Here is a 111,035-nt window from a genome sequence, read left to right on the forward strand (position 1 = left end):
GACCTGCAACGGGCCGGAAAGATCCGCTACTTCGGCTCCTCGACCTTCCCCGCGTACCGGCTGGTGCAGGCAGAGTGGGCCGCGCGGGAACACCACCTGGGGCGTTACGTCACCGAGCAGCCCAGCTACTCGATCCTGCAACGAGGAATCGAGGCCCACGTCCTGCCCGTGACCGAGCAGTACGGGCTCGGCGTACTCGCGTGGAGCCCGCTCGCCTCCGGCTGGTTGTCCGGCGCGGTCCGGGCCGGCCGGGAGATCACCACCAGTCGCTCGGCGCTGCTACCGGCCCGCTTCGACCTCAGCGTTCCGGCCAACCAGGCCCGGCTCGACGCCGTCGAACAACTGGCCACCGTCGCCGACCAGGCGGGGCTCACCCTGATCCAGCTCGCGCTCGGGTTCGTCACCGCCCACCCGGCGGTGACCAGCGCGATCATCGGCCCCCGCACCATGGACCACCTGCACGCTCAGCTCGCCGCCGCGGACACCGTGCTCCCCGCCGAGGTCCTCGACGCGATCGACGCGATCGTCGCACCCGGGGTCGACCTCGCCGCCCACGAGAAGTTCGACACCCCGCCCGCGCTCCTCGACCCGGCGCGGCGTCGACGCTGACGGTGGTCGACGCCCGGCCTGTCGTATCGTGCCGGAATGGCACAGCCGGTGTGGGCGAACGGTGACGCGTACGAGGCGTACGTGGGTCGGTGGAGCCGCCTGGTCGCGGCGGACTTCCTGCGCGGGTTGGCAGTGCCGCCGGGGCGGAACTGGCTCGATGTGGGCAGCGGCACCGGCGCGCTGACCTCGGCGATCCTCACCCAGACGAATGCCGCCCGGGTGACCGGCGTCGACCCGTCGGAGGGGTTCGTCGCGGTCGCGCGGACCCGGGTCACCGACCCCCGGGCGGCCTTCCAGGTCGGTGACGCCCGGGCGCTACCGCTGCCCGATCGGGTCGCGGACGTGGTGGTCAGCGGACTGACGCTCAACTTCGTGCCGGAGCCCGCTCGGGCGGTGGCGGAGTTCGCCCGGGTGGTCCGGCCGGCCGGGGTGGTGGCCGCCTACGTCTGGGACTACGCCGAGGGGATGGCGATGATGCGGCACTTCTGGGCCGCCGCCGCACAGCTCGACCCGGCGTCGATCGAGCGGGACGAGGGCAGACGCACCACGGTGGGCCAGCCCGACACGCTGCACGCGCTCTGGGAGCAGGCGGGGTTGCGGGACGTGTCGGTCCGGCCGGTCGACGTGCCGACGACCTTCGTCGACTTCGCCGACTACTGGACACCGTTCCTCGGCGGTCAGGGGTCCGCGCCGGGGTACGTCGCGACGCTTGCCGAATCCGACCGGGCCGCGTTGCGGGAGTTGCTTGCCACCCGGCTACCGGTCGAGCCGGACGGGTCGATCCGGCTCACCGCGCGGGCCTGGGCGGTACGGGGCAGCGCGCCCGAGTAGCCGTCGCACCGGGCCCCGCCCAGCCCCGCCGCCGCACCTTGTCGCAAACCGGACAAGACGGTAAAGCCCCTGGTAGAGCACCCTTGGGGCAGGTGGAGGTAGACGGGTGGCGGGCCACATCCCGATCCTCCGGCCCGGCGGGGACAACATCGTCCGCACCGGTGCCGCCCTCACCCAGCCCGACCTCGAAACCGCGACGGTCACGGCACAGCTGCCGCTCCGATCGCGCGTACGACAGGCCGAGGCTGCCACCGACACCCCTGCGGGCGCCCGCAGCGGTGCCTTCGCCCACCGGGACAAGGACGTCAGCACCGTCGGCTGTCCGGCAACGCCGTCCGCCGGCCGTGTCCGCCGTCCCCGTGCCCCGCCGGCCTTTCGCACTGTGGACCCCGCCGGGGTCCGGCGTCGCTCGACCGCGCGCCGAGCCCTGGCGACCGAGCCAGAAAGGGCCCGACATGGCCGCTCCCACCGTGACCGCAGCCTTGAACGCATCCGTCTTCACGCCGGGTGAACAGATGCTGCTGACCGTGACCTACTCGGACGCCGACACCAAACCGCTGACCGTCACCATCGTGGTCACCGACGCGCAGGGCAACAGCAGCGCGCCGGTCAAGGTCACCGCGGTCATCGACCCGCTCGTCGTGACCGTCACCGACAACTCCGGACGTACCTGGACCCGGGTTTCCGACAACGGCTCCGTGGCCGTGTATCGGTCGGTGGCGTGATGCCCCGGGTCACCGTCCAGGTCCGCGACACCGCCGGCAACACCGCGACGGCCGCCGCCGACTACAGCCTGGGCCAACCCGTGCTCGGCGGCTACTACCTCTCCGGCGGCGCCGATCCGACAGCCGACATGGCCGGCGGCAACTTCCGGTCACTCACCCAGTACCGCAGCCTCGCCGACGGCTACATCTTCCCCGGCTACAACCGGCCCTGGCTTGTCAACCTGGGCAAGGCCGGGGTGCAGATGAACATGGTGCTGGAGTTGAAGCACTACGGCGCTTCGAGCCAGGGCGCGCAGAGCTTCGCCGTGGACGGCACCAACTACACAGTGCCGGAACCGACGATGACCATCCAGCAGCGACCCGGCACGACCTGGCCGAAGGCGTACGGGTACGGCCAGGTGATCAAGGGGCACTGCGACGGGTTGCTGGCCCGCGCGCTGTCGCAGTACCGCGCGCTCGGCTTCGGGGTGAACATCCAACTCGCTTCGGAACTGGACACCGATCACGAGTTCGGCACCACCGAGGACGGCAAGGCGTACAGCTGGGCCGAGTCGGACGCGCGGGCGGTGCAGGCGATGAACTACATCCTGACGTGGTTCAAGGCGCGGACGCTGCCGGCCGGCACGACCTTCTCGGTGGGGCTGGGCGGCTTCGACAGGGCCTGCTTCCAGCGCACCCACCCGGAGTCGCTGATGTCCCGCCTCGACTATCTCCAGTGGAACGCGTACGCCACAAACGCCAGCCACACCGCGCTGGCCCGGTTTCGTCGCACCAAGGACTGGGCGGTGGCGGATCTTGGCCCGGTGGCGCTGTCCCGGCCGGTGATCATCGCTGAGTGGGGGGTGCGGGTGGCCGAAATCCCGAACCAGGCCGCCTGGATCGCCACAGTGCCGGCGGCGATCGCCCAGCTCAACGCCGAGCGTGGGCCACGGATCGTGCGCACCAACTACTTCAACTCCGGCTGGGGCACCCTCACGCCGAAGGCGACCGGGTTGACAGCGCTCCGCGAGGCGTACGCCAAACGGCCGTACGTCTGACGCTGGCGGCCCGGTCGGCATACCGCCGACCGGGCCGACCGGGGAACCCTATGCTCGGATCATGGAACTGCGGATCTTCACCGAACCCCAGCAGGGCGCCAGCTACGACCAGTTGCTCGCCGTCGCCCGCTGTGCCGAGGACGCCGGCTACGGCGCGTTCTTCCGGTCCGACCACTACCTGATGATGGGTGACGTGAGCGGCGAGCCCGGCCCCACCGACGCGTGGACCACGCTCGCCGGCCTGGCCCGGGACACCAGCCGCATCCGGCTCGGCACGTTGATGACCGCTGCCACCTTCCGGCTGCCCGGCCCGCTGGCGATCACCGTGGCGCAGGTCGACCAGATGAGCGGGGGCCGGGTGGAGTTGGGCATCGGCACCGGCTGGTACGCCGAGGAGCACTCCGCGTACGGCATTCCGTTCCCGTCACTCGCCGAGCGGTTCGACCGGCTTGAGGAGCAGCTCGCGGTGATCACCGGGCTCTGGTCCACACCGCTGGGGGAGCGGTACGACCACGCCGGCCGGTACTACCCGGTACGCGACTCACCCGCTCTGCCGAAGCCCGTGCAGCAGCCGCGCCCACCGATCCTGCTCGGCGGCATGGGCCCGAAGCGCACCCCCGCGCTGGCCGCCCGCTACGCCGACGAGTTCAACCTGCCGTTCGCCTCGGTGCCGGACACGGCGGCGCAGTTCGACCGGGTCCGGGCGGCGTGCGCGCAGATCGGTAGGGATCCGGCGGAGCTGGTCTGGTCCAACGCCCTGGTGCTCTGCTGTGGGCGCGACGACGCCGAGGTGGCGCGTCGGGCCGCCGCGATCGGCCGCGACCCGGACGAGCTGCGGGCCAACGGCCTGGCCGGGACGCCCGCCGAGGTCCTGGACACCATCGGCCGGTACGCGGAGATCGGCAGCGAGCGGCTCTACCTTCAGGTGCTGGACCTCGGCGACCTGGCGCACCTCGAACTGGTCGCCGACGAGGTGATGGCGAAGCTCTGAGGCGACGCCCGTCGCCCGGTGCGGCCAGCGGTCAGCCGCGGCGATGGGCGCCCACGCCCGGCCCGGACGCGCGCGGGTCCCTGAGCACGGTGTCCAGCCGTCCGTCGCGGTCACTGTCCACGTAGGTGATGTCGGGAATCCCGTCGCCGTCGACGTCGATCTGGACGACGTCGGCGACCCCGTCGCCGTCCAGGTCGGTGACCACCTGCACCGAACCGTCCAGGTGCCGCGTCACTATCGACTGTGGCCCGGCGGCGGGCGCGCGTGGCGCCGGGCCGGGCGTCGGCACCGGCGTCGGGGCCGGCGCGGGCGCCGGGGTGGGCCGGGGACCGGGCGTGGGCGCCGGATGGCTGGTCAACCCGTCGAACGATGCGCCCGCCTGCTCGACGCCGCTGCCGGTCGGGTCCAGTTCCTCCTCGGAGGGGTACACGTCGCCCCGAGGGGCTGGATCACGGTAGCTGCTCATGGGCGTAGGGTTCCCCGGCGATGACGAGAACAACCGTGCCCGATCGACCGGTGTCCCCGGTGGGCGGTTTGGCGGAAAATGCTGGGGCCGACGCCACGGTCATGAACGGGGGTCCGCGCGTGGAACTGCGCCGGAATCGGGGGGCCCGTGCGCTCGCTCTGGTGTGCGTACTCGGCGGGGTGCTGCTGCTCGTCTATCCCAGCGACGGCGCCCTGCTCCGGACGATCATCGCGGGGGGCGCTGTGGCGCTCGGCGTCGCGGCACTGGTCAGTGCGCTGCGACCGTTCCGGTTCGGGATCGGCGCCGAGGGGCTCACCATCCGACGGCCCGGCCTGCGTCGGGACATCCGGTGGGCCGAGGTCGACGCGTTGGTCCTCGACGAGCCGCCCCGCCGCGACGGCTACCGGAGACCGCCGCGACTGCTGCTGGTGCCCGGGCCGGGGGTGCCGCTGGAGCCGGTGACCGCCCGCCACCCACTCGACGGCCGCCCCGCCATCGAGTTGCTCGTCCTCGACCAGGTCCGTGAGCAGCCCGATCAGGTGTCCGCCGCGCTCACCCGGTACGCCGGTGACCGTTTCGTCGACCTGCTGGCGTTGCGCCGCGCCGCCTTCGCCGACCCGGACCTGCCGGTGGGCCTGCGGGGCTACCAGATGGACCGGGTCGACAGGTTGATCCGACGCGGCCAGGACGCCCTGCTGTCCGGGGACGCGCCGACCCGGCAGTCGGCCCGGGGTGAGATCGAACGCACGCACGCGGCAGGTCTGCCGATCGCCCAGCGTGGTTACCACACGGTTCAGACGGATACGGTTCTGGACGCCCTCGTCGCCGCGTTGGCCGACCACGAGACCACCGATCGGGAGACCGCCACATGACCGCGCAGGGACCGCAGGCCGGGTCGACCACCGACGTTCCGCGCCGCAACTGGGCTGGCAACGTGCGGTACGCCGCGAAGGCGTTCCACCGGCCCACGTCGGTCGACGAACTGCGCCGGCTGGTCGCCGACAGCACCCGGATCCGGGCGGTGGGCAGCGGGCACTCCTTCAACCGCCTCGGCGACACCGACGGTGACCTGGTCACCCTCGCCGGGCTGCCCCCGGTGGTCGAGGTGGACCACGAGCGCAGGCAGGTCACAGTGAGCGGGGCGATGCGCTACGGCGACCTCGCCCGACATCTGCACACCCAGGGGTACGCGCTCGCCAACCTCGCCTCGCTGCCACACATCTCGGTGGCCGGCGCGGTGGCCACCGCCACCCACGGCTCCGGCCAGACCCACGGCAACCTGGCCAGCGCTGTCGCCGGCCTGGAGTTGGTCACCGCCACCGGTGACCTGCTGCGGGTCGACCGCGACACCGACAGGTTCGCCGGCATGGTGGTCGGTCTCGGCGCGCTCGGCCTGGTCACCCGGGTCACCCTCGACGTGGTGCCGGCCTTCGAGCTGCGCCAGTACGTGCACCTCGACCTCGACCGGGAGGCGTTGGACGAGGCGCTCGGCTCGGCGTACAGCGTGAGTGTCTTCACCGACTGGCGTGAGCCCCGGCTGCGTGAGGTCTGGCGCAAGCAGTTGGCCGACCAGTCGCCGCCGCCTGCCGACTGGCTCGGCACCACCGCCGCCGACAGCCCCCGGCACCCGGTGCTCGGCATGCCACCGGAGAACTGCACCCCGCAGCTCGGCGAGCCGGGTCCGTGGCACGAGCGGCTGCCGCACTTCAAGCTCGGCTTCACCCCGAGTAGCGGCGACGAGTTGCAGTCCGAGTACCACATCGCGCGGACGTCGGCGGCCGACGCGCTCGCCGCGCTGGACGACGTGGCGCACCTGATCGCACCGGTGCTGCTGGTGTGCGAGTTGCGGACCGTGGCGGCCGACGAACTGTGGCTCAGCCCGAACCACCAGCGGGACAGCTTCGTCGTGCACTTCACCTGGATCGACGACACCGCGGCCGTGCTGCCCGTGGTGGAGGCCGTGGAGGAGTGCCTGGCACCCTTCGCGCCCCGCCCGCACTGGGGCAAGGTCTTCGTCACCGACCCGGCAACGCTCGCCGCCCGCTACCCCCGCCACGCCGACTTCGCCGCCCTCCTGACCGACCTGGACCCCCCCGGCAAGTTCCGCACCAACCTCCTCAACCGCTACTTCCCCCGCTAACCCCCACCCCACCCCCACCCCACCCCCACCCCCCGGCTCCCTTCTGCGTTGATCATGAAGTTATTGCCACGACACGCCGCACCGGGTGGCAATAACTTCATGATCAACGGGGCGGGGTGGGCTCAACGGGGCGGGGTGGGGGTTTGGGTTTGGGTTTGGGTTTGGGTTTGGGTTTGGAGGGTGGCGCTCTGGACCGCTCGGCTGATGTCGGTGGGGGAGATGATGCCGGTCAGGTGGCCGGTTTCGCTGACCACCAGGGCTCGGCCGTCGGCGCACTCCGTGAGTCGGGGGAGCAGGTCGTTGAGCTGTTCGCCGGGCTGGGCCAGGACCAGTTCGTCGGCTCGGCAGGCCACCTCGGCCAGCGTGGTCGAGGCCCGCCGCTCGGGCGGTACGCCCCGCACCCGGTCGACGGTGACCAGGCCGATCGGCCGGCCGTCCTCGGTCAGCGGGAGCGCCGAATGCCGGTACGCGAACAGGTAGTTGTCGACGAAGTCCGCGACGGTCATCTCCGCCGAGGCGGTCTGCGGCTGCGGCGTCATGACGTCACCCACCCGGATCCCGCGCAGGGCGCTGCCGGTGCGGGCCTGCCGCTCCTCCATCCCGGCCGCACCGATCAGGAACCAGCCGATCAGGGCCAGCCAGAGCCCACCGAACCCGACCCCGGACAGGAACTGCCACAGCCCCAGGCCGATCAGCAGGACGCCGAGCACCCAGCCGGCCCGCGCGGCGACCACCGACGCCCGGGTCCGGTCACCGGTGGCCTTCCAGACCGCGGCGCGCAGCAACCGACCACCGTCCAGGGGTGCGGCCGGCAACACGTTGAAGATGGCAAGCAGCACGTTGATGCCGGCCAGCCAGGCCACCGCCCCGAACAGCAACCCGCCCTGCCCGGCAAGCGCCAGCAGCGCCGCGATGGCCCCGAAGAACGCCCCGAGCAGCAGGCTGACCAGCGGGCCGACGCCGGCGATCCGCAGCTCCGCGCCGGGGTCGCGCGGCTCGCCCCGCAGCTCGGCCACGCCACCGAACAGCCACAGCGTGATGCCGTCGACCGTCAGCCCGTTGCGCTTGGCCACCACCGCGTGCGACACCTCGTGGGCGAGCAGGCCCACGAAGAAGACCACCGCCGCGGCCAGCCCGGCGAGGGTGTACGCCACGGACGAGCGGTCGGGGTACGAGCGGGGGAACTGGTTGGCGGCCAACCCCCACGCGATCAACGCGAAGATGACCAGAACGCTCCAGTTGACACCGACCGGCACTCCCGCGATCCGACCAAGTCGGAAACTGGCCCTCATCCCGCCGGGATACCCCGCCAGGCCGGCGGCATGCCGAAGAATCAGGCGCACCGCGTGATCGCCCGGCGCGCTGCCCCTCGCCGGTCAGCGGCGGGGGGCCTCGCTGGCGATCGTCGCCTCCCGGGGCAGGGCGGCGGCGCGCAGTGCCCAGTCCAGCGCGTAGTCGGCGATCTGCTCCCAGCCGTCCTGCCCGACGGTGAAGTGTGATCGGCCGGGGAACTCCTCGTACGCGGTGAGCGCCCGGGACTTCTGGTAGAGCCCCGCGTTGGTCCGGACGACCGACGCCGGCACCACGTGGTCCGCACCGCCGGCCATCAGCAGTAGTGGCGCCCGGTCGATGCGTCCGGTGTCGACCCGGGCCGGAGAGCGCGGGTCCACGTTGGCGAAGGCACCCTCGAAGAACACCCGGCCGGCCCCGGGGACGGCATAGCGCTGCCAGGCCCGGTCGGAGTCCGCGCGGCTCATCGTGTTGCCGAAGGTGTAGGCGAAGTCGTCAGGGGTGAACGGGACGGCCTTGCCGCGGTTGGCGGGGCTGCGCAGGATCGGGAAGCCGGAGCGCAGCTGACTCAGCGGCACCTTGAGCACCCCCTTGATCGCCGCGGGGTGCACCCCCACCACCGCCGCACCGAGACCCCGATCGGCGAGGACCTGGGCGAACAGGCCGCCGAACGAGTGCCCCATGATGATCGGGGGTCGGGGCAACGCCCGGATGATCTTGTCGTAGTGCGCGACGATCGTGGCGATGCTCTGCTCGGCGATCGGGCCGGGGTCGTCGCGCAACTGCTCCACGGACCGGTCCATCCCGGGCCAGGCGGGGGCGATGACGTGCATGCCGCGCGCGGTGTACCGCTGCGCCCACCCCTCCCAGCTGCGCGGGGTCATCCAGAGTCCGTGGATCAGCACGACCGTGTCGACCCGACCCTGCGGCGTGGCACCCATCGCGTCCTCCCAGTGTCGCGGCGTCCGGCCCGGCGGTTACCCGCTGCCGCGCCTGGAATGCCTGCACCGCCGGGTTCCCTCAGGCTGCGTGGCGCCGCGCCCAGGACCGCCCCGGAACGGCCCCTGACAAATGTCACGGTCCGAACGTGACGACCGCTCCGGGCATCGAGGTCCGCGCCGCCGGAGCATGATTGACATGACCAGTACGCATCCGGCCGTCGAGTTGAACGGCCTCACCAAGACCTTCGGCGCGGTCACCGCTGTCGACGGGCTGAGCCTGCGGGTGCAGCCCGGCGAGGTGGTGGCGTTCCTCGGCCCCAACGGGGCGGGTAAGACCACCACCATCGACATGCTGCTCGGTCTGGCCCGCCCGGATGCGGGCACCGTCCGCATCCTCGGCGGCACCCCGGACGACGCGGTGGCCCGGGGCCGGGTCGCCGCCGTGTTGCAGACCGGCGGGCTGCTCAAGGACCTCACCGTCGGTGAGACGGTCGAGCTGAGCGCGCACTTCTACCGGCACACCCGCCCGACGGGCGAGGTGCTCGAGCGGGCCGGCATCGCCGACATCGCCGGTCGGGTCGTCGGGCGCTGCTCCGGCGGCCAGCAGCAACGGCTGCGCTTCGCGCTGGCGCTGCTGCCCGACCCGGATCTGATGGTGCTCGACGAGCCGACCACCGGCATGGACGTCGAGGGTCGGCGGGACTTCTGGCAGGCCCTCCGCCGCGACGCGCGGGCCGGCCGGACCGTCATCTTCGCCACCCACTACCTGGACGAGGCCGACGCGTACGCCGACCGGATCGTGCTGGTCCGACAGGGGCGCATCGTGGCCGACGGCACCACCGCGGAGATCAAGAACCTGGCCGCCGGCCGTACGGTCCGGGCCACCCTGCCCGGCGCCGACCAGGCCGCGCTGGCCGCGCTGCCCGGCGTTGACGCCGTCGAGGTACGCGGCGACAGCGTGCTGGTGCGCACCAGCGACTCGGACGCGATCGCCCGGCACCTGCTCACCCGGACCGACGCCCGGGACGTGGAGATCACCTCCCGCAACCTCGAGGACGCCTTCCTCGCCCTGACCACCGCGCACCCCGGAGCCTGAGATGACCGCACCCACCCCCACCCCCACCCGTGCCGTCGAGCCGGACCGCCGGCTGCCCGCCCTCGGCGGTTTCGCCCCGGGCGTCCTGCGCATCGAGCTGCGTCGGGTGCTGCGCAACCGCCGTACCCTCGCCTTCACGCTGATCATGCCCGGCGTCTTCTTCCTCATCTTCGGTCTGCCGCAGGGCGGGCAGTCGCTCGACAACGGCCGCCCGGTCACGGCGTACGTCATGATCAGCCTGGCGGTGTACGCGGCCATGGTGGCGACCACGAGCGCGGGCGGCGCGGTCGCCACCGAGCGGGCCCTGGGCTGGAGCCGTCAGCTGCGGCTCACCCCGTTGCGCCCGACCGCGTACGTGGCGATGAAGCTGGTCACCGCGATGACCCTCGGCCTGCTCGCCGTCGTCGTCGAGTTCCTGGTGGGCGCCGCGGCCGGTGTGCGCATCCCGGTGTACGTGTGGCTGCTCTCCGGGCTCGCGGCCTGGGTCGGCTCGCTCGTCTTCGCCGCGTTCGGCCTGTTCATCGGCTACCTGGTGCCGGCCGAGAACGTCATGCAGTTCATCGGTCCGATCCTGGCCGTGCTTGCCATGTTCGGTGGCCTGTTCGTTCCGGTCGAGGTGCTGCCGGAGGTGCTCCAGCAGGTCGCGAAGTTCACCCCGGTGTACGGCATGGGGGTGCTGGCCCGGGCCCCACTGACCGGCGACGGGGTGAGCGTGGTGGCGGTGGTCAACCTCGTCGGCTGGGCGCTGGTCTTCGGTGTCGGTGCGGCCCGGCTGTTCCGCCGGGACACCGCGCGGGTCTGACCACCACGACGGTTAGCGTGGACCCGATGGACCTTCCGACCGGGCAGCCCCGACCGGTGAGCCGCCACTGGCGGTTCACCGGCTGGCTGCTGGCCGCCGTGTGGCTGTTCTTCCTCAACGTGCCGCTCGCCACCGCGTTGCGCCAGCCCGAGCCGTGGCGGCGGCTGCTCGGCGTGGCCGCCCTTGTCGTCTTCGGCCTCGGTTACGTGCTGCTGTTCGAGTGGGCCCGCAAGCGGCGCCAGGCACTGTTGCCGATCCCGGTGGGTCGGGCGCGGGTCGGGCTGGTGCTGCTGCTCGCGGTGGGCCTGGTCAGCATCCCCGGCACCGGTGGGGACTGGCTGGTCACCCTGGTCTACGTGGCGGCCGCCGGGGTGTTCCTGCTGCCGGCGGCGGAGGCGTTGGCCGCGGTGCTGCTCTGCGCGCTGACCCCGGTGCTGGCGTCCTGGCTGGTGCCGGGTTGGCAGGCGGAGAACGGCGTCGTCTTCGCGGTGCTGCTCGCCTCGTTCGCGATGTTCGGGGTGTCCCGGCTGGCCCAGCGCAACGGGGAGTTGCAGGCCGCCCAGCGGGAGATCGGTCGGCTCGCGGTCGCCGAGGAGCGGGCCCGCGCCGCCCGCGACCTGCACGACATCCTCGGGCACTCGTTGACGGTGGTGGCGATCAAGGCCGAGTTGGCCGGCCGGCTCATCCAGGTGGACCGCGACCGCGCCGCCGCCGAGATCGCCGAGGTGGAGGCGCTGGCCCGCGCCGCACTGGCCGACGTGCGGCAGACGGTCGGGGCGTACCGCGAGGTCACCCTCGCCGGGGAGCTGGCCGGCGCCCGCTCCGCGCTGGCCGCGGCGGGCATCGCGGCGGACCTGCCGGGCGAGGTGCCGGCGTTGCCGGACGAGTGGGACCGACTGTTCGGGTGGGCGGTACGGGAAGGGGTGACCAACGTGGTTCGGCACAGCGGGGCGCGGTCCTGCACGGTCCGGGTGCACCCGGACCGGGTCGAGGTCAGCGACGACGGTCGGGGCCTGTCCACTCCCGACGCCAGCGGGCACGGGCTGGTCGGCCTGCGTGAGCGGGCGCGGGAGTTGGACGCCGTGCTGAGCGTCGGTCGCCGACCCGACGGGAGTGGTTTCCTGCTCCGGGTGCACGCCCCGGCGGAGACCCGGTGAGTGCCTCCGGCGCGGGACCGTCCAACCCGATCCGGCTGCTGCTCGCCGACGACCAGGCACTGGTCCGCGGCGCGCTGGCCGCGCTGCTGTCGCTCGAGGACGACCTGAGCGTGGTGGCGGAGGTCGGCCGGGGCGACGAGGTGGTGCCGGCGGCCCGCGACAGCGACCCCGACGTCGCGCTGCTGGACGTGGAGATGCCCGGCCTGGACGGGATCGCCGCCACCGCCGCGTTACGGGCCGCCCTGCCGAGCTGCCGCGTGCTTGTGGTGACCACCTTCGGTCGGCCCGGCTACCTGCGTCGGGCGATGGAGGCCGGCGCGAGCGGCTTCGTCGTCAAGGACACCCCGGCCCGGCAACTCGCCGACGCGGTCCGTCGGGTGCACGCCGGCCTGCGGGTGGTCGACCCCACGCTTGCCGCCGAGACCCTGGCCGCCGGGGTGAGCCCGCTCACCGACCGGGAGACCGAGGTGCTGCGGACCGCCCGTGGCGGTGGCACTGTCGCCGATCTGGCCGGGGCGCTGCACCTGTCCGAGGGGACGGTGCGCAACCACCTCTCGGCGGCGATCGGCAAGACCGGCGCCCGCAACCGGGCCGAGGCGATCCGGGTCGCCGAGCAGAACGGCTGGCTGCTCGGCGAGTGACCCCCGCCGGTCAGGCGGTCGGGGGCGGGGTGGGCAGCTTGTCGACAACCACCACGCTGCTGCCCGGGCGGACCTCGGCGAGCAACTCCCGTTGACCGCTGCGGGTCAGCCGGATACAGCCGTTTGTGGTGTTCTCGCCCAACTCGTCGTCGTTGTGCCAGGTGTGCACCCCGATGTGCGCGCCGCGCAGCCCGGCGGGCACCGACTCGGGGTCGTCGGGCACCGACCCGAGCGCGTAGATGTCCACCCCGCCGTAGACCTCCTCGGGCGGTGGGGTGCGGCCCAGGATGAAGGTCCGCCCGAGCGGGGTGTCCTGCCCCGACTGGCCGAGGCTGACCTCCCAGGAACGCACCGCCTTGCCGGCCCGGTACCAGGTGAGCCGGTGGACCTTGCGTTCCACCACGATCTGGTCGCGCAGCGCCACGGTGTCGAACCCACCGGGAGGCAGCCAGGCGAGCCGCCGATTGGCCGACGGCAGCAGGACCGCCGTCCAGCCGGCCCGCCGGTCGGCGATCGGCATGGTCAGCTCGACGCCGTTGATCGTTGGTTCGAGGAAGGCGCGCGGACGGCCGCCGGGTGCGTCGTACGCGGTGACCCGCCTGGTCGGGTGCGCACCCTCGGTCAACGCCGTGGTGTCCATGGTGGCCGGGTCCGTGGGGAAGCCGCCGGGAGCCGGGTCGTAGTCGACCACCGGCAGCCCCGCCGGGGCGGGCGCGGCCGGCGGGATCGACTCCTCGGGGCTCTGGTCGACGCTGCTCGGCGTGGGGTCGGCCGCCGCGATCTGTTGGTCGGGGGCCGCCGTGCCAGGCGTCAGGGCCTGCCCCACCAGCAGTGCGGCCACCAGTAGGGCCGGTACGGCGACGGCGGCGACCAACCAGGGGCCACGGCGGCGGTACGGAGACTTTCGGTCAAACGGCACCAAACCACTCTAAGGTGGCGGACGCGTCGAAGCTCCCGGTTCGGTGAGACCCGCCGACCGAACGTCGCGGGCGCGGGCGACCAGGGCGCCCGATGTGGACGCAAACGCACGTCGGCGCCGTTCGGTTCGATCGCGGCCGAGAAATTTTCCGGACTGGTGATCCGCGCGCCCCGTCGGTCCGTACTGGATGGGGGAGCAGGGGTCGGCCGGTGGTACGCCGCCGCGAGACGATCGAGGAGCAGATGGCCCGGGCACAGCAGAACGAGAAGGCGGCCACCGTCCGGACCAGCGCCAGCAGTCGGGGGGTGCGCACACGGTCACGGTCGGCGGCGACCCTGCTGATCGCGTCGGTGCTCGCCGCACTGTGGGCGGCGATCATGTTGACGGGCGCCGGGCAGACGGCGTACGCGTACGGTTTCTTCTTCACCGAGTTCTTCGCCGGGGTGGTCTCGCTTGTCGCGTTGAGCCTGACCGTGATGCTCGGCCTGCTCGCCACCGACCGGCTGGTGCTGGGCATCGCGCACCGGGTGCTGGTGCAGTCGGCCCACCGGGCCACCGGTGTGCTGGGCGTGGCCGGGCTCGGTTTCCACGTCCTAACCAAGATCGCCACCGGGCGGGCCGGCGCGACAGACGCCCTGGTGCCGTTCGTCGGCGGCCGAGGGCTCTACGTCGGGCTCGGGACCGTGGCCGCCCTGCTGATGGTCAGCGTGATCTGGACCGGCATCATCCGGGCCCGCTTCGCCGGCGTCGGTCCGAAGTGGCTGTGGCGCACGCTGCACTCCACCGCGTACCTGGCCTGGCCGTTCGCCGTGTTCCACGGCCTCAACGCCGGTCGGGTCGCGGCGCCCTGGGTGATTTTCAGCTACCTCGGCTGCATCCTGCTGGTGGTGCTGGCCCTGCTGGTGCGGCTGTCGGTAAGCATCGGTCGTCGCAGCCGCGAACAGCACCAGGCGGCGGTGCGCAACGCGGTGATGGTCGGTCGGGCCGACGACGCGAAGACCGTTCGGGTGCTGTTGGGCGGGTTGGGTCGTCGCGGCAAGTCCGCCGCGGAGAAGCGTCCCGCCTGGGCGGAGACCACCACCGCCACCTGGGCCGCGCCGGCCGCGCGGCGGGACTCCGAGCGCTTCACCGTCCCGGTGGTGCCCGAGCCGGGCTCCCTCGTCGAGTCGGCCCGGCCCAGCCGCCGCCGACGTGTCGAGGAGCCCGCCGCCCGCGACACCGACCGGCCGTCGCGGAGCCGGCGGGACGAGGTGGAGCCCGCGACCCGCAGGTCCCGGCGCAGCGTCGAGGAGACCGTCACCCGCGCGCGCGACGAGGAGGAGTCGGCGCCGGTGACCCGGCGGCGCGGCTCGCGTACCCGGGACGAGGCGGTGCCGGCCGGGCGGCGACGCGTCGAGGAACCCGCCGCCGAGCGGTCCAGCCGCCGGAGCCGGGACGAGGGCAGCCGGTACTCGGCGCCGCCACTGCCGGCGGCCGAACCGGAGGAGCCGTGGGACAGTCCGCGCCGCTGGCAGGCCGGCGAGCCGGTCTCCGCCGAGCCGATCTCCGCCGGTCCGATCTCGGCGAGCCCCATCTCGGCGACGCCGCGCAGCGGCAGCGGCCGGCACAGCGCCGACGACGACGTGCCGGAGGAGCCGGACTACTGGCGCCCGCCGGCCCGGTACGTGCCGGACGAGGTGCCGCCCGTCGACGACACCCCGACCCTTGTCGACCTGGCCTCGCGCCGCGCCAAGCGGGCCGCCGGCGAGGGCCGCTCCGCCAAACGCCGCAAGGCCAGCGCCGACGCGGTGGACGGGGCGTACTGGGCTGGGCTGCGGGGTGAGGCGAAGTGATGCGGACGGCAGTGCCACCGGTCGCCTGCGTGGGCGAGCCCCGGCTCACTGCCGGCTTCGCCGAGTACGGTCGGCTCGACCTGGCCGCGCACGAGGAGGTGCACGGCCCGATCGGCCCGATGGAACCGGCGCAACTGCTCCGGCTCGCCGAGGGCATGCAGCTCAAGGGCAAGGGCGGGGCGGGTTTCCCGTTCGCCCGCAAACTTCGCGCGGTGCTGGAGTCCTGCGAACGGCAGGACCTCGCCGCCGTCGTGGTGGTCAACGCCACCGAGGGGGAGCCGGCCAGCTGGAAGGACAAGGTGCTGCTCACCCGGGCCCCGCACCTGATCCTGGACGGCGCGGCGCTTGCCGCGTACGCGTTGGACGCCGACGAGATCGTCATCGGGGTGGCCGACGACGGGGTCGGCCGGGACTCGCTGATGGAGGCCCTCGAAGAGCGCCGGATGCCGGTGCTGACCACCATCGTCACAGTGCCGCACCGGTTCATCTCCGGCGAGGGCGGCGCACTCGTCAACGGGATCAACGGGCTGCCGCACATCCCGCCCGGCACCAAGAAGCGGTCAAGCGACTCCGGGGTCAGCGGCCTGCCCACCCTGCTGTCGAACGCCGAGACGTACGCGCAGCTCGCCATCGGCGCGCGCCTCGGCCCGTACGAGTACGCGGCCCTCGGCACCGACGACGAGCCGGGCACCGTGCTGCTCACCGTGACCGGCGCGGCGGGCCGCCCGGCAGTTGTGGAGTGCACCGCCGGCATGCCGCTGCGCGACGTCCTCGACCTGTGCGAGGTCCCGGACGTGCAGGGCATCCTGATGGGCGGCTACCACGGCAAGTGGATCACCCCGGAGGCGGCGGAGACGGCCGAGGTGTCCCGCAAGGGCCTGGCCGCCGTCGGTGGCACCCTCGGCGCGGGCATCATCATCCCGCTCGGCGTCGACACCTGCCCACTCGGTGAGGCCGCCCAGGTGGTGCGCTATCTCGCCGGGGAGTCCGCCGGCCAGTGCGGACCGTGCAAGATGGGCCTGCCGGACCTGGCCCGAGCGGTGGACCTGGCCGTGGCCGGCAGCCAACCGGCCGACGTGGTGCGGGCCGCCGCCGGTGAGGTGAAGGGTCGGGGCGCGTGCAGCCACCCGGACGGCACCGCCCGGTTCGCGCTCTCCGCGATCGAGGTCTTCGCCGACGACCTGCGGCTGCACAGCACCGGCGACGGCTGTGGGCGGCGGGTCAAGGGCACGATGGGGCTGCCGGGCGCACCCGACGCGAACCCGCAGAAGCTCACCCTGGACTGGTCGCGCTGTGACGGGCACGGCCTGTGCGCGCACGTCGTACCGGACTTCATCCGGCTGGACGCGAACGGATATCCCGCCTTCCCCGCCACCCCCGTGCCGACGTGGCTGCGGGAGGGCGCGCTGAAGGCGGTCAAGGTGTGCCCGGAGTTGGCTCTGCGCCTCGCCAAGGCCGAGTAGGGAAAGCCCCGACGCCGCAGGCACAGGAAGGTGTCCCTTCCTGACGAGAACGGAGAAGCGGATGCCCAGTGGCATGGCATGGACGGCAGCCGGGCATCTGCGCCGCGCCGCCACCGCCGGAGCGCTCGCCGTGGCGCTGCTCGGGGCTGCGGCCTGCACCGGCACCGCGCCGGGTGGGCCGGCCGTCGCCGGAGCGGCCCCGACCCCGACCGGTGGACCGACGGGCGCGGCGACGAGCGTGCCGCCCGGCACGGTGCCGGCGCAGGTCCCGGACGTCCTGCGCTTCAGCGGGACCACCCTCACCGGTACGGCGTTCGACGCGGCGCAGCTCGCCGGCAAGCCTGTGGTGCTGTGGTTCTGGGCGCCGTGGTGCGCCACCTGCGCCAGTCAGGCCTGGACGGTGGCGGAGATCGCACCCCGCTACCGGGACACCGTGCCGATCATCGGCGTCGCCGGTCTCGGTGAGCAGCGGGCCATGAAGGAGTTCGTCACCGAGTTCGACCTCGCCGGGACGCCGCAGATCGAGGACCGCAAGGGCGCGCTCTGGAAGCGGTTCAAGGTGACCGAGCAGAGCATCTTCGTGATCATCGACCGGAGCGGCGCGATAGTGCACCAGGGCTTCCTGGACGGTGAGGCGCTCACCGCCAAGGTCGCCGCACTGGCCGGGGCGTGACCGCGGCACTGCTGCTCGCGCTGACCGCCGGCATGCTCGGCGCGGTCAACCCGTGCGGCTTCGCGTTGCTGCCCGCGTACCTCTCGCTGTTGGTCGCCGGGACGTCGGACACCCGCGGCGCGGTCGGCCGTGCGCTCACCGCGGCGGCCGGGCTGACAGTGGGGTACGTGCTGGTGTTCGGCGCGTTCGGTCTGGCGCTCGCGCCGCTGGCCGGCTGGCTGCGGCCCCGGCTGCCGTGGCTGACAGTGGTGCTCGGCGTGCTGCTGGTCCTGGCCGGTTGTTGGCTGCTCGCCGGGCGGCGGCTGCCCGCCCCCGGCTGGTCGGCCCGGGCGCCCCGGCTGACCCGGTCCTGGCCGTCGATGGCGCTGTTCGGCGCGGCGTACGCGTTGGCGTCGCTCGGCTGCGCCATCGCGCCGTTCCTGGCCATCGTGGTGACCAGCCTCCAGGCCGGCTCGACCGGGCGCGGGTTGGCGCTGTTCGGCGCGTACGCGATCGGGATGGGTCTGGTGGTCGCGGTCGCCGCGCTCGGGGTGGCGCTGCTGCGCGACGGCCTGGTGGCCCGGCTGCGCGTCGCCGGCGCGCTGGTGCCCCGCCTCAGCGGCCTGGTGCTGCTGGTGACCGGTGGTTACGTCGCCTGGTACGGCCGGTACGAGCTAAGGCTGGCCGCCGGCCACCGAGACGCGTTGCGCGACCCGGTCATCCAGGCGGCGTCCCGACTACAACACACAGTGGCCAACGCGCTGGACACCGTCGGCCCAACCCTGCTCCTGGCCGCCCTAACCGCCCTCCTCCTAACCGCCCTCCTCCGCAAACGCCCCCCACCCCGCCCCGTTGATCATGAAGTTGTTGCCACGACACGCCGAGGCGACGGGCAATAACTTCATGATCAACCGGGCGGGGGTCGGGCCGGGGGCCGGGGGGCCGGGGGCGGGGGCGGGGCGGGGGGTTAGCGGGGGGTTAGGCGGTTGGTGCCTAGGCGGTCTTGGAGGACCTCGGGGATCAGGACGCTGCCGTCGGGCTGCTGGTACTGCTCAAGGATCGCCGGGAAGAGCCGGCTGGTGGCCAGCGCCGAGCCGTTGAGGGTGTGCACGAAGCGCGTCTGCTTGGCACCGGGCTCGCGGTAGCGGATGGCCGCCCGACGCGCCTGGTAGTCGCCGGCCCAGGAGACCGACGACACCTCCTTGTACTTGCCGGTGCTCGGCATCCACACCTCGATGTCGAGGGTCTTCTTCATCGACGCGCTGGCGTCACCGGCCGAGAGCAGGCTGCGCTGGTAGTGCAGGCCCAGCCCCTCGACCAGGCTCTCCGCGTGGGCGAGCATCTCGGCCAGCGCCGCGTCGGCCTGCTCCGGCAGGGTGAACTGGAAGATCTCCACCTTGTTGAACTGGTGGCCCCGCACGGTGCCGCGCTCGTCCGAATGTGAGCCGGCCGCCTCCCGGCGGTAGCACGGCGTGTACGCGAAGGCCTTCAGCGGCAGCTTCGGGGTCTCCAGGATCTCGTCCTGGTACGCGCCGAGGATCGCCGTCTCGGACGTGGGCAGCAGGAACTGCCCACGTGGGGCGGACGCCGAATCCAGGTGGTAGACGTCGTCGTAGAACTTGGGGAACTGCCCGGCGGCGAAGCCGGCCGAGTCCAGCAGCAGGTGCGGCGGGAGCAGGAACTCGTAGCCGGCCTTGATGTGCTGGTCGACGAAGTAGTTCAGCAGCGCCCACTCCAGGCGCGCACCGATGCCCGTGTAGATCCAGAAACCGGACCCGCCGAGCTTGACGCCGCGCTCGTAGTCGACAAGGCCCAGCGCGCGGCTCAACTCCACGTGGTCGCGGACCTTCTCGATCACCGGCGGCTCACCGAAGGTCTTGACCACCCGGTTGGCTTCCTTGCCGCCGGCGACGACATCGTCGGCGGGCAGGTTGGGCAGCTCGCTCATCGCGGTGCGCAACCGCCCCTGCACCTCGTCCAGCTCGGACTCCAGCTCGGCGAGCTGCTTGCGACCGGCCTCCGGCGTGACGACCTCCGGCTCGCGGCCGGCGCGCTTCGCCTCCGCGTACGCCCGCGCCTCCGCCTTGCGGCGCTGGCGATCGGCGTCGATCTCCGTGATCAGGGCGCGGCGTTCCTGGTCGAGCCGCTGGATCTCGTCCAGTGCCCGGGTGACCTCGGCGGGATCCAGACGCTTCGCCAACGCGGTCGCCACCGCCTCGCGATCCTTCCGGATCAACTCCATGTCGAGCATGCTGCTCCGTACGCCTCCGTCCGGGGTCACTGGTGAACCACCAGATGCTACCGTCGCGGGCTTTTCCTCCCGGAACGGGGAGTGCGGACGGTCAGCTCAGAGTCGGATCGGCATCAACACCGAATAGGTGTCCACGTCGTCCGTCCGGCGTACGGCCAGCGGGGCGATCGGTCCGTCCAGCTCCAACACGAGCTGCGCCGCGCCGGCCGCGGTCAACGCGTCGAGCAGGTAGCCGCCGTCCACCCCGACCCGCAACGCGTCGGTGCTCAGGTCGGCGGCGGGGAGCAGCCGCAGCCCGCCCTGGTCGTCGACGCCGAGCACGGTGACCTCCCGGGTCGTGCCGTCGTGTTCCCGGGCGACAGTGGGTGCCGCCGGATCGGCAAGCGCCGCGCGCAACGTCGCCACGTCCACCGGGATCCGGCGCGCGGTGGGCCGCTCCCCGACGGCCTTGCGCAGCAGCCGGCGGTAGTCCGGGAAGTCGTACGGCAGCGCGCTGCCGGTCACCGTGCGACCGGCCACCAACACCCGCAGTCGCGCGCCGGTCACGCTCAACCACACCGGCCGGGCGTCGGAGGCGTCGAGTAGCGGCCGGAGCTTGTCGATGAGGGCCACCGGGACGAACACCCGGGCCGGCGGACCGTCGACGTCCGCCGTGGCGCGGGCGAGCGCGAGCCGGTACCGGTCGGTGGCGACGAGCCGCACGCCGTCCGGCTCCACGTCGAGCAGTACGCCGGAGAGCATCGGCAGCTCGGGGTCGACGCCGACGGCGAAGCGCACCGCGTCGAGCGCGGCGGCCAGGTCACCGGGGGAGAGCAGCAGCGTGGTGGTGGCCGGCTGGGCCGGGTCGACCAGGGCCCGGAGTCGGGCGGCCTCCCGGCGGGCGTCGGTGAGCCCGTCGGCCAACCGGCGCAGGTGCGCGTCGAGCAACTGGTGCACCGCCGCCGGCTCGGCGCGGACCGCGGCGGCGATCTCCGGCACCGGCATCCCGATCCGGCGCAGCCCGGCCACCAACCGGGCCGGCGTGACCTGTTCGTCGGTGTACCAGCGGTAGCCGGTCACCGGGTCGACAAGGGCCGGCTCCAGCACCCCCGCCGAGTCGTAGAAGCGCAGCGCGCTGACGGTCAGGCCGCTGGCCCGGGCCAGCTCGCCGATGCTGTGCAGGTCACTCACGCCAGGCATCCTGCCCCCTCGACCGGGTCGAGGGTCAAGCCGAGGGCTCCCGCGTCTCCTGGCTGAGCACCCGGAAGGTGAGCCCGGCCCGGATGAGCCGGTCGAGCAGCGCGTCGCCCATCGCGGCGACCGGGGTGAGCTGGCCGGCGGTCGGTGGCAGCTCGTCGAGCGCCAGGCAGAGCGCCGACTCGGCGAGCATCTTGGCCGTCTCGTCGTAACCCGGGTCGCCGCCGGCCACCTCGGTGACCACCCGCTGCCCGCCGCCGGTGCCCACGAAGCGGATCCGGAACCAGGACGCCGCCCGTTGCTCGGGGGTGGGCCCCTGCCCGGAGGCGAGCCGGCCGAGCAGCCAGCGTCGGGTGGGCGGCAGCCGCACCAGCCCGACGAGCGCACCGAGCCCGACCGCGGCGGCCAGCACGGTGGGCAGCCGCTTCACTGCGGCGAAGTGCCGGTACCGGAAGTCCGGGCCGTACTCCGGGCGGGCCGCCGCCGACCGGCGGACCACCTGCGGGTCGATGGTCGGCAGCGGGACGGTCCAGATGCCCAGCTCGGACGAGCGGGCCAGCCGGCCGGGGACCGCCCGGACCCGGCGGTCGGTGGGGCGCGGCTCGACCGCCCGGCGGTCCCGGGCGGCCCGGCTGGCCTGCCCGGTACGGGAGAACGCGGTGAGCGCCGAATGGTAGGTGCCGGCGGAGAACCGGCCACCGGCGCGGACGTAACCGTCCACTGTGATCGGCGCGTCGGCGGGCAACTGCTTGACGGTGAACCAGACGCCCAGGTCGTGCGGGACGGAGTCGAACCCGCAGGAGTGCACAAGCCGCGCGCCGGTGCGGGTCGCCTCGGCGTGGTGACGCACGTACGTCAGGTCGACGAACTCCGGCTCGCCGGTGATGTCCAGATAGTCGGTGCCGGCCGCCGCGCAGGCAGCGACGAGCGGCTCGCCGTGGTGGACGTACGGGCCGACGGTGCTCGCCACCACCCCGGCGCTGCCCGCCACCGCCCGCAGGGAGTCGGCGTCGGTGACGTCGGCGGTGAGCAGCGGCAGGTCGGCAAGTTTCGGGTCGACCCCGGCGAGCCGGTCCCGGACGGCGGCGAGGCGGTCCGGGTTGCGCCCGGCCAGCGCCCAGCGCAGCCCGACCGGCGCGTGCCGGGCCAGGTAGTCGGCGGTCAGGCCACCGGTGAACCCGGTCGCCCCGAACAACACCACGTCGTACGTTCGCTCCCCAGCCATGCCCAGAGTGTGTCATTCGGGGTCCCCGATGGCAGGTCGCCAGGAGGGCGTCAGGGCGTGAACACGGCTCGCACGCACCCGTCGGCCCGGTCCCGGAACAGCGCGTACCCCTGCGGGGCGTGCGTCAACTGCAGCCGGTGGGTGGCCAGGTGTTCGGTGCGCAGCTCACCGCGGGCCATCCGGTCCAGCAGCATCGGTACGTCCCGCAGGTCCGCCCGACCGGCCCCGCGCAGCGTCAGCCGTCGGTCGGTCACCGCGCCCAACGGGAACGCGTCGACGAATCCGTCCGACCCGCCGAGCAGCACCACCACACCGCCCTTGCGGCACGCGTGCACGGCCTCACGGCTGGCGTCCGGACGGTCGGCCGGGCCACCGAACCGCTCGGACGGCGGCGCGCCGACCGCCACCACGCAGACGTCCGGGCCCCGCCCACCGCTGCGGTCGCGCAACTCGGCCGCGACGTCGGTGCGGCGGTAGTCGAGCGGCTCCGCGCCGGCGTGCCGCTCGGCCATCCGCAACCGCTCCTCGTACCCGTCGACGACAAGCACCCGGGCGGCCCCGCGCAGCACCGCAGCCCGAGCGGTCAACTGGCCCACCGCCCCCGCACCCCAGATCGCCACCACGTCGCCGGGACCCACCGCACCCAACTCGGCGGCCAGCCACCCGGTCGGCGCCGCGTCGGCGGCGAACAACGCCCGGTCGTCGTCGACCGCGTCCGGCACCCGAAACGCGCCCACGTCGGCGTACGGCACCCGCACGTACTCGGCGTGACCGCCGGCGAACCCGCCCGCCGCCCGGGGACGGCCGAAGCAGCCGGCGTCCGAGTGTTCCCATCCGGGGTCGACGCTCGCCGGGTCGGCGCTGCCGTTGTCGCAGCAGGAGTGCAGGCCCTGGCGGCAGTACCAGCAGCCGCCGCAGGCGATGCTCGCGCCGACGACCACCCGATCGCCGTCACGGTGCCGGCGGACAGCGGGACCGACCTCGACCACCTCGCCCAGGAACTCGGCCCCGAGCACGTCGCCGGCCCGCAGCAGCGGGTTACGGCCGGCCAGCAGCGGCAGGTCCGCGCCGGAGGTGGCGCTGCGGCGGACCCGGACGATGACGTCCCGCTCGTTGCGCAGCTCCGGGTCGGGCACCTCGCGTACCGCCAGCTCGCCGGCGGCCACCCAGCACAGCGCCCTCACCTGCGGACCTCGGGGCGGTCCAGCGCGGACCGGTCGGCGCGCAGCACCTCGCCGGCCTCGGCCCATTGCTTGATCTGGCGCAGCGCCCGGCGGACCAGCAGGCCCGGGTCGTCGCCGACCAGGTGCGCGGCCAACCCGACCGGCGGGGTGGCGCCGGCAAGCGGTCGGGCGGCCAGCTCGGTGCCCCGGTCGCCGGGCGCGGGCCGCACCCGCACCTCGACCGCCCCGTCCAGGCGGCGCAACGGCTCCGGCCACCGGCCACCGGGAAGCACCTGCTCGGGCGGTCGGTCGACGGTCACCACCTCCCACCCGGGCGGGGCGACCGGGTGGCGGTCCGCGCCACCGCGCCCGCGCCACCGGGGTACGCGCCACCGGCGCACCCCGGCCAGCGCCGCGCCGCCGAGGGCGGGTCCCGCCCGCACCAGCCGTCCCATCGCTGCCACCGGTCCCACGTCCTCCCCGTCCACGTCCCCCGATCATCGGTCGCGGACGGGTGAAGCGTGCTCGCCCGGAAGGGGTGAACCGGCCCGCGCCGGGTAACCGCTCGCCGACCGGGGGCGGAGCGCGTGGTGGGGGTGGGGCCGGGTGCCGGAACAGCAGAGTCGCGTACGCGTCGACACGATGGTGGAGCAGCCACCGCTGCTCGCGTCCCGGCTGACCCCGGCCGTGCCACCGCAGCCGGTGCTGGCCCGGCCCCGGCTGCTGCGCCGGCTCGACGAGGGCACCGCCGGACCGGTCACCCTGGTCGCCGCCCCCGCCGGTTGGGGCAAGACCACGCTGCTCGCCACCTGGGCGCGGCTCGACAGCGCGACGCCCGACGTCGAGCCGGGCGCGGTCGTGCCCGACTCCGGCGAACTGTCCGTGTCGCAGGCGGCCATCCCGGTCCCGGCCTGGGTGTCGGTGGAGGTCGGCGACGACGCCGACCGGCTCTGGGCGTACCTCGCGGCGGCGTTGCGCACGGCGACCGGGTCGGCGGAGGCGGGCCCGGTGCCCGACCGGCCGCCCCGCCCCGACCAGTTGGAGCTGTTGGCCGCCACCCTCGCCGACGCGGACCGGCCGGTGCTGCTGATCCTGGACGACCTGCACCGGGTCACCGACCCGGCGGCGCTCAGCGGCGTGGAGTTCCTGCTGCGGCATTCCGGTCCGGGACTGCGCCTGGTGATCGGGGCGCGGGCCGGGCTGCACCTGCCCCTGCACCGGCTCCGCCTCGCCGGCGAGCTTACCGAGATCGGCCCGGACGAGCTGGCGTTCACCGACGACGAGGTGGCCGACCTGCTCACCGCGCACGGCGCGGCCCTGCCGGCGGCCGACGTGCACCTGCTGCGCGAACGCACCGGGGGCTGGCCGGCCGCGCTGCGCATCGCCGCTTTGGCGGTACGCGGGCAGCCCGACCCGGGGCGCTGGGTGGGGCAGTTCGGGGGTGACCTGCCGGAGATCGCCGGGTACCTACGCGAGGAGGTGCTGGCGTCGCTCGACGCGGCTGAGGAGGAACTGCTGCGCCGGACCGCCGTCGTCGAGAGCGTCTGCGCCGACCTGGCCGGGGCGCTCACCGGCCGGGCCGACGCCGGGCAGGCCCTTGCCGACCTGGCCCGCACGGGTGGTCTGCTGCACCGGGAGGACACCCGACCGCCGTGGTACCGCTGCGACCCGCTGCTGGCTGACCTGCTCCGCGCCGACCTGGCCCGCCTGCCCGGCCCCGAGCTGCGCGACCTGCACGTGCGGGCGGCCGACTGGTACGCGGGCGACGGTCGGCCGGCCGACGCGCTGCGGCACGCGCTCACCGCCGGGCGGTGGGACCTGGCCGGCGACCTGTTCGTCGCGCACTGGCCGGAGCTGACCCGCTACGACAGTGACCCGGTGCACGCCCCGGCACCGCTCGCCCCGCCGGTGGAGGTGATCCGGGCCGACCCGGAGGTGGCCCTGGCCTACGCCGCCGAGCGCGCGTACGCCGGAGACCTTCCGGCCGCCACCGGTCAGCTGCGCGCCGCCGCCGGGCACGCCGCGGCCCTGCCGGTGCCTCGCCGGCAACGGTTCCTGCGGTTGGTCACCGCGCTGGAGTTGACTGTGGCCCGGCTCGCCGACGACCCGGTGGAGGTGCGGGCCGCCGCCGCCCGGATGCTGCGGACCCGCTCGCCGGGCGCCACACCGACCCGACCGCCGGACCCGGGGTCGACTGGCGGTTCCGCGCCGACGTCCGGTGCGGGTGCCGCCGACGACGCCGACCTGCGGGCGTTCACCGGCACCGCCCTGGGGCTTGTCGAGTTGGCCGCTGGCGCGTTGCCGACCGCCCGGTTCGTGCGGGCCCGGGCGGCCGCGCGGGAGGCGGGCCGGCCGCGTACCGAGCTGGTCGACGCCAGCCGCGCCGCGCTGCTGCTCGCGGTACGCGGTGAGCTGCGGGCAGCCGAGCAGGCGGCCCGGGAGGCGTTGGGCCTGCCGCCCTGTCGGGGCTGGTCCTGCCGGCTCGACTGCGCCTACGCGTACCTGGCGTTGGCGCAGGTGGCGCTGCTGCGTGACCAGCCCGACGAGGCCACCGCGAACCTCAACCTCGCCGCACCGGCACTCGGCGTCGACGGCGGCCGGGGCGACGACGACCCAGCGGGACCTGCGGGCGACGGCTGGCTTGCCGGCGCGCGCGGCGAACCGGTGGCCGCGGCGGTGGGCGCGCTGTGCCGGGCGCAGCTGCACCGCGACCGCGGCGACCCGGCGGCCGGCCAACGACTTCTCGTCCGGGCCCGGGAAGCGCTCGTCGACAAGCCGTCCGCCGCCGAGCTGACAGGTCTGCTGCGCGCCGCCGAGGCCGAACTGCGCGCCGAGCGCGGCGACCTGGACGCCGCCCGCGAGCTGCTTGCCGATCCGGCCGACGCGGACACCGACCCGGTGCTGGCGGTGGCGGCGGCGAAGGTGGCGCTGCTGGCCGGCGACGCCGCTGCCGCCGGTCGCGGGCTGCCCGGCTGGCAGGCGCCGTCTGCCACCGCCTGGCCCCTGCCGGTACGCCTGGACGCGGGCCTGCTCGACGCGGTGCTGGCCCAGCGGGCCGGGGACGGGAGGCGGGCCGGCCGGCTCCTGGAGCAGGTGCTGGATCTGGCCGGGCCGCAGGGTTGTCGGCGGGTCTTCACCCACGCCGGACCGCCGGTGCGGGACCTACTGGCCGCGCACCTGGACGCGGGCACCGCCCACTTCGCCCTGGTCAGTGACCTGGTACGCGGGGCCGGACCGAGCACCACCCGGCCGGACGTCGAGCCGAGGGGACCGCTCGACGAGCCGCTCACCGAGCGGGAGTTGACCATCCTGCGCTATCTGCAGAGCATCCTGTCCAACGTGGAGATCGCCAGCGAGCTGTCCCTGTCGGTGAACACGGTGAAGACCCACGTCCGCAACATCTACCGCAAACTCGACGCGACCCGCCGGCGCGAGGCGGTCCGGCGGGCGCGCGAGTTGCGGCTGATCTGAGCGGGTCGACGGTCAGGCGTTGCTCGCGGCGTCCACGGCGGCCAGCAGCTCGGGCAGGTCGTACCCGCCCTCGTGGCGGACGCCGTTGATGAACAGGGTGGGGGTGCCGTTCACCCCGCTGCGGATGCCGCCGACGAAGTCCCGGCGCACCCGGTCCGCGTGCGCCCGGTTCTCCACCTCGGCGTTCAACTCGTCCGGCGGCAGCCCGACCTGCTCGACGCCGAGCGAGAGGTGCACCGGGTCGAGTTGGTCCTGGTGCTCGTAGAGCCAGTCGTGCATCTCCCAGAACCGGCCGCGGACCGCGGCGGCCTCGGCCGTCTCGGCGGCGCGTTCGGCGTACGGGTGCACGTTGGCGATGGGGAAGTAGCGGTAGACCAGCCGGACGGTGTCGGCGCGCTGCCGCAGCATCTCGTGCAGGTTCGGATAGGCCGCACCGCAGAACTGGCACTGGAAGTCGCCGTACTCGACGACTGTCACCGCCGCGTCGGCCGGCCCCCGGACATGGTCCTCGGTGGTGACCGGGTCCCGGAGCCGGGCGGTCACCTGCAGTGGCGTGGTCATCCGGTCGTCACCTTCCGATCGGCGGCGAGTTGGTCGAGGGCGTCGAAGATGCCGTCGGCACCCGGGTTGACGTCGGGCGGCGAGACGTAGCTCCAGGTCACCTGCCCGGCTGGGTCGAGCACCACGAGGGCCCGGTCCGCCTCACCCTGCGAGTTGTACACGCCGTAGCGGCGGGCCACCTCGCCCTTCGGCTCGAAGTCGGCGAGCAGTGGGAACTCGATACCCCGGCTCTCCGCGAACGCCCGGTGGGACCAGATGCTGTCCACCGAGATGCCGAGCACCACCGCCCGGTACTGATCGAACACGGGTGCCGCCGACTGGTAGAGCGACATCTGGTCGCCGCACACCGGACTCCAGTCGGCCGGATAGAACGCGAGCACCACCGGTCGTCCCCGGAACTGCCCGGGCCCGGTCAGGGCCCCGTCCGGGGTGGCCGGAAGGGTGAAATCGGGCGCGGGGCGTCCCGGTTGAATCAGCCCGTTCGGATCACTCATGCCCCCAGCCTGCTCCAGGGGTGGGTGAGGTCGGCTCACCCACCCCGGGTGGTTTCGCGCTCGCTCAGCGCAGCACCGGCGCGACAGCGATGTGGTTCTGCACCTCCCGGATACCGGGGGCGGACCAGGCCACCTGCTCGACCTCGGCCCGTTCGGGCATCGAGTGGACAAGTCCGGCGAGCACCGCTGTGTCGCCGTGCACCCGGACGCTGATCCGTTCGGCCTCGGTCGCTCCGGCGCGGGCCAGGGCGTCGACGATCCGATCGGCCAGGTTCCGGCCGTCCGGTGGGGCGGCCGGCCGCACAGTGATGCCGTTACTCATCCCGCGTACGCCGGTGAGCCTTCCCACCGCCCGCTCCGCCGCCCGGCGCTGGTATTCCCACTCGACCTCGCCGTGCAGCGTCACCCAGCCGGCCGAGACGGTGACCTGGAGCTTCTCGATGGGCACGAACGCGTCCCATTCCAGCGCGTGGCTGGCCGCGGCGGCCAGGTCGGGATCGGCGCGCTCGGTGCCGGCGGCCAGTCGGACGGCCAGGTCGTTGGCGACCGCCCGGACCCGGGCGACCCGGTGGGCGGCCCGTTCGGCTGCCCACTTCTTGGCGTAGCTGTCCACCCGGCCGGTGAGCGTGACGACGGCCTCGGCGACTGTCACGCCGATCTCGTGCGGCTGCACCCGCGGTTCCCAGGTCAGCTCGTCGAGTACGGCGGACTGGATGTCCTGGTCGGTGCGGTCGATCTCGGCGATCGCCATCTGGGCCTCCTCCCTGCGTGGGTGGCGGACCGGTGGCGGCTGCGGCCGGAGGTCCGCCGGGATCCGAGCCTGCCGCCGGCCCGGGTGAATCGTCCTCACCCGCGTCGGGTGAGGAGCCGCAGCTCCGGGTGCGGCGGGGCGGTCCCGAAGGAGACAATGGGAGCGCTTCCAAAGCGAGCGCGTTTCGGTTACCGTAATCGCAGTCCTCGATCGCAGGAGCCGTTGCGTCGGGTGGTGGAAGCCAGGGCAAGCTCCACCTCGTCCCCGTCGTCGTGCTCGTCCCCCGGGCCACGACGTCACCACCGGATCAGCCCCGTCCCCCGTGGCTGCATCCCGCGAGGAAACCGCAGATGCCCGACCACCTCCCGGGCATGGTCCGGTCCGTGCTGGTCACCGCCGCCGCCTCGGGGCGGGACGCGCTTTGCCCCGGCTTCCGCCCCGGCCACGGCGGATGGCCACCCTCGCCTGCGCCGGTCGCGAGCGGGCGGCGCGGGCGACCATCACCCGAACACCGGTCCGCCGGGCTGCCTGAGGGGTCCGGCACCCGGCGGGCCGGCCCACCGCCCGGCGCCGATCAGCAGCGCCACCGGACCTCGACGCAACTCCATAATGTGATGCGGCGCAGGTCTGCGGCCCCGACCCCCGCTACGGCGCGGGTCTGCGGCACGGCGACGGACCCCGCTCGACTGCTTGTGAGCGGGGCCCGCTGTGGTGGTTGTGGACGGGTCGGTCACACCGCCGGAGAGTTGGGCCGGTCCACGTCGACGAACTCCACGTCGTCGACGGCGCGGTCGTCCCGGCTGCCGGCGGCCCGCGCGGCGGAGCCGACGGCCCAGCCAACGGCGACGCCCACCAGCGCGGCGCCGATCAGCAGGGTCCAGGGCAGTGCCGGCTGCCGACCGGCGAGCGCGTCGAAGGCCAACGAGGCGCGACGTCGCGCCTCCTCGGCGGCGGAGCCCACCAGGTCACCCGCACCGTCGGCGAGGTCGCCGCTGTTGCGACGGGCCGAGCGGGCGGTGTCGCGCACGCTGTCTCCGGCCGAGTTCACGGCGGAGAGCAGCTGCTCCCAGGCATGGTCCGCAATCCGTTCCGGCCTGCTCCGGCGGTCCAGCACGTTGGTTCCGAACATCGTGGTTACCTCCTCGGGTGCCGAAGCCGCCGGCCACTTCGGACTTCGGCGTCTGTTCAGCGCGTCACGGTTCGCCTACCCCGCCAGTGCCCCGGGCCGCCCGGGCGCAAACCCGGTCGGCTGCGGGCCGCCGCCGCAACTCAGCGCAGCACCACCACGGCGACGCCGCGGGCGAAGTCGTCGTCATCGTCGTCATCGTCGTCTCCACCGCCGAAACCGCAGGCCAGTACGAGAGCGAGCAGAACGCCGACGCCGGCCAGGCCGGCAAGTCGTTTGAGCATCGAAGATCCTCTCCGTAGCTGGGGGTGTCCCAGCCCGATGCTAGGTTGCGTCGGCAACAGGGGCGCCGGGGTCGGACGGGTGTCCGTGGCCGACACGCCGGTGGCACGGGGTGAGCCGTCGGTCGGGGGCCGGTTGTCGGGCGCGTCGGGCCCGGGCCGCTACCCTGGTCCGCGGCGTGCCGGTCGCGACCGGTTCGTCGGAGGTCGAATAACAAAAAGTCTTGAGCAATCAGTTACTCAAAAGTACGGATATGGGTGCCTTTGTGGGTGCGGATCCGTGAATTGCTCATCCGAGGGGTGGCGACCGAGGCCGTCAGAGGAATACTCTCGGTCGCGGCCCGCGTACTGATGAGGCGCCCGGGGGACGGGCGGGTGGAGGTGCTCGCGTGAGCCTGTCGATCGTGAAGTCGGTTTTGTCCGGTGGAGTCGTGGAGATCGCCCCCCGGGGCGAGATCGACGTCGACACAGCGTACGAGGTGCGCGAGGCGATCGCGGAGGTGCTGGCCAAGAGCCGGCCGCTGCGCATCGAGCTGAACATGAGGCTGGTCACCTTCATCGACTCCGTCGGCATCAGCGCCATGGTTGCCGGCTTCCAGACGGCCGAGGTCAGCAACGTCAAGCTGGTGGTCACCGAGCCGAGCCGGTTCGTGCACCGGCAGCTCTGGGTGACCGGCCTGCTCGGCCTGTTCGGTGCCCCCGAGCCCTACTTCGCCGGCGCGGTCACCCCCGAGGTGCTGCCCGGCGCCTGAGCGCCAGCGGGCCGCCGGTCACTGCTGCTCGTCCAGCCCGGTCAGGTCGATGTCCGTCGCCTCGGTGACTGCTCGGATGGCCGTCACCGAGGCGTACCCGGCGGCCAGCAACGCCACGTCCGTGCCGGGCTGCGCCGCCTGCCCCGGCTCCTCGAGTGAGGTACGGACGAACCCGTGGCCGGATTCGGCCACCGTCATCTGCACCTGACCGAAGCTCGCCAGCGTGCCGCGTCGCACCCCGCGCAGCCGCCCGTGCGGCAGGTCCGGGGCGTTTACGTTGAGCACGCTCTCCAGCGGACCGGAGGTCAGGCGGGGGAGCAGGTCCAGGGCGACGCGCGCCGCGGTGCTCCAGTGCCGCTCGGCGTCGCGTACCCGGGCGGCGGCGTCCACCGCGGCACCGCCGCTGGCTGCCGTCGCCTCGCCCGCGGAGAGTACGTCGAGGGACACCGCCATCGCCCGGCACCCGTTCGTGGCGGCGGTGAAGGCGGCACCCACCGTTCCGGAGTGCAACACGGCCCGCCCCGCGTTGGCACCCCGGTTGATGCCGGAGAGCACCACCGAGGGCGGTGGACCGAACGCGCCGTGCAGCGCGATCAGGGTGATGAAGCCGGGGGAGCCACCCACCCCGTACGCCGGCACGCCCGTCAGGTCCGGCAGCGGGTGGTCGTTCACGACGACCCGCCCGTCGCGCTCCACAGCGCTCATCGCGGCGCTCGTGCCGCTCGCCTCCTCCAGCGGCGCGGCGACCACCACGTCCAGGCCCCGCTGCACCGCCGCCCAGGCCAGGGCCTGAATGCCGGGCGCGGCGATCCCGTCGTCGTTGGTGATCAGCACCCGCAGCATCATCACTCCACCACCCGGTCGGCCAACTCGTCAGGGGTGGTCCGCTCCTGGGGTCGGCTGTCCGCTGGCACCAGCCGGACCCGGTCGACCAGGCCGGTGATCGAGTCCAGTCGTCCGGTGCCGAGACCGTGCCGGGTCACGTTCAGCGCCCCGGCGGCGGCGCCGGTGCGGATGGCGGTCCGGATGTCCCCGCCGCGGGCCACGACGGCGGCCACCCCGGCGGTCATCGAGTCGCCCGCGCCGCGGGGGTCGGCGGCCTCCAGGCGGGGCATCTCGACCTCGAACAGTTCCCCGTCGATGAGCGCCAGCGCTGGCTGCTCGGCCCGGCTCACCACCACCGTCTCGGCGCCGGCGGCGTGGAGTTCGTACATGGTCCGGGTCAGCTCCAGGCTGTCGTCGCTGCGGGCGCGGCCGTCGCGGATCAGCTCCTCGTGACTCACCTTGAGGAAGAACACGCCGCTCTCCAGCACCGCGCCGAGGTGATCACCGGAGAGGTCGACGACCACCCGGCCGCCGTTGGCGGCGAGGTCGGCGGCGAAGCGCCGGTACAGGTCGGCCGGGACCAGCCACGGCTCGTTCGGCCCACTGAGGACGCTCACCGCGGCCTGTAGGCCCTCGCCGAGGGCCAGGTTGTACAGCTCGTCCAACTCGTGCCGGCTCAGCGGCTGCCCGGGTACGTCGGCGATCTCCTGGCGCGAGCCGCCCCGGCGGTCGTGCACGTACCCGCCGCTGCCGGAGTCACGGACCACCACCTTGAGGTCCACTCCCTCGCTCACCAGGAGCGGCTCCAGCACCTGCCCGATCTCGCCGCCGAGGGCGGCGCAGAGCACCACGTCGACACCGAGTGACATGACCATCCGGGCCTGCCAGACGCCCTGCCCGCCGGGGTGCAGGTGCAGCTCGGGGTGGTCGTTCGGCTGGTCCACGGTGACCGTGAGCTGCGGGGTGGGCGCGAAGACCATCACGTGCCCGCTCATCCGTCGTCGCCACTCATGCTGTCGCCCTTCAGTCGGTCGGGTGAATCCTCACTAACCGACCCTAATGGGACAACTGGGGACGCGGCCTCCCATCGACAGGTGTTGGCCCGACATCGGCGGCCGTCGGGCGTTGCCAGCCAGACATCGGTACGGGACGATCGTGCGACAACGACGGTGGGAGACGTGTGCTCAGCAGCGATACCTTCGGCTACACCGTCCAGGCCCGGTGCTCGCCGGACGAGGCGGCGGCGTTGCTCAGCGACCTGACCCGACAGGGCGAGCTGCATCCGCTGATCGTGCGGGTCCGGGAACTGCCGCCCCGACCCGGTGCCCGGGCCAGCTACACGATCAACGACAGGCTGGTGGCCGGCCCGCTCCGCTTCCGGACCACGTACCACGCGGACGTGCTGATCAGCGAGGCCGACGAGATCGTCACGGTGGCCCGCCAGTGGCCCGCCACCACGGTGCGCAACCACACCCGACTGCGCGCCGAGTCGGAAGGCCTGGTCCGGATCGATGTCGAGATCACCCTGACCGCGCCGACGCCACTGTTCCGGTACGCGTTCCGCCAGGCGCGCTCCGCGCACCTCGCCCTCGCCGCCCGGCTCGGCCCGGCCCTCGACCGCGCCGGCGACCCCCCACCCTCGTCCTGACCCCACCCCGCCTCGACCAGCCCACCCCCGCCCTCGCGGCCCAGCTCATGATCGTGCTCGATCGTGGATGTAGTGGCCTGTGGGCGGGAGGATGCCACCGGATCCAGGTTCTAGCGCGGTCGTGGCAGCGCGGTCGTGGCAGCGCGGTCGTCGCAGCATGGACATCGCGGCGCGGCCGGGGCAGCGCGATCGTCGCGCCATCGGCATCGCGGCGCGGGTCAGTGCGGCGTGGTCACCGGGGTGCTCTCACGGGCGGGGCGGGCGACGGGACGTCGGCCCCAGGGCTTGTAGGTGGACAGCACCGTCGCAATGATCATCAGGCTGGTCGAGACGGCGGGGGCGATCACCAGGTCGGCGCGGTCCCGGGTGGGAAGGGCGGCGCCCACCGCACCGGCGTGCCGCAGGTTCGGCGTGAGCAGGAACAGCACCAGTCCGACCATCACGGTGGTGAGCACGAGCTTGGCCAGCACCCAGCGATAGCGCCACAGGCCCCACGGGGTGAGGAGCGCGCTGGCGACCCCGACCAGCCAGACCAGGACGCTCAGCGGCGCGAACAGCACAGTGCCGACCAGCGCCATGGCCGGGTAGACCACCGCCGGGTCGGCGCCACGCTGCACGGCGATGCCGAGGGTGAGGAGCACGAGGTCGGCACCGAGCCAGCCGAGCGAGGTGACCAGATGCAGTGCGAGCAGGCCCTTGCGGGTGGTGGGTGGGATCCGAGGCATACCGCGATGCTGCCCGCCGACCCGGGCCGGGTCGTCCGACCGCCGACGTCATCCAGGGTACGCCCGGCGACGTAGCCGGCCCCGGCGACGGCATCGCCCGCCCGCATGGTCAACACGACATCACCGACTCCGGGGTATCCCGTTGACCGGACACCCCGGAGTCGGCGAACACGAGTGGATCACCCGCCGGACACCGGGGGTCAGTAGACCGACAGGTGTACGTGGTTGGTGTGGTCGGTGGACGGGGTGCCGCCCGCGCCGCTGTACGACTTCCACCCACTGCTGGGCAGCCAGATCTGCCGGTACCAGATCACGTACAGCACGGCGAGCTGGTCGGCGTTGCGGATGAAGTACGCGGCCAGGTTGTTGCCGTACGTCTTGTCGCCGCCGGTGGCGTTGCCGCCGAAGCCATCCTTCTGGGCCGCGAAGTCGCAGGCCCGGCCCTTGGGGTGTTCGCCGGAGCCGCTGGGGCGGTGGCAGGAGACGTACCTGGTGAAGCCGGCGGCCTTGGCCTGGTTGAGCGCGTGCAGGGTGCGCGGGGTGATGCAGCCGCTGGCGGGGGTGGGGTCGTTGACGCTGCACGATTCGGATGGCCAGGAGCCGTCGGAGTTGCGGGGTGCGGCCTTCGCGTTCGCCGTGGAGGTGCCCCGGTTGGAACCGCTGTCGGCGGTGGTCTGCGGCTTGGGGGCGTTGGCCACGGCCAGCGCCCGTTCGGCCTGGTCCTTGCGCTTGGCCATCACCGCTACCTGCTTGCGCTCTTCGACGATCTCGCCGTTCAGGGCGGCCCGGGTGCGATTGGCCTGGTCCTTGGTGGCGAGTAGATCGCGCAGCACCCGGTCCTCGTTGGCGGCCACCGCCTCCAGCGCGGCGGCCCGGTCCATGAAGCCCTCCGGGCTGTTGCTGTTGAGCAGCGCCGACACCGTGCCGAGCCGGCCGGTGCGGTACGCCACGTCGGCGATCTGGCCGACCTTGCCGTCGCGCTGGGCGAGCTCGACCTCGATGGTCTTCAGCTGGGTGGCGAGCTGCTGTTGCCGCTGCACGGAGGTGTCCAGCGCGCGTTTCGCGTCCAGGTAGCCCTTGCTGGCGGCCTCAAGTTGGGCGCGTAGCGAGGGGGTGCCGCCCTCCTCGTCGGAGTCGGGGGCGGCGGCGGCCCGCAGGCCGGTCGGGGGAGCGGCCGAGGCGGTGCCGGCCGGGAGCGCGACGCCGAGGGCGAACATCGCGACGATCAGGGCCGCCAGTCGGGCGGCGGGTGGTCGTGCTGGTGCCACTGCGCATGTCCTTCCGTCAGCCGCCGACCGGGTTAGCTGTCGGGTTCGGGACGGAAGATCCCTACCGCTGACGCGGATGCACCCCAGGAACGTGGTTCCCCGGTTCGCCCGGCTGGGCGATTAGGCGGCGACCGCCACCGGCGCCTGGAGGGCGCCGCCTGGTGGAGGCCGGGACCGAGCCTACCGGTGCCGGTGGGGCGGCTGCAGCCGTTGTGACGGACGGTGCGTGCGTCGTCACGAACGAATTGTCACCACTCGATCGAGCCGCACGCTCCGGTGGCGGCGCCGGGCTCGATCTGCAACGTCGCGTGTTCGATCCGGAAGTCGTCGTGCAGGGCGGTACGCGCCGCGGTGAGCACCGCGCCGACCTCCGCGTCGGGTGCCATGGTCAGGTGCGCGGACGCCACGTCCATGCCCGAGGTGAGCGTCCAGACGTGCAGGTCGTGCACCTCGACCACGCCGGGGACCGCGGCCAGTCGGTCATGCACGGCGGTCACCTGGAGGTGCTTCGGGGCGGCCTGGACCAGAATCCGGACGGCGGCGCGGGCCAGCCGCCAGGTGCGCGGCAGGATGAACGCGCCGATGGCGACCGCGACGAGTGGATCGGCCCACCACCAGTCGGTGCCGGCGATGAGCAGCGCCGCGCCGATCACGCCCAACGAGCCGAGCAGGTCGCCGAGCACCTCCAGGTAGGCGCCCTGGAGGTTGATGCTCTCCCGGGCGCCGGCGCGAAGCAGGGCGAAGGCGACGATGTTCGCGAGCAGGCCGAGGACGGCCACCGCGAGCATTGGTCCGGTGACGACCTCGTGCGGGTCCCCGAATCGGCGGATCGCCTCGATCAGCACGTAGACGGCGACGCCGGAGAGCAGGACGGCGTTGGCGAGCGCGGCGAGCACCTCGAGTCGGTAGAGCCCGAAGGTGCGCTGCGGGTCGCCGGTGGCCCGCCGGGTCGCGGTGATCGCGGCGAGTGCCATGCCGATGCCGAGCACGTCGGTGAACATGTGCCCGGCGTCGGAGAGCAGGGCGAGCGAGCCGGTGTGCAGGGCGGCCACCGCCTCGACCACCATCAGGGTGGCGAGCAGCCCGAACGCCGCCCAGAGTCGGCCCCTGTGCTGGTGTGCGGCATTGGCGACCGACCCATGGTGGTGGTCATGACCTGCGCCCACGAGATCCACCTTCCGCCGCCGGTCGGGGCCCGGTCAAATGTATGTTCACATCGCTATGTATGCAACTATGAGGTAGACCACCGGCCCAGCAGGCAGGTTTGCCCCGGATCAGTCGGTCGGATCGATTGTGGTGAGCCGCTGCGTGGCCCGGGAAAGCGCCACGTACAGGGTGCGTACCCCCGCGCCCGGATCGGCCCGGATCTCGCTCGGGGCGACGAGCACGACCCCGTCGTACTCCATGCCCTTGGCCTCCAGGCTGGTCACCACCTGCAGGCGCGGCGCGTCGAGCGCGTCGAGCCAACCGGCGACCTCGTCGCGGCGGGGGACCGGAGTGATCACCCCGACCGTGCCCTCCACCTCGGCCAGCAGCCCGGCGGCCGCCTTCACGACGGCGGTCTCCAACCCGGTCGCGGGCACCACCAGCTCGACCGGATCGACCCCGGTGGAGCGCACGGCGGTCGGTAGCGGCAGGTCAGGGTAGAGCCGGCGGATCTCCGCCGCCGCCACCGCGAAGATCTCCGCCGAGTTGCGGTAGTTGGTGGTGAGCGTGAAGTCGTGTCGCTTACGCCGGCCCAGGGCCTGGTCCCGAGCCCGGGTCAGCTCCTCCGGATCACCGGTCCACGCGGTCTGCGCGGGGTCACCCACCACCGTCCAGGAGGCCAGCCGGCCACGCCGCCCGACCATCCGCCACTGCATCGGTGAGACGTCCTGCGCCTCGTCCACCACCACGTGCGCGTACTCCCGGTAGTCCTCCGGGCGCTCCCGGGCCGCCGCTCGGGCCGCGCGCTGCCTGTCGCTCGCGGTGCTCAGCTCGCGTACGCCGCCAGCGAGTTGGAACGGGTCGCGGCGGGCCTTGGCCGGCTGCGCCGGCTTGCCGAGCAACGCGTCCAACTCGTCGAGCAGCGCGATGTCGGCGATGGTCAACCCGGCGGAGTCCAGACTCCGGTACGCCGCGCCGAGCAGCCGGATCTCGTCGGTGGAGAGAATCCCGGCAGCGTACCGGCGCAGCCGCTCCGGCCGGGCCAGCCAACCCAGCACGTGCCGCGGGTGCAGCCGGGGCCACCACGCCTTGAGAAACTCCCGGAACTCGGCCCGCTCGGCGATCTCCGCCTCGAAGGTCCGCTGCTCCGGCAGGCGAACGCCCACCTCGCGGGCCTGCGCCCAGAGCGCGCCGAACACGCCGTCGAAGCCGGCCCGGCGCACCTCGTTGCGGCGGGCGCCGCGGTGCAGCGCGCGGTCCCGGATCCGGTCCAGCTCGTCCCGGTTCAACCGCAGCAGCGTGCCCCGGTAGAGCAGTCGCAGCTCACCCGGGCCGCCCGGCACCGCGTCCCGGACCGCGCGTTCCAGCACCCGGCGCATCCGCAGCGAGCCCTTCACCGCTGCCACCTCGGGCGGGTCGGTACGGGTGGCGGTCATCCCCGGAAAGAGAGTGCCGAGCGAGTGCAGGGTGGCGGTGTCCTCGCCGAGCGACGGCAACACCGAGGCGATGTACTCGACGAACACCCCCGACGGGCCGACCACCAGGATCCCGCCACCGGCGTAGCGGCTGCGGTCGGAGTAGAGCAGGAACGCCGCCCGGTGCAGGGCGACGGCGGTCTTACCGGTGCCCGGACCGCCCGCGACGATCGTCACCCCGGAGCCGGGCGAACGGATCGCCTCGTCCTGCTCCCGTTGGATGGTCGCCACGATGTCCCGCATGCCCCGGCCGGTCGCCTTGGACAGGGTGGCCAGCAGCGCGCCGTCGCCGACGACTGTCATCCCCTCCGGGGCCGCGCTCGGGTCCAGCAGGTCATCCTCGATCCGGGTGACCCGCTCGGCCCGGGACTGGATCGTGCGGCGACGCACCACGTCCAGCGGCTGCGCCGGGGTGGCCTGGTAGAAGGCGGCGGCGGCGGGCGCCCGCCAGTCGACGACGAGCGTGCTGGCGTCCTCGTCGCGGATCCCGAGCCGCCCCACGTGCAGCACCTGCCGGTCGCGCAGGTCCAGCCGGCCGAAGACCAACCCCTCGTACTCGGCGTCCAGGACGTGCCGCCGTTGCGCCGCGTGGAAGACCATCGCGTCGCGCTCGACCAACGCGCCGAACGTGCCCACCCGGGCCATCCGGTAGCCGTCACGCTCGGCCCGGACCGCCGAGCGCCGCAGTTCGGCCAATCGGGCGTACACCCGGTCAAGGTGTCGTTGCTCGACGGCAATCTCCTGCTCAAGGCCGGTCTGGTCGGTCAACGCACGCTCCTTCGAAGGTCGCCGGCAGGGGGCGGGAACCGCGCAAGCCAACCGCAGAAGGGTACGGCCCCAGGCCGGGCCCGCGACGCGCGAGGTGCGCGAACGCGCTCAGACACCCGTTCCGGCGGCGGTCGTGCCGTGCCGGCGGGGCGTCGGTTCGGCGAGCACCCGGCGCAGGACGCCGGTCAGTGCCGCGGTCACCTCGTCCGGCCGCTCCATCATCAACATGTGCCCGGCGCCCGGGCAGACGGTCAGTTCGGTGGCCGGCAGGGCCGCCGCGATCGACTCGGCACACGGCGGCGGGGTCAGCCGGTCCCGGTCGCCGACCAGGGCGGCGGCCGGCAGGTGCGCCAACGCGGCGAGGGTGTCCAGTCGGTGCTGGGTGCCGATGGAGGCCCGGAACCCGCCGATCGACCGCAGCGAGGCCCGAGCCACCGCGGACGTCACCAGCCGGATGTCCGCCGGCTCGCAGCGGTCGCCGAAGAGCATCCACCGGATGCTCGGTTGCAGGGCGTTGAGCAGCGCCCGGGGCGCTCGCCACGAGCCGCAGCGGGCCAGCACTCCGGCACCTGTCGTCTCGGCCAGCCGGATCAGTCGGGCAATCCGGGGCGAGAGCCCGTAGACGGTGTGGGTGTGCCCCTCGGCGGTGGTCGACACGAAGACCAGACCGGCCGCCCGGGCGGCGAAGTGGGCGGGGTGGCGGTGGGCGTACTCCATGATCGTCATGCCGCCCATCGAGTGCCCGACCAGGACCACCGGCCCGACCGGCGCCACCGTGTCGAGCACCGCGGCCAGGTCGTCGCCGAGTTGGGCCAGGGTGGCCGTGGGCAACGCCATGCAACTGGACCGGCCGTGCCCCCGGGCGTCGTAGGTGACCACCCGCACCGACCCGCCGACCGATGCCCCGGTGAGCGCGTCGACCTGCCGGTGCCAGGCCCGCCCGTCCAACGTCCAGCCATGCAGCAGGACGGCGGTGACCTGGGCATCTGGTGGCCCGCTCGCCTCGACGTTCAGCCGTACGCCGTCGGCCAGGGCGACCTCGAACCGATCCGGCATCGCCACCTCCCCAGGGCCGCCCGGCACCACCAGCACCTCCGATACCCGGTGGTAACACCGGCTACCCACCAGGACAGCCCGCCAATCGCGCCGCGGTCAACATTCCCGACCCGACCCGTGGTGGCCGGTGGCGGGCCAAGCTGGACGGCATGGGGTCGTCGGGAGCGCCGATGGGCGACACGTCGGGGCAGCGGCGGCAGGCCGGGGGCACTCCTCGCGCCGCCCTGGCCGACCTGCTCGCCGGCAACCGGCGGTTCGTGAGCGGGCAGCCGATCCACGGGCACGACGTCACGGCCGCCGCGGCCGCCTCGGGCGACCAGCAGCCGTACGCCGTGGTGCTCGGCTGCATCGACTCGCGGGTGCCGCTGGAGGCGATCTTCGACCAGACCTTCGGCGCGATCTGCGTGATCCGTACCGGTGGGCACGTCCTCGACCGGGCGGTGCGCGGGTCGATCGAGTACGTGGTCGGCCAGCTGGGCGTACCGCTGGTGATGGTCCTCGGGCACGAGCGGTGCGGGGCCGTCGGCGCCACAGTGGACGCGGTGCGTGCCGGGGAACGGCCCGGTGGCTCACTGTCGTACCTGGTGGACGAGATCGCTCCGGCGGTGACCGGGGTGGGGATCGACGACCCGGCGGTGCTGCCGCTCGCGATCCGCCGGCACGTAAGGCGGACGGTGGGCACGCTGCGCGCGGACGACCTGCTGGCCGGGCCGGTCGCCGCCGGTCGGGTGGCAGTGGTCGGTGGGCTCTACGACCTGGCCACCGGCGAGGTCGCCCTACTCGACCCGGCCTGAGCCCGGCTCGGCCCGGCGTCCGAGGGCGTGGATCACGCGAACCACCGAGGGCGTGGACCGGCGAAACCGCCGAGGGCGGGCACAACGCGAAACCGCCCGCCGGGAACTGCCGGCGGGCGGTTGGCGATGATGCGGTGAAGCGGGGCTCAGCCCTCGAAGACGCCGGCCGCGACCAGGCGCTTCTCGGTGGCCTCCCAGCCGTCACCCGGGTGGGCGGCAGCCAGGTTGTTGATCTCGGCCCGGATCTTGGCGGCGTGGCCGGCCGCGGCCAGCACGCGGATCTCCTCGACGAAGGCGTCGGAGTCCGTGCGCAGGTGCGCGGTCTTGCCGTTGGTCAGGTTCCGCACGTAGGCGTGCTTGCCGCCGTTGAGCGGGATCAGGTACTTGAACTCGCCCAGCACGCTGAGGGCGCCACCCTGGCCAGCCTGGCCGGCCCGGACGGACGCGCGCGCGGTCTTAGAGGTGTTGCTCGCCACGGAGGTACTCCTTGCAAGACGTACGGGAGGACTGGACGTCCGGGGGCTGTGTGCGGGCCACACTGCGCTCGGCCCGCGAAGATGTAACGCGGCATAAGCCGCCGGTGGAACTGTACAGGACCACGACATCATGCTGGTCGTCGCGGTGTCCTGAGGGGTAACCGCAGCCACCCGTCCGGCTATTCCACCCGGCGTTTTTTCCGATTCCCTGGCGCACCACTGGCCACACAAGTCATCATGTGTTGCAGCAACCACCCGGGTGGACGAGGTCGTAGGGGAAGACGCACCTCGCTCTCCGGGAGGTCACCGTGCCAACGCGTGGCGTCGTATACGTCCACTCGACCCCGCTCGCCGTGTGCTCGCACGTCGAGTGGGCGATCGCGCGCGTCCTAGCCGCGCCGGTCAACCTGCAGTGGACGGCTCAGCCCGTCGACCCCGGCGCACGCCGGGCCGAGTGCGGGTGGACCGGTCGTCCGGGGACGGGCGCCGAGCTGGCTGCTGCCCTACGGCAGTGGCCCATGATCCGTTTCGAGGTCACCGAGGAGCCGAGTCCCGGTGTCGACGGCGAGCGGTTCATGTACGTGCCGGCCCGGGGGCTGTTCCGGGCCACCGTCGGCGTGGCGGGTGACATCCAGCTCGGCGAGGATCGGCTGCGCGCCCTGATGGTCGCCTCCCGGGCGCCCGAGGCGTTGGCGCACGCCCTGGACAAGGCGCTCGGCACCGCGTGGGACACCGACCTGGAGCCCTACCGGTATGCCGGCGACGGGGCCCCGGTGACCTTGCTCACCCGCGTCGGCTGACCTGGTCGCCGGTCCGCTGGCCGTACGCCGTCGGGCCGACCACGACCGGTAAGGTCAAGTTGCCCCGATAAGGGGGAAGCTGGTGGGATGGACGGCGTGTCGAATCGCCCCTGGCGCGCCACCGTCGCAGTCGCCGCCCTGACCGCCCTGCTCCTTTCCGGCTGCTCAGGTGGCCCCGAGCGCCCCGCGCCGACGACCAGTCCGGTCGGCGCGTCCGCCGCCCCGAGCGGCCCCGCCCCGACACCGGCCACCGACCCGGCTGCCCGTGCCGCGACGTTGGTCGCCACGCTGGCCGACGAAGATCTCGTTGGCCAGGTCCTGATGCCGTACGCCTACGGCGACTCGGCGACGAAGGTCTCCGCCGGCTCGGCAGCCGGTAACCAGGCCCTGGCCGGGGTCGACACCCCCGCCGACATGATCAAGAAGTACCGGCTCGGCGGTCTGATCCTGGTCGGCTTCAGCGCCGACGACCCGACCAAGGGCAACCAGGAGACCACGAACGTCGACAACCCGAAGCAGGTGCACGAGCTCACCACCGGGCTGCGTGCCGCCGCCGGTCAGCTCGCCGCCGGCCCCGCGCCACTGCTGATCGGCACCGACCAGGAGTACGGCGTCGTCACCCGGGTGACAGACGGGGTCACCGTGCTGCCCAGCGCCCTCGCGGCGGGCGCGGCCGGCGACCCGAAGCTGACCGAGGCCGCCTGGCGGGCCGCCGGCGCCGAACTGGCGGCGATGGGCATCAACGTCGACTTCGCCCCGGTGGCCGACGTGCTGGCCACCCACAGCACCGTGATCGGCTCCCGTTCCTACGGCGCCGACCCGAAGCAGGCCGCGGCGCAGGTGGGGGGCGCCGTCCGTGGCCTCCAGGCGGAGGGTGTCGCGGCCACCCTGAAGCACTTCCCCGGGCACGGCCACAGCGCCGACGACTCGCACCAGGACCTGCCGGTGCTCACCCAGTCTGCCGCGGCGTTGCAGAGCGGCGCCTGGCCGCCGTTCACCGCCGGCATCGACGCCGGGGCGATGGCGGTGATGTCCGGGCACCTGGACGCCCACGCGATCGACCCGGGGACCCCGGCGACCTTCTCCCACAAGCTGCTCACCGACGTGCTGCGCGGTCAGCTCGGTTTCCAGGGCGTGGTGATCACCGACGGGATGAACATGCCGCCAGCGAAGCGCTGGGCTCCCGGCGAGGCGGCGGTCCGGGCGCTCAACGCCGGCAACGACCTCATCCTGATGACCCCGAACGTCGGTCAGGCGTACGACGGGCTGCTCGCCGCGCTGCGCGACGGGTCGCTGCCCCGCACCCGGCTGGTCGAGGCGGTCACCCGGGTGTTGACCATGAAGTTCCGGCTCGCCCAGACCCCGGCCGCGCAGATGGCCACGCTCAACGCCCCGGCTCACCGCGCCGCGGCCGACGCGCTTGCCGCCGCCGCCGTCACAGTGCTGCGCGGCACCTGCGGTGGCCCGGTACGCGGGCCGGTCACCGTCACCGCCTCCGGCGGCCGGGACGGCACCCGGGCCGCGCTCACCGCCGCGTTGACCGCCGCCGGGGTGAAGGTAAAGGCCAGCGGGGGCACGATCGTGCACCTGGTGGGCTACGGCGACGGCGCCAAGGACCTGCGCGCCGACGCGGCGGTGACGGTCGCCATGGACACCCCGTACGTGCTGAGCGGGGCGAAGTCACCGACGCTGCTCGCCACGTACTCCTCCAGCCGGGCGTCGATGACCGCGCTGGCCGCCGTGCTGGCCGGCAAGGCCCGGCCGGGCGGCCGATCCCCGGTGGCCGTGCCCGGCCTGCCGGCCACCACCTGCGGCAGTTGACCGCTCGCTCCCGACAGGTCAGCGCTCGCCGCCTCTAAGCCCTCAGGTACGTGAGGACCGCTAGCACACGCCGGTGGCTGTCCTCGGTCTGTGGCAGCTGGAGCTTGTAGAGGATGCTGCGGATGTGCTTGGCCACGGACGCCTCGGCCAGACTCAGACCGGTCGCGATGGCAAGGTTCGACCTGCCCTCCGCGACCAGCGCGAGCACTTCGCGCTCGCGGACGGTCAACGCCTCGAGAGGGTCCCGGTGTCGGCGCAGCATCTGACGGACGACCTCGGGGTCGACGACGGTGCCGCCCTCCACCACCCGACCCAGCGCCTCGACAAAATCACCGACGTGACCGATCCGGTCCTTGAGCAGATAACCGACGTGGGTGCCCTCGCCGACGTTCAGCAGCTCCGTCGCGTACCGCGTCTCGACGTACTGGCTCAGCACCAGAATCGGCAGCCGCGGACGGGTCTGTCGCAGCTCCACCGCCGCACGCAGGCCCTCGTCGGTGAAGCCCGGGGGCATCCGGACGTCGGTGACCACCACGTCCGGATCGTGCTCGGCGACCGCCTCCCGCAGGCTGTCGCTGTCGGAGACCCCGGCGACCACCTCGTGGCCGAATCTGCCCAACAGGCCCACCAGCCCATCGCGCAGCAGGACGCTGTCCTCGGCCAGGACTACGCGGAATCGGGAAGGGTCTGACAAGGGATCTCCACAACTACTCGTGTCGGCCCGCCGGGCGGGCTGGACAGGGAAAGTCTGCCGTCCACGACGGACACCCGATCGGCCAGCCTGATCAGCCCGGTGCCGGTTCCGATGTCGGCGCCGCCGCGCCCGTCGTCGTGCACCTGGACCGTCAGGATCCCCTTCGCGTAGGCGCCGAAGATCCGTCCGCGGTCGGCGCCGGAGTGCTTGGCCATGTTGGCGAGGGCCTCGGAGACGACGAAGTAGGCGGCCGACTCGACAGGCCGGGGGAAGCGTTGCGTGACGCCGAAGTCGACGTCGACGCGAATCGCGGACCGGGTCGCCAGGTCGGTGACTGCCGCCTCCAGCCCGAAGTCGGTGAGCAGCGGCGGATAGACGCCACGAATCAGCTCACGCAGCTCGATCAGCGCCCGGCCCGCCTCGTCCTGCGCGCGGGAGAGCTGGTCGGCCAGCGGGCCGGGCGGGACGTCCAGGCGCGCGACGCCCAGCATCATGGTGAGGGCCACCAGCCGTTGCTGCGCGCCGTCGTGCAGGTCGCGCTCGATGCGGCTGCGCTCGGCCTCGAAGGCGTCGGTGAGGCGGACCCGCGAGCGGGTCAGCTCGACGACCTGCCGGTCGAGCCAGCCGGCGGCCGGAGCGAGGATGGCCCGGGCCAGCTCGGCGCGGAGCCCGGCGAGCATGCCCAGCCCGTAGGCACACACGGCCAGCGCCGCGACGCCCGCCAGACAACTGGCCCAGGCGCCCGGCCAGGAGGTCACCGCGTACGCCTTGAGGACGTTGACCTGATCCTCGTCGCCGATCGTGGCGAACAGCACCGGGGTGGCGAGCAGCGCCAGTGGCACGGTGACCCCGAGGACGAACGCGAGCAGATCGAGCGGCCAGAGCACCAGGGCGCACAGAGACACGTAGCCGAACTCCCGCCAGGTGCCCGGCTCGGTGTAGCGGGTCCGCAGCCAGGATCTGAGGCCGGGACGTGGCGGAACCCGATGACCGTGCGGCACCGGCTGCCCGTCGACCAGCCTCAGGAGACGGCGTTCGAGCCCGGCGGCCGGCAGGCCGATCAGCGGCAGGGCGGCCAGCAGCGGAATCCCTATCACCACTACGGTAAGCAGCCCGCCGACCGCGATCACGAGCAGCGCGGCCACCAGTACCAGCAGGCCCAGCACCCCGGTGCCGAGCAGGTAGGCGGCCGACCGCACGGGCCACCAGGACCATACGAAGCCGAGCCGGGCAAGGGCTTGCCAGACATTGCGGGGTCGCACCGGACCACCGTAGAGGACAACCGGTGCGGGAAGCCCGGGGCCCGTGGCAGCCGGTCAGCGGTGACCCGCCCGGTTGAAGGCCGCGAAGGTATCCCTAGCACTACCGGAAAGACACCATCTCGCGGGGATGTGGCCGGCCCTGCCCTCCGACAGGCTGCACATATGACCCGGGACGCCATTCGCCTGCGCCGTGTCGTCCGGACCTTCGGTTCCGGCGACCCGGCGATCACCGCGCTGCACGACCTCTCGTTGTCCTTCGCGGAAGGCACCTTCACCGCCGTCATGGGACCATCCGGATCCGGCAAGTCGACGCTGCTGCAGTGCGCCGCTGGCCTCGACCGGCCCACGTCCGGCTCGGTGCTGCTCGGCGACACCGACCTGACCACGCTCAACGAGCACAAGCTGACGCTGCTGCGGCGCGAGCGGATCGGCTTCGTCTTCCAGTCCTTCAATCTGCTGCCCACCCTGACCGCCGAGCAGAACGTGGCGTTGCCGCTGCGGCTAGCTGGGCGCCGGCAGTCCCGCGGCGAGGTCCGCGACGTGCTGGCGCGGGTCGGGCTGAGCGGCCGGGCCGGGCACCGCCCGAGCGAGCTGTCCGGCGGCCAGCAGCAGCGGGTCGCTATCGCCCGCGCCCTGATCACCCGCCCCGACGTGTTGTTCGGCGACGAGCCGACCGGCGCGCTCGACTCGTCGACCAGCCGGGAGGTGCTGCGGATGCTGCGCGGAATGGTCGACGACGAGCGGCAGACCATCGTGATGGTCACCCACGACCCAGTCGCCGCCGCCTACGCGGACCGGGTCGTGTTCCTGGCCGACGGCCGGCTCAACGGCGCCCTGGACGCGCCGTCGGCCGAGGCGGTCGCGAACCGGATGACCCAGATGGAGCAGACCGCATGCTGATCGTGACGCTCAGCAGCCTGCGGGCCCGCTGGGTGAGCCTGGTCGGCACGTTCGTCGCGCTGGGCCTTGGTGTCGCGCTTATCGCCACGATGGGGCTCGGGCTGGCGTCTACCCTGGCGGCTCCACAGCAGCACCCCGAGCGGCTCGCCGGCGCGGTGGTCGTGGTCCGCGGTGCCGACGAGCTGCGGGTGCCGTCCCGGATCGGTGTCCGGGTCCAGCCGCTCACGCAGCCGCAGGCGGTTCCGGAGGCCCTCGCCAAGAACCTGGCGAACCTCGGGACGGTTGTCGCGGACCGGTCGTTCCCGGTCCGGGTCGACGGCAAGGACGCCGAGCTGGTCGGGCATCCGTGGCCCGTCGCCGGTTTCGGCGGCAACCGGATCGTCGCCGGCCACGAGCCGCGCACGGCCACGGAGATCGCGATGGTGGCGGATCCGGCCCTGGTCGGCCGTCAGATCGAGGTCCGTACACCGACTGGGCGGGCGGTCTTCACCCTGGCCGCGGCGCTGGCACCGGTCTCGTACGAGAAAGCGGTCTTCTTCAGTGAAAATGCCGCGGCGGAGATATCACCGCGGATCGACAACCTCGTCGTGCATGCTCCGGCGGAGGCCGTTCAGGCCGCGGTCGCCGGCACACCCGGAATCCAGGTGCTCACCGGCGACGACCGGCGACGCGCGGACCCCGACCCGGATCGCGACCGGGAGGCGCTGATCGCGATGAACGCCCTGCTCGGCACGGCCGGCGGGGTGACCACCTTCGTGTCAGTGTTCGTGGTCGCCTCCACGTTCGCGTACGCGGTCGCCCAGCGTCGCCGCGAGATCGGCCTGATGCGCACCGCCGGCGCCACCCCACGCCAGGTCCGGCGGACGATGCTCGCCGAGGCGGGGGCGGTCGGCGTGGTGGCGTCGGCAGCCGGCTGCGCGCTGGGCTCCCACGGGGCGCCGTGGCTCGGAGAGATCCTGGTCGACGAACGGCTGGCGCCGAGCTGGTTCACCATCGGCGACTACCAGTGGCCCTACCACGTGGCGTTCTGGACCGGTCTGATCGTGGCGCTGGCCGGGGTCGCCGTCTCGACGGTCCGGGCCGGCCGGATCCGCCCGACCGAGGCACTGCGGGAGGCGTCGGTCGACACCCGGGCGATGACCCTGGGTCGCTGGATCTTCGGTGCCGGGCTGCTCGCCACCGGGCTGGGCATGCTCTGCTGGCGGCTGCTCAGCGACCCCGGCGACGCGTTGCACCGCAAGACGTACACCACCCAGCCGATGCTGCTGATCACCGCGATCGCGCTGCTGGCGCCGATCCTGGTGGGGCCGCTGACCCGGCTGATCGCCTGGCTACCGGCTCAGCTGTCGGGCGCGACCGGCATGCTGATGCGTGAGAACGCAAGCGCCGGGGTGCGGCGCACGGCCGCTGTCGCCGCGCCGGTGCTGGTCACCGTCGCGCTGGCCGGCTCCCTGCTGGGCGCTACCGCGACGATCAACGCGGCGAAGGCGGCCGAGATCCGTACACAGATCGCCGCCGACCTGATCGTCGACGGCACCAGTTTGGACGAGTCTGCCGTGGCCGCCGTCCGGAGGGTTCCCGGCGCGAAGGTGATGACCAGCGCCTCCAGCGCGTTATACACGCTGGAGGAGGGCGTCGCGCTGATCCGCTCGGATGCCCAGGCGGTCGACCCGGAGACGCTGGCCGCGGTGCGCCACCTGCCGGTCCGGGCCGGCCGGATCAGTGACCTCGACGACCAGAGCATTGTCGTCAACGAGGAGTGGGCCGTGCACACCGTTGGCCGGCAGGTCACGGTCTGGCTCGGCGACGGGACCGAGCGCTCGCTGCGCGTCGTGGCGGTCCTGGCTACCGGCACCGGGAGCAACGGCGTCTACGTGACCGGGCACAACGCGGGCGGCGCGGTGGTGGACCACATCGAGTTGTCGTGGCGGCCGGGCACGGACGTCTCCGCCGGCGAGGCCGCCGTCCGCTCCGCGCTGCGCTCCTCCGGCGCCCAGGTGCAGACCCGCGCCGAGTGGCTCACCGAGCAGCTGCCTGCCAGCGGCCGACAGACCACTGTGGGCTATCTGGTCGTGCTCGGCATCGCGTTGACCTACACCGGAATCGCGGTGGCCAATACGATGGTGATGGCCACCTCGGACCGGGTGCGGGACCTGGCCGTGCTCCGGCTCGCCGGGGCCACGAAGCGGCAGGTGCTGCTGTTGGTGATGGCCGAGTCCCTGACCATGGTGGCGGTCGGCGCGGTCTTGGGCGTGCTGGCGACGCTGGTGAACCTGCTCGGGATCTGGGGTGCGCTGGGGGCACTCTCGGTCTGGACGGCGATCGTCGTCCCCTGGCAGATCCTCGGCCTGACCCTGGTGGCCTGCGCGGTCGTCGCGCTCCTGGCCACGCTGGCGCCGACGATCGGCGCGATGCGCACTCGACCCGTGGAGCTGGCCGGCACCAAGGAATGACGGGCCCGCGAACGCTCCGGACGAGCCGTTCACGAGCTCGTTCGTGCGGGCTCGTAGTTCCCACCAAGCGGCGGTGCCTAATCCAGGACCTCGGCGGTCAGCCGACGGGCCAGCACCCCCAGCGGATGGCCCGCGCGAAGCAGTACTGCCGAGCCGGTGCCGGGCGGGAAACCCGTCGCGTCGTCGGCCGTGGCACTGGCAGCATGTCGGTCATGGGTCAGGCACAGGGCTTCAGGTACGACCACCGTGCGGACGGCTTGGTGGTGATCACGCACCACGGGCGGGTGGCGGGCACCCTGCGCGGCGCCCGCGCGGCGCAGTTCCTCGCCGAGGTCGACGACGACCCGCAGTTGGTGATGGCCCGCTGGACGGGCAACTACCGCCACGGCAACGAACGCACAGCGAAGCGGCATCCCCGCAACCGGACGTGAACGACGCGAAGGCCCCTGCTCGTCGCCGCGCGACGAGCAGGGGCCTTGCCTGCTGCGGGGTCCTGCGGGTTTCTCAGGGCCGGGCGAAGACCAGCGCCACGTTGTGACCGCCGAAGCCGAACGCGTTGTTCAACGCGGCGGGGATCTCCATGTGGCGTGCCTTGTGCGCCGCGACATCGAGCGTGAGACCGGGCTCCGGGTCGTCGAGGTTGATCGTCGGAGGCACCACACTGTCGCGGATGGCCAGGATGGTGGCGATCGACTCCAGCGCGCCGGCCGCACCGAGCAGGTGACCGGTCATCGACTTCGTAGCGGTCAACACCGGGTGGTCGCCGAGCGCCTTGTGCAGCCCGCCGATCTCCAGCATGTCACCGATCGGCGTCGAGGTGGCGTGCGCGTTGACGTGCACGATGTCCCGCTTGGCCACGTCCGCGTCCGCTATCGCCTTGGCGATGGCCCGGATGGCACCCTCGCCCTCGGCGTGCGGCTGCACGATGTCGTACGCGTCGGACGTGATGCCGGCCCCGGCGAGGCGCGCGTAGACCCGGGCGCCCCGGGCCGCGGCGTGTTCGGCCCGCTCCAGCACCACGATGCCGGCACCCTCACCGAGGACGAAGCCGTCGCGGCCGGTGTCCCACGGGCGGGAGGCGTGCTCCGGGTCGTCGTTGCGGGTGGACATCGCCCGCATCGAGCTGAAGCCGGCGATCGGCAGCGGGTGGATGACCGCCTCGGTGCCACCGGCCACCACCACGTCGGCCCGGCCGGAGCGGATGATGTCCAGACCGAGAGCGATCGCCTCGGCACCGGTGGCGCAGGCGCTGGCCATCGAGTGCACCCCGGCCTTGGCCCCCAACTCCAACCCGACCCAGGCGGCCGGACCGTTGGGCATCAGCATCGGGATGGTGTGCGGGGACACCCGCCGCGGCCCGGACGCTTCGAGGATGTCGTCCTGCGCGAGCAGGGTGGTGGCACCGCCGATGCCGGAGCCGACGCTGACGGCCAGCCGCTCCCCGTCGAGGTCGGACCCGGCCAGGCCGGCGTCCGCCCAGGCCTGCTGGGCCGCGATGATCGCGATCGCCTCGGAGCGGTCCAGTCGGCGCAGGCGGACCCGGTCCAGCACCTCGGACGGTTCCACGGCCAACTGGGCGGCGATCCGGACCGGCAGTTGCGCGGCCCACTCCTGGGTGAGGGCACTCACCCCGGAGCGGCCGGCGAGCATGGCGTCCCAGGTCGACGCGACGTCCCCGCCGAGCGGGGTCGTCGCGCCGAGCCCGGTGACGACGACGTCAGGACGACTCATGATCAGGACTGCGCCGCGATGTAGCTGACGGCGTCACCGACGGTCTTGAGGTTCTGCACCTCGTTGTCCGGGATCTTGACGCCGAACTTCTCCTCGGCGGCCACCACGACCTCCACCATGGAGAGCGAGTCGACGTCGAGGTCGTCGGTGAAGGACTTCCCCTCGGCCACGTCGTCCGGGTTCACTCCGGCAACCTCTTCGAGGATCTCGGCGAGGCCGGTGGTGATCTCGTCACGGGTCATTGCGGTTGGTTCCTTTCATCGGGGTTGTCCGACGGACGGCGTCGCCGACCGCCACTCCTCGACGCGTACGCGCCGAAGGGGGTCTTCAGGGGCAGCGGACGACCTGACCGGCGTAGGTCAGGCCACCGCCGAAGCCGAACAGCAGCACCGGTGCGCCCGAGGGCACCTCCCGACGCTCGACAAGCTTGGACAGGGCCAGCGGCACGCTCGCGGCGGAGGTGTTGCCGGACTCGACGATGTCCTTCGCGATGATCGCATTGGGGATGTTGAGCCGCTTGGCGATGCCGTCGATGATCCGGGCGTTCGCCTGGTGCGGCACGAACGCGGCCAGCTCCGACGGGTCGACCCCGGCCCGCTCGCAGGCCTGTAGGGCCAGCGGGGCCAGCTCGGTGGTGGCCCAGCGGAACACCGCCTGCCCCTCCTGCTGGACGTACGGGCGCCAACCCTCGATGCGCACCGCGTCGCTCTTCTCCGGCACCGAACCCCAGACCACCGGGCCGATCCCGGCCGGCTCGTCGTCGGCGGTGGCGGTGACCACCGCCGCACCGGCGCCGTCGGCGAAGATGATGCAGGTGGACCGGTCGGTCCAGTCGGTGAAGTCGGACAGCTTCTCCGCGCCGATGACTATCGCGTTGCGCGACGCGCCGGCCCGGATGGCGTGGTCGACGGTGCCCAGCGCGTACGCGAAGCCCGAGCAGGCGGTGTTCACGTCGTACGCGCCCGGGGCGGTGATGCCCAGCTTGGCGGCGACCCGGCAGGCCACGTTGGGGCTGCGGTCGATCGACGTGCAGGTGGCGACAACGACCAGGTCGATGTCGGCGGCGGTCAGACCCGAGTTGGCAAGCGCCTTGCCGGCGGCGGCAGCGGCCATGTCGGCCACCGTCTCGGTGTCGGCGATCCGCCGGCTGACGATGCCGACGCGGTCGCGGATCCACTCGTCGTTGGTGTCGACGAGCTGGGCGATGTCGTCGTTTGTCACCACCCGCGAGGGCTGGTAGTGCCCCATCGAGACGATGCGACTGCCAGTCATGAGCGACCTCCGATGCGGGCGATCAGGTCCCGTGCGGCCGGCAGGTCGTCCGGGGTGTTCAGGGTGACGATCTCCGGGGCGCCATCGCCCTTGAGCTCCCGCTTGACCAGCCCGGCGAGAGTGCCGGCGGGCGGCAACTCGATCACACCGGTGACCCCGAGGTCGGCCATCGTACGCATGCACAGATCCCAGCGCACCGGCGCGGTCACCTGGCGGACCAGGCGTTGCACCAGCTCCTGGCCGTTGTCGACAGCGGTGCCGTCGAGGTTCGAGAGCAGGATCCGGGCCGGGTCGGCGGGGGTGATCCCGGCGGCGACCTCGGCGAGCGCGGTCGCCGCCGGGGCCATGTACGGGGTGTGGAACGCGCCGGCCACCTTGAGCCGGATGATCCGGGTCCGGGCGGGCGGCTCGGCGACGAGCTTGTCGAGCCCGGCCAGCGCGCCGGCGGCGACTGTCTGCCCGGCGCCGTTGCGGTTGGCCGGATACAGCCCGTGCGCCTCGATGGCGCTGAGCACCTCGTCCGGGTCGCCACCAAGCGTCGCGGCCATCCCGGTCGGCTCCAGGGCGCACGCGGCGGCCATCTCCCGCCCGCGTACGCCGGCGAGGGTGATCGCTGCTTCGGGGGTCAGCACACCGGCGACGACCGCGGCACCCAACTCGCCGACGCTGTGCCCGGCGGTGAGCCCGACGCCGTCAAGTGGCAGGTGCTCGGCCGCGAGCATCGCCGCGGCGACGAGCAGCGGCTGGGTGCGGGCGGTGTCCACGATCTCGTCCGCGTCGGCGGTGGTGCCCAGGTGCACCAGGTCGACCCCGGCCAACGCCGACCACTCGCGCAGCCGCGCCTCGGTGCCGGTCAGGTCGAGCCAGGGGGTCAGGAAGCCGGGTTTCTGAGAACCCTGGCCGGGACTAAGTACGGCGAGCACGCCTATGACTCTCCCGGATTCGCCTCGGTAACGCTGTGCCGCCTCCGACCAAACCGCACTAGAACCTTTGGAGGTTTCTTACAAAAATCGGCGAGGATCATCCTCGTTATGCGCGATTTTCCGGCTGCCTGGGGTGATTGTCTGGGTCGGCACGGCCGAGGCGAGCGGGACGACCGGATCCAACCGACCCACTGTCAGCGCCACCTGGAGCGCGAACGCGTCCCGGGGAGACAGCGGCGAGAAGCCGGTCACCTCGGCGATCCGGCGCAACCGGTAACGCACCGTGTTCGGGTGCACGAACAGCGCCCGCGCGGCGCTCTCCAGCGTGCCGCCGGCGGCGAGGAACGCGTCAAGGGTCGCCAGCAGTTCGCCACCGGCGCGCACAAGCGTCGCGTACACGTCGTGCCGCAACCGCCGGCGGGCCTCCGCGTCGCCCGCCAGGGCCCGCTCGGGCAACAGGTCGGCGGCCGGCACCGGGCGGGGGGCACCGGGCCAGGCCGGCGCCGCCCGGAAACCGGACAGCGCGGCCCGCGCCGACTCGGTCGCCTCGTCCAGGCTCGGTACGGCCGGACCCACCACCACCGGTCCGTCGCCGAACGCGCTGAGCAGCTTGGCGGTGGCGGTGAGCGGGTCCGCCGCACCGCCCAACACGATCACCAGGCGGTCGCCGTGCACCCCGCCGATCACCTCCACACCGATCCGGCGGGCCTGCCGGTAGACCACGTGCAGCACCGCGGAGACCTCACCGCCCGGCGATCGACCCACCGCCACCGCCACCGGCGGCGCGTCCGCCCAGCCGAGCGCGGCGGCCCGGCTGGCCAGCACATCGGGTGAGTCCCCGCGCAGCAGCGCGTCGACAAGCAGGGCCTGCAACCGGGCGTCCCACGCGCCGCGTGACTCGGCTGCCCGCGCGTACACCCGGGCGGCGGCGAACGCGATCTCCCGGGAGAAGCGCAGCACCGCTTCGCGCAGTTGCTGCTCCTCACCCTCGGCGGCCAGGTGCGACACCTGCTCCTCGACCACGTCGATGGTCACCTTGATCAACGCCACGGTCTGCTGGAGGGTGATCGACCGGGCCAGCGCCTGCGGGGCGGCGGCGAAGACCTCGTCCGAGACCTCCTGGGTGCTGTCCGCAGTGCCGCCGCCGTCCTGCAACCACTGCACCAGCGACCGGGCGCCCGCCTGGGCCACCAGCATCACCCAGGAGCGCTGGTCGGCCGGCAGCGCCCGGAACCACGGCAGCGTCTCGTCCATCCGGGCCACGCTGGAGGTGGCCAACGCCCCCGCCGAACGCTCGATCCGGCGCAGCGTGGCCGCCAGCTCTCCACCCCCCGGCGTACTCACCGCCCTAGCCTGACACGTCGTGAGCAGGCCAACCACGCCGGCACCGGTCGGCGGGCCGTCGGCAGCACCGTTGCCGGGCATCAGCTGGTCGGTGAGTCCCTCGACCTCCGGCCCGCCCGCCAGCTGCTGGCGAACCCGGTGGCCTGCGGCCCGTGCGGCACCGACACGCGCCGAAGGGGATTACGCGGCACCCGGTCCGCCAGCGCCATAATGATGATCATGATTGATCGGGAGAACCTGGCCGAGCTGGCTCGCGAGATCGACAACACCTGCCGCCTGACCGGCACGTTCGTGCTCCGGTCCGGGCGGACCGCCGACGAGTACTTCGACAAGTACCGCTTCGAGGCCGACCCACGTCTCCTTGACCGGGTGGCCGCCCACCTCGTGCCCCTGGTCCCCACCGGCACCGAGGTGCTGGCCGGGTTGGAGTTGGGCGGCATCCCGGTGGTGACCGCGCTCGGCCGGCACACCGGGTTGCCCTGCGCCTTCGTCCGCAAGAGCGCGAAGGCGTACGGGACGGCCCGGCTGGCCGAGGGGGCGGACCTGGCCGGGCGGCAGGTGCTGGTGGTCGAGGACATCGTCACCTCCGGCGGGCAGGTGGTCATCTCAACCGGCAACCTCCGCGAACTGGGTGCCCGGGTGGAGCACGCCCTCTGCGTCATCGACCGCGCCGAGGGTGGAGCCGAGGCGCTGGCCGGTCACGGCGTGGCGCTGCGGGCGCTGCTGCGCCGAGCGGATCTGGAGGCGCACCGCGCGTGCTGAGCGCCGCCCCGATCGGGCTGCGGCCCGCGCGTGCTGAGCGCCGCCGGCCGGGCTGCGGCCCGCGCGTGAACGGCACGGGAAGAGGCGGTGAACTGCGCGACCTGGTTCCGCGCCCACCGTCGTCTTCGTGAGCTGGCCGGTGTCGACCCCAGGTACGCGGCGCGCGGCCCGTCGGGCCCGGCCAGTACGGTGACAGGGGCACGTCGGGGGAGCACCCGGGTGAGGCGAGCGTGAGGAGACCGGGAATGGCGCACGGGGAGGCCGAGCACGGCTGCGCCCAGGGCGAGCCCTGCCGGCCGGGGCACCACGACCCGCAGGTGGCTGGCAAGCACCGTCGGCCGACCGCCGGCGCGCCGTCGCACCCGGTGGAGCCGCGGCCCGACGACGAGATCACGCTCCCGCGCCAACGCGGCGCGGAGGGCTCCGCCCGGACCGAGCCCGACGCAGACGTTCCCGCTGGTTGCCTGAGCGAACTTGACGGCTGGGCCGGGGCCCATCGGCACGGCCCGGTCCGGCCGCGCCCACGGGCCGCCCGCCGGGAGCGCCCACCACGCCGCTGGTGCTGAGCCGGCGACCTCGGCGCCAGCGGCCGGGAGTTAACGGGTACGACGCGCCAGCGGCCGGGAGTCAGCGGGTACGACGCGCCAGCGGCCGGGAGTCAGCGGGTACGACGGCGGATCAGCAGGGCGATCCCGGCGAGGCCGATCGTGATCGTCAGCATCACTCCGACGTTGAGCAGCAGCAGGCGCTGCAGGTCGCCGAGCGCGTCGTCGAGGTCCTTCGCCGGGTCGAGCGTGTCCTCCGGGAGCACCCGTTCGCCGCCGCCCGCGCCGCCACTGACCGTGTCGAACTGCCGCTCCAGCGGCACACCGGCGGTGCGCAGGGTCTCGGACATGCTGAGCCGGCCCAGGAACCAGCCAGCACTGATCTTGCGGGCGTCCGGCTGCTTCGCCGGCCGGTAGACCCGCGGGCCGCCGACCGCCTTGGGATAGAGGTCGTACGTCTGCTGCGGCGTCTCACCGGCGAACACCACGACCGTGTACTTCGGACCGAGGTCGGCCGGCTTCGGCCCGGTCGGCATGCCGGTGCGCCCGAGGAAGTTGACCTGGTCGATGACCGCGCCCACATGGGCTGGTTGCGTGTCCACCCGCAGTCGCAACGGCGCGTCGAGCCCTTCGCCGGTGATGTCCACCCCGGCTGGTGCCGGCTTCGGCGCCGCCAGGGCCGGGCCGGCGGTGCCGAGCGACAGCAGCGCTGCCGCCAGCGAGCCCGCCACCACGGTGGCCAACCACCTCATGTGTCGGACCATCCCGCCTCCTCGCCCCGTTCGATGGATGGCTTCGGTGTGACGCCTGGAGCGGTCTGCCGATGCGACGCCGACCGGAGGGTCGGTCCTACACCTACAGACTCCGCAAAACGTCGATGAGTTGCAGCCTTTGGAACAGTAATTGGAACTATCTGCGATCTCTGCTCGACTAATGAGGAGCTGTTTGATCAGCGGGCGGATCGTACCCTTACGGAGGGGTTCATGGGGGGCAGGGTTACACGTACGGTGCGGGTTGTGCCAGGGGTGCTCGGCGTGGCGTTCGGTGTGTCGTTTCTGCTACCTGCCGCTCCGGCTGCCGCGCACAACTCGCTGACCGGCAGCGATCCGCGCGACGGCGCCCGGGTGGCGACGGCCCCTGCCCGCATCGAGCTGCGGTTCCTCGCCAAGCCCGCACCGACTACGACGAAGATCACAATAACCGGACCGGACAATGTGGTCGCCGGCGGCCCGCCCGTCTTCGCCGGCAGCCGCGTCCGGGTGCCGTTCACACCGGCCGCCGCGGGGCTCTACATCGTCGGGTATCAACTCGCGTCAGGCGACGGTCACCCGGTGAAGGGCGAGGTGCGGTTCACCCTCACGTCAGGGACCACCGCCAGCCCGTCGGTGCTGCCGTCGACCGGCAGTGCCGCCGTGACGCCGGAAGCCGCGGCCGCCTCGCCGTCGGCCGGGCCGGCCTCGACCACACCGAGCGTCACCCCGACGGCGGTCGTACCGCTGGCACAGGAGCGGCGCTGGTGGCCCTGGGCGCTCGGCGCGCTGTTGCTGCCAGCCGCCCTCGCCGCCGCCCTACTGCTCCGCCACCGCCGCAAAACCCCCTAACCCCGCCACGTACCGCAGTCGATCATGGAGTTGTGGTGCTGGACAAAGCCCCCCGAAAGGGGTCTATCCAGGCACCACAACTCCATGATCGACAGGGCTGGGGCGTCAGACCAGGCGGAGTCGGGCTGCGCGGATTCGGGTCAGGGTGCGCTCGCGGCCGAGCACCTCAAGGGACTCGAACAGCGGCAGGCCCACGGTGCGGCCGGTGACCGCGACCCGGACCGGTGCCTGCGTCTTGCCGAGCTTCAGGCCACGCTCGGCACCGACGGCCTCCAGCGTCGACTTCAGCGACTCGGCGTCCCAGGACTCCAGCGCCTCGAACGCCGCGACGGCGGCGTCCAGCAGGTCCGCCGAGCCGTCCTTCATCGTCTTGGCCCAGGCCGCCTCGTCGATAAGCGGCGAGGCGAGGAACAGGAAGTCGACGTTCGGCACGATCTCGCTGAGCAGCGCGAGCCGGGTCTGGGCCAGCGGAGCCACCGCGGCGAACGCGTCGGCGTCGAACTCCGCCGGCTGCCAGGGCGGCGGCGCGATGGTCCCGGTGCCGGTCAGCCACGGCTGGCAGGCGTCGATGAAGTCGGGCACGGACAGCGCGCGAATGTACTCGCCGTTGAACGCGCGCAGCTTCTTCTCGTCGAAGAACGCGGGGGAGGGGTTGACCTCCTCCAGCCGGAACTCGTCCTCGATGACCGACCAGGGCACGATCTCCCGGTCGCCGGAGGGCGCCCACCCGAGCAGCATCAGATAGTTGCGCATCGCACCGGCGAGGTAGCCCTCCTCGCGGTACGCCTCCAGGGCGACCTTGTCCCGGCGCTTGGAGAGCTTCTGCCGCTTCTCGTTGACCACCACCGGCACGTGCGCCCAGATCGGCGGCTTGACCCCGAGGGCGTCCCAGAGCAACTGCTGCTTGGGGGTGTTGGGCAGGTGCTCCTCGGCCCGGATCACGTGGGTGATCCCCATGGTCATGTCGTCGACGACGTTGGCCAGCAGGAAGACCGGCGAGCCGTCGCCCCGGGCGATGACGAAGTCCTCGATGAGCTTGTTGTCGAAGGTGGGCTCACCACGGATCAGGTCGACCACCACCGTCGCGCCCTCGTCGGGCGTCCGGAAGCGCAGTGCGTGCCCCGGACCCGGGCCGAGGCCACGGTCGCGGTGGTAGCCGTCGTAGCCCTGGTACTGCGAGCCGGTGCGGGCCTGCACGTCCTCGCGGGTGCAGTCGCAGTAGTAGGCGCGCCCCGACTCGTAGAGCCGGGTGGCGGCGGCCCGGTGCTCGCCGGCGTTCTCGGACTGGAAGTACGGGCCCTCGTAGCTGCCCCGGGAGATGCCGATCCAGTCGAGTGCGGAGAGGATGCCCTCGGTCCACTCGGGCTTGTTGCGCGCCGCGTCGGTGTCCTCGACCCGCAGCACGAACACCCCGCCCTGCTGCTTGGCGAAGATCCAGTTCTGCAGTGCCGAGCGGGCACCACCGACATGGAACATACCGGTCGGGGAGGGGGCGAAGCGCACACGTACCGTCACGTCCCCCAGCCTACGGCGACCCTCCACCGCTTTTCGCCACGCCCCCTCACTCACGGCACCGAGCGGATCTTGACGACCAGTGCGCTGCCGAGCAGGGTCACAGCGGCGGTGACGGCGTAGAGCGTGGGATAGCCGCCCAGGTACACCACCAGCGGGGCGGACAGCGCCGGGCCGAGGACCTGCGGCGCCGAGTTGGCGATGTTGATGACGCCGAGGTCCTTGGCCCGGTCGGTGGCCCGGGGCAGCACCTGGGTGATCAACGCGGCGTCCACCGAGAGGTACACGCCGTAGCCGGCGCCGAGCAGCAGCGCGGCGACGATCGCCATCGGCCAGACCGGCGCGACGGCGAGCAGCAGCGCCGCCACCGCCATGATCAGCCCGGACACGATGACGTAGATCTTGCGCCGGCCGGAGCGGTCGGACAGCCGACCGGCGACCACAGCGGTCAGCATCATGCCGAGCGTGTAGAGCAGGATCAGCACCAGCAACGAGCCCTCGGGGTCGGGGTGGCGCACCCCGTCGGTGAGGAAGTACAGCAGGTAGAGGGTGCCCAGGGCGTTGCCGAGCTGGACCAGGAACCGGGTGATCCAGGCCCAGGCGAAATCCGGGTGCCGACGCGGGCTGACCCACATCGAGGCCAACAGCGCCCGCGTAGGCAGCGCGGGTCGATGCGTACGCGGCAGCGGCTCGTCGGGAGTGAACAGCGCGAACGGCAGCGACAGCAGCAGGATGGCGACCGCGATGGCCAGATAGCCGGCGGCGTTGCCGGTGACCACTGCGGTGACCAGCACCGCGCCGAGCACCAGCCCGAGCGCCTGCGGGATGCCCACCCAACCCGAGACGCCGCCTCGCTGCGTCACCGGCACCCGGTCCGGGACGGCCGCGCTGAGGCTGGCCAGCATCGCGTTGAAGCAGACCTGCGCGGCCACCCAGCCGAGCGCGACCCCGAGGATGGTCCGCTGCTGGGCCAGCAGCACCAGGGCCGCCGCGCCGAGCAGCGCCCCGCCCACTGTCCAGACGTGCCGACGGCCGAACTCGCGCCCGGCGATCCGCAGGCAGGTGCGGTCGGAGAGCGCGCCGGCCAGGGGGTTGGCGAGCACCGCGGCCAGCGCTCCGAGGCCGGTGACCACGGCCAGCATGTTCTCCTTGTCGCCGGGTGCGATCTGCTCGATCTGCTGCGGCAGCAGCACCTGGATGGGCGTGAAGAACGCCATCCAGACGCCGAGGTTCGCCGCGAAGATCAACCCGATCCAGCCGCGCCGCACCGGCACTGTCGGCTCGGCGAGCGCCGCCGGCAGCGCAGCCGGCGGCGGGTCGAGGGTGGTCACCGCGCCGACCCGGCCCGGGAGGCCGCGATCACGTCCCGCAACCAGGTGTACGACGACTTCGGCGTACGCGTCTGGGTGGCGTAGTCGACGTGCACCAGCCCGAAGCGCTTGGTGAAACCCTCGGCCCACTCCCAGTTGTCGAGCAACGACCAGATGAAGTACCCGCGTACGTCCACCCCGTCGTCGATGGCCGCCCGGACTGCCCGCAGGTGCCCGTCGAGGTACGCGATCCGCTCCGGATCCGCCACCTGCCCGCCGGCGTCCGGCGCGTCGTCGTACGCGCAGCCGCTCTCGGTGATCTCGATGGGCGGCAGGGCGTCGCCGTAGGTGTCCCGTAGCCAGCTGAGCAGCTCGTGCAGCCCGTCGGGGGCCACCGGCCAGTCGAAGGCGGTCCGCGCATAGCCGTCGAGCGGCACCAGGTCGAACGGCAGGGGCGAGCCCTCCTCGGCGGCCCGTACCCCTGTGGGGTTGTAGTAGTTGATCCCGAGCACGTCGATCGGCGCGGCGATGGTGTCGAGGTCGCCGGGGCGGACCACGCCCGGGTCGAGACCGGGCAGCTCCGGGTAGCCGCGGCCGAGCAGCGGGTCGGTGAAGAGCCGGTTGTGCAGGGCCTCGTACGCCGCCCCGGCGGCCCGGTCGGCATCGCGGTCACCGAGCACCCGCACCGGGGAGTAGTTGTTGGCGATCGCCACCGGGCTGCTGGTGCGGGCGCGCAGCGCGGCGACCGCGAGCCCGTGCCCGAGCAGTTGGTGGTGGGCGGCCGGAAAGGCGTCGAAGAGCAGCGTCCGGCCGGGGGCGTGCTCGCCCGTGCCGTACCCCATGCTCATGTGGACGAACGGCTCGTTCAGGGTGATCCAGAGCCGGACCCGGTCGCCGAGCCGGGCGGCGGTCAGGTCGGCGTACTCGGCGAACCGGGCGGCGGTGTCGCGGTGCAGCCAGCCGCCGGCGTCTTCGAGGGGTTGCGGCAGGTCCCAGTGGTAGAGGGTGGCCACCGGGTCGACACCGGCGGCCAGCAACTCGTCCACCAGCCGGTCGTAGAAGTCCAGGCCGGCCGGGTTGGCCGGGCCGGTGCCGGTGGGGCGCACCCGGGGCCAGGCGATGGAGAACCGGTACGCGTCGACGCCGAGGCCGGCCAGCAGCGCCACGTCCTCGCCGTGCCGGTGGTAGTGGTCGCAGGCCAGCGCACCGGTGCTGCCGTCGCTGATCCGTCCCGGCGAGTGCGCGAACGTGTCCCAGATGGACGGCCCACGCCCGTCGGCGTCGGTGCCGCCCTCGATCTGGTGGGCCGATGTGGAGACGCCCCAGCGGAAGCCGGTGGGGAACTGGGGCACCGGTGCGGTCGACATGCGCCCTCCCGATCAACGTGAAACGTGTTCGGGACTTTAGAACGCTCTCGATGAATGCGCCATAGGCCAGCCCGGCGCAATCCGCAATGGTTGATCGGCGTGTCTTTTTCCGAACCCGTCCCGGTACGTCCGATTTAACGCATAGAGTGCCGATATCGTGGGATGTCCTCACCGGAGGAAAGACGGAAATGATCCTCGTGGAACGCAGTGCGCACGTGGCGGCGCCAATTGAAGTGGTCTGGGATGTCGTACAGCGGGCCGAGCAGTTGCCGGCCTGGCTGGCCGGGGTCCGCGCGGCCGAAGTGCTCTCGGGAGAGGGCTTCGGGCGGCGACAACTGGTCCAGGCTGGGCGCGGCTCGGCGCATGAGGCCGAGGTGATCGCCTACCAGGAGCCGACGCTTATCGGCTGGCGGGAACGGGCCAAGGGTGCCGGTGCTCGTGCGGAGGCGCGCACCGAGATCTACGTCCAGCTCACCACCGACGAGGAGGAGGGCGGGACGATAGTTCGCCTCATCGTGGTCCGTTGGCCGGCCGGCCCGGTCAAGGCGGCCCTGCTGCGCCTCGGACTGCGGCGGGTCGGCGCCGACCTGGAGGACTCGCTGGCCCGGCTCACCGACCTGGCCGCCGTCGGCTGACGAGCGCCCATCCTCCCGGCGTCACCCGCGACGGCGGTGGCCCGGCGTCCCCACCAGGAACGTCGGCCCACCGCCGCCCCGTGCCCGCCCCTGGACCGCGTCGATCATGGAGTTGTGGTGCCCGGAACGGGGTGACTTAACCGCTACGTCCCCCACCACAACTCCATGATCGACGCGGTGGGGGTGGGGTGGGGACGGGGACGGGATGGGGGACGGGAAGGGCCCGGCGCCAACGCGCCGGGCCCTTCCTCAGGTTGTGCGGGTTTAGCTGTCGCCGCCGGTCTCGCCGACCGGGGCGGCGTTGACGTCGTCGATCGCGTACTTCTTGGCGGCCTCCGCCGGCACGCTGGCTGGTACCGCACCGCTGCGGGCGAGCTGCCGCAGCGTGGCCACCACGATCGACTCCGCGTCGACGTGGAAGTGCCGGCGCAGCGCGTGGCGGGTGTCCGACATGCCGAACCCGTCGGTGCCGAGCGACGTGTAGTCACCGGGCACCCAGCGGGCGATCAGGTCCGGTACCGCACGCATGAAGTCGCTGACCGCGACCTTCGGGCCGTCCGCGTCGGCCAGCTTCTGCGCGATGTACGGAACCTTCGCCTCGGCGCCCGGGTTGAGGAGGTTGTACTCCTCGGTCTCCACCGCGTCGCGGCGCAGCTCGGTCCAGGAGGTCACCGACCAGACGTTGGCGCCGACCCCCCAGTCCTGGGCGAGCAGCTGCTGCGCCTTGAGGGCCCACTGCATGCCGGTGCCCGAGGCCAGCAGGTTGGCCTTCGGGCCGTCGACCTGCGGGGCCGGCGAGTAGCGGTAGATGCCCTTGAGCAGGCCTTCCACGTCCACGTCGGCCGGCTCGGCCGGCTGCAGCGTCGGCTCGTTGTAGACCGTCAGGTAGTAGAAGACGTTCTCCTGCGCGTCCCCGTACATCCGGTGCAGGCCGCTTTCCAGGATGTGCGCGATCTCGTACGCGAACGCCGGGTCGTACGCCACCACTGCCGGGTTGGTGGCCGCGATCAGCAGCGAGTGCCCGTCCTCGTGCTGGAGGCCCTCACCGTTGAGCGTGGTCCGACCGGCGGTGGCGCCGAGCAGGAAGCCCCGGGCCATCTGGTCGGCCGCGGCCCAGAGCCCGTCGGCGGTCCGCTGGAACCCGAACATCGAGTAGAAGATGTACATCGGGATCATCGGCTCGTCGTGCGTGGCGTACGCCGAACCCGCGGCGGTGAACGAGGCGACCGAGCCGGCCTCGTTGATCCCCTCGTGCAGGATCTGCCCGGTGGTCGACTCCTTGTACGACAGGAACAGCTCGCGGTCGACCGAGGTGTAGCGCTGGCCGTGCGGCGAGTAGATCTTCGCGGTCGGGAAGATCGAGTCGAGGCCGAAGGTGCGGGCCTCGTCCGGGATGATCGGCACCCACCGCTTGCCGAACTCCTTGTCCTTCATCACGTCCTTGAGCAGGCGGACGAAGGCCTGTGTGGTGGCCACCTTCTGCTTGCCCGAGCCGCGCTTGATGTCGGCGAACCGCTCCGGGCCCGGGATGGCCAGCCGCTTGGTGCTGGTCCGCCGGGACGGCAGGTAGCCGCCGAGCTGCTCGCGCCGCTCCTTCAGGTACTGAATCTCGTCGGACTTCTCACCCGGGTTGTAGTACGGCGGCAGGTAGGGGTTGTCCTCCAGCGCCTTGTCCGGGATGTCCAGGTAGAGGCGGTCGCGGAAGGTCTTCAGATCCTCAAGCGTCAGCTTCTTCATCTGGTGGGTCGCGTTGCGGCCCTCGAAGTGCGAGCCGAGCGTCCAACCCTTGATCGTCTTCGCCAGGATGACGGTGGGCTGACCGGTGTGCTCGGTGGCCGCCTTGTAGGCCGCGTAGAGCTTGCGGTAGTCGTGCCCACCCCGCTTGAGGTTCCAGATCTCGTCGTCGCTCAGCGGGTCGACCATCTTGCGGGTCCGCGCGTCGCGGCCGAAGAAGTGCTCCCGCACGTACGCGCCGGACTCGGCCTTGTAGGTCTGGTAGTCACCGTCGGTGGTGGTGTTCATGAGGTTGACCAGCGCGCCGTCGGTGTCCGCGGCGAGCAGCGGGTCCCACTCGCGGCCCCAGACCACCTTGATGACGTTCCAGCCGGCACCCCGGAAGAACGCCTCCAACTCCTGCATGACCTTGCCGTTGCCCCGGACCGGGCCGTCCAGCCGCTGGAGGTTGCAGTTGATCACGAAGGTGAGGTTGTCCAACTCCTCGCGAGCGGCCACGCCGATCGCACCAAGCGTCTCCGGCTCGTCCATCTCGCCGTCGCCGAGGAACGCCCACACGTGCTGCTGCGAGGTGTCCTTGATGCCGCGGTGCTGCAGGTACCTGTTGAACCGGGCCTGGTAGATCGCGTTCAGACCGCCGAGACCCATCGAGACGGTGGGGAACTCCCAGAAGTCCGGCATCAGCCGCGGGTGCGGATACGACGGCAGCCCGCCGCCCGGGTGCGACAACTCCTGGCGGAACCCGTCGAGCTGGTGCTCGCTGAGCCGCCCCTCCAGGAACGCCCGCGCGTACATGCCGGGGGAGGCGTGGCCCTGGTAGAAGATCTGGTCGCCGCCGCCGGGGTGGTTCTTGCCCCGGAAGAAGTGGTTGAAGCCCACCTCGTAGAGCGACGCCGAACTGGCGAAGGTCGAGATGTGTCCGCCGACGCCGATCTCCGGGCGCTGGGCCCGGTGCACCAGCATGGCGGCGTTCCACCGGACGTACGCCCGGATCCGCCGCTCGACGTGCTCGTCACCCGGGAACCACGGTTCGCGTTCCGACGGGATGGTGTTGATGTAGTCGGTGGTGGTCAGGGGCGGTACCCCGACCTGGCGCTCACGGGCCCGCTCCAGCAGGCGCAGCATGACGTAGCGGGCGCGTTTGGCGCCGCGTTCGTCGATGACACCGTCAAGCGACTCGACCCATTCGCTTGTTTCTTCGGGGTCGATGTCCGGAAGCTGGCTCGGTAGGCCGTCGCTGATCACCGGGCGCTTGCGTTCCGTAGCCACAGGCGTTCCCTCGGTTGTGTGTGGGATAGGTCTCTAGCGCCATCCTGCCCCCTGGTGGCACCCCTCGTCACGTCTAGGTGCCCCGGACGCGATGCTGAACACAGGTACTCGCCGGTAACTTAGCGCTACCGACCGCTTCGGGCCTTGTTCGAGCCTCCTACCGTGACGGCATGAACGGGCGACGAGTGGTTGTCGGCGGTGCGCTCCTGGCGGTCGGGATGCTCGCGGCGATCCCCGGAACCTGGGTACTGCTGTCGGGTGATCCCGCCGTACTCCCGGTGGTGATCTTCGGCTTGGCCGCCGTGGCGTTCGGCGCGGTCCAGGCACGCGGCGGCCTGCGGGCTCCGGCCGCCGGGCGGGCCGGGCCGCTACCCGGTCAACGCCGCAGGCACGCCGGCACCTACAGTCCGCCGACCTACTACGGCACGGACACGGGCGGGTACTTGTCGGACGGTGGCTCGTCCGACGGCGGCGGTTGGTCCGGCGGTGGCGGCGACTCCGGTGGCGGTGGCGGCGGCTCCTGACCCGCAGCTGCGGCAGAATGCGACGTATGCGCAGCGACGTGATCACTGTCCAGACCGGGTCCCGCCCGACCGTGCGGGACATCACCGCAGAGGCCCAGCAGTTCGTCTCCAGCGAGGGCGACGGCCTGCTGCACGTCTTCGTGCCGCACGCCACCGCCGGACTGGCGATCATCGAAACCGGGTCAGGCTCCGACGACGATCTGATCGGCGCGCTTAACGACCTGCTGCCCACTACTGATCGCTGGCGACACCGGCACGGCTCGCCCGGCCACGGCCGCGACCACGTGCTGCCGGCGTTCGTCCCCCCATACGCCACACTGCCGGTGCTCGGCGGACGGCTGGCGCTCGGCACCTGGCAGTCCATCTGCCTTGTCGACACCAATGGCGACAACCCCACCCGCCAGGTCCGCTTCTCGTTCCTCCCCGGCTGAGCGCGCCTCGCGCCACGATCGTGCTCGATCCTGGTTGTGGTGGTATCGGGCGTACCGGAGGCCACAACAACCAGGATGTTGCGGCGCGCGAGTCTCGCCCGCCCTTGATTCCTGCCTCGGCCCTGGATTCAGCCTTCGCCGAGCATCCGGCGCAGCTCGCCGGGCGGGTGGTCCAGGTGGGCGCGCAGCGTCCGGGTCAGGTGCGCCTGGTCGGCGAAGCCCAACTCGGTGGCCAACGCGGCCAGACTCGGTGCCCCCTCGGCCAGTCGGTCCAGTGCCCGGCCCACCCGCAGTCGGTTGCGGTAGCGGGTCAGCGGAACCCCGACCAACGCCTGGAACGACCGGCTCAGCCGGTACGGGGACACGCCGATCGAGCGCGCCAGAGGCACCAGTCCGTCGGTGTGCGGCCCACCGTCGTGCAGCGCCGAGCGGGCTGCCTCCACCACCGGCCGGTCCCGCTGGGGTGCGTCCGCGGCCGGGCCGGTCGCCGCGCCCACCAGGCGGACCAGCCGCTCGGCAGCGGCGAACCCCGCGTCACCGCGCCGCGCTGCCTTCACCAACAGCCGATGGGCCAGGTCGATCCGGGCGTCCAGGTGCACCACCGCCGGTGCCGACCGGCCGGTGAGCAACTCCCGCCACAGCCGGCTTGAGACGTGCACCGAGGTGCATTCGTCGCCGCCGGACGGGTGGGCGAACTGCTCCTCCTCGCCCGGCGCCGTCACATAGCCCATCGTCGGGTCGACGTACTCCTCGCCGCCGCGACCGCGTCGGCGGAAGCCGCCGCGTCGGGCCAGCACGATGCCGTACGCGGTGGCCGGCTCGGGACGCGACCAGCCGGTGTGGTCGTCGCGGCAGCGCACCGCGTGAACCGCGAAGTCCGGTTCGCGCACGAGGGTGCGGCTGGCGAGCATGCCAGCCAGGGTAGGCGCGCACCCCGACCGGCCGCCGCCCTCCAACCGCCGCGTGTCGTCGCGCCGCACGGGTCGCGCCGCACGGGGCGCGCGCTCCAAGATCGCGCGCTGCGCGGGCGTGCGCCGCAAGGATCGTCAAGACGGGTGGCCCCGGCGGCGGCAGGGTGGCCGGCATGACGACCACTACCGGGCCGAGTCGCCGCGCGCCGCTCCTCGTGCTGCTCACCGGGCAGGCGATGGCCTCCATGGACACCTCGATCGCGGCGGTCGCCGCTCCTACGATCAGGGCCGACCTGTCCGGCCCGCCCGCGCTTACCCAACTGGTGCTGGCCGGCTACACGTTGGCCTTCGCCGTGCTGGTGGTCACGGGTGCGCGGCTCGGTGCCCGGCACGGGCCGGCACGGGTCTTCCTGCTCGGCCTGACCGGGTTCACAGTCGCCTCGCTGGCCTGCGGTCTGGCTTTCGGTCCGGTGACGCTGATCGTCGCCCGGGTCGTGCAGGGCGCCACCGCCGCGCTGATGGTGCCGCAGGTCCTCGCACTGATCCAGGCCACGTACACGGGCGCGGCCCGGGGGAGGGCGCTCGGGGCGTACTCGATGATTCTGGCGCTCGGAGTCGCGGCCGGGCAGGTTGCCGGCGGGCTCCTGGTCACGCTGGACGCCGGTGGCCTCGCCTGGCGGACCGCCTTCCTGGTCAACGTGCCGGTCGGCGCGGTGCTGCTGGTGGTCGGCCGGCGGGTGCTGGCCGCCGTGGCGACGCCGCCGGTCCGGCCCGCCGCGCTCGACCTGCCGGGGGTGCTGCTGTTGGCCGCCGCCATGCTCACCCTTGTCGCGCCCGCGGTGCTCGCTCGGGATCTCGGCTGGCCCGGTTGGACGGTGCCGGCCGGAGTGGGTGTGGGCGCGGTCGGGTTCGGTCTCTTCCTGCGCCACGAGACCCGGCTGACCCGGCGTGGCGGCGCGTCACTCCTGGACGTCGCGGTGCTGGCGCGGGCCGGCGTCCCGGCCGGTCTGCTCGCCGGATGTCTGGTGATGGGCTGCTACGCCGGCTTCCTGTTCACCCTCACCCTGCGGTTGCAGGACGGGCTCGGCTTCTCCGCGCTCGCGGCCGGCCTGGCCTTCCTCCCGTACGCCGGAGGGTTCGCGCTCTGCGGGCTGGCGGTGCCCCTGCTGCCTGGGTGGCTGCGCGGCGCGCTTCCGCTGCTCGGCCCGCCGGTGCTGGCCGCCGTGGTGGTGGCGGTCGCCGTGCTCACCCGCCAGGGCTGGCCGTGGCTGCCGGGCAGCCTGCTGCTGGTGGTGGGTGGCGCCGCGCACGCCAGCGGGTTCAGCCCGCTGATCGACAGGCTCGCGGCGGCGTTGCCTGCCAGCGCCGCCACGGCGTTCTCCGCGATCATCTCCACTGGCACCCTGCTCGCCGCGGTGCTCGGGGTGGCCGCGATCGGCGGCGTCGAACTGGCCCTGCCGGGCACCCCGGCCGCTGCTTTGTTGACAAGCGGCCTGCTGGTGGCCGCCCTCGTCGCGGCCGGCCGGTGCGCCCACGTGCTACGCCCCGCTGGCGTGCCGCCTGCCGGCGCGCCGACCGCCGATTCGCCGTCCCCTGGGCCTGCCCCGGTCGGTCGCGGCGCGCAGTGCGTCGCCCCTGGGGTGGCGTGCGGGAGGCTGATCGCTGACCGGCGCCGTGCGTACGATGTGGCGGTGACGCAGGAGGTGCGTTCGGCAGCAGGTGCAGCTGTGGACCGGGCTTGCCTCGCCGACGATGTGGTGCGCCGGATGGCGCAGGTCACCACCGCGCTGCGACACCGGCAGGGTGCCGCGTTCGCCGAGTTGGGGCTCACCCCCGCCGCGGCTCGGGCGTTGCACGAGCTGGACCCGGACCGCCCGCTGCCGGCCCGCGATCTCGCCGAGCGGTTGGGCTGCGACCGGTCGAACGTGACGATGCTCGTGGACAAGCTGGAGCAGGCCGGGCTGGTCCAGCGGCACACTGGCCCGACGGACCGTCGGCAGAAGACGTTGGTGGTGACCCGGGAAGGTCGCGGCGTACGGGACCGGGTGACCGAGGTGATGTCCGACTCCAGACTGCTGTCCGGGCTGACCGACGGGGAGCTGAGCACCCTTCGTGACCTGGTGCGGAAGCTGCCCGGCGGGGACTGTCCGGAGCCCTTCGGGCCGGACTGAGGCGATCCGCGCCGACCGTGTCCCACTGGGCGACCAGGGCTCTCGTCGGTAATGCTGTCCCTCGTGACAACCCCGCAAGATCTCGACGACCGGTTCCGGGAGACGCTGGCGGCGCTGCCCGCCGTGGCGCGGAGGCGTGACCCCGCCGACCCGGTCAGCGACGATGCCCCGCTGACCGGCGCGCAGGTGCTCGACCTGTTCGACGCGCAGGTGACCAGTCGGCAGCTCGACCTGGCCGGCCGTTGGCTGCGCAGCTTCGGGGAGGGCTTCTACACGATCGGTTCGGCCGGTCACGAGGGCAACGCCGCGGTCGCCGCCGCGCTGCGCCCCACCGATCCGGCGCTGCTGCACTACCGATCCGGGGCCTTCTACTGCGTCCGCGCCGCACAGGCCGTCGTCGGCCCGGCATCGACCGCCGACCCGGAGTCGCCCAAGTCCGTGCCGCAGGGGTCCGTGCCGCCCGGTTCCGTGTCGCCCGACCCCGCCCAGCCGACCGAGCGGTCGACCGACCCTGAGCGGCTGGATGACCCTGAGCGATCGACCGACCCGGAGCCGACCGACCTTCAGCCCACCGGGGCCGAGCCGCCCATCGGCGGGTTTGCGCCGTACGCGGACGCGGCCCGGGACGTGCTGCGCGGAATGGTCGCCTCCAGCCAGGAACCGATCGCCGGCGGCCGGCACAAGGTGTTCGGCCGGGCCGATCTGGCCATCGTGCCGACCACCTCCACCATCGCCTCGCATCTGCCCCGCGCCGTCGGGATGGGACTGGCCGTGGAGCGGCTACGCCGGCTGGACAGCGCCGGGCGGCGTACCGGGGCCGGGGCGCGGGTCGGCAGTGGGTCGGCGGCCCCGTGGCCACCGGACGCGATAGTGGTGTGTTCGTTCGGCGACGCCTCGGTCAACCATGCCAGCGCCACCGCCGCGTTCAACACCGCCGGCTGGTACGACCACGCCGGGCTGCGCATCCCGGTGCTCTTCGTCTGCGAGGACAACGGGCTGGGCATCAGTGTCCGCTCACCCGAGGGCTGGGTCGAGGCGACCCTGCGGGCCAGGCCGGGCATCCGCTACTTCAGCGCGGACGGGGCCGACCCGGTGCGGACGTACGAGGTGGCGGCGGAGGCTGCCGCCTGGGTGCGCCGCAACCGGCGGCCGGCAGTGCTGCACCTGCGCACGGTACGGCTGATGGGACACGCCGGGGCGGACGCGGAGTCGGCGTACCGTGCCCCGGCCGAGCTGACCGAGGACCTGGAGCGGGACCCGGTGGTCGCCACCGCGCGGCTGCTCGTCGACGCCGGGGTGGCCACCGGCGAGGAGCTGCTGGCCCGCTACGACGAGACCGGTTGGCAGGTACGCCGGTTGGCCGAGGAGGTGCTGGGCGAGCCGAAACTGGCCTCCGCGGCCGACGTGGTGTCGGCGCTGGCACCCCGCCGTCCGGTGCGCGTGGCGCGGGCGGTGGCCGACGCCGCGGCGCAGGCCAGCGGGCCGGGTGCCGGTGCGCGGGCGGAGGCGTTCGGGGGCAAGCCGCCGGAGCTGGCCGGACCGATGACCCTGGCGCAGAGCATCAACGCGGCGCTCGCCGACGGGATGCTCGACCACCCGCAGATGGCGGTCTTCGGCGAGGACGTGGCCGCCAAGGGCGGTGTGTACGGGGTGACGAAGGGCCTTCGTGACCGGTTCGGGGCGGCCCGGGTGTTCGACACGTTGCTCGACGAGACGTCGGTTCTGGGGTTGGGGCTGGGCGCGGGCCTGGCCGGGATGCTGCCGGTGCCGGAGATCCAGTATCTGGCGTACCTGCACAACGCGGAGGACCAGCTGCGCGGCGAGGCGGCCACCATGCAGTTCTTCTCGCGGGGGGCGTTCCGAAACCCGATGGTGGTCCGGGTGGCCGGGCTGGCGTACCAGGAGGGGTTCGGCGGCCACTTCCACAACGACAACTCGGTGGCCGTACTCCGGGATGTGCCCGGTCTGGTTGTCGCGGTGCCGGCGCGGCCGGACGACGCGGCGCCCATGCTGCGGACCTGCCTGGCCAGCGCGGCAGTGGACGGCAGCGTCTGCGTGTTCGTGGAGCCGATCGCGCTCTACCATACCCGCGATCTGTACGCCGACGGTGACGGAGAGTGGATGGCCGGCTACCCCGAGCCGGGGGCGTGGGTCGCCGGGCACGTGCCGATCGGCCGGGCCCGGGTCTACCGGGTCGGCTCGGCCGACGACCTGACCATCATCACCTTCGGTAACGGGGTGCGGATGTCGCTGCGGGCCGCGGCGGCCCTCGCCGAGGAGGGGGTGGGCACCCGGGTGGTGGACCTACGCTGGCTGGCGCCGCTGCCGGTGGCCGACATCATCCGGGAGTCCTCGGCGACCGGCCGGGTGCTGGTGGTGGACGAGACGCGCCGCTCCGGCGGGGTGGGGGAGGGAGTCATCGCCGCCCTGGTCGACGCCGGATATGTCGGTGCCGCGCGGCGCGTGGCGGCAGTTGACTCGTTTGTACCATTAGGTCCGGCAGCACGTCAGGTTCTGGTCTCCGCGGAAGCCATTACCGACGGTGCCCGTACGCTGCTGGCACGGTAAATTCCGTTCCACCCGGTGCGCCACTTGCGCGCGGACGCACAACTGTGTGGACTTTGCCTGACGGCGTCGCACCGACGCCGCGAGCAGGGACGAGATGAGGAGGCACGCGACAGTGAGCGCGACCGCTGGTCAGGCCGCCGACGGGGTACGCAGCCTGGCGGACCGGTTCGGGATCGAACCGGGGATGGTCGTCATGGAGATGGGGTACGACGACGACGTCGACCAGGATCTCCGGGACGCCCTGACCGACCGCTGTGGAGATCTGGTCGACGAGGACACCGACGAGGTGGTCGACGCGGTGCTGGTCTGGTACCGCGACGGCGACGGTGACCTCTTCGAACTTCTCGTCGACGCCCTCGGCCCGCTGGCCGACAACGGGGTCGTGTGGCTACTCACCCCCAAGGCGGGGCGGGACGGGCACGTTGAGCCGAGCGAGGTCGCGGAGTCAGCGCCCACCGCCGGTCTTCAGCAGACCTCGACAGTCAACGCCGGCCGGGACTGGAGCGGGGCACGGCTGGTGCTGCGCCGAGGGGCCAAGGCCAAGAAGTAGCCCGCGCCGCTTCGCCGGCCCGGCGGCCCGCACCGTCGGGTGGCAGGCTGGTGCCGTTTCCCGACTCGACCCCCAGGAGAGTACGCATGCCCATCGAGGTTGGTGCCGAGGCGCCGGACTTTGTGCTGAAGGACCAGAACAACCAGGAGGTCCGACTCTCAGACTTTCGGGGCAGGCGCACGGTCCTGCTGGTCTTCTACCCGCTCGCCTTCACCGGCACCTGCCAGGGTGAGCTGTGTGAGGTACGGGACAACCTCGACGCGTACGTGAACGACGACGTGCAGGTGTTGACGGTGAGCGTCGACTCGGTCTACAGCCACAAGATCTGGGCCGACCGGGAGGGTTACCAGTTCCCGATGCTTGCCGACTTCTGGCCGCACGGCGGCGTCGCGCAGGCGTACGGGGTCTTCAACGACACTTCCGGCGTCGCCAACCGGGGCACCTTCGTCATCGACAAGGCCGGCATCATCCGCTTCGCCGAGATGAACGGCCCGGGCGAGGCCCGCGACCAGCAGGCCTGGCGCAAGGCCATCGCCGAAGCGGCCGGCTGACCGGAGTACGCCGTGCGCCGGGGCCGGCGGCGAACAAGGTAAGCTTGCCAGCCACCGGCCCGCCGCAGGGCGATCCGGGCGCGTAGCTCAGTGGGAGAGCACTCGCCTTACAAGCGAGGGGTCGCAGGTTCGAAACCTGCCGCGCCCACCTTCAACTGTGATGCCCTCCTGGGGCACACCTCATGGTCGGGTGCTCGGCACCCGTACCGGCGGGTTCAGGACTGGGTGCGGGTCCACTGCTGGTTGGTGCCGCTTCCGCAGGTGTACTGGGTGATGTCGGTGCCGTCCGCGGTGCCGCCGCTCACCACGTCCAGGCACTTGCCGCTGTGCCGGGCGCGCAGCTGGTAGTAGTTGCCGGTGGCGACCCACTGCCACTGCTGGTTGGTGCCCCCGCCGCAGCTGTACTGGATGACGTTGGCGTTGTTGGCGGTCGAGGCGTCGGCGACGTCGAGGCATTTGCCGCTGTTCTGGTTGACGATCCGGAAGTAGCCGCTGCCGGCGTCGCGGAACTCCCACTTCTGGTTCGCGCCGCCGTTCCAGGACCATTGCTTGACTTCGGCGTTGTCGGTGACGGCCCTGTCCAGCACGTCCACCACCTTGCCGCTGTTGCGGTTGGTGATGCGGTAGTAGGCCGGCGCCTGCCCGGTGACGGTGCCTGCGGCGGCGTCGATGGTGATGGTGGGATACCAGGTCAGGCTCATGGTCGTGGCGGAGGGGAAGTCGATGGGCAACCACACGTACTGGGAGTCGTTTACCGGCCCGCCCCAGGCGCCGGCCCAGCGGTCGCCGAGGTAGAGGTAGCTCGTCGTCGACGTGCCCTGGATGGGGAGCACGAAGGCCGATTGGGAGCGGAAGGTGGTCGAGTCGCCGACGTTTGTCATGCCGGTCCACGGACCGGAGATGCTGGACGCCGTGGCGTACCTGGCCTGGTTCGGGCTCCAACCGGTAAGGCCCGAGGTGAGCAGGAAGTAGGTGCTACCGCGCTTGAACAGGGCCGGTGCCTCACGGTTGCCGTCGTTCCAGAAGTTGCCGACAAGCGTGGCCACGGTGAGGTAGTCGGCGGTGAGGCGGTAGATGAGCAGGTCGCGGTTCTCGTCGCCGGCGGAGATCATGTAGGCGGTACCGCCGTCGTTGTAGAGCGTGATGTCCCGCGACATGTTTCCCAGCGGCCGGAAGCTGCCGTGGTAGGTGTAGCTGCCGTCCACGGTGGCCGAGGAGGCGACGGCGGCCCTGGCCTCGCCGTAGTCGCTGCCGTTCTCCTTGTGCATCCACATCACGTACCGGTTGGTGCTGGCGTTGTAGACGACCTTCGGCCGCTCGATGTTTGCCGACTGCAGTTCCGCCGCCGACGACTGGGTCAGCACGTTGTTGCGGAACTCCCAGTCGCGCAGGTTGGTGGAGCGGTAGACGGAGACGGCCCGGAAGGTGTTGTTGGCGTTCCGGTTCTCACCGAACCAGTAGTAGTAGTCGCCGACCTTGAGCACCCCACCGCCGTGCGCGTGCAGCAGGTTGCCGGTGGTGTCGGTGAACTGCGTGCCGTTGGGGATCGTGACCGGTGCGGCCTGGGCCGGGGCGGCGGCCATGGTGGTGACCGCCACGATCGCCGTTCCGACCAGGGTGAGCGCTGCCACCAGGGATGGAAGCCATCTGTTGCGTCTCACTACGTTCGTCCTTCCGTGGGCGGGCGGCGACGGCCGCCGGCATCGGAGCGACACCCTCGGACTCCGGTGCGATCCTCCGAATCAATTCGTTCATCAATGTACATCTATCGTTATCGTCAACGACCTGGTCCGCCGGGCTGGTGCCGTTGAGGGTTCGCGGACGAGGTCCTGTGCGGCAGTGGTGCAGGATGCAGCGGTGACGTCGATCTACCGGACTCCCGAGGGCAGAGACACCATCGGCCGGTGGTGTGCGCAGCAGTTCGACGCGTGGGCGATCCCGCACGAGCGACGCGTCATCCGGGCCCACGGCCACGACACGCACCTCCTCACCGCCGGCGCGGGCCCGGTGACGGTCGTCCTTGTCGCCGGTGACCGCTTCAGCCCGGCGGCCTACCTGCCGCTGCTCACCGCCCTGGCGCGGCAGTACCGGGTGGCCGCCGCCGACATCCCGGGCCAGCCGGGGCTGAGTTCCGACGCGGCGGACGTCGCCGGTGGCGGGCTCACCTGCTACGGCGCATGGCTGAACGCCGTCGTCGAGGAAGCCACCACCGGTCCGGTCGTGTTGTTCGGGCACTCGTTCGGTGGCGCGGTGACGCTCGCCGCCGAGCACCCCCGGGTCAGCGGGACTGTCGCGGTGGCACCCGGAGGACTGTGCCGGCTCACTGTCACCCCTCGTGTCCTGCTGGCGTTCCTGGGTTGGCTGGTACGGCCACGGGCCGCGTCGAGCCTCCGGTTGCTGCGGCTCCTGTCCGCACCCGGCCGCACGCCCCGCGCCGAGTTGGTGGAGTGGATGACGCTCGTCGCCCGACACACCCGCCCGGTGAGTGCCGACGATCTCGTGCCGGCGGCGACTCGCACGGTGCCGGTCGTGATCGCGAGCGGAGAGCACGACGTGTTCCTACCCCCGGACCGATTGCGGTCGGCGGCCGAGCAGCGGCTTCAGCTCGACGTCGACATCATCCCCGCCGCCGGTCACCTGGTCACCGACGAGCACCCCGACACGCTCGCCGCCCTGGTGGGCCGGTTTGTCGACTGATCTGGCACCCTCTCGTAGTCGACCCGGTGCCGCCATGGCTGGGGAACAGCGGCATCGCGTACCCAATCGACGGGCTCCCGTTCGTCGGCGCGGAGCAGGCGCATGGCCGTCGGGTCCGCGAAGCGACCGGGAGCGATCAGGCCGTCCGCCGCCGCGCGGCCCTGGCAGACGAGCACCGCCGTACGGCTCGCGGCTCGCGTCTTCGGCATCGCTCGCGCTCCTGTCCGTGTCCCGGCATCGGCTCTGCGTGCCGACCGTACCGCCGCGCGGAGCCGGTGGGCCGCGATCATCACTTGACCGCGCCGGATAGCCTTCGCGGCTATGGGCGCGATCAAGCCGTGGCATCTCGCGATTCTCAGTCTCTGTTGTCTGCTTCCCTTCGCGGCGGCCGTCGCCGGTGGAGTCTGGGCCGTACGCCGAAGTCGCAGTCGACGCTGAGTCGCGGCGGCGGTGGATCCCGGCCGCGGCACCGCCCCGGGTGGCGACTTCTCCCGCCTCAGCGACTGCCCGGGCGACACGTCGAGGGTGTCCCGAGCACCCACCTGGCCGCGCTACTCAGGTCCCGGGGCGACGAGCGCGAAGTGTCGCGAGAACTCGACAGCTTCGTCCAGGTGGAGGGTGGCAACCGGCGACTCGGCAAGCGGTGGGGTGTCCGGGCGGACTGCGAAACGGGTCCGTACCAGCGTGTCATCCGGACCCTCCTCGTCGATGGCCACCAGCTCGGGAGGCGTGCCCGGACGACCGGTGCCCGACGCGGTCCAGCGGTATCGCAACTCCACCTCGCCAGCCTCGACGCACGTCCAGGTCAGTTGACTTACCGATGTGCCACCGGCGGCATTGGCCCACGCGCTCCAGCCGGTGCCGTCAGTCCGGAGACACACCCAGCTGGACTCCATCGCTCCGTAGTCGTAGGGGCCGCTGTCCCACAGCCCGACGAGGTTCTCGTCCCGCATCAGAGGCTGCCCAGGTTGAGCCGTAGGGCGTGCATGGCCACCTCCTCGAACGGCTTGTCGAACAGCTCGACGCTCACGTCGTCGGCGAGGACCTCGACGAGGTCTTCGTGGCAGACCACGAGGAAGTGGCGTAGCTGCCCCCAGCGCGAGGAGGTCTGGTCCGGGAACTGCACCCGGTTCTGTGCCGCCAACCGGCCGGGCCACGGCGACCCCCGCACCTCGTAGCACCCGTACTCCCAGTCGGGGTGGTAGAGCGGGTGACCGGGCAGCGCCTCGTCATTCGGATAGCCGAAGAGCGCCTGCGCGTAACCGGCGAAGGTTGCCATCGCCACGCGGTGCGGTTGCTCGGTGGCGAAGACGAGCCGGCAGCTCCGCTCGTCCGTCAGCAGCAGCTCGGCCGACCCGGAGGGCGACGGCACCACGCCCAGATCCAGCCGGACCACGTGTGGCGTCACCTGCCGATGGTAGCCCTCGTCATCGTCGTCGGTCACTGTGGAACCTGCGGCTCAGCTTTCCGGGCGCAGCGCCCGGAGCAGGACGGTGCGTAGCGCGTCGGCGGCTTCGCCCGGCGGCATCCGGCCGGCGTCCACCTCCTCGCCGGCGGCGTGCCCAATCTTGATGGTGACCGCGGCGAGCCACTCGGCCGGCAGTTCGTTGTCGAACTCGCCGCTGGCCTGACCACGCCGGATCACCCGGCTGATCCGGTTGGCGATCGGCGCGTGGCGACCCTGGTCGGCCTGCGGGCTCACCGGGACCGACGCGATCTGCTGGACGAGGGCCGGGTGGCGTCCCGCGATCCCGCTGCCGGCCCGCAGGACGCGGATCAGCGCCTCCGCTGCCGGTCCGCTGTCCGGCTCGGCGGCGTCCATGGCGGCGACGGCCTCGTCGGTGATCCGGTCGACGACTGCCGCCAGCAGGTGTTCGCGCGACGGGAAGTGGGCGTAGACGGTCTGCCGGGTCACCCCGGCGGCGCTGGCGATGGCGTCGAGGCTGGCGTCCGGGTGCACGTCGAGCAGACGCAGTGCCGCGTCGACGATCGCGCTGTTGTTGCGGCGGGCGTCGGCGCGGCGGTGGTGGCGCTCAGCGGAACCACTCATCTTTTACACCTTGCCAAGGTTTCTCGGGTGTCGATACATTACAGCCCGTAAAGTTTCGTTCGGAGATCACGGGCTGGCGGTGGGTAGTATGCGCGCTCTCGATGGCACCGATCCCAGGCAGTTCATCGCCGACTTCTTCACCTCCTTCATGGCCGACCTGGTCCGCGGCGACGAAGACACGGCGCTTGTCGTCGACAGGTACCACACGCCGGACATCGTGCAGATCGCCGATGGCAGCCGGATGGATCGCGCCAAGCTCATCGCGCACGCCCGGCCGGCGCAGAAACACCAACCCGACGCCAGGTGGGAGGTGCACGAGGCGCTTGCCGACGGCGACCGGATCGCCGCCCGCTACACCCTGCACTTCCAGAACCGGAAGCGGGAGGGCAGCGTGGAGGTGCACTTCTTCGGGGAGTTCGCCGACGACGGGCGGATGCGGCGGGCGCACCTGCTCACCCGGACCCTTCCCGTCCGGCCCACCTCGGCACCACCACCGCCGGAAGCGCCCGCCGACGGCCAGGTCCCGGCATGACCGTCGGCGTCTACCGCGTGGCGGGCATGGCGTGCGGCCACTGTGAACGCTTCGTCACCGAGCAGATCGAACGAATCCCCGGCGTCACAGGCGTAGCCGTCGATGTCGAACTCGACACCGTCACGGTGACGAGCGACCGACCTCTCGACGTCGGCGAGGTGCGCGCCGCCGTCGAGGAAGCCGGCTACGAACTTCCCTGACGCGGCCCGAAAACGGCCACCTGGTCCGGCTCCGGTCGGCCCACTAACCTCGACCACCATGACCAACTCCGACGAGCACGGTCACCCCGAACCGCCGATCGCGGGCGACGAGACCGCCACCCTGTTGGGCTCCCTGGACCGCCAGCGCGCCACCCTGGCCTGGAAGACCGGCGGGCTCGACGCCGCCGGTCTGCGGGCCACGCTCGGCCCGTCGTCGATCACCCTGGGCGGGCTGCTCAAGCACCTGGCCCTCGTCGAGGACCTCTACTTCTCGCTCAAGCTTGCCGGGCGCTCACCCGGACCACCGTGGGAGACGGTCGACTGGGACGCCAACCCGGGCTGGGAGTGGCGCACGGCCGCCGAGGACACCCCCGAGCAGCTCTACACGCTGTGGCGGGAGGCTGTGGCCCGCTCCCGGGCCACCGTCACCGAACTGCTCGCCGACGGCGGCCCGGAGCAGTTGGCCCGGGGCGGGTGGCCCGACGGTCGGGTGCCCAGCCTGCGCCGGGTCCTTGTCGACCTCATCGAGGAGTACGCGCGACACGTCGGGCACGCCGACCTGATCCGGGAGTCGGTGGACGGGCTCACCGGCGAGGACCCGCCCCGCTGACGGTTCACGCCCGCTCGGCGGGGCATGATTCAGGGGCGGCACCGCCGACGGCTGCGGCGGCGCCGCCCGGGTTCGTCAGGTGGTGAAGCCACCGTCCACATTGATGAGCGCGCCGGTCACGTAGCCGGCCTCGGGGCTGGCCAGGTGCGCGACGGTGGCGGCGATGTCGGCGGGACGCGCGTAGCGGCCGACGGCGGTGAATCCGCTGATGGCTGCCGCGTCCGGTCCGTCCGCCGGGTTGGCGTCGGTGTCCGTCGGCCCGGGGTTGACCAGGTTCACGGTGATGTCCCGTGGACCCAGCTCGCGGGCCAGGCCCCGGGTCAGCCCGACCAGAGCGGTCTTGCTCATCGAGTAGAGCGTCAGCCCGGGAAAGACGGTCCGTTCACTGACGATGCTGCCGATGCTGATGATCCGTCCACCTTCGCTCAGGTGCCGCAGCGCCGCCTGCACGGCGACGTACGGTGCCCGGATGTTCACCGCGATCGTCTGCTCCACCTCTGCCGTGCCGAGTTCGCCCACGGCACCGACCAGGAAGACCGCCGCGTTGTTCACCAGGATGTCCAGCCCACCCAGTTCGGCGGCCACCCGGTCCACCGCCCCCCGTACGGCACTCGGGTCGGCGCCGTCGGCCCGGAGAGCCAGCGCCCGCCGGCCCAGCGCCTCGATCTGCCGCACCACTGTCGCGGCGCGCTCCGCGTCCTGCCGGTAGGTAAGCGCCACGTCGGCCCCGTCCTGGGCCAGGCGGAGGGCGATGCCGGCCCCGATGCCGCGGGAGCCACCGGTCACCAGGGCGACCTTGTCCTTCAGTGTTCTCATGTAAACGATCATGTAGCCGCGCCGACCTCGCCGTCTGGCGGCGATCGGACCCCTCGTTCCCACTCCCAGGTCCGATACCCGCGCGCGCCCGCCGACCCGCGCTGACTGGCGAACCGGATGGCGTACCCGGGTGGGATCTGCTGAACTCGGCGACGACGAAGGGAGGCTCGGTGGCTGAGCTGACGCTGACGCCGACGACGGAGCAGGAGCTGACCCGCCTGCTGGGGCCGCTGCAGCAGGGGTACGCCGAGGACCTGGCGGCCCACCGGGGGATGACCCCGGACGCGGCCCTCGAACGGGCGGTCACCCAGATCCGGGAGTTGCTGCCGGCCGGCGCGGCCACCGACGGGGTCCTGCTGCGGGCGGCCCGGGTCGGCGAGACCGAGGTCGGCTGGATCTGGGTGACACTGCCGACGCCGGCCGCGCCGAACCAGGCGTGGATCCACAACATCGAGGTGCACGAGGAGCATCGGGGACGCGGGTACGCACGGCGGATGATTCAGCTCATCGAGGTCGAACTCGCCCACCTCGGCGTGCCCGAGCTGGGTCTGAACGTCTTCGGTACGAACACCGTGGCGATCGGCCTCTACCGCAGTCTGGGCTTCGAGGTCACCGCGCAGCAGATGGCGAAGCGCATCGACCCGACGGGCTGAGCCGGGACGGTCCCCCCGGCAGGACTGTTCACCTCCCCAGCGGGAAACCGGCGCGGACCGCACCTGGGGAGGAGCGACGGATGACGCACGGTGCCGGACTGACCATCGGTGTGCTCGGCTCGTACGGTGGGCGAAACCTCGGCGACGAGGCCATCCTCACCGGCCTGCTCACCGATCTGCGGACGCAGGAGCCGAACGCCCGGATCATCGTCTTCTCCCGTAACCCGGAGCACACCCGGGCCGCGCACCCGGACGTCGAGGCGGTGCCCTGGGAGGGCGTCAGCCGTACCGACTCGGCCCTGGTCCTGGCCCAGCTCGACCTGCTCATCCTCGGCGGCGGCGGGATCCTCTACGACCGGGAGGCCCGCCGTTACCTGCGGGTGGTCCGGGTCGCCCAGGAGCGCGGCCTGCCCCTGATCACGTACGCGGTGGGGGTCGGGCCGCTCAGCGACGCGGTGGACACCGGCATGGTCCGGGAGACGCTGGCCAGCGCCACCCAGGTGACGGTCCGGGACCAGGAGTCCCGGATGGTGCTCGAGGAGGCCGGCCTGCTCAACCCGATCACGGTCACCGCCGACCCGGCGTTCCTGTTGCAGCCGGAGGACTTCCCGGCCCACCTGCTGGCCGAGGAGGGTGTGCCGGTCGGTAAGCGGTTGGTCGGGATCAGTGTGCGGGAGCCGGGGCGGGCCGCCGAACGGCTCGACGTGGACGGCTACCACCGGCTGCTGGCCCAGATCGGCGACTTCCTTGTCCACCGGATCGACGCGTACGTGCTGTTCGTGCCGATGGAACGCGACGACATCCGGCACGCCCACGGGGTGCTCTCGCACATGGTGGCCGCCGATCACGGCCGGATCCTGCACGGCACGTACTCGCCGCAGCAGGTGCTCGGGCTGATGCGCCACTTCGACCTGGCCGTCGGCATGCGCCTGCACTTCCTGATCTTCGCGGCGATGGTCGGCACACCGTTCCTGCCCCTGCCGTACGCCGGCAAGGTCTTCGACCTGGCCCAGCGACTCGGCGTGCCGGCACTACGCGGCGTGGAGCGGGAGGTCGAGGGGCCGCTGCTGGCCGAGGTCGACCGGCTCTGGGACGAGCGGGAGCAACGCGCGGAGGCCACCGCCCGGCGGGTGGCGGAGGTGTGCGAGCAGGCGCGGGGCACCTCGGAAGTCACCCGCGGTGTGCTGGAGGGCCTACGCAGCCAGGCGCTCACCCGGGTCTGAGTGGACGCTCACACCGCGGGGCCGGTCCACCGGTACCGCCACTCGCTGGCTTCCTCGTGAGCGCTCTCCAACTCGTAGATCTGTGCCTCCGCCAACCCACCCGGGCCGAGGTGGTGGTGGGTGAGCGGCGGACGGCCGTTGCTGTCCAGTTCGACGGTGATGGTCTGCCCGTCCGCCGTGCCGCCGACGAGCAGGATCCGTACGGATGAAGCCATGCGCCCATCCTGCCCGTCGGGCCGCCCGCTCGCAGCGGATAGCGGGGCAGCGGGCGACCCGACCCGTGGCTAGGGTCGGCGGATGGAGCAGACGATCGATCCGACGCTCGGTCCGGTGCTCGCCCGCACCGGTGACGAGCGCGCAGTGCTTGACGCGTTTCTCGACTTCCACCGCAGTGTGCTGCTGCGCAAGCTGCGCGGCCTCTCCGACGCCGACGCCGGCCGGCGGCTGGTGCCCTCGGCGACCACGCTCGCCGGGCTGGTCAAGCACCTGACCCTGGTCGAGCGGAACTGGTTCCCGACTCTGCTGGCCCCTGAGCCGGGCGACGTCTACCTCACTTCGGAGGAGGACGCGCTGGCGAGCTTCACGCTCGGCGACCAGGACACCGTCGCCGGGCTCGTCGAGGCGTACGAGGGGGCCTGCGCCCGGTCCCGGGCGGTCGCCGCGAGCTTCGACCTCGACCATGTGGTGCCGCACCCGCAGCTCGGCGAGGTGTCGGTGCGCTGGATCCTGGTGCACATGATCGAGGAGACGGCCCGACACGCGGGTCACGCCGACATCCTGCGCGAGCTGACCGACGGCGAGGCCGGGGCGCTCTGACCCGTCGCGGCCACCCCAGTCGGCCGCGATGCAACGATCCGCTTGATCAATTGATGAAAAGCAGGCCCCAGAGCCCGTCCAGACCTACTTTTCAGCAAATGATCACCGCAGGGCCAACCACGACACGTGGTGGCCCTGGTGGGCGTGGGTCGTTACCCGCCAGGGCCGCCTATCCTGGGCGCGGGCGGCGACGAGGGGGAGCAGGTGTTTGTCATCCACGGGCTGTGGCTGCCCGGCGACGGCTCGACCGGCGGGCTCGCCGTCTGGGCCGAGGACAGCGCCGCGCCGCCCCCGCCGACTCGCCCCGGCCGGCCGCCCCGGGTGCGCCCGCATCCCTTCGCGGCCGGGCACGCCGACCTGGCCGCCGTCCTCGCTGACGCCGCCGAACCCGCCCGCCCGGACACCGTGCTGCTCACCCTGCCCACCCGGGCGGGCGCACCGACCGACTCACCCGAGCTGATCCGGACCGCCGTCGCGCCCCCGGTCCGCGGCCGGCTCACCCTGGCCGGTTGGCGGGTGCCCGTGCTGGTGTACGCCCCGGACGACGCCCTCCTGCTGCTGCGCCACCTGGAAGAACTGCCGGCCCTGGCCGGGGCGACCCTGCGTCACCTCGCCGGGTTGGCTGACTTCGCCGCCGACCTGGTGACCCGTGGCCGCGTGCTGCCCGGTGTCCGCACGACAGTGGGTTCCCAACTGTCCGGCGCTGCCGCCCCGGTGCCGGCGGGCGCTGCTGCCCCGGTGCCGGCGTGGGCGGTCTGGCGACCGCTGCTGACCGGTACCGACGCCGGTTGGGCGCGGTCGCTCGCGCTGGCCCTGCCACCGGCCGCCCGAGCCGCAGTCGTGCAGCCCACGCCGACCACCGCCTCAGCGGCCACCGCGTCAGCGACGGCGGTGCCGGCAGCCGCCGCGTCACCGGCTGTCGCCCCGGCGGCCAGCACCTCGGTGACGGCCACCGGGCCGGGCGGGGTCGAGCTGACGGCCGCCGCGCTTGTCACGGAGGCGCTCGACGCGCTCACCGACGCCGCCGCACGGGCTGCTCTGGCGACCACCACGCTGGCTCGAGGGCTGCGCCCAGGTGGTCCGGCGCCGGCCTGGTTGGCCGCGCTCGCCGGCCCTCGACGCGACTTCACCATCGAACCGGCCGCCCTGGCCACTCTCCAGGCCGAGCTGGACGTCTGGCAACGCGACGCCGCCGGTGGCCCGGTGCGGGCCAGCTTCCGGCTCGTGGAGCCGGCTCCCGAGGAGATCACCGAACCCATCCTGGCCACCCGCCCGGTACCGGGCGACGGCGTGCCAACGGCGGCGGGAGCGGGCAGCATGCCGGCGGCGGGGCCCGGGTCGGGCAGCATGCCGGCGGCAGCAGCAGCAGTAGCGGGGCCGACGTCGGGGTCGGGGTCGGACAGCGGGCAGGTGGCGGCGGGGAACTCGCCGGTGCCGGTCGAGTCGGTCGGTGCCGGGCGTTGGCGGCTGGAGTTCGGATTGCAGGCGGCCGACGAACCCGGCCTGCACGTCGACGCCGGGCAGATCTGGCGGGCGCCGCAGACGCTCGGCGGCCTGGCCGGCCGGACGACAAGCCCGCAGGAGACGCTGCTCGCCGAGCTGGGCCGGGCCAGCCGGCTCTGGCCGGACCTGGACGCCGCGCTGCGTACCGCCGCTCCGGAGGCGATGGAACTCGACGTTGAGGGGGCGCACCGGTTCCTCAGCGAGGGCGCCCCGGTGCTGCACGCCGCTGGTTTCGGGGTGCTGTTGCCGTCGTGGTGGCAGCGCCCGTCGGCGCGGCTCGGCGCCCGGCTCCGGGCCCGCAGCCGCACCGCGCCAGGCACTGTGGGTGGTACCGATGCCGGTGTCGGCCTGGATGCCCTTGTCGACTACCGCTGGGAGATCGCCCTCGGTGACCAGCCGCTCTCCGCCGAGGAGTTGGCGGCGCTGGCCGAGCTGAAGACCCCGCTGGTGCGGCTGCGCGGCAGGTGGGTCGAGCTGGACCCGGGGCGGCTCGCGGCCGGTCTGCGGCTGCTCCGCTCGGCCGGCGAGCTGACCGTCGCCGATCTGCTCCGTCTCGGGTTGGCCGACGGCGACGCCACCGGTGCGCTGCCGGTGCTGGAGGTGAGCGCCGACGGGGCGCTCGGTGACCTGCTCGCCGGTGCGGTGGAGCGCCGACTCACCCCACTGGACCCGCCGCCGAGCTTCCAGGGCACGCTGCGGCCGTACCAGCAGCGCGGGCTGGCCTGGCTGGCGTTCCTGCGCTCGCTCGGGTTGGGCGGCGTGCTCGCCGACGACATGGGGCTGGGCAAGACCGTGCAGCTGCTCGCACTGCTCGCCGGGGATCCGCCGGAGGCCGGGCCGACCCTCCTGGTCTGCCCGATGTCGCTTGTCGGCAACTGGCAGCGGGAGGCGGCCCGGTTCACGCCGACGTTGCGGGTGCACGTACACCATGGGGCGGAGCGGGCGCGGGGGGCGGAGTTCACCGCGGCCGCGCACGGCGCGGACCTGGTCCTGACCACCTACTCGGTGGCCGCCCGCGACGCCGTCGACCTGGCCGGCATCGACTGGCACCGGGTGGTGGTGGACGAGGCGCAGGCGATCAAGAACGCGTCGACCCGGCAGGCCGAGGCGGTCCGCGCGCTGCCCGCGCGGCAGCGGGTGGCGGTGACCGGTACGCCTGTGGAGAACCGGCTCGCCGACCTGTGGTCGATCATGCAGTTCGCCAACCCGGGGCTGCTCGGCCCGGCGGCGACGTTCCGCAAGCGGTTCGCCGAGCCGATCGAGCGCAACGGCGACGCCGAGGCCGCCGAACGGCTGCGCCGGATCACCGGCCCGTTCGTGTTGCGCCGGCTCAAGACCGACTCGTCGATCATCTCGGACCTGCCGGAGAAGCTGGAGATGGAGGTGCTCTGCAACCTCACCGCCGAGCAGGCCGCCCTCTACCAGGTGGTGGTCGACGACATGCTGGCCCGGATCGAGTCCAGCGACGGCATCGAGCGACGCGGGCTGGTGCTGGCCACCATGACCCGGCTCAAGCAGGTCTGCAACCACCCGGCCCAACTGCTGCGCGACGGCTCGCCGCTGGAGGGCCGCTCCGGCAAGCTGGCCCGGCTCACCGAGATCATGGAGGAGGTGCTGGCGGCGGGGGAGCGGGCACTGCTGTTCACCCAGTACGCCGAGTTCGGCGCGATGCTGCGCGGTCACCTGTCGGCGCGGTTCGGCCGGGAGGTGCTGTTCCTGCACGGCGGCCTCGGCAAGGCCGAACGGGACGCCCTGGTGCAGCGCTTCCAGTCGGCCGACGGTCCGCCGCTGTTCGTCCTGTCCCTCAAGGCCGGTGGCACCGGGCTCACCCTGACCGCCGCGAACCACGTGGTGCACGTGGACCGGTGGTGGAACCCGGCGGTGGAGGACCAGGCCACCGACCGGGCATTCCGGATCGGGCAGCGCCGCCGGGTGCAGGTGCGCAAGTTCGTCTGCGCCGGCACTGTGGAGGAGAAGGTGGCCGCGATGATCGCCGACAAGCGCAGTCTGGCCGAGCGGGTGGTCGGCACCGGCGAGCAGTGGATCACCGAGCTGTCCACCGGCCAGTTGCGTGACCTGTTCGCCCTGGAAGCCGGAGCGGTGGTGGAGTAGTGCGTGAGCCAACCAGCGGCCCCCGCAGCGTGCCGTCCCGTGCCGGCGTGAGCACCGACCGGTTCGCCGACTACGGGCGCCCCCGCCGCGTCGACGGGGGTCTGCGGGCGCGCAGCGCCCGGGGCGCGATCGGCACGTCCTGGTGGTCGCGGCGTTTCCTGGAGGTGCTGGAGTCGTTCGCGCTCGGCACCCGGCTGACCCGGGGCCGGTCGTACGCGCGAGCCGGTCAGGTGCGCACGCTCGACATCGCACCCGGACGGGTGAGCGCCGTGGTGCAGGGCTCCCGACCGCAGCCGTACCAGGTGTCCATCGCGTTGAAGCCGTTTCCGGCCGCGCTCTGGTCCCGGATCGAGGCGGAGTTGGCCGGCCAGGCGTTCTTCAGCGCCCGGCTGCTCGCCGGGGACCTCCCCGACGAGTTGGAGGAGCTGTTCGTCTCCGCCGGTGCGCCGCTCTTCCCGGCCAGCGTCGACGAGTTGACCCAGCGCTGCAACTGCCCCGACTTCGCGGTGCCGTGCAAACACCTCGCGGCGACGTTCTACCTACTCGCCGAGGCGTTCGACGCGGACCCGTTCGAGCTGCTGCACTGGCGCGGCCGATCCCGTGCGGACTTGCTCGACGAGTTGCGCGCCCGACGGGCCGAGGCCACCGGAGCCGCCCCCGCACCGGAGCCGCCGGATCCACCGTCCGAACCGGACGGTCGAGAGTCGGCAGTGGCCGTTCCGGCACCTGTCGGCGCGGCCCGCGCGCTGGCCGGACTGCCGGCAACCACGCTTGCCGAGTCGGCGGACCGGTTCTGGACGCCGCCGGTGCCGCTGCCCGATCGGCCACCCCGATTGGCAACCGGCCCGGACCTCCTGCTGCGCCAGCTCGGAGCACCGGCGCCGGCCATCGGCGGGCCAGGACTGCTCGAACGGTTGCGCCGCGCGTACCGGGCGTTCGGCCCGGCCGAGCGGTGAGCCGTCACGTCCACCGGCGGCGGAACCGCCACATGATGGCGGCGTTGGCCACCAGCACCACCGCGCAGATCGCGCCGGTCAACCGGCCGGCGAACACGGCTATCGCCGGCAGCGACGCCCACAGCACGATGGTCAACAACATCAGATAGCGGCCCCTGCGGGCCCGGGCCCGGTGGTCCAACCGGGCGAAGAAGGCCGGGTCACTCTCCCGGAGCTGACGGGTGATCTGGTCGAACCTGCGCTGATCCTCTTTGCTGAGCATGGCGCTGCCTTCCCCTCACGCGTCCAGCGGTTCGGCGGCATACCCGCTGCTGCGGCGGCTCACGCTCACCCGCTGCTCCTACTTTTCCGCCACGCGAGTTCACCTCATGTCCGGCTTACCCGAACCTTAAGTTTGCCTGTGGTGGGGAACAGCGTGGAACGTGTCGCGTATGGCGCTGCGGTCGGGTCTGTGCCCAGCTGCCGCGCGTACGCCCTGCTGGGAAGGTCCGCGCCCGGCCACCGCCCGTCGCCCGCTCGCGATGCGGCACTGAGCGCTGTCTTAAGTGCCCTCGCGAGGGCGTTCAGCCCACCTTGAAGGCACCTGAGCGCTTGGTTACCTTGCCGTAGCAACCCCCTCAGGCAACAGTCGCCGCACCTGTCGCACCTGCCCGGTCGCAGCTTTCGGCGCTCATCAGAAATCGGGATTGGTACATGGCCGACCAGAATGTGCCACCACGTCGACCGCGGGACGACCGCGGTTGGGACGGACGCCAGCACCACAGCGCGGACGGCTACGGCGACCCCAGCACGTCCGCGCCCTACGGGTACGACTCGCCCCACCCCTACCAGGGCGGCTACCCTGCGCAGGCCGACCCGCGCGAGCAGTACGGCGACGGTTACGCCCACGCCGGACAGCCGGCCCCCGGCCCGCGCGGGCCACAGTGGGTCGGCCCGGAGGGCCTCGGCCGGCCGGCGCCGGCGCGACCGGCGGGTGTTGGACTGCCCGCTCTGGACGATGACGACGACTCCGATCGCAAGGTCGGCCGGCGCAAGGCGATCGTCGCCCTCAGCGGCACCGCCGCCGTCGTCGCCGGTGGTGCCGCGCTCGCCATGACCCCGCAGTTCCGGGGCCTCTTCGGCGACGAGGCCGCGGCGGCTGGCGACGCGACCGGCAGCACGGTGACCGACGGCACCGCGGCGCGGCCCAGCGGCCAGCAGCCCAGCACGGTGCGCACGTACACCGAGCAGAACGAGAGCTACATGGGCTCCCGGGCCGGTGAGGCGCTGAAGAAGAACGCGCCTACCACCGGGCGGACCCTGTCCGGTCCGGCCGCCGCCGCCGCGGCGACCAAGGTGACGGTCAAGACGGTGCTGGCCAAGGACCCGATCCTGCACCTGGCCCGCCGTGCCACCTTCGGGCCGACGCCCGCGGTGATCGCCGACATCAAGAGCCAGGGCATCGACGGCTGGATCCGCGCCCAGTTGGAGCCGGACAAGATCGAGCCGAGCAAGGCCGAGCTGAAGCTCTCCGAGCTGCCCACCCTGAAGCTCACCCCGCAGCAGTTGCGCGCCCAGCGGGACCAGCTCAACGAGCAGGGCGCCCAGCCGGAGCGCGAGATGGTGGACGCCACCCTCGCCCGGCAGATCTGGTCCAAGCGCCAACTGTTCGAGGTGATGGTCGACTTCTGGAACGACTTCCTGCACGTCGCCGCCGACTTCGACGGTGGTGAGGTGTACCGCAACTCGTTCGACCAGGAGGTCGTGCGCCAGCACGCGTTGGGCAGCTACCCGGAGATGCTTGTCGCCGCGAACAAGCACCCCGCGCTGCTGATCTACCTGAACCAGAAGGACTCCCGCAAGGACGCGATCAACGAGAACCTCGCCCGGGAGAACCTCGAGCTCTACTCGGTGGGCGTCGACGGTGGTTACGGGGAGCAGGACGTCCGGCAGGCGGCGATGCTCCAGACCGGCCGTGGCATCGACCGGGACGGCAAGTACGTCTTCAAGCCGGAGCAGCACTACGTCGGCAAGGTGAAGATTCTCGGCTTCACCCACGCCAACGACTCCGCGGACCCGAAGAAGGCCGATGCGGCGATCGACGCGTACATCGCCTACATCGCGCTGCACCCGTCGACCGCGAAGTACGTGGCGCAGAGCCTGGCGACCCGGTTCGTCTCGGACACCCCGCCGAAGTCCCTTGTGGACAGGCTGGCCAAGACGTACACCACGAACAACGGTCTGATCAAGCCGGTGCTGATGGCGCTCTTCTCCGCCTCGGAGTTCTGGGCTGGCGTGGGTCAGAAGGTGCGCCGGCCGATGGAGTACCTGGTCGCCACGTACCGCACCCTGGGTGTCTCTCCGGAGGCGTCGCCGAAGCACAACAACGGTGACAGCAAGCGCACCCCGTACGCCCGGGGCCTGCGGCAGATCCACGACAAGCTGCGCGAGCTGGGCCACTACCCGATGGGGCAGCCCACCCCGGACGGCTACCCGGACGTGTACGTCGCCTGGACGTCGGCCGGCACCATGGTCAACGGCTGGAACGAGGCCGGCGAGATCATCGCCGGTTTCCGCACCACCTTCACGTACACGGCGCCGGAGAAGCTGATCGCCGCTCCGCCGGCCACCGCCGGGGCGTACGTGGACGCACTCTCCCAGCGGCTGGTGGGTCAGAAGCTCAGCACGCGGGAGAAGAACCTGATCCTCGGTGTGGCCGGTGTGCCGGCGACTGCCAAGGTCGACGCCACATTCAACGGGGCCATCACCGCCGTCGCGCGGGCGATCCTCGCTTCCCCCCAGCACCACCTCAGGTGAGGCACCCGATGGAGAAGACTGTGTACAACTCTTTCCCCCTGCACCCCGAATGCCCCGACGTGCGACGGCTGGCCGACAACCCGGCCGAGGCGTTGCTGCGCGCGGAGGCGGACATCGTCGCCGCCGAGAGCGCCGCCGAGCGGGACCGCTACCGCACGCTGGAGAACCTGGAGGAGGCCCAGCAGGACGGTCGCGGCGTCACCCGGCGGACCTTCGTCGCCGGTGCCGCGGCCACCGCCACCGCCCTGGCCACCGCCCAGTTCGTCACCACGTCGGCGTCGTTCGCGGCGACCCCGACCGGCACCCTGATCCACGTGTTCCTCTACGGGGGCCTGGACGGGCTGAGCCTCGTCGCGCCGGACAACGACCCCGTGCTCGCCAAGGACCGTCCCGACCTGCTGCTCGGCAACGACTCGCTGGCCCTGGACCGGGGCTTCAAGCTGACGAGCGCGTTCAAGCCGTTGGAGAAGTGGCTCACGGCCGGTCAGTTGGGCTTCGTACCGGGCACCTCGGACCCGCGGCTGTCGCGCAGCCACTTCCAGGCCGCGGACGCCTGCAACCTGGGCGGCCTGCCGAACGAGACCGGCGGCCGGGGCTGGCTCGACGGTCTGGTCGACCACCTGGGCAAGGGCACCGCGTTCCGCAGCGTCGGCATCGGCAGCACGTTGCCCCGCTCGCTGGTGGGCACCAACGGCGCGCTGTCGCTGAACAACGTCGGGTCGCTGCGGCTCAACGGCGACCAGCGGTTCCGGGCGGCCACCGAGGCTGCCATCAAGGGGCTCTTCACCGGGATCAACCACCCGGTGGAGGAGGCAGTGCAGGAGGGCATGGGTGCGCTGGCCACCGCCCAGCAGTTGGCCGCCAAGCCGTACCAGCCCGCCGAGGGCGTCACGTACGAGGGCGTCGGCAACTCGTTCAAGCAACTCGCCCAGCTGATCAAGGGCGGCGCGAACGTCCGGGTCGCCACTGTCGGGATGGGCGGCTACGACACCCACGAGAACCAGGGCACCGCTGCGGGCGGCCAACTGCACCGCCGGTTGAACGAGCTGGCCAAGGCGATGGCTGCCTTCTTCACCGACCTCGGCCCGCAGGCCGCCGACGTGACGATCATGGTGTCCAGCGAGTTCGGTCGCCGGATCCGCTCCAACACCGGTGGCACCGACCACGGGCACGGCGGGGTGGTCACGATCCTCTCCGGCAAGAAGCTCGCCGGTTCGTTGCTCGGCAACTGGAACGGTCTGGACAAGCCGGACTCCGGTGACGTGCCGGAGTACAACAACATGTTCAACGTGTACGGCGCGGTGGCCCAGGGCCGGTTCGGGCTCACCAACGCGGAGGTCGAGAAGGTCTTCCCCCGCCAGAAGTACGCCCCGATGAAGCTGTACGCGTGACGTACCCGCACACTCACGCCGCCGGCCGTCGTACCGGGACCTCGTCCCGGCACGACGGCCGGTCGGCGCTACCCGTACCCCCGCAGGTCCCGGACCGGCGCGGACCCGGCGGCCGACGGCTGCTGGGCCTGCTGCTGCTCGTCGGCCTGCTCGCCAGCGTGCTGCCGTGGTGGCTGGGCACCCCCGCCGGTTCGCTGCGCAGCACCGCGGCCACCGTCACCGCGGCGGGCCGGATCACCGGTCTGATCGCCGGTTACCTGCTGCTTGTGCAGGTGCTGATGATGAGCCGGCTGCCGGTGTTGGAACGGTGGATCGGCGGCGAGCAGATGGCCCGCTGGCACCGTGACGTCGGCGCGACGCTGCTTGTCGCCGTGCTGGCGCACCTGTCGCTGATCCTGGTCGGCTACGCGGACCTGCGCAACCAGTCGATCCTCGCCGAGGTCGGCACGCTGCTCGGCGACTACGAGGACATGCTCTCGGCGTTCGTCGCCACCGGCCTCATGATGCTTGTCGGGTTCAGCAGTGTCCGGGCGATCCGGCGCGCGTTGCCCTACGAGCTGTGGCACCTGCTGCACCGGTCCAGCTACCTGATCCTGCTGCTCGGCTTCGGCCACCAGTTCACCCACGGCGCACAGTTGTACAAGCCCGGTCCGGTGCGTACCGGCTGGATCGCGCTCTACCTGCTGGTGGTCGCCGCCCTGCTCTGGGGTCGGGTGCTCGCGCCGCTGGCGTTCAACCTGCGGTACAAGCTGCGGGTCGCCGACGTGGTCGCCGAAAGCCCCGACACCATCTCCATCTACCTCACCGGCGAGCGGCTCGGCCGGCTGACGATGCTCGGCGGCCAGTACTTCCGGTGGCGCTTCCTCACCCGGGGCTGCTGGTGGCAGTCGCACCCGTTCTCCGTCTCCGCCGCCGCGAACGGCCGCTGGTTGCGACTCACCGTCAAGGTCGTCGGCACGCACACCGCGGACCTGCGCGAGGTGGCCCCGGGCACCCGGGTCTGGGCGCAGGGCCCGTCGGGCACCTTCACCGCCGCGCACCGGGTCCGCGAGCGGGCCCTGCTGATCGCCGGCGGCAGCGGCATCACGCCGATCCGGGCGATGCTCGAGGAGCTGCCGCCGGGCGCGGCCCTGATCTACCGGGCCCGCACCCCCGCCGACGTGCTGCTCAGCCGGGAGTTGGACTGGCTGGCGCAGGAGCGCGAAACATCGGTCTGGTACGTCATCGGCTCCCGCGACGACCCCGGCCCCCGCCAACTGATGAGCCCCGACGGGTTGCGGCAACTGGTGCCCGACGTGGCCCGGCGCGACGTCTACCTGTGCGGGCCACCCGGCCTGGTGGAACAGTCGGTGCGCGCGCTGCGCCGCGCCGGCGTGCCCCGACGGCAGATCCACCTGGCCACGTTCGAGTTGTAGGAAGGCATCCCATGCGTCGCGCGTTGCTCGCGATCACCGGCTTGGCGGCCAGCACCACCGCGCTCGTGGTGTTCAAGGGCTCGCCGGGCGCCACCCAGGTCGCCCAGAACCTGCCCACCGCCCAGCCGGTGAATCCCACCCCGCAGGACGTCGACCCGGGCACCGGCCCGACCGCCGACCCGGTGGCCGGGGCACCGACGCCGTCGGTGGCGCCCAGCGCGCCGGCGTCGGCCAAACCGAGCAAGAGCACCGCCCGGCCGCCCGGCAGCCCCCGCGCCACCACGAAGGCGCCGACCGCGCCGCGGACCACCACCAAGGCACCGCAGTCGACCACCCGGCGGGTCACCGGGCCGGGTGTGGACAACGAGTACGGGTTCGTGCAGGTGCAGATCGTGGTATCCGGCAACCGGATCGTCGATGCCGTCTCGCTGTCACTGCCCAGCGGCGGTGAGTCCGACATCCACAGCGACGACGTCAGCAGCAGGTACGACGGTACCGGCGGCGAGGTGGTGCAGAAGCAGAGCGCCAACGTCAACACCGTCTCCGGCGCCACCGAGACCAGCAACTCCTACAAGCAGTCGTTGCGGGGCGCGATCGAGCAGGCCTTCTGACATGCCGACCGCGACGATCCGACCGGGGCTCTGCCGGGTCGAGCAGATCATGGGTACGGCGATCACAGTGGACCTGGCCGACGACCTGCCGCCGGCGACGCTGCGCGAGTTGGCCGACGAGGTCTTCGCCTGGATGCGTGAGGTGGACGCCCGGTTCAGCACGTACCGGCCGGACAGCGAGGTGTCCCGCTTCGACCGGGGCGAGGTGCTGCTGTCCGAGGCGTCGGCGCCGCTGCGGTTCGTGTTGGAGGCCTGCGCCGACCTGTGGGGTGCCACCGACGGGTTCTTCGACGCGTACGCCACCGGGCGGCTCGACCCGTCCGGCTTCGTCAAGGGCTGGGCCGCTCAGATCGCGTCGGATCGCCTGCTCGCCGCCGGTGCCGCGAACCACTGCGTGAACGCCGGCGGCGACGTGCGGGTACGCGGCTGCGCCCCGACCGGGGCACCGTGGCGCGTCGGCATCCGGCACCCCTGGGACGCCATGGCGACCTGCCTGGTGCTCACCGGCACCGACCTCGCGGTGGCCACGTCCGGTGTCTACGAACGGGGCCGGCACGTGCTGGACCCGCGTCGGGGCGCCCCGGCCAGCGGTTTGCGCTCGGTGACGGTGGTGGGCCCGGATCTCGGTGTGGCCGACGCGTACGCCACCGCCGCCCTCGCCATGGGGGCCGCCGGTCTCGGCTGGCTTAACGGCCTCGACGGCCACACCCACGCGGTGGTGACCGACGACGGCCGCCAGTTCCACTCCACCGGCCTCCCGGTTACCGACTAGCGGATCGGGCGATGGGTGCCGGCTGGGCGGGAGCCGGTGGGGCGTGGGCGGCCGGGGCGCGAGCCGGCCGGCCTGGTGCCGGCCCACCGGTGGCGTGGGTGGCTGCGTCGGGGCGGTTCGGTGCCGCCGGGATGAGGCGCCCTGCCGTTCGTGGACATCGTTCCCCCGTTCGTGGCGCGCGTCGGCGCCGTCTCCCTGTCAACGAGGACCGGCGCCCTGGCGACGCTGTCGGGCACCGGATCGAATCGTCGGCCGGGTCGGTCTCACATGCCCCTGCGGGGCAGTGGCAGGTGACCGGGGAGCAGGTCCGCGGTGAGGGTCACCCCGGCGGCCCGCAGCGCTCCGATCACCGTGTTCTGCACGAGGTACGAATCGGGCAGTTGCCAGCGGGCCTGCTCGGGGGCGACCGCCCAGCGGACCGTGCCCTCCGGCAGCCGGGTGGGCGGTGCCGGGACCCACGAGCCCGGCCCGTGCCGGACCACGTGGAAGCAGTGCTCCAACTCGGGTCGGAGCGGATCGCCGGGGCGGACCAGGAACATCCACCGCCCAGTGGGGGTGACCAGCACCGGCCCGCGTACGCCGGTGCCGGCCGGGTGGATCTGCACCGCGTCGAGCACGTGCCGGCCCAGGTGGGCGGGCACCTCCAGCACGTCGAAGGCCCGGCCGGTGGGCAGCAGCACCCCGTGCGGGCGGTTGCGCCACCAGGTGGCCACCCGGGCGGGGTCGGCGCTGGCGGCCAACTCCCAGTTTTCCAGGGCGGGGTGGCAGCCGACTGTGGGACAGCCGGCCCGCCCGCAGACGAAGCGACTGCGGGCCAGACAGGCCCCCGGGGTGACCTCCCACCCGTGTGCGGCGTACCGCATGGCGACCCGGCGCAGCCGGACTCGTTCCAGCGGCGACAGTTCGGCCACGCGCGGTCCGACGTTCCCCCACATGTGTGCCATCTCCCCTCGTCGGGCCCGGCGTTCGCCAGGTCGCATGTCGAGCACCGTCACTGCCGTAACCCACGATCGTTGAGGTTGACGAACGGCTCGTGCAACTTGCACGAAAAGTACGAGGACTGGCTGTACGGCTGACGTACATCGTGTGCGACCAGCGAAAACCTGAAAGTGAACGACAGTCGCCGTACCCGCGGACATCGCCCCGGCTCGATCGGTCGGCGGCGGCAGGGGAGGATGGGCAGATGGACGAGCTACCCATAGGACGGCGAGTGGCTTACTGGCGGGGGCGCCGCAAGATGTCGCAGCAGGTCTTCGCCGACCGGCTGGGTAAGTCCAAGAGTTGGGTGGACAAGGTCGAACGCGGTGTCCGCCGGTTGGACAAGTTCTCAGTGCTCTACGAGATCGCCGACATCCTCCAGGTCGACGTGCAACTCCTGCTGGGCAAGGATCCGGAGCGGCGCACCGACGCGCTCAACTGCATCGACCAGGTCGAGGTGCAGGAGATCCGGGCGGCGCTGGAACGCTACGACTCGATGAGCGCGTACTTCGACGCGGTGCCGTGTCCGCCGCCGCTCGAGGACCTGCGCAAGGCCGTCAACCACGCCTGGCTCACCTACCAGTACGGGCGCTACGGCATGCTCACCCGGGCGTTGCCCAAGCTGCTGCGCGACGCGCAGGCCGCCGACGCCGCCTACGGCGGTGACCGGGCGCCCGAGGCGGCCCACCTGCTCGGGCAGGTCTACCAGATCGCCTCCTCGGTGCTGCGCAAGCTCGGCGAGTGCGAGCTCGCCTGGTTGGCCGCCGACAGGTCGATGGCGGTGGCCCAGCGGGCCGACGACCCGCTGCTGGCCGGCATCGCCACCACCCGGGTCTGCAACGCGCTCGTCGCGATGGGCCGGGCCCGCCCCGCGCTGGAGTTGAACGTCCAGATCGCCAACCGGCTGGCCCCGGGCGGGAGCAACGAGGTCACCCCGGCCCGGCTCTCCGTGTACGGGATGCTGCTGCTCCAGGGCGCGATGGCCGCGTCGCGCATCGGTGACACGGCAAGCGTCGACGACCTGATCAACTGCGCGCAGGAGGCCGCCACGCTGCTCGGCGGTGACCACAACCACTACTGGACGTCGTTCGGCCCGACAAACGTCGAGCTGCACCGGGCTGCCGCCGCTGTGGAGCTGGGTGACGGGGGCCGGGCCGTTGAGGTGCACCAGCTGCGCATCGCGGAGCCCGCCTTCAACGCCCTGCTGCCCGAACGTCGCGCCCATCACCTGCTCGACATCGCCCGCGGCTACGCCCAACTGGGCGACGTGGCGAACGCCGGCGAGATGCTGCTGCTCGGTGACCGACTCGCGCCGTCGGAGATCCGCTGCCGGCCGATCGCCCACGAGGTGATGTCGGACATCCTTCGTCGCACACGTGGTGCGCCGCCTTCTCCGGTAGCGGAGTTGGCTGAGCACATGGGAGTAGGGGTATGAGCGCGGAGCCGGTTTGATGGCCGGCTCGCCACAGCACAGCGGGCACCACCGCGTGCTCTACGTCATCGCCTGCGGTTCACCGCTGGCCCGGCACGTCGGCCGGCTGGTCGACAGTGCCCAGCAGGATGGTTGGGACGTCTGCGTGGTCACCACGCCGGACGGGGCGAAGTTCGTCGACCAGGCCGCGCTGGCCCGACAGACCGGCCACCCGGTGCGGACGCACTACAAGAATCCCGGTGATCCGGACGTGTTGCCGCCCGCCAACGCCATGATCGTCTGCCCGGCCACCGTCAACACTGTGAACAAGTGGGCGGCCGGGATCGCCGACACCCTGGCGCTCGGGCTGCTCGTCGAGGCGCAGGGCAAGGGCATCCCCATCGTCGCGGTGCCCTACACGAACGCCGCGATGGCTGCCCACCCCGCGTTCCGTGCCGGGGTGGCCCGGCTGGCCGAGTGGGGCGTCACAGTGCTCTTCGGTGACCACGTGATCGCCCTGCATCCGCCCGGCACAGGCGAGCAGCACCTGCACGCCTTCCCGTGGACGATGCCGCTCACCGCGCTGCACACCGTCTCCGCGAGCGCTGCCTAGCGCGCACCCGCCCGGTGCGGCCGGGCCGGGTGTCACCGCTGGACCGCCCCGCGCCGGTAAGCTGGCCCGCCGTGAGCACTAGCAGATCCGCCCCCACGGTGACCGACGTGGTGGCCGAGCTGGAACGGCGCTATCCACCGGCCTGGGCCGAGGAATGGGACCGGGTGGGCCTGGTGCTCGGGGAGCCGGCCGCCCCGGTCCGCCGGGTGCTCTGCGTGGTCGACGTGGTGCCCGAGACGGTGGCCGAGGCGCTGGACGCCGAGGTGGACATGATCGTCGCGCATCACCCGTTGCTGCTGCGCGGGGTGTCGTCGGTGGCTCCGACGACAGTCAAGGGTCGGATCATCCACCAGCTGATCCGGGCCGGCATCGCGCTCTACGCGGCGCACACGAACGCCGATGTGGCCGCCCCGGGTGTCTCCGACGCCCTCGCCGCCCGATTCGGGTTGACCGGGCTGCGCCCGCTTCAGCGACCCGCGCCCGGCTCGGCCGCGCACGGCGACGACCGGGGCTTCGGCCGGATCGGGGAGTTGCCCGAGCCGATGACTCTCGCCGAGCTGACCCGGCACGCGGCCGCCGTGCTCCCCGTCACGTCCTGGGGAGTTCGCGCGGCAGGGGATCCCGGGCGTATGGTTCGTACCCTCGCCGTCAGCGGCGGGTCGGGGGACAGCTTCCTCGGCGCCGCGACCGCCGCCGGGGTGGACGCTTTTCTCACCTCCGACCTGCGGCACCACCCGGCCGGCGAGCACCTCGCCGCCGATGGTCCCGCCCTGATCGACGCCGCCCACTGGGCGACCGAACGACCGTGGCTGGACGACCTGGCCGCCCTCCTGCGGGCGGCGCCGGGCGTCGAGACGCTGGTGTCCGACCTGGACACCGACCCGTGGACCGTGCACGCCGCCGCACCCGCTGTGGACGACAAGGAGCCCGACCGTGAAGGCTGACCCTCAGGTGCAGCGCCGCCTGCTCGACCTCCAGGCGATCGACACCAACCTCGCCCAGCTCGCGCACCGCCGGCGAACGCTTGCCGAGCGGGCCGAGCTGGAGTCGCTGGCCCGGGAGTTGTCGTCGTTGGAGGACGAGCGGGTCCGCGCCCAGGTGGCGGTCGACGACCTGGACCGGGACATCGCCCGGCTGGAGAAGGACGTCGAGCAGGTCCGGGCCCGCAAGGAGAAGGACGAGAACCGGCTCGCCGCCGGCACGGGCCCGGCCCGCGAGTTGGAGGCGCTCCAACACGAGCTGGTCTCACTCAACCGGCGCCAGGGCGACCTGGAGGACGCCGAGCTGGAGCTGATGGAGCAGCGCGAGACCGCGCAGGGCGTCCTGGACGGCGTGGAGCAGCGACTTGCCGACACCCGCGACAAGCGGGCCGCGACCGAGCAGCGCCGCGACGACGCGCTCGCCGAGATCGCGAAGGAGGAGGAGTTCAAGCGGGGCGCCCGTCAGCCGCTCGCCGCCGACCTCCCGGCCGACCTGGTCACCCTCTACGACAAGATCCGGGCGGACACCGGGTTGGGTGCCGCGCTGCTCACCGCGGGCCGCTGCGGCGGCTGCCGGCTGGAGCTGTCCGGTGCCGACCTGGCCCGGATCCGCAAGGCCGCCCCGGACGACGTGGTCCGCTGCGAGGACTGCCGGCGGATCATGGTCCGCACCAACGAGTCGGGCCTGTAGGTCGTGGCCCCGCGGGTGGTAAGCGTCGAGGCCGACGGCGGTTCCCGGGGCAATCCCGGCCCGGCCGGCTACGGCGCGGTGGTGCGTGACGCGGAAACCGGCGAGGTGCTCGCCGAGCGGTCCGAGTCGCTCGGCACCGCTACCAACAACGTCGCCGAGTACCAGGGACTCATCGCCGGGCTGACCGCCGCCGCCGAGCTGGGCGCCGCCGAGGTGGACGTCCGGATGGACTCCAAGCTGGTGGTCGAGCAGATGTGCGGCCGGTGGCAGATCAAGCACCCCGGCCTGCGGCCCCTCGCGGCCGAGGCCGCCGGGCTGGTGGGCCGGTTCACGGCGGTGCGGTTCGCGTGGATTCCGCGCGAGCAGAACCGGCACGCCGACGCGCTCGCCAACGCCGCGATGGACGCCGCCGCTGGCCGGCCCACGCGGACCCCGACGACGGGCCAACCTCCGGCGGCGCCCGCGCCGGGCAGCGACCCGGCGACCGCGCCGGCCTCGTGGGAGCCACGGCCGACCTTCACCGCCACCCGGCTGATCCTGGTCCGGCACGGCGAAACCGAGTACACCGAGCAGCGCCGCTACTCCGGGCGCGGCGACGTGCCACTCTCCGCGAAGGGCCGGGCCCAGGCCCTGGCCACCGGCGCCCGGGTGGCCGCGCTGGCCCCGTCCGTCGCGGCAGTGGTCAGCTCACCGCTGTCCCGGTGTACGGCCACCGCGGCGGCGATCACCGCAGCGCTCGGCGGCGACGTGCCGGTCCGCACCGAGGACGACCTGATCGAGTGCGACTTCGGTCAGTGGGAGGGGCGGACCTTCGCCGAGGTGCGCGAGCAGTGGCCGGGGGAGATGGACGCCTGGCTCGCCTCACCCCGGATCGCCCCGCCGGACGGCGAGTCGTTCACCCACGTCGCGGAACGCGCCCAACGTGTCATGGCAGGGCTGCTCACCGCGTACCCCGGGGAGACAGTGGTGGTCGTCTCGCACGTCTCGCCGATCAAGCTGGTGCTGCGCGACGCCCTCGCGGCCGGCGACGGGTTCCTGCATCGGCTCTTCCTGGACGCGGCCGGCATCTCGGTGCTCGACAGGTGGCCCGACGGCGGCGTGGCCGTGCGGACGGTCAACGACACCGCCCACCTCGCCGCGCTCTGATCCTGGCTGGTGGTGGCCGGGCCTACCGGCTCGGCCCGTCAACCGATCGAGCCGGTGGCCCGGTGGCGTCGCTCCGGTCGCCGGCCACGTGACCCACCCACCGGAACAGGTAAACCGCCGGCATGGCGAGACCGAGACCGAGCAGCGCCATCGCGATCCGGATCAGACCTGGCATCTCGCCGTCGAGCGCGAGGCGGCCCAGTAGCAGGACCACGGGGGCGAACCCGACCAGCAGGAGCGCGCGGTTGGCCCGGGGGGACCGCCGGCTCACCGCGGCGCGTCCGCGTCGCCGGTGTCGACCGCGCGACCCGGCCCGGAAAGTGCGCATCTCGACACGTAATCACCTCACAACCGTTTGTGGTCACAGGCTAGCGACCAGGGGCGGTCCGCGCTGTCCCGTGCGGGCGGCCGTCATTCGGCGCACCGCACTCGCCGCTCGGCGCACGATTCGACGCCCGGGACACGTGACGGCCGTCACGGAGTCGTAGCCTCCGGCCGTTATATCGAGAGCTACGACTCCCCGGAGGTGTGTCAGATGGCTACACCGGAACCGGAGGCGCCCACCACGGCGCCGGCCAGGGCGAAGGACCACAGCCCCTGGAACTGGTTGCTCTTCATCCCGATCGTGGTGCCGCTGATCCCGGTCTTCTTCAATGGCGACTCGCCCCGGTTTCTCGGTTTCCCACGCTTCTACTGGCTGCAACTGGCGTACATCCTGCTTGGTGTCTCCACCACGACGCTTGTCTACCAGATGACGAAGAAGCGGGGAGGCCGCTGATGTGGCGCGACCATCTCACCGAGATCATCGTCTTTTCGTTCCTCTTTCTGCTGGTGAGCGTGATGGGCTTCGTGGCCGCCCGGTGGCGGGCACCGAAGGACATGGCGCACCTTGACGAGTGGGGGCTGGGCGGGCGCAGCTTCGGCGGTTGGATCACCTGGTTCCTGGTCGGTGGTGACCTCTACACCGCGTACACCTTCGTGGCGGTGCCGGCGTTGATGTTCGGCGCCGGAGCGGCCGGATTCTTCGCCGTGCCGTACACCATCGTGATCTACCCGATGGTGTTCCTGGTGCTGGTCCGGCTCTGGTCGGTGTCGCACCGGCACGGGTTCGTCACGCCTGCCGACTTCGTCCGCAACCGGTTCGACTCGCCGGTGCTGGCCCTGCTGATCGCGATCACCGGCATCGTGGCCACCATGCCGTACATCGCGTTGCAGTTGATCGGCATCGAGGCAGTCCTCAAGACGATGGGCGTCACCGGCGACAACGCGGTGGCTCGACACCTGCCGATCATCATCGCGTTCGCGATCCTGGCCGCCTACACGTACCAGTCGGGGCTGCGCGCTCCGGCGCTCATCGCGTTCGTCAAGGACAGCCTGATCTACATCGTCATCCTGGTGGCGATCGTCTACCTGCCGTACAAGCTCGGCGGCTGGGGGGACATCTTCGCCGCCGCCGACGCGAAGTTCGACGCCTCACCGAACCCGAACGACGGCATCCTGCTCAACGGCAACAACCAGCTTCAGTACGTGACGTTGGCGCTCGGTTCGGCGTTGGCGCTCTTCCTCTACCCGCACAGCATCACCGGTGTGCTGGCCAGCCGGAACCGCGACGTGATCAAGCGGAACATGTCGGCGCTGCCCGCGTACAGCCTGCTGCTCGGGCTGATCGCGTTGCTCGGCTACATGGCCATCGCGGCCGGCGTGAAGCCGTTGCCCGGCGCGAAGGAAGGCACTGTCGACAACAACACGATCGTGCCGTTGCTGTTCGACCAGCAGTTCCCGGACTGGTTCGCCGGTGTGGCGTACGCGGCTATCGGCATCGGTGCGCTGGTGCCCGCGGCGATCATGTCGATCGCGGCGGCGAACCTGTTCACCCGCAACATCTACAAGGAGTACCTGAAGCGGGACGCCTCCCCGGCCCAGGAGGCGAACGTCTCGAAGATCACTTCGTTGGTGGTCAAGGTCGGCGCGGTGGCCTGCATCGTGTTCCTCGACCCGCAGTTCTCCATCGACCTCCAGTTGATCGGCGGCGTGATCATCCTGCAGACGCTGCCGGCGGTGGCGCTGGGGCTCTACACCCGCTGGTTCCACCGCACCGGCCTGATCGCCGGCTGGGCGGTCGGCATGGGGTTGGGCATGTGGATGCTCTACCAGGTGGCCAGCCCGACGAAGAAGCACTTCGGTGGCTCGGCGTTCCCGCTCTCCGAGTTCGGGTTCGACACCACCAAGACGATCTACGTGGGCATCGTGGCGGTAGTGGTCAACCTGGCTGTCGCGGCGCTCGTGACGCTCGCGCTACGGGCCGCCAAGGTGGCGGAGGGGGTCGACGGCACCACGCCGGACGACTACTTCGCCGACGAGGGCGATCCCCGGGTCACCCCGGGCACCGAGAGCGACGCCGCCTCGGCCCGCGAGCCGGTCGCCTGACCTCAGGTACGCGCCCGGGTGCCGACGTCCGTCGGTGCCCGGGCGGCACCACGCCATGCGACCGGAGTCGTGCCCGACTCGACCCGACCCGGGCCAGCCGTCCGCGCTGCGGGCACCCACCTCCAAGATCGCGCTCGATCATTGTTCTAGTGGTGTCGGAGTGCGTGGGAGGGCACTACAACAGGGATTCTGCGTGATCTTGGCGGGAGGGCGCGTGCTGCGTGCCCCGCGCGTGTGTGCCTGCTTGCTGCGTGCGTCGGTGGGCGGTCAGCGGCGGCGGTTGCGGTTGACCAAGGCCTGGTTGAGGCGACCCAGCAGGCTCGCCAGGGTGGCCCGGTCCGCGGTGCTCCAGTCGGCCAGCATGTCGCCGTAGAGCCGGGTGCGGGCGGCCTGCACGGCAGCCATCCGTTGCAGGCCGGCCGAGGTGGGGGAGATGACCGTCCCCCGGCCGTCGGACGGATCCGGAGTGCGGGTGATCAGGCCGTCGCGTTGCAGGGCGGACACCTGCCGGGTCACCGTCGAGCCGTCCAGGTTGAGGCGGGCGGCGAGCGCGGAGACGTTCTGCGGGCCGGCGTCGGCCAGGTGCCGCAGGATGACGTACGCCGCGCGGTCCAGCACCCGGTGCTCGGCGGTGCCGGTGGCCCGCCGGGTGGCCTCGCCGAAGCGCATCAGCAGGGCCACCTCGGTCTCGATCTGGCCGAGGGTGCGCTCGTCGTCGTCATCCATAGCTGTATGATACAGGATAAATACCTGTACGATACAGCTAATTGGGGAGTCGGAGTGGATCGGCGCACCGAACCGAACCGCAGTGCCATCTACGCCACCACACTGGTGGCCTTCCTCGCCATCGCCGGCATCGCCGTCGTCGACCCGATCCTGCCGGCCATCGGCGAGGCGATCGGCGTCACCGCCTGGCAGGTCGAGTTGCTGTTCACCGCGTACATCGCGGTCATGGCCCTCGGCATGATCCCGGCGACGCTTGCCAGCGGCCGCTTCGGCTTCAAACCGGTGCTCATCACCGGCGTCTCCGTGGTCGGCCTCGCCGCGATCCTCGCCTCGTTCAGTGACAACATCGTGCAACTCTCCGTGCTGCGCGGGGTCTGGGGGTTGGGTAACGCGATGTTCTTCGCCACCGCCATGGTGGTGCTTGTCAACCTGGCCGTCGACCGGGAGTGGGTGGTCGGCCTGTTCGAGACCGCCCTGGGCATGGGCTTTGCCGTCGGCCCGCTGATCGGCGGCCTGCTCGGCGAGATCAGCTGGCGGCTGCCGTTCTTCGTCTGCGGTGTCTTCATGGTCCTCGCCCTCGCCGTGGCCTCCCGCAAACTCCGCGAGCCCACCAACCGGCAGGCCCCGGTACGCGTCGGCCAGATCCTCGCCACCTACCGTCGGCCGGCGTTCATCGCCCTCTGCGTGGTGACCGCCGCGTACAACTTCGTGTTCTTCGTGGTACTCGGCTACACGCCGCTCTTCCTCGGTCTGGACGTCATCCCGCTCGGGCTCGCCTTCACCGGCTGGGGCCTCGGCCTGGCCGCCGGCATCATGGTGATCGGCCACCGGCTGGCCCACCGGATCGGCGCGGTACAGACCGTCGGCGTAGCTATCGCCGGGCTGCTGGTCTGCATGGTCCTCTTCGCCACCTCGCACAGCACCGCCGAGGCGCTCGTGGTGCTGGTGCTCGCCGGCCTCTGCATGGGCCTGGCCAACGCCAACCTCACCGACCTGGCGCTCGGCCTGGGCTCCACCGACCGGCGGGTCGCCACCGGCGCGTTCAACCTGGTCCGCTGGGGTGCCGCCGCGCCCGCACCGATCATCTCCGGCAAGCTCGCCGAACACTCGCTGGCGCTGCCGTTCTGGGTGGGCTTCGGAGTGCTCGCCGTCGGCGTGCTGGTCTACCTGGCCTGCGCGCACCTGATGGCCGCCGGCTACGGCGAACGGGTGCTCTGGTCCCGCTGGAACCGCGCCGCCGCCGACAGCGAACACGCCGCCGAGGAGCCGGTCGGGGAGGCGTACTGACCAGGGGCTCGCTTCAAGATCCGCGCACTTTCGGGGAAACTGCTGCCTCAGCGTCGTGGGAGGCAGCAGTTTCCCTGTAGTTGCGCGGTTTCGGACGTCGGGGCTCGTCAGCGCAGGGCACGCTCGCCACCACGGGCGAAACCCTCAGCGACCAACTCACCGCCTTCGAGCAAGCATGTGCCGCCTACGAGGGCGCATGGGGTGACGACACCATCGGCACCTACATCGGCACCGCCTACACGGCGGTCTCGGCGTGGGCATTTGACTGCTGGCACAGCGTCGCCGAGGAACTCGTCTCGGCTGGCGATGACCTCGTCGGCATGGGCGAAGCCTACGAACAGGCCGAATCCGACATCCGATCCATGATCACCGCTATCGGTGAGGGCCTCAGCTAATGGGCCTTCAACTTCCCGGTGAGCTTGTCGGCCTCCTCGGCATGCGAGGGTCTGAACCTTGTCCCCGATGGACGCCAACCTCAACGGGGGTGCTTGGAAACGGATGGAAAACGCGTGGGCCCGCGCCCTCGACCGAGGCTCCTCCGTCGAGGTCCACGGCACTGTGCACTACGATTCGGACTCGGCCTCTCGAAGACCTGTCCGCTTCGAAATCGCCGAATCGGTCAATGGTGGGCCAATCGAGAGACACCGTTTCCGAAACCGACCAGGAGGCTGACCGAATGCTCACGAGCCGTGATGCCGAGTTCACGAACCGGATCGGTGGTGCCCTTCTCAGCGCGCTCCCCGACCGGGCGAGGTTGATCACCGCTCGGTGCGAGGCGGACGCCGACTACGCCTCGGTACAGCTGACCTTCATCAACGACGACGGTTCAGCGGGGCACTTCACGTTCGACAACGAGCCGGTCGACGCCAGCGACGAGGTCAACGAGGCGGTCATGGACTGGTGGGATGCCACGAAGAACGAAGGCAAGGCACCGTGGTACGGCGTGACCATGACGGTAGAACGTGACGGGAACTTCGACGTGAATTTCTCGTACGACCCGCCGCAGGACTAACAGCGGACCCCACCGTGCGGGGGAGCGCTGAGGCTCAAGCTCTCGAAGGCCGGTTCTCCTATGACCCCGAAGGTGGAATGTTTTGTGCCTACGGGATTGATCGTTAGGCGCTGGAAGAGCTGTAAGCACGAATGACGGTGGTCGCCCACCACGTGCGCAACCCCGAGCTGCCCTACCGGCGCCGGTTTTCGGCGCTGAGGTCTTGCGTGCAGCTGTACCGGCCGATCGGCTTCCACGCCACGCTGAACTTCCTGGAGGAGATCGCGGGGCCGTTTCAGCGCGACGAGGCGGCGTTGCTGCGCGCGTTGGACGCTCTGGTGGCGAGTCGTGCGGGCTGGCATGCCGAGCTCCGTGACTACGCCGCCGAACGGAAGCTCGCCAAGCGCCGTGGCCAGCGAAGCCCTCGCCCGACCGATCCGAACCCGAACGGCTTCCCCCGGTGCTGGTACGGCGCCCCCGGACAGGCTGCCCTACACGCCGTGCGGTACTGGCGTCGGCACGAGGCCCCTGCGCTGCTGGCAGAGCCGGACTCGACCACGTTGGACCTTGCCGCCTGCGTCACCGCATCCCTGAGCAGGTCGATGGACTGCCGGCGCGGTAGAGCCGCGTTTCGGACGCTCTCCCACCGTGCCTGAAGCGTAGCTACCTCATCGTCCTTGTCGATGACGTCCCCGCCCGTCCGCGCCGTCGGCCCGTCCGCGGGCGTCGGGGCGGTCGGGCGGCGGGCGGCCGGGTCAGTTCAGGGCACGCCAGAGCAGGTACAGGCCGATCGTCGTGCCGAACACCACGATCAGCGTCTTGAGCACCACCGACGGCAGCCGGCGCACCAGCCGGGCGCCCGCGTACCCGCCGATCAGGGTGGCCGGCGCGACCACCGCGACGGCCGCCCAGTTCACCGGGCCGAACAAGGCGAACACCACAAGCGTGGTCAACCCCACCACTGCGGACAGCAGATTCTTTATCGCGCTGACCCGCGCCAGGGTCGCGTCCAACACCAGGGCCAACCCGGCCACCAGCATCACCCCGAGCGCCGCCCCGAAGTACCCGCCGTACACCGCGCCAAGCGCGACCATCGTCTGCACCGCGACCGTCCGTCGCCGTGGTGACAGGTCCCGGGGATGACCGACCAGCCGGCGCAGCGGATCCTGGAAGGCCAAGACCGCGGTCGCGCCGAGGACCAGGAACGGTACGACCAACTCGAACGCGCGGGCCGGAGTGGCCAGCAACAGCAACGCCCCGAGGATCGTGCCGACGATCGTCGTCGGCACCAGCGTGGCCAGGGCGCGAGGGCGCGGCAGGTCCTGCCGACTGCCCGCCACACTGGCCACGTACCCGGGGAACACGGCGATCGAGTTGCTGACATTCGCCGGCACCGGGGGCAACCCGACAGCGATCATCGCCGGGAAGGTGATGAGCGAACCACCACCGGCCACCGCGTTGACAGTGCCAGCGGCGAGACCGGCGGCGAGCAGCAGCGCGGCGTGGGAGAGATCCATAGCCCCACGAGGCTAACTGCCGCCCGCCGAGATGGCTCCCCCGGCCGCCCCTGAGCAGCGTGATCTTGCCCAGGTGGGGCGGCAATACCGGCGGCACGTCCGTCGTTAGGATGAGAGCGCGACGGACGAGTCGACCGGGCGGTCGCGTCGGCGGGCTCCGGCCCGCCGCCGAGGAACGTCCGGACTCCACAGGGCAGGGTGGTTGTTAACGGCAACCCGGGGCGACCCGCGGGACAGTGCCACAGAAAACAGACCGCCGACCCCAACGGGGACGGTAAGGGTGAAACGGTGGGGTAAGAGCCCACCAGCACCCCGGGTGACCGGGGTGGCTTGGTAAACCCCACCCGGAGCAAGGCCAAGCAAGGGCCGTCACCGCAAGATGGCGACCCGGCGCAGACGCTTGAGGGCTGCCCGCCCGATGTCTGCGGGTAGGCCGCTGGAGCCTGCCGGCAACGGCAGGCCGAGATGGATGGCCGCCGCCGGCGCAAACCCCTCGGGGTACGCGCCGCGCACAGAATCCGGCGTACAGGTCGACTCGTCCGTCGCCACCAGGTCAGCCGCCGGCACACGGCGGCTGACCTGCTGCTTCTTCGGGTGCTGCTGGTCGATGGTGGTCGACGTTCGACGGCCCTGTGGCGGCCCCCGCACATCTCGACGGCGGAACCGCGTCGGCGTTACGAGCGACATGGTGCTACGCCACCTTGCTGCTGGGCTCCAAGGTCTTGGCTTCGTGGTCGAAACGGGCAAGACGGCTGCCGGGAAGATCCGCAGGCCCGTCTTGTTTGGTGACAACGGGCGTGCCGAGGTGTCGTACGAGATCGACGCCTTCCACGACGGCCATGGCATCGTGGTAGAAGCCGCGTCTACCGCTACTCCGTCCAGGTCGAGTACAACACCAACAGTCACAGCCCGGTGGGGACGGGGCGCATCCACGCCGGCGAAACGGTTGATGTGCACGTGCTGAGGGATGGGGTGCGGTACGGCGGGATCGTGCTTTCGGAGCTGCCACCCCTCGCTTGTAAGTTCTGGGCACCTCGTCTGCCAACGTCCGCGCACGTCCGTCACCTCGGGCAACCGTCCGCATCCGGTCATCCCCGGTTGCTCACGACTGGTCTCGTTGCTGTCGGCGCTGCTGTCGAACGCACCCCCAGTGGCTGCCAGAGCGCATCTATGGTGGTCGGATGCAGCCGCCGCCCGTGGTCTACCTGCTCGTCGGCCTACCCGGCTCGGGCAAATCAACCTATGCCCGCACGCTTGAACGCAATGGGGTGCTGCGGCTGTCCGTGGATGAGCAGATGACGACGCGCCATGGACGGCTCGGGAAGGAGTACCCCACAGAGCAGCACCTGGACCTGCTGGGCCCCGTTGTGGACGCGGTTCGGCGGCAGCTCATCACGGCAGTCAAGTCCGGTTGTACGGTCGTTCTCGATCACGGACTCGGCCGACGCAGCGAGCGCGACGAGTACAAGCAACTCGTAACAAGCCTCGGTGCGACGTGGCGGCTGTTGCACTTCCAGGTCGAACGAGATGAGCTGCTACGGCGGCTGGCAGTCCGCAACGAAGACCCTGGGTGTGGAGTGATCGACCCGGAAGTCCTGGACTGGATCGCCACCACATCGGAGGAGCCACACGACGAAGGCGAAGAGATTTTCCGGCCCGGCGACCTCGCTCACCTGGAAAGGCGCCCCTGAGACCCCGCCCTGGCCAAAGACCGAGTTCTACGACACCATCCACACCCTCGTGCGGGGACTCGAAGAGGCAGACTAAACGTCAAGAGGAAAACAAAATCGTCTAGCCGGACGTGTCACCCACGTCCTGAGACTGATCTGTCACGCAGGTCCTGAGACCTGACATCGCCGGTAGCTCGGTTGTCCTCCGTGGACTGATGCGCGACAGTCGTCCGCCAACTGATCTGCGACCTCCGCGCGGATCGCGGCAGATGAGCGCGGGACCGCACTAATCGGGCCATATGACACAGCCTGTCCCTGTCTGAGACATAGGGAGATTGATCCACGAGGTGGACCGGGGCGCACTCAACGAACGATGCTTGACTCAACTCCTAAGATAATCGGGTGACCCCTAAATATTGGTCGCTGCTGGGACTGATGCTCGATATTATTGGCGGCGCGCTGTTATCAGTGGAGGCGATCAAACTCGAGAATCTCCGAAAACTTCGGGGCGGCATACTTAAGCAGGGCCGTTGGATTCTGCCACCGGTGATCACGCTTCCAAATCCGGGGATCGACAGCGGAGAACCATCTCGACCCGCCGAGGAGGCGGACCTGAGAGGCACTGCGTTGTCCTCACTCAGTCTCGCGATTTACCTAGGTATTCACTACCTTGCGGGCATAGTCGTGTCTGCTGTCCTGTATTTCGTGCTTCGAAAATTCGGGTTCGACCTGGTCAACTTTATCGGCCAGATTCTCAGTTCGGCTTCGGGCATGGCAAAGGCAGCCGTTTTTGCTGGCATTATCGTCGCGGGAATTTTTTACGCGGTGTCGGTCCTATTTATTCTTGGTGAACTGGTCCACCAGTTGGCATCAGCCGCATGGCAGGCTTCTCTGTGGTGCTTGACTACTGTCGACAAGAGCACGCCGTCCGGCGGAGTTGGCATGATAGGTGCCACGCTACTATTACTGGGCTTTATTGGCCAATTTCTAGGCACTCTCTTAGCGGGGTAGAAATCTAACGGCAGGTTCATTTGCGGAAGTGGGCACCCTTGTTGGACGGGACACGGCTCAGCAACCAGCGCTCAGGCGTTCCCGGACTTGGGGCCACTCCGAGTCGATCACGCTGTAGAAGACGCTGTCCCGATACCTGCCGGTGCTTCATGGGGCATGTCGAGGATCGCTGGCACAAGACGGTTCACCACCCGGGCGGGCGACGGAACGGGTCAAGACGAACCTGCTCGGCAAAGGGGCAGCCCAGACGACGCCCGGCGGTGTGCTCAGCGGTCGACGACGCCGATCACGTTTTCCACCGGCACCGGGCCGTTGTGCGAGGAGTCGTTGGCCGCCTCTCGGTAGTCGCCGAGGAGGTAGACCGTGCCCGCGGGCACGGTGGTGGACTCGAACGCCGCAGGGGCCCCGAAGGCCGGCTCATTGACGTAGGGCTCGTCCTGGGCGGTGGCGTTACGGATGATCCGGCCCTGAGCGTCACAGCAGGCGATGGTGTCACCAGGCACCGCCACCACTCGTAAGATCCGTGGCCGGCCATCCGGATTCCAGTCGTGGCTGTCCGGTGGATCGAACACAACGATGTCACCCGTGCGCGGCTGGTACTCGCCCGACTTCACCACCTTGGCGGAGACCACCGAACCTTCGGTGATCGTTGGCTCCATGGTGGGGGAGTTGACCTCGTAGCGCTTGTTCCGGGCACCGTCGCCGAACGCCCCGCAGCTGGTCAGCGTGACGACGAGTCCGATCAGGACGATCATCTTCCGCACGCCTGGATCCTGCCAGGCCGCTTGGCGGGTTGTCCGACCCCGTCAAGGCCGAGCTGCCGCCTGGCTGCGCTTCCTCAGGCGACCGGCTCGACCTCCGCCGGGACGGGGCGGCGCAGCCAGATCCGGTCGCGGGCGTCTACCTTTCACATCTCCTTGAGGACGCCGCTGCTCGTCAGCCCAGACGGCAACGGGTTCGACTCACTCGCTGCGCTGGCCCCCGGCGTCTTGGGCTGTTCAGGGCTGGTCGCTGGTCAACGTCACCTCACGGCGTCGGGTGCCCCCGGGACTTCCTCGATCTCCTCCTCAATCCGGCCGCACATAACCTCGATGTCGCCGGACCGGATCATCTCGTCAACTGCCGCCACCATCGCAGCAACACCAGGCTCGGGGACGATCACCTGATCCGAGCACCAGAAGTAGCGGCCACCGCCGGTTTCTCCGGTGTTCGCGTGTCTACGCAGGATCTCCCGTACTGCGTCGAGGGTGAAGAAGGTGGCGTACCGGTGGCTGCCGTCGGCAAGGTGGAGGTGCGCATCAACGTTGTCGACCGTCCCGGGATCTTCGCCGCCGCCGAGCATGAATTGCACGACAGCGCCCTCGCTCTCTACGACGTGTCCGTACCCGTCATCAAGCAAGCCGTGCGCCTCGTGCCTTCCGTCACCTACCATGGCGCGCACTGTAGCTCCCAGTTCGTGCCGGGGACCCACCCTGCCTCAGCCGCCCGCAGCCCGCCGGGCTCCCGCTCTCCGCGCCGGCCGCCGGCCACCGGGCGTCCGGCGTGACGGCCACAGGGCGACAGCGGCAGCGGCGCTGAGCTGGACGTTTCTGCGGTGCCGTTGGTAGCAGGCTGATCGATCACGGGGGAGGGAGAAGTTGCAGGTGTGGTTTCTCCTGCCGCCTGGCAGCAACGCGACGAGCATGGGGATGGGCGCGGAATGGGTGGCGCCAGGTCGGGTTCGGCTGCCCAGCGCACCATGGGCCGAGCTCGACGCCGCGAAGCACGAC

At 72.0% G+C, this 111,035-nt stretch carries 112 protein-coding genes, 1 tRNA gene, 1 other RNA gene and 1 riboswitch (2 of these 115 cut by a window edge); of the genes, 65 read left to right on the forward strand and 49 right to left on the reverse strand.

Annotated features, from left to right (window positions below; all coding sequences use genetic code 11):
* The 5 genes from AB0B85_RS10605 to AB0B85_RS10625 form a co-directional block, all read left to right on the forward strand.
* Positions 1-609, forward strand: partial view of an aldo/keto reductase gene (locus AB0B85_RS10605; protein ID WP_357405784.1) — the 3' portion only. The gene continues 411 nt to the left of window position 1, outside the view; the window shows 609 of its 1,020 coding nt (coding positions 412-1,020); the start codon falls outside the window, past its left edge; it ends in the stop codon at positions 607-609.
* A 36-nt stretch (positions 610-645) separates the two neighbouring features.
* Positions 646-1,440, forward strand: coding sequence for a class I SAM-dependent methyltransferase (locus AB0B85_RS10610; RefSeq protein WP_357405786.1), 795 nt, complete (start codon positions 646-648; stop codon positions 1,438-1,440).
* Positions 1,441-1,895: 455 nt separating this feature from the next.
* Positions 1,896-2,165, forward strand: coding sequence for a hypothetical protein (locus AB0B85_RS10615; protein WP_357405788.1), 270 nt, complete (start codon positions 1,896-1,898; stop codon positions 2,163-2,165).
* Positions 2,165-3,202 carry a hypothetical protein gene (locus AB0B85_RS10620; protein WP_357405790.1) on the forward strand — a complete coding sequence of 346 codons (1,038 nt, stop codon included), beginning with the start codon at positions 2,165-2,167 and terminating at the stop codon, positions 3,200-3,202. Before AB0B85_RS10615 ends, AB0B85_RS10620 begins: the two co-directional genes overlap by 1 nt.
* A 61-nt stretch (positions 3,203-3,263) precedes the next feature.
* Positions 3,264-4,193, forward strand: coding sequence for an LLM class F420-dependent oxidoreductase (locus AB0B85_RS10625; protein ID WP_357405792.1), 930 nt, complete (start codon positions 3,264-3,266; stop codon positions 4,191-4,193).
* Positions 4,194-4,224: 31 nt separating this feature from the next.
* Here AB0B85_RS10625 and AB0B85_RS10630 read toward each other — a convergent pair whose 3' ends face one another.
* Positions 4,225-4,659, reverse strand: a complete 435-nt coding sequence (locus AB0B85_RS10630; RefSeq protein ID WP_357405794.1) for a hypothetical protein — start codon at positions 4,657-4,659, stop codon at positions 4,225-4,227.
* Positions 4,660-4,778: 119 nt separating this feature from the next.
* Here AB0B85_RS10630 and AB0B85_RS10635 point away from each other — a divergent pair, with 119 nt between their 5' ends.
* A complete protein-coding gene (locus AB0B85_RS10635; protein ID WP_357405796.1) occupies positions 4,779-5,531 on the forward strand; it encodes a hypothetical protein in 753 nt (250 codons plus the stop codon).
* Positions 5,528-6,799, forward strand: a complete 1,272-nt coding sequence (locus AB0B85_RS10640; protein WP_357405798.1) for an FAD-binding protein — start codon at positions 5,528-5,530, stop codon at positions 6,797-6,799. Before AB0B85_RS10635 ends, AB0B85_RS10640 begins: the two co-directional genes overlap by 4 nt.
* A gap of 122 nt (positions 6,800-6,921) precedes the next feature.
* On the opposite strand, the gene AB0B85_RS10645 is transcribed toward AB0B85_RS10640, so the two are convergent.
* On the reverse strand, positions 6,922-8,091 hold the full coding sequence (locus tag AB0B85_RS10645) for a site-2 protease family protein (protein WP_357405801.1): 1,170 nt from the start codon (positions 8,089-8,091) through the stop codon (positions 6,922-6,924).
* 84 nt (positions 8,092-8,175) lie between these two features.
* A complete protein-coding gene (locus AB0B85_RS10650; RefSeq protein WP_357405803.1) occupies positions 8,176-9,030 on the reverse strand; it encodes an alpha/beta fold hydrolase in 855 nt (284 codons plus the stop codon).
* A 196-nt stretch (positions 9,031-9,226) separates the two neighbouring features.
* Between AB0B85_RS10650 and AB0B85_RS10655 the strand changes: the two genes are divergently transcribed.
* The 4 genes from AB0B85_RS10655 to AB0B85_RS10670 are packed head-to-tail and all read left to right on the forward strand — an operon-like array spanning position 9,227 to position 12,726.
* Positions 9,227-10,126: an ABC transporter ATP-binding protein gene (locus AB0B85_RS10655; protein ID WP_357405805.1), complete on the forward strand. Its 900-nt coding sequence runs from the start codon at positions 9,227-9,229 to the stop codon at positions 10,124-10,126.
* Position 10,127: 1 nt separating this feature from the next.
* A complete protein-coding gene (locus AB0B85_RS10660) occupies positions 10,128-10,928 on the forward strand; it encodes an ABC transporter permease (protein WP_357405807.1) in 801 nt (266 codons plus the stop codon).
* Between the two features lie 26 nt (positions 10,929-10,954).
* Positions 10,955-12,085: a histidine kinase gene (locus tag AB0B85_RS10665; RefSeq protein WP_357405809.1), complete on the forward strand. Its 1,131-nt coding sequence runs from the start codon at positions 10,955-10,957 to the stop codon at positions 12,083-12,085.
* Complete coding sequence (locus AB0B85_RS10670) at positions 12,082-12,726, forward strand: response regulator transcription factor (RefSeq protein ID WP_357405811.1); 645 nt, start codon at positions 12,082-12,084, stop codon at positions 12,724-12,726. Before AB0B85_RS10665 ends, AB0B85_RS10670 begins: the two co-directional genes overlap by 4 nt.
* A gap of 10 nt (positions 12,727-12,736) precedes the next feature.
* Here AB0B85_RS10670 and AB0B85_RS10675 read toward each other — a convergent pair whose 3' ends face one another.
* On the reverse strand, positions 12,737-13,645 hold the full coding sequence (locus tag AB0B85_RS10675; RefSeq protein WP_357405813.1) for a L,D-transpeptidase: 909 nt from the start codon (positions 13,643-13,645) through the stop codon (positions 12,737-12,739).
* A 209-nt stretch (positions 13,646-13,854) separates the two neighbouring features.
* Here AB0B85_RS10675 and AB0B85_RS10680 point away from each other — a divergent pair, with 209 nt between their 5' ends.
* The 4 genes from AB0B85_RS10680 (at position 13,855) to AB0B85_RS10695 (ending at position 18,491) form a co-directional block, all read left to right on the forward strand.
* Positions 13,855-15,477: a hypothetical protein gene (locus AB0B85_RS10680; RefSeq protein WP_357405815.1), complete on the forward strand. Its 1,623-nt coding sequence runs from the start codon at positions 13,855-13,857 to the stop codon at positions 15,475-15,477.
* On the forward strand, positions 15,477-16,940 hold the full coding sequence (locus tag AB0B85_RS10685) for an NADH-ubiquinone oxidoreductase-F iron-sulfur binding region domain-containing protein (RefSeq protein ID WP_357405817.1): 1,464 nt from the start codon (positions 15,477-15,479) through the stop codon (positions 16,938-16,940). Before AB0B85_RS10680 ends, AB0B85_RS10685 begins: the two co-directional genes overlap by 1 nt.
* 61 nt (positions 16,941-17,001) lie before the next feature.
* Positions 17,002-17,613 (forward strand): redoxin domain-containing protein, encoded by a 612-nt coding sequence (locus AB0B85_RS10690; RefSeq protein ID WP_357405819.1) that lies wholly within the window; start codon positions 17,002-17,004, stop codon positions 17,611-17,613.
* A complete protein-coding gene (locus AB0B85_RS10695) occupies positions 17,610-18,491 on the forward strand; it encodes a cytochrome c biogenesis protein CcdA (protein WP_357405821.1) in 882 nt (293 codons plus the stop codon). The genes AB0B85_RS10690 and AB0B85_RS10695 overlap by 4 nt, the downstream gene beginning before the upstream one ends.
* 68 nt (positions 18,492-18,559) lie before the next feature.
* On the opposite strand, the gene serS is transcribed toward AB0B85_RS10695, so the two are convergent.
* The 5 genes from serS to AB0B85_RS10720 all read right to left on the reverse strand — a co-directional run bounded on the left by serS (position 18,560) and on the right by AB0B85_RS10720 (position 23,895).
* Positions 18,560-19,843: a serine--tRNA ligase gene (serS, locus tag AB0B85_RS10700; protein ID WP_357406060.1), complete on the reverse strand. Its 1,284-nt coding sequence runs from the start codon at positions 19,841-19,843 to the stop codon at positions 18,560-18,562.
* 96 nt (positions 19,844-19,939) lie between these two features.
* Entirely contained in the window at positions 19,940-21,022 is a 1,083-nt protein-coding gene (locus AB0B85_RS10705; RefSeq protein ID WP_357405823.1) for a MerR family transcriptional regulator, read from the reverse strand.
* A gap of 25 nt (positions 21,023-21,047) precedes the next feature.
* Positions 21,048-22,244, reverse strand: coding sequence for a saccharopine dehydrogenase NADP-binding domain-containing protein (locus AB0B85_RS10710; protein ID WP_357405825.1), 1,197 nt, complete (start codon positions 22,242-22,244; stop codon positions 21,048-21,050).
* Between the two features lie 50 nt (positions 22,245-22,294).
* Complete coding sequence (locus tag AB0B85_RS10715; protein ID WP_357405827.1) at positions 22,295-23,428, reverse strand: alcohol dehydrogenase catalytic domain-containing protein; 1,134 nt, start codon at positions 23,426-23,428, stop codon at positions 22,295-22,297.
* A complete protein-coding gene (locus AB0B85_RS10720) occupies positions 23,425-23,895 on the reverse strand; it encodes a hypothetical protein (RefSeq protein ID WP_357405829.1) in 471 nt (156 codons plus the stop codon). The genes AB0B85_RS10715 and AB0B85_RS10720 overlap by 4 nt, the downstream gene beginning before the upstream one ends.
* 154 nt (positions 23,896-24,049) lie before the next feature.
* Between AB0B85_RS10720 and AB0B85_RS10725 the strand changes: the two genes are divergently transcribed.
* Complete coding sequence (locus AB0B85_RS10725) at positions 24,050-26,878, forward strand: LuxR C-terminal-related transcriptional regulator (RefSeq protein WP_357406062.1); 2,829 nt, start codon at positions 24,050-24,052, stop codon at positions 26,876-26,878.
* 12 nt (positions 26,879-26,890) lie between these two features.
* On the opposite strand, the gene AB0B85_RS10730 is transcribed toward AB0B85_RS10725, so the two are convergent.
* From AB0B85_RS10730 to AB0B85_RS10750, 5 genes are all read right to left on the reverse strand, one after another.
* Positions 26,891-27,439 carry a DsbA family protein gene (locus tag AB0B85_RS10730; RefSeq protein WP_357405831.1) on the reverse strand — a complete coding sequence of 183 codons (549 nt, stop codon included), beginning with the start codon at positions 27,437-27,439 and terminating at the stop codon, positions 26,891-26,893.
* Positions 27,436-27,933 carry a redoxin domain-containing protein gene (locus AB0B85_RS10735; RefSeq protein ID WP_357405833.1) on the reverse strand — a complete coding sequence of 166 codons (498 nt, stop codon included), beginning with the start codon at positions 27,931-27,933 and terminating at the stop codon, positions 27,436-27,438. Before AB0B85_RS10735 ends, AB0B85_RS10730 begins: the two co-directional genes overlap by 4 nt.
* Positions 27,934-27,997: 64 nt before the next feature.
* The gene (locus tag AB0B85_RS10740; RefSeq protein ID WP_357405835.1) at positions 27,998-28,684 is read right to left on the reverse strand and encodes a BON domain-containing protein; all 687 of its coding nucleotides are present in this window, start codon (positions 28,682-28,684) and stop codon (positions 27,998-28,000) included.
* A 730-nt stretch (positions 28,685-29,414) separates the two neighbouring features.
* The gene (locus tag AB0B85_RS10745) at positions 29,415-29,813 is read right to left on the reverse strand and encodes a hypothetical protein (RefSeq protein WP_357405837.1); all 399 of its coding nucleotides are present in this window, start codon (positions 29,811-29,813) and stop codon (positions 29,415-29,417) included.
* 140 nt (positions 29,814-29,953) lie between these two features.
* The gene (locus AB0B85_RS10750; RefSeq protein ID WP_357405839.1) at positions 29,954-30,094 is read right to left on the reverse strand and encodes a hypothetical protein; all 141 of its coding nucleotides are present in this window, start codon (positions 30,092-30,094) and stop codon (positions 29,954-29,956) included.
* A gap of 386 nt (positions 30,095-30,480) precedes the next feature.
* Between AB0B85_RS10750 and AB0B85_RS10755 the strand changes: the two genes are divergently transcribed.
* Complete coding sequence (locus tag AB0B85_RS10755) at positions 30,481-30,843, forward strand: STAS domain-containing protein (protein WP_357405841.1); 363 nt, start codon at positions 30,481-30,483, stop codon at positions 30,841-30,843.
* A gap of 18 nt (positions 30,844-30,861) precedes the next feature.
* Here the strand turns inward: AB0B85_RS10755 and AB0B85_RS10760 are convergent, their stop codons facing one another.
* On the reverse strand, positions 30,862-31,689 hold the full coding sequence (locus AB0B85_RS10760; RefSeq protein ID WP_357405843.1) for a 5'/3'-nucleotidase SurE: 828 nt from the start codon (positions 31,687-31,689) through the stop codon (positions 30,862-30,864).
* Positions 31,689-32,663 carry a PfkB family carbohydrate kinase gene (locus AB0B85_RS10765; RefSeq protein WP_357405845.1) on the reverse strand — a complete coding sequence of 325 codons (975 nt, stop codon included), beginning with the start codon at positions 32,661-32,663 and terminating at the stop codon, positions 31,689-31,691. Before AB0B85_RS10765 ends, AB0B85_RS10760 begins: the two co-directional genes overlap by 1 nt.
* A 185-nt stretch (positions 32,664-32,848) precedes the next feature.
* On the opposite strand from AB0B85_RS10765, the gene AB0B85_RS10770 reads away from it, so the two are divergent.
* Positions 32,849-33,316: an SRPBCC family protein gene (locus tag AB0B85_RS10770; protein WP_357405847.1), complete on the forward strand. Its 468-nt coding sequence runs from the start codon at positions 32,849-32,851 to the stop codon at positions 33,314-33,316.
* Positions 33,317-33,534: 218 nt separating this feature from the next.
* Here the strand turns inward: AB0B85_RS10770 and AB0B85_RS10775 are convergent, their stop codons facing one another.
* From AB0B85_RS10775 to AB0B85_RS10795, 5 genes are all read right to left on the reverse strand, one after another.
* Entirely contained in the window at positions 33,535-34,041 is a 507-nt protein-coding gene (locus tag AB0B85_RS10775; RefSeq protein ID WP_357405849.1) for a hypothetical protein, read from the reverse strand.
* A 200-nt stretch (positions 34,042-34,241) separates the two neighbouring features.
* Complete coding sequence (locus tag AB0B85_RS10780; protein ID WP_357406064.1) at positions 34,242-35,258, reverse strand: hypothetical protein; 1,017 nt, start codon at positions 35,256-35,258, stop codon at positions 34,242-34,244.
* A 56-nt stretch (positions 35,259-35,314) separates the two neighbouring features.
* Positions 35,315-35,446, reverse strand: a riboswitch (cyclic di-AMP (ydaO/yuaA leader).
* A 111-nt stretch (positions 35,447-35,557) separates the two neighbouring features.
* Positions 35,558-36,475: a cation diffusion facilitator family transporter gene (locus AB0B85_RS10785; protein ID WP_357405851.1), complete on the reverse strand. Its 918-nt coding sequence runs from the start codon at positions 36,473-36,475 to the stop codon at positions 35,558-35,560.
* Positions 36,476-36,583: 108 nt separating this feature from the next.
* Positions 36,584-38,698, reverse strand: coding sequence for an AAA family ATPase (locus AB0B85_RS10790; protein ID WP_357405853.1), 2,115 nt, complete (start codon positions 38,696-38,698; stop codon positions 36,584-36,586).
* A gap of 108 nt (positions 38,699-38,806) precedes the next feature.
* Positions 38,807-39,754: an alpha/beta hydrolase gene (locus AB0B85_RS10795; protein WP_357405855.1), complete on the reverse strand. Its 948-nt coding sequence runs from the start codon at positions 39,752-39,754 to the stop codon at positions 38,807-38,809.
* A 170-nt stretch (positions 39,755-39,924) separates the two neighbouring features.
* Between AB0B85_RS10795 and AB0B85_RS10800 the strand changes: the two genes are divergently transcribed.
* Positions 39,925-40,548 (forward strand): carbonic anhydrase, encoded by a 624-nt coding sequence (locus tag AB0B85_RS10800; RefSeq protein WP_357405857.1) that lies wholly within the window; start codon positions 39,925-39,927, stop codon positions 40,546-40,548.
* A gap of 146 nt (positions 40,549-40,694) precedes the next feature.
* Here the strand turns inward: AB0B85_RS10800 and AB0B85_RS10805 are convergent, their stop codons facing one another.
* Positions 40,695-41,024, reverse strand: a complete 330-nt coding sequence (locus tag AB0B85_RS10805; RefSeq protein ID WP_088988216.1) for a hypothetical protein — start codon at positions 41,022-41,024, stop codon at positions 40,695-40,697.
* A gap of 308 nt (positions 41,025-41,332) precedes the next feature.
* Between AB0B85_RS10805 and AB0B85_RS10810 the strand changes: the two genes are divergently transcribed.
* On the forward strand, positions 41,333-41,824 hold the full coding sequence (locus tag AB0B85_RS10810) for a DUF3145 domain-containing protein (RefSeq protein WP_357405859.1): 492 nt from the start codon (positions 41,333-41,335) through the stop codon (positions 41,822-41,824).
* Positions 41,825-41,911: 87 nt separating this feature from the next.
* A complete protein-coding gene (locus tag AB0B85_RS10815; protein WP_357405861.1) occupies positions 41,912-43,645 on the forward strand; it encodes a glycoside hydrolase family 3 N-terminal domain-containing protein in 1,734 nt (577 codons plus the stop codon).
* 34 nt (positions 43,646-43,679) lie between these two features.
* On the opposite strand, the gene AB0B85_RS10820 is transcribed toward AB0B85_RS10815, so the two are convergent.
* Both AB0B85_RS10820 and AB0B85_RS10825 read right to left on the reverse strand, forming a co-directional pair.
* Entirely contained in the window at positions 43,680-44,339 is a 660-nt protein-coding gene (locus tag AB0B85_RS10820) for a response regulator transcription factor (protein ID WP_357405863.1), read from the reverse strand.
* A complete protein-coding gene (locus tag AB0B85_RS10825) occupies positions 44,312-45,601 on the reverse strand; it encodes a sensor domain-containing protein (protein ID WP_357405865.1) in 1,290 nt (429 codons plus the stop codon). Before AB0B85_RS10825 ends, AB0B85_RS10820 begins: the two co-directional genes overlap by 28 nt.
* 162 nt (positions 45,602-45,763) lie before the next feature.
* Here AB0B85_RS10825 and AB0B85_RS10830 point away from each other — a divergent pair, with 162 nt between their 5' ends.
* The 3 genes from AB0B85_RS10830 (at position 45,764) to AB0B85_RS10840 (ending at position 49,385) form a co-directional block, all read left to right on the forward strand.
* Positions 45,764-46,501, forward strand: a complete 738-nt coding sequence (locus AB0B85_RS10830) for an ABC transporter ATP-binding protein (RefSeq protein WP_357405867.1) — start codon at positions 45,764-45,766, stop codon at positions 46,499-46,501.
* A complete protein-coding gene (locus tag AB0B85_RS10835) occupies positions 46,495-48,954 on the forward strand; it encodes an FtsX-like permease family protein (protein WP_357405869.1) in 2,460 nt (819 codons plus the stop codon). The genes AB0B85_RS10830 and AB0B85_RS10835 overlap by 7 nt, the downstream gene beginning before the upstream one ends.
* 212 nt (positions 48,955-49,166) lie before the next feature.
* Complete coding sequence (locus AB0B85_RS10840) at positions 49,167-49,385, forward strand: hypothetical protein (protein WP_357405871.1); 219 nt, start codon at positions 49,167-49,169, stop codon at positions 49,383-49,385.
* Positions 49,386-49,458: 73 nt separating this feature from the next.
* Here AB0B85_RS10840 and fabF read toward each other — a convergent pair whose 3' ends face one another.
* The 5 genes from fabF to AB0B85_RS10865 all read right to left on the reverse strand — a co-directional run bounded on the left by fabF (position 49,459) and on the right by AB0B85_RS10865 (position 54,347).
* Positions 49,459-50,685, reverse strand: a complete 1,227-nt coding sequence (gene fabF, locus AB0B85_RS10845; protein WP_357405873.1) for a beta-ketoacyl-ACP synthase II — start codon at positions 50,683-50,685, stop codon at positions 49,459-49,461.
* Between the two features lie 2 nt (positions 50,686-50,687).
* A complete protein-coding gene (locus AB0B85_RS10850; protein WP_030330276.1) occupies positions 50,688-50,927 on the reverse strand; it encodes an acyl carrier protein in 240 nt (79 codons plus the stop codon).
* Between the two features lie 85 nt (positions 50,928-51,012).
* A complete protein-coding gene (locus AB0B85_RS10855; protein ID WP_110565639.1) occupies positions 51,013-51,957 on the reverse strand; it encodes a beta-ketoacyl-ACP synthase III in 945 nt (314 codons plus the stop codon).
* Positions 51,954-52,880: an ACP S-malonyltransferase gene (locus AB0B85_RS10860; protein ID WP_357405875.1), complete on the reverse strand. Its 927-nt coding sequence runs from the start codon at positions 52,878-52,880 to the stop codon at positions 51,954-51,956. The genes AB0B85_RS10855 and AB0B85_RS10860 overlap by 4 nt, the downstream gene beginning before the upstream one ends.
* 78 nt (positions 52,881-52,958) lie before the next feature.
* Positions 52,959-54,347 (reverse strand): helix-turn-helix domain-containing protein, encoded by a 1,389-nt coding sequence (locus AB0B85_RS10865; RefSeq protein WP_357406066.1) that lies wholly within the window; start codon positions 54,345-54,347, stop codon positions 52,959-52,961.
* 96 nt (positions 54,348-54,443) lie between these two features.
* Here AB0B85_RS10865 and AB0B85_RS10870 point away from each other — a divergent pair, with 96 nt between their 5' ends.
* Both AB0B85_RS10870 and AB0B85_RS10875 read left to right on the forward strand, forming a co-directional pair.
* Entirely contained in the window at positions 54,444-54,986 is a 543-nt protein-coding gene (locus AB0B85_RS10870; RefSeq protein WP_357405877.1) for a phosphoribosyltransferase family protein, read from the forward strand.
* A gap of 245 nt (positions 54,987-55,231) precedes the next feature.
* A complete protein-coding gene (locus AB0B85_RS10875; RefSeq protein ID WP_357405879.1) occupies positions 55,232-55,552 on the forward strand; it encodes a hypothetical protein in 321 nt (106 codons plus the stop codon).
* A gap of 92 nt (positions 55,553-55,644) precedes the next feature.
* Here the strand turns inward: AB0B85_RS10875 and AB0B85_RS10880 are convergent, their stop codons facing one another.
* The gene (locus AB0B85_RS10880) at positions 55,645-56,295 is read right to left on the reverse strand and encodes a hypothetical protein (RefSeq protein ID WP_357405881.1); all 651 of its coding nucleotides are present in this window, start codon (positions 56,293-56,295) and stop codon (positions 55,645-55,647) included.
* Positions 56,296-56,538: 243 nt separating this feature from the next.
* Between AB0B85_RS10880 and AB0B85_RS10885 the strand changes: the two genes are divergently transcribed.
* Positions 56,539-57,132: a copper resistance CopC family protein gene (locus AB0B85_RS10885; protein WP_357405883.1), complete on the forward strand. Its 594-nt coding sequence runs from the start codon at positions 56,539-56,541 to the stop codon at positions 57,130-57,132.
* A gap of 105 nt (positions 57,133-57,237) precedes the next feature.
* Here the strand turns inward: AB0B85_RS10885 and gltX are convergent, their stop codons facing one another.
* Genes gltX through AB0B85_RS10900 form a run of 3 tightly spaced genes read right to left on the reverse strand, consistent with a single transcriptional unit; the run spans position 57,238 to position 61,321 of the window.
* The gene (gene gltX / locus AB0B85_RS10890; RefSeq protein ID WP_357405885.1) at positions 57,238-58,647 is read right to left on the reverse strand and encodes a glutamate--tRNA ligase; all 1,410 of its coding nucleotides are present in this window, start codon (positions 58,645-58,647) and stop codon (positions 57,238-57,240) included.
* Between the two features lie 50 nt (positions 58,648-58,697).
* Positions 58,698-59,975, reverse strand: a complete 1,278-nt coding sequence (locus AB0B85_RS10895) for an MFS transporter (RefSeq protein WP_357405887.1) — start codon at positions 59,973-59,975, stop codon at positions 58,698-58,700.
* A complete protein-coding gene (locus AB0B85_RS10900; protein WP_357405889.1) occupies positions 59,972-61,321 on the reverse strand; it encodes a GH1 family beta-glucosidase in 1,350 nt (449 codons plus the stop codon). The genes AB0B85_RS10895 and AB0B85_RS10900 overlap by 4 nt, the downstream gene beginning before the upstream one ends.
* Positions 61,322-61,509: 188 nt before the next feature.
* Here AB0B85_RS10900 and AB0B85_RS10905 point away from each other — a divergent pair, with 188 nt between their 5' ends.
* Positions 61,510-61,956, forward strand: coding sequence for an SRPBCC domain-containing protein (locus tag AB0B85_RS10905; protein WP_269682909.1), 447 nt, complete (start codon positions 61,510-61,512; stop codon positions 61,954-61,956).
* 264 nt (positions 61,957-62,220) lie between these two features.
* Here the strand turns inward: AB0B85_RS10905 and aceE are convergent, their stop codons facing one another.
* Entirely contained in the window at positions 62,221-64,959 is a 2,739-nt protein-coding gene (gene aceE, locus AB0B85_RS10910) for a pyruvate dehydrogenase (acetyl-transferring), homodimeric type (RefSeq protein WP_357405892.1), read from the reverse strand.
* Positions 64,960-65,129: 170 nt separating this feature from the next.
* Here aceE and AB0B85_RS10915 point away from each other — a divergent pair, with 170 nt between their 5' ends.
* Together AB0B85_RS10915 and AB0B85_RS10920 are read left to right on the forward strand one after the other, a co-directional pair.
* Positions 65,130-65,483, forward strand: coding sequence for a hypothetical protein (locus AB0B85_RS10915; protein ID WP_357405894.1), 354 nt, complete (start codon positions 65,130-65,132; stop codon positions 65,481-65,483).
* A gap of 26 nt (positions 65,484-65,509) precedes the next feature.
* Complete coding sequence (locus tag AB0B85_RS10920) at positions 65,510-65,914, forward strand: YjbQ family protein (RefSeq protein ID WP_357405896.1); 405 nt, start codon at positions 65,510-65,512, stop codon at positions 65,912-65,914.
* A 128-nt stretch (positions 65,915-66,042) separates the two neighbouring features.
* Here AB0B85_RS10920 and AB0B85_RS10925 read toward each other — a convergent pair whose 3' ends face one another.
* Positions 66,043-66,825, reverse strand: coding sequence for a helix-turn-helix domain-containing protein (locus AB0B85_RS10925; protein WP_357405897.1), 783 nt, complete (start codon positions 66,823-66,825; stop codon positions 66,043-66,045).
* A gap of 173 nt (positions 66,826-66,998) precedes the next feature.
* On the opposite strand from AB0B85_RS10925, the gene AB0B85_RS10930 reads away from it, so the two are divergent.
* From AB0B85_RS10930 to AB0B85_RS10950, 5 genes are all read left to right on the forward strand, one after another.
* A complete protein-coding gene (locus AB0B85_RS10930) occupies positions 66,999-68,996 on the forward strand; it encodes an MFS transporter (protein ID WP_357405900.1) in 1,998 nt (665 codons plus the stop codon).
* Between the two features lie 51 nt (positions 68,997-69,047).
* Complete coding sequence (locus AB0B85_RS10935; protein ID WP_357405902.1) at positions 69,048-71,564, forward strand: thiamine pyrophosphate-dependent enzyme; 2,517 nt, start codon at positions 69,048-69,050, stop codon at positions 71,562-71,564.
* Between the two features lie 112 nt (positions 71,565-71,676).
* Positions 71,677-72,114, forward strand: a complete 438-nt coding sequence (locus AB0B85_RS10940; protein ID WP_007463483.1) for a DUF3052 domain-containing protein — start codon at positions 71,677-71,679, stop codon at positions 72,112-72,114.
* A gap of 86 nt (positions 72,115-72,200) precedes the next feature.
* Positions 72,201-72,665: a peroxiredoxin gene (locus AB0B85_RS10945; protein WP_357405904.1), complete on the forward strand. Its 465-nt coding sequence runs from the start codon at positions 72,201-72,203 to the stop codon at positions 72,663-72,665.
* 76 nt (positions 72,666-72,741) lie between these two features.
* Positions 72,742-72,813: transfer RNA gene (locus tag AB0B85_RS10950), tRNA-Val, on the forward strand.
* 67 nt (positions 72,814-72,880) lie between these two features.
* Here AB0B85_RS10950 and AB0B85_RS10955 read toward each other — a convergent pair.
* Positions 72,881-74,326 (reverse strand): RICIN domain-containing protein, encoded by a 1,446-nt coding sequence (locus AB0B85_RS10955; RefSeq protein ID WP_357405906.1) that lies wholly within the window; start codon positions 74,324-74,326, stop codon positions 72,881-72,883.
* 196 nt (positions 74,327-74,522) lie between these two features.
* Here AB0B85_RS10955 and AB0B85_RS10960 point away from each other — a divergent pair, with 196 nt between their 5' ends.
* Entirely contained in the window at positions 74,523-75,362 is an 840-nt protein-coding gene (locus AB0B85_RS10960) for an alpha/beta hydrolase (RefSeq protein WP_357405908.1), read from the forward strand.
* 551 nt (positions 75,363-75,913) lie between these two features.
* Here AB0B85_RS10960 and AB0B85_RS10965 read toward each other — a convergent pair.
* From AB0B85_RS10965 to AB0B85_RS10975, 3 genes are read right to left on the reverse strand one after another with little or no spacing between them, the layout of a single operon-like run.
* Positions 75,914-76,315, reverse strand: coding sequence for a hypothetical protein (locus AB0B85_RS10965; RefSeq protein WP_357405910.1), 402 nt, complete (start codon positions 76,313-76,315; stop codon positions 75,914-75,916).
* Positions 76,315-76,806 carry a hypothetical protein gene (locus tag AB0B85_RS10970; RefSeq protein WP_357405912.1) on the reverse strand — a complete coding sequence of 164 codons (492 nt, stop codon included), beginning with the start codon at positions 76,804-76,806 and terminating at the stop codon, positions 76,315-76,317. Before AB0B85_RS10970 ends, AB0B85_RS10965 begins: the two co-directional genes overlap by 1 nt.
* Positions 76,807-76,821: 15 nt before the next feature.
* Positions 76,822-77,412 carry a TetR/AcrR family transcriptional regulator gene (locus tag AB0B85_RS10975; protein ID WP_357405914.1) on the reverse strand — a complete coding sequence of 197 codons (591 nt, stop codon included), beginning with the start codon at positions 77,410-77,412 and terminating at the stop codon, positions 76,822-76,824.
* Between the two features lie 88 nt (positions 77,413-77,500).
* Here AB0B85_RS10975 and AB0B85_RS10980 point away from each other — a divergent pair, with 88 nt between their 5' ends.
* The 3 genes from AB0B85_RS10980 to AB0B85_RS10990 are packed head-to-tail and all read left to right on the forward strand — an operon-like array spanning position 77,501 to position 78,754.
* Positions 77,501-77,944: a nuclear transport factor 2 family protein gene (locus AB0B85_RS10980; protein ID WP_357405916.1), complete on the forward strand. Its 444-nt coding sequence runs from the start codon at positions 77,501-77,503 to the stop codon at positions 77,942-77,944.
* Positions 77,941-78,144, forward strand: coding sequence for a heavy metal-associated domain-containing protein (locus AB0B85_RS10985; protein ID WP_357405918.1), 204 nt, complete (start codon positions 77,941-77,943; stop codon positions 78,142-78,144). The genes AB0B85_RS10980 and AB0B85_RS10985 overlap by 4 nt, the downstream gene beginning before the upstream one ends.
* Positions 78,145-78,202: 58 nt before the next feature.
* Entirely contained in the window at positions 78,203-78,754 is a 552-nt protein-coding gene (locus AB0B85_RS10990) for a DinB family protein (RefSeq protein WP_357405920.1), read from the forward strand.
* Positions 78,755-78,829: 75 nt separating this feature from the next.
* Here AB0B85_RS10990 and AB0B85_RS10995 read toward each other — a convergent pair whose 3' ends face one another.
* Positions 78,830-79,570 carry an SDR family oxidoreductase gene (locus tag AB0B85_RS10995; protein ID WP_357405922.1) on the reverse strand — a complete coding sequence of 247 codons (741 nt, stop codon included), beginning with the start codon at positions 79,568-79,570 and terminating at the stop codon, positions 78,830-78,832.
* Positions 79,571-79,740: 170 nt separating this feature from the next.
* On the opposite strand from AB0B85_RS10995, the gene AB0B85_RS11000 reads away from it, so the two are divergent.
* On the forward strand, positions 79,741-80,223 hold the full coding sequence (locus tag AB0B85_RS11000) for an N-acetyltransferase (RefSeq protein WP_357405924.1): 483 nt from the start codon (positions 79,741-79,743) through the stop codon (positions 80,221-80,223).
* An 80-nt stretch (positions 80,224-80,303) separates the two neighbouring features.
* The gene (locus tag AB0B85_RS11005) at positions 80,304-81,446 is read left to right on the forward strand and encodes a polysaccharide pyruvyl transferase family protein (RefSeq protein ID WP_357405926.1); all 1,143 of its coding nucleotides are present in this window, start codon (positions 80,304-80,306) and stop codon (positions 81,444-81,446) included.
* Between the two features lie 8 nt (positions 81,447-81,454).
* Here AB0B85_RS11005 and AB0B85_RS11010 read toward each other — a convergent pair whose 3' ends face one another.
* Positions 81,455-81,661: a hypothetical protein gene (locus AB0B85_RS11010; RefSeq protein ID WP_357405927.1), complete on the reverse strand. Its 207-nt coding sequence runs from the start codon at positions 81,659-81,661 to the stop codon at positions 81,455-81,457.
* 82 nt (positions 81,662-81,743) lie between these two features.
* Here AB0B85_RS11010 and AB0B85_RS11015 point away from each other — a divergent pair, with 82 nt between their 5' ends.
* The 3 genes from AB0B85_RS11015 to AB0B85_RS11025 all read left to right on the forward strand — a co-directional run bounded on the left by AB0B85_RS11015 (position 81,744) and on the right by AB0B85_RS11025 (position 86,833).
* On the forward strand, positions 81,744-82,262 hold the full coding sequence (locus AB0B85_RS11015) for a DinB family protein (RefSeq protein ID WP_357405929.1): 519 nt from the start codon (positions 81,744-81,746) through the stop codon (positions 82,260-82,262).
* 204 nt (positions 82,263-82,466) lie between these two features.
* Positions 82,467-85,877: a DEAD/DEAH box helicase gene (locus tag AB0B85_RS11020; RefSeq protein WP_357405931.1), complete on the forward strand. Its 3,411-nt coding sequence runs from the start codon at positions 82,467-82,469 to the stop codon at positions 85,875-85,877.
* A 47-nt stretch (positions 85,878-85,924) separates the two neighbouring features.
* Positions 85,925-86,833: an SWIM zinc finger family protein gene (locus AB0B85_RS11025; protein ID WP_357405933.1), complete on the forward strand. Its 909-nt coding sequence runs from the start codon at positions 85,925-85,927 to the stop codon at positions 86,831-86,833.
* Positions 86,834-86,837: 4 nt separating this feature from the next.
* On the opposite strand, the gene AB0B85_RS11030 is transcribed toward AB0B85_RS11025, so the two are convergent.
* Positions 86,838-87,095: a DUF3040 domain-containing protein gene (locus tag AB0B85_RS11030; protein WP_355028062.1), complete on the reverse strand. Its 258-nt coding sequence runs from the start codon at positions 87,093-87,095 to the stop codon at positions 86,838-86,840.
* A gap of 431 nt (positions 87,096-87,526) precedes the next feature.
* Between AB0B85_RS11030 and AB0B85_RS11035 the strand changes: the two genes are divergently transcribed.
* The 5 genes from AB0B85_RS11035 to AB0B85_RS11055 are packed head-to-tail and all read left to right on the forward strand — an operon-like array spanning position 87,527 to position 93,818.
* Positions 87,527-89,629 carry a DUF1800 domain-containing protein gene (locus AB0B85_RS11035; RefSeq protein WP_357405936.1) on the forward strand — a complete coding sequence of 701 codons (2,103 nt, stop codon included), beginning with the start codon at positions 87,527-87,529 and terminating at the stop codon, positions 89,627-89,629.
* 8 nt (positions 89,630-89,637) lie between these two features.
* Positions 89,638-91,020: a DUF1501 domain-containing protein gene (locus AB0B85_RS11040; protein WP_357405938.1), complete on the forward strand. Its 1,383-nt coding sequence runs from the start codon at positions 89,638-89,640 to the stop codon at positions 91,018-91,020.
* Positions 91,017-92,435 (forward strand): ferredoxin reductase family protein, encoded by a 1,419-nt coding sequence (locus AB0B85_RS11045; RefSeq protein ID WP_357405940.1) that lies wholly within the window; start codon positions 91,017-91,019, stop codon positions 92,433-92,435. The genes AB0B85_RS11040 and AB0B85_RS11045 overlap by 4 nt, the downstream gene beginning before the upstream one ends.
* An 11-nt stretch (positions 92,436-92,446) precedes the next feature.
* A complete protein-coding gene (locus AB0B85_RS11050) occupies positions 92,447-93,046 on the forward strand; it encodes an FMN-binding protein (RefSeq protein WP_357405942.1) in 600 nt (199 codons plus the stop codon).
* Positions 93,047-93,095: 49 nt separating this feature from the next.
* The gene (locus AB0B85_RS11055; RefSeq protein WP_357406068.1) at positions 93,096-93,818 is read left to right on the forward strand and encodes an FAD:protein FMN transferase; all 723 of its coding nucleotides are present in this window, start codon (positions 93,096-93,098) and stop codon (positions 93,816-93,818) included.
* 263 nt (positions 93,819-94,081) lie between these two features.
* Here AB0B85_RS11055 and AB0B85_RS11060 read toward each other — a convergent pair whose 3' ends face one another.
* The gene (locus tag AB0B85_RS11060; RefSeq protein ID WP_357405944.1) at positions 94,082-94,753 is read right to left on the reverse strand and encodes a bifunctional DNA primase/polymerase; all 672 of its coding nucleotides are present in this window, start codon (positions 94,751-94,753) and stop codon (positions 94,082-94,084) included.
* A 248-nt stretch (positions 94,754-95,001) separates the two neighbouring features.
* Here AB0B85_RS11060 and AB0B85_RS11065 point away from each other — a divergent pair, with 248 nt between their 5' ends.
* The 5 genes from AB0B85_RS11065 (at position 95,002) to AB0B85_RS11085 (ending at position 99,637) form a co-directional block, all read left to right on the forward strand.
* A complete protein-coding gene (locus AB0B85_RS11065) occupies positions 95,002-96,231 on the forward strand; it encodes a helix-turn-helix domain-containing protein (RefSeq protein ID WP_357405946.1) in 1,230 nt (409 codons plus the stop codon).
* Positions 96,232-96,247: 16 nt separating this feature from the next.
* Positions 96,248-96,820 carry a flavoprotein gene (locus AB0B85_RS11070; RefSeq protein WP_357405948.1) on the forward strand — a complete coding sequence of 191 codons (573 nt, stop codon included), beginning with the start codon at positions 96,248-96,250 and terminating at the stop codon, positions 96,818-96,820.
* Positions 96,821-96,891: 71 nt separating this feature from the next.
* Positions 96,892-97,764 carry a Nif3-like dinuclear metal center hexameric protein gene (locus tag AB0B85_RS11075; protein ID WP_357405950.1) on the forward strand — a complete coding sequence of 291 codons (873 nt, stop codon included), beginning with the start codon at positions 96,892-96,894 and terminating at the stop codon, positions 97,762-97,764.
* Positions 97,754-98,491 (forward strand): C4-type zinc ribbon domain-containing protein, encoded by a 738-nt coding sequence (locus AB0B85_RS11080; RefSeq protein ID WP_357405952.1) that lies wholly within the window; start codon positions 97,754-97,756, stop codon positions 98,489-98,491. The genes AB0B85_RS11075 and AB0B85_RS11080 overlap by 11 nt, the downstream gene beginning before the upstream one ends.
* A 3-nt stretch (positions 98,492-98,494) precedes the next feature.
* A complete protein-coding gene (locus AB0B85_RS11085) occupies positions 98,495-99,637 on the forward strand; it encodes a bifunctional RNase H/acid phosphatase (protein WP_357405954.1) in 1,143 nt (380 codons plus the stop codon).
* 22 nt (positions 99,638-99,659) lie between these two features.
* On the opposite strand, the gene AB0B85_RS11090 is transcribed toward AB0B85_RS11085, so the two are convergent.
* Positions 99,660-99,908, reverse strand: a complete 249-nt coding sequence (locus tag AB0B85_RS11090) for a hypothetical protein (RefSeq protein WP_357405957.1) — start codon at positions 99,906-99,908, stop codon at positions 99,660-99,662.
* A gap of 264 nt (positions 99,909-100,172) precedes the next feature.
* Between AB0B85_RS11090 and AB0B85_RS11095 the strand changes: the two genes are divergently transcribed.
* Together AB0B85_RS11095 and mctP are read left to right on the forward strand one after the other, a co-directional pair.
* Entirely contained in the window at positions 100,173-100,415 is a 243-nt protein-coding gene (locus AB0B85_RS11095; RefSeq protein ID WP_357405959.1) for a DUF3311 domain-containing protein, read from the forward strand.
* Positions 100,415-102,064: a monocarboxylate uptake permease MctP gene (gene mctP, locus AB0B85_RS11100; protein WP_357405961.1), complete on the forward strand. Its 1,650-nt coding sequence runs from the start codon at positions 100,415-100,417 to the stop codon at positions 102,062-102,064. The genes AB0B85_RS11095 and mctP overlap by 1 nt, the downstream gene beginning before the upstream one ends.
* A 267-nt stretch (positions 102,065-102,331) precedes the next feature.
* On the opposite strand, the gene AB0B85_RS11105 is transcribed toward mctP, so the two are convergent.
* On the reverse strand, positions 102,332-102,790 hold the full coding sequence (locus AB0B85_RS11105) for a MarR family transcriptional regulator (RefSeq protein WP_357405963.1): 459 nt from the start codon (positions 102,788-102,790) through the stop codon (positions 102,332-102,334).
* 54 nt (positions 102,791-102,844) lie between these two features.
* Here AB0B85_RS11105 and AB0B85_RS11110 point away from each other — a divergent pair, with 54 nt between their 5' ends.
* The 5 genes from AB0B85_RS11110 to AB0B85_RS11130 all read left to right on the forward strand — a co-directional run bounded on the left by AB0B85_RS11110 (position 102,845) and on the right by AB0B85_RS11130 (position 105,724).
* Complete coding sequence (locus AB0B85_RS11110; protein ID WP_357405965.1) at positions 102,845-104,077, forward strand: MFS transporter; 1,233 nt, start codon at positions 102,845-102,847, stop codon at positions 104,075-104,077.
* Between the two features lie 80 nt (positions 104,078-104,157).
* Positions 104,158-104,472 (forward strand): hypothetical protein, encoded by a 315-nt coding sequence (locus AB0B85_RS11115; RefSeq protein WP_357405967.1) that lies wholly within the window; start codon positions 104,158-104,160, stop codon positions 104,470-104,472.
* A 67-nt stretch (positions 104,473-104,539) separates the two neighbouring features.
* The gene (locus tag AB0B85_RS11120; RefSeq protein WP_357405969.1) at positions 104,540-104,749 is read left to right on the forward strand and encodes a DNA/RNA non-specific endonuclease; all 210 of its coding nucleotides are present in this window, start codon (positions 104,540-104,542) and stop codon (positions 104,747-104,749) included.
* A gap of 4 nt (positions 104,750-104,753) precedes the next feature.
* The gene (locus AB0B85_RS11125; protein WP_357405971.1) at positions 104,754-105,089 is read left to right on the forward strand and encodes an immunity protein YezG family protein; all 336 of its coding nucleotides are present in this window, start codon (positions 104,754-104,756) and stop codon (positions 105,087-105,089) included.
* A 206-nt stretch (positions 105,090-105,295) separates the two neighbouring features.
* Positions 105,296-105,724: a hypothetical protein gene (locus AB0B85_RS11130; protein ID WP_357405973.1), complete on the forward strand. Its 429-nt coding sequence runs from the start codon at positions 105,296-105,298 to the stop codon at positions 105,722-105,724.
* 99 nt (positions 105,725-105,823) lie between these two features.
* Here the strand turns inward: AB0B85_RS11130 and AB0B85_RS11135 are convergent, their stop codons facing one another.
* A complete protein-coding gene (locus AB0B85_RS11135) occupies positions 105,824-106,585 on the reverse strand; it encodes a sulfite exporter TauE/SafE family protein (protein ID WP_357405975.1) in 762 nt (253 codons plus the stop codon).
* A 126-nt stretch (positions 106,586-106,711) separates the two neighbouring features.
* On the opposite strand from AB0B85_RS11135, the gene rnpB reads away from it, so the two are divergent.
* Positions 106,712-107,127, forward strand: an RNA gene (rnpB, locus tag AB0B85_RS11140) — RNase P RNA component class A.
* 149 nt (positions 107,128-107,276) lie between these two features.
* Here the strand turns inward: rnpB and AB0B85_RS11145 are convergent.
* Positions 107,277-107,426: a hypothetical protein gene (locus AB0B85_RS11145; RefSeq protein WP_357405977.1), complete on the reverse strand. Its 150-nt coding sequence runs from the start codon at positions 107,424-107,426 to the stop codon at positions 107,277-107,279.
* A 340-nt stretch (positions 107,427-107,766) separates the two neighbouring features.
* Here AB0B85_RS11145 and AB0B85_RS11150 point away from each other — a divergent pair, with 340 nt between their 5' ends.
* A complete protein-coding gene (locus AB0B85_RS11150) occupies positions 107,767-108,276 on the forward strand; it encodes an ATP-binding protein (RefSeq protein ID WP_357405979.1) in 510 nt (169 codons plus the stop codon).
* A 381-nt stretch (positions 108,277-108,657) separates the two neighbouring features.
* A complete protein-coding gene (locus AB0B85_RS11155; RefSeq protein WP_357405981.1) occupies positions 108,658-109,266 on the forward strand; it encodes a hypothetical protein in 609 nt (202 codons plus the stop codon).
* A gap of 266 nt (positions 109,267-109,532) precedes the next feature.
* On the opposite strand, the gene lepB is transcribed toward AB0B85_RS11155, so the two are convergent.
* Entirely contained in the window at positions 109,533-110,021 is a 489-nt protein-coding gene (gene lepB, locus AB0B85_RS11160) for a signal peptidase I (RefSeq protein ID WP_357406070.1), read from the reverse strand.
* 266 nt (positions 110,022-110,287) lie between these two features.
* Complete coding sequence (locus AB0B85_RS11165) at positions 110,288-110,698, reverse strand: hypothetical protein (RefSeq protein ID WP_357405983.1); 411 nt, start codon at positions 110,696-110,698, stop codon at positions 110,288-110,290.
* Positions 110,699-110,948: 250 nt separating this feature from the next.
* Here AB0B85_RS11165 and AB0B85_RS11170 point away from each other — a divergent pair, with 250 nt between their 5' ends.
* On the forward strand, positions 110,949-111,035 hold the 5' portion of the coding sequence (locus AB0B85_RS11170; RefSeq protein WP_357405985.1) for a DUF4265 domain-containing protein. The gene runs 312 nt beyond the window's last position; only the first 87 of its 399 coding nucleotides appear in the window; the start codon lies at positions 110,949-110,951; its stop codon lies off the right edge, out of view.

The sequence above is a fragment of the Micromonospora sp. NPDC049044 genome, assembly GCF_040649215.1.
Classification (GTDB): domain Bacteria; phylum Actinomycetota; class Actinomycetes; order Mycobacteriales; family Micromonosporaceae; genus Micromonospora.

Bases quoted from the DNA above. Each gene is read 5' to 3' on its own strand.
- AB0B85_RS11050 (WP_357405942.1), top strand. From the start codon at position 92,447: ATGCGTCGCGCGTTGCTCGCGATCACCGGCTTGGCGGCCAGCACCACC.
- AB0B85_RS10995 (WP_357405922.1), bottom strand. From the start codon at position 79,570: ATGAGAACACTGAAGGACAAGGTCGCCCTGGTGACCGGTGGCTCCCGC.
- AB0B85_RS11015 (WP_357405929.1), top strand. From the start codon at position 81,744: ATGGAGCAGACGATCGATCCGACGCTCGGTCCGGTGCTCGCCCGCACC.
- AB0B85_RS10935 (WP_357405902.1), top strand. From the start codon at position 69,048: ATGCTGTCCCTCGTGACAACCCCGCAAGATCTCGACGACCGGTTCCGG.
- AB0B85_RS10850 (WP_030330276.1), bottom strand. From the start codon at position 50,927: ATGACCCGTGACGAGATCACCACCGGCCTCGCCGAGATCCTCGAAGAG.
- AB0B85_RS10800 (WP_357405857.1), top strand. From the start codon at position 39,925: ATGGGCGACACGTCGGGGCAGCGGCGGCAGGCCGGGGGCACTCCTCGC.
- AB0B85_RS10965 (WP_357405910.1), bottom strand. From the start codon at position 76,315: ATGCGGGACGAGAACCTCGTCGGGCTGTGGGACAGCGGCCCCTACGAC.
- AB0B85_RS11070 (WP_357405948.1), top strand. From the start codon at position 96,248: ATGGCCGGCTCGCCACAGCACAGCGGGCACCACCGCGTGCTCTACGTC.
- mctP (WP_357405961.1), top strand. From the start codon at position 100,415: ATGTGGCGCGACCATCTCACCGAGATCATCGTCTTTTCGTTCCTCTTT.
- AB0B85_RS11125 (WP_357405971.1), top strand. From the start codon at position 104,754: ATGCTCACGAGCCGTGATGCCGAGTTCACGAACCGGATCGGTGGTGCC.
- AB0B85_RS10745 (WP_357405837.1), bottom strand. From the start codon at position 29,813: ATGTTCGGAACCAACGTGCTGGACCGCCGGAGCAGGCCGGAACGGATT.
- AB0B85_RS10775 (WP_357405849.1), bottom strand. From the start codon at position 34,041: ATGCCTCGGATCCCACCCACCACCCGCAAGGGCCTGCTCGCACTGCAT.
- AB0B85_RS10685 (WP_357405817.1), top strand. From the start codon at position 15,477: ATGCGGACGGCAGTGCCACCGGTCGCCTGCGTGGGCGAGCCCCGGCTC.
- AB0B85_RS10710 (WP_357405825.1), bottom strand. From the start codon at position 22,244: ATGGCTGGGGAGCGAACGTACGACGTGGTGTTGTTCGGGGCGACCGGG.
- AB0B85_RS10765 (WP_357405845.1), bottom strand. From the start codon at position 32,663: ATGAGCGGGCACGTGATGGTCTTCGCGCCCACCCCGCAGCTCACGGTC.
- AB0B85_RS10620 (WP_357405790.1), top strand. From the start codon at position 2,165: ATGCCCCGGGTCACCGTCCAGGTCCGCGACACCGCCGGCAACACCGCG.
- AB0B85_RS10840 (WP_357405871.1), top strand. From the start codon at position 49,167: ATGGGTCAGGCACAGGGCTTCAGGTACGACCACCGTGCGGACGGCTTG.
- AB0B85_RS10945 (WP_357405904.1), top strand. From the start codon at position 72,201: ATGCCCATCGAGGTTGGTGCCGAGGCGCCGGACTTTGTGCTGAAGGAC.
- AB0B85_RS10880 (WP_357405881.1), bottom strand. From the start codon at position 56,295: ATGGTCCGACACATGAGGTGGTTGGCCACCGTGGTGGCGGGCTCGCTG.
- AB0B85_RS10920 (WP_357405896.1), top strand. From the start codon at position 65,510: ATGCGCAGCGACGTGATCACTGTCCAGACCGGGTCCCGCCCGACCGTG.
- AB0B85_RS10795 (WP_357405855.1), bottom strand. From the start codon at position 39,754: ATGCCGGATCGGTTCGAGGTCGCCCTGGCCGACGGCGTACGGCTGAAC.
- AB0B85_RS10735 (WP_357405833.1), bottom strand. From the start codon at position 27,933: ATGAGTGATCCGAACGGGCTGATTCAACCGGGACGCCCCGCGCCCGAT.
- AB0B85_RS11165 (WP_357405983.1), bottom strand. From the start codon at position 110,698: ATGGTAGGTGACGGAAGGCACGAGGCGCACGGCTTGCTTGATGACGGG.
- AB0B85_RS10930 (WP_357405900.1), top strand. From the start codon at position 66,999: ATGACGACCACTACCGGGCCGAGTCGCCGCGCGCCGCTCCTCGTGCTG.
- AB0B85_RS10835 (WP_357405869.1), top strand. From the start codon at position 46,495: ATGCTGATCGTGACGCTCAGCAGCCTGCGGGCCCGCTGGGTGAGCCTG.
- AB0B85_RS11145 (WP_357405977.1), bottom strand. From the start codon at position 107,426: ATGGCCGTCGTGGAAGGCGTCGATCTCGTACGACACCTCGGCACGCCC.
- lepB (WP_357406070.1), bottom strand. From the start codon at position 110,021: ATGATCGTCCTGATCGGACTCGTCGTCACGCTGACCAGCTGCGGGGCG.
- AB0B85_RS10640 (WP_357405798.1), top strand. From the start codon at position 5,528: ATGACCGCGCAGGGACCGCAGGCCGGGTCGACCACCGACGTTCCGCGC.
- AB0B85_RS11005 (WP_357405926.1), top strand. From the start codon at position 80,304: ATGACGCACGGTGCCGGACTGACCATCGGTGTGCTCGGCTCGTACGGT.
- AB0B85_RS11040 (WP_357405938.1), top strand. From the start codon at position 89,638: ATGGAGAAGACTGTGTACAACTCTTTCCCCCTGCACCCCGAATGCCCC.
- AB0B85_RS11065 (WP_357405946.1), top strand. From the start codon at position 95,002: ATGGACGAGCTACCCATAGGACGGCGAGTGGCTTACTGGCGGGGGCGC.
- AB0B85_RS10915 (WP_357405894.1), top strand. From the start codon at position 65,130: ATGAACGGGCGACGAGTGGTTGTCGGCGGTGCGCTCCTGGCGGTCGGG.
- AB0B85_RS10645 (WP_357405801.1), bottom strand. From the start codon at position 8,091: ATGAGGGCCAGTTTCCGACTTGGTCGGATCGCGGGAGTGCCGGTCGGT.
- AB0B85_RS10855 (WP_110565639.1), bottom strand. From the start codon at position 51,957: ATGACTGGCAGTCGCATCGTCTCGATGGGGCACTACCAGCCCTCGCGG.
- AB0B85_RS11035 (WP_357405936.1), top strand. From the start codon at position 87,527: ATGGCCGACCAGAATGTGCCACCACGTCGACCGCGGGACGACCGCGGT.
- serS (WP_357406060.1), bottom strand. From the start codon at position 19,843: ATGCTCGACATGGAGTTGATCCGGAAGGATCGCGAGGCGGTGGCGACC.
- AB0B85_RS10925 (WP_357405897.1), bottom strand. From the start codon at position 66,825: ATGCTCGCCAGCCGCACCCTCGTGCGCGAACCGGACTTCGCGGTTCAC.
- AB0B85_RS11150 (WP_357405979.1), top strand. From the start codon at position 107,767: ATGCAGCCGCCGCCCGTGGTCTACCTGCTCGTCGGCCTACCCGGCTCG.
- AB0B85_RS11055 (WP_357406068.1), top strand. From the start codon at position 93,096: ATGGGTACGGCGATCACAGTGGACCTGGCCGACGACCTGCCGCCGGCG.
- fabF (WP_357405873.1), bottom strand. From the start codon at position 50,685: ATGAGTCGTCCTGACGTCGTCGTCACCGGGCTCGGCGCGACGACCCCG.
- AB0B85_RS10725 (WP_357406062.1), top strand. From the start codon at position 24,050: ATGGTGGAGCAGCCACCGCTGCTCGCGTCCCGGCTGACCCCGGCCGTG.
- AB0B85_RS10655 (WP_357405805.1), top strand. From the start codon at position 9,227: ATGACCAGTACGCATCCGGCCGTCGAGTTGAACGGCCTCACCAAGACC.
- AB0B85_RS10980 (WP_357405916.1), top strand. From the start codon at position 77,501: ATGCGCGCTCTCGATGGCACCGATCCCAGGCAGTTCATCGCCGACTTC.
- AB0B85_RS10740 (WP_357405835.1), bottom strand. From the start codon at position 28,684: ATGGCGATCGCCGAGATCGACCGCACCGACCAGGACATCCAGTCCGCC.
- AB0B85_RS10990 (WP_357405920.1), top strand. From the start codon at position 78,203: ATGACCAACTCCGACGAGCACGGTCACCCCGAACCGCCGATCGCGGGC.
- AB0B85_RS11120 (WP_357405969.1), top strand. From the start codon at position 104,540: ATGGACGCCAACCTCAACGGGGGTGCTTGGAAACGGATGGAAAACGCG.
- AB0B85_RS10900 (WP_357405889.1), bottom strand. From the start codon at position 61,321: ATGTCGACCGCACCGGTGCCCCAGTTCCCCACCGGCTTCCGCTGGGGC.
- AB0B85_RS10975 (WP_357405914.1), bottom strand. From the start codon at position 77,412: ATGAGTGGTTCCGCTGAGCGCCACCACCGCCGCGCCGACGCCCGCCGC.
- AB0B85_RS10760 (WP_357405843.1), bottom strand. From the start codon at position 31,689: ATGATGCTGCGGGTGCTGATCACCAACGACGACGGGATCGCCGCGCCC.
- AB0B85_RS10985 (WP_357405918.1), top strand. From the start codon at position 77,941: ATGACCGTCGGCGTCTACCGCGTGGCGGGCATGGCGTGCGGCCACTGT.
- AB0B85_RS10780 (WP_357406064.1), bottom strand. From the start codon at position 35,258: ATGTTCGCCCTCGGCGTCGCGCTCCCGGCCGGCACCGCCTCGGCCGCT.
- AB0B85_RS11095 (WP_357405959.1), top strand. From the start codon at position 100,173: ATGGCTACACCGGAACCGGAGGCGCCCACCACGGCGCCGGCCAGGGCG.
- AB0B85_RS10660 (WP_357405807.1), top strand. From the start codon at position 10,128: ATGACCGCACCCACCCCCACCCCCACCCGTGCCGTCGAGCCGGACCGC.
- AB0B85_RS10815 (WP_357405861.1), top strand. From the start codon at position 41,912: ATGGACGGCGTGTCGAATCGCCCCTGGCGCGCCACCGTCGCAGTCGCC.
- AB0B85_RS10690 (WP_357405819.1), top strand. From the start codon at position 17,002: ATGCCCAGTGGCATGGCATGGACGGCAGCCGGGCATCTGCGCCGCGCC.
- AB0B85_RS10875 (WP_357405879.1), top strand. From the start codon at position 55,232: ATGGCGCACGGGGAGGCCGAGCACGGCTGCGCCCAGGGCGAGCCCTGC.
- AB0B85_RS10830 (WP_357405867.1), top strand. From the start codon at position 45,764: ATGACCCGGGACGCCATTCGCCTGCGCCGTGTCGTCCGGACCTTCGGT.
- AB0B85_RS10730 (WP_357405831.1), bottom strand. From the start codon at position 27,439: ATGACCACGCCACTGCAGGTGACCGCCCGGCTCCGGGACCCGGTCACC.
- AB0B85_RS11135 (WP_357405975.1), bottom strand. From the start codon at position 106,585: ATGGATCTCTCCCACGCCGCGCTGCTGCTCGCCGCCGGTCTCGCCGCT.
- AB0B85_RS11010 (WP_357405927.1), bottom strand. From the start codon at position 81,661: ATGGCTTCATCCGTACGGATCCTGCTCGTCGGCGGCACGGCGGACGGG.
- AB0B85_RS11030 (WP_355028062.1), bottom strand. From the start codon at position 87,095: ATGCTCAGCAAAGAGGATCAGCGCAGGTTCGACCAGATCACCCGTCAG.
- AB0B85_RS10705 (WP_357405823.1), bottom strand. From the start codon at position 21,022: ATGCCTGGCGTGAGTGACCTGCACAGCATCGGCGAGCTGGCCCGGGCC.
- AB0B85_RS10610 (WP_357405786.1), top strand. From the start codon at position 646: ATGGCACAGCCGGTGTGGGCGAACGGTGACGCGTACGAGGCGTACGTG.
- AB0B85_RS10750 (WP_357405839.1), bottom strand. From the start codon at position 30,094: ATGCTCAAACGACTTGCCGGCCTGGCCGGCGTCGGCGTTCTGCTCGCT.
- AB0B85_RS10870 (WP_357405877.1), top strand. From the start codon at position 54,444: ATGATTGATCGGGAGAACCTGGCCGAGCTGGCTCGCGAGATCGACAAC.
- AB0B85_RS10905 (WP_269682909.1), top strand. From the start codon at position 61,510: ATGATCCTCGTGGAACGCAGTGCGCACGTGGCGGCGCCAATTGAAGTG.
- AB0B85_RS10650 (WP_357405803.1), bottom strand. From the start codon at position 9,030: ATGGGTGCCACGCCGCAGGGTCGGGTCGACACGGTCGTGCTGATCCAC.
- AB0B85_RS10615 (WP_357405788.1), top strand. From the start codon at position 1,896: ATGGCCGCTCCCACCGTGACCGCAGCCTTGAACGCATCCGTCTTCACG.
- AB0B85_RS10625 (WP_357405792.1), top strand. From the start codon at position 3,264: ATGGAACTGCGGATCTTCACCGAACCCCAGCAGGGCGCCAGCTACGAC.
- AB0B85_RS10630 (WP_357405794.1), bottom strand. From the start codon at position 4,659: ATGAGCAGCTACCGTGATCCAGCCCCTCGGGGCGACGTGTACCCCTCC.
- AB0B85_RS11105 (WP_357405963.1), bottom strand. From the start codon at position 102,790: ATGGATGACGACGACGAGCGCACCCTCGGCCAGATCGAGACCGAGGTG.
- AB0B85_RS11060 (WP_357405944.1), bottom strand. From the start codon at position 94,753: ATGTGGGGGAACGTCGGACCGCGCGTGGCCGAACTGTCGCCGCTGGAA.
- AB0B85_RS10665 (WP_357405809.1), top strand. From the start codon at position 10,955: ATGGACCTTCCGACCGGGCAGCCCCGACCGGTGAGCCGCCACTGGCGG.